82 protein-coding genes and 1 other annotated feature are annotated in these 91,887 nt (G+C 28.8%); of the genes, 61 read left to right on the forward strand and 21 right to left on the reverse strand.

Going from position 1 to position 91,887, the window contains the following annotated elements; genetic code table 11:
- The first annotated feature begins 146 nt into the window (after positions 1–146).
- The 8 genes from B2694_RS07020 (at position 147) to B2694_RS07055 (ending at position 9,657) form a co-directional block, all read left to right on the forward strand.
- Positions 147–539, forward strand: coding sequence for a NusG domain II-containing protein (locus B2694_RS07020; RefSeq protein WP_346885127.1), 393 nt, complete (start codon positions 147–149; stop codon positions 537–539).
- 10 nt (positions 540–549) lie between these two features.
- Positions 550–1,089 carry a Gx transporter family protein gene (locus B2694_RS07025; RefSeq protein ID WP_346885128.1) on the forward strand — a complete coding sequence of 180 codons (540 nt, stop codon included), beginning with the start codon at positions 550–552 and terminating at the stop codon, positions 1,087–1,089.
- A gap of 131 nt (positions 1,090–1,220) precedes the next feature.
- A complete protein-coding gene (locus tag B2694_RS07030) occupies positions 1,221–2,579 on the forward strand; it encodes a sigma-54 interaction domain-containing protein (RefSeq protein ID WP_346885129.1) in 1,359 nt (452 codons plus the stop codon).
- Positions 2,580–2,980: 401 nt separating this feature from the next.
- On the forward strand, positions 2,981–4,159 hold the full coding sequence (locus B2694_RS07035) for an acetyl-CoA C-acetyltransferase (RefSeq protein WP_346885130.1): 1,179 nt from the start codon (positions 2,981–2,983) through the stop codon (positions 4,157–4,159).
- A gap of 518 nt (positions 4,160–4,677) precedes the next feature.
- Positions 4,678–6,051, forward strand: a complete 1,374-nt coding sequence (locus B2694_RS07040) for a VanW family protein (RefSeq protein ID WP_346885131.1) — start codon at positions 4,678–4,680, stop codon at positions 6,049–6,051.
- 169 nt (positions 6,052–6,220) lie between these two features.
- The gene (locus B2694_RS07045; RefSeq protein WP_346885132.1) at positions 6,221–7,726 is read left to right on the forward strand and encodes a VanW family protein; all 1,506 of its coding nucleotides are present in this window, start codon (positions 6,221–6,223) and stop codon (positions 7,724–7,726) included.
- A 259-nt stretch (positions 7,727–7,985) separates the two neighbouring features.
- On the forward strand, positions 7,986–8,651 hold the full coding sequence (locus tag B2694_RS07050; protein ID WP_346885133.1) for an HDIG domain-containing metalloprotein: 666 nt from the start codon (positions 7,986–7,988) through the stop codon (positions 8,649–8,651).
- Between the two features lie 25 nt (positions 8,652–8,676).
- Positions 8,677–9,657, forward strand: coding sequence for a biotin--[acetyl-CoA-carboxylase] ligase (locus B2694_RS07055; protein ID WP_346885134.1), 981 nt, complete (start codon positions 8,677–8,679; stop codon positions 9,655–9,657).
- A 106-nt stretch (positions 9,658–9,763) separates the two neighbouring features.
- On the opposite strand, the gene B2694_RS07060 is transcribed toward B2694_RS07055, so the two are convergent.
- On the reverse strand, positions 9,764–10,258 hold the full coding sequence (locus tag B2694_RS07060) for a metallophosphoesterase family protein (protein ID WP_346869172.1): 495 nt from the start codon (positions 10,256–10,258) through the stop codon (positions 9,764–9,766).
- Between the two features lie 357 nt (positions 10,259–10,615).
- Between B2694_RS07060 and B2694_RS07065 the strand changes: the two genes are divergently transcribed.
- Both B2694_RS07065 and B2694_RS07070 read left to right on the forward strand, forming a co-directional pair.
- Positions 10,616–12,115, forward strand: coding sequence for a YjjI family glycine radical enzyme (locus B2694_RS07065; protein WP_346885135.1), 1,500 nt, complete (start codon positions 10,616–10,618; stop codon positions 12,113–12,115).
- Between the two features lie 148 nt (positions 12,116–12,263).
- Positions 12,264–13,115 carry a YjjW family glycine radical enzyme activase gene (locus B2694_RS07070; protein WP_346885136.1) on the forward strand — a complete coding sequence of 284 codons (852 nt, stop codon included), beginning with the start codon at positions 12,264–12,266 and terminating at the stop codon, positions 13,113–13,115.
- 111 nt (positions 13,116–13,226) lie between these two features.
- On the opposite strand, the gene B2694_RS07075 is transcribed toward B2694_RS07070, so the two are convergent.
- Positions 13,227–14,846, reverse strand: coding sequence for a Na/Pi cotransporter family protein (locus B2694_RS07075; protein WP_346885137.1), 1,620 nt, complete (start codon positions 14,844–14,846; stop codon positions 13,227–13,229).
- Positions 14,847–15,136: 290 nt separating this feature from the next.
- Between B2694_RS07075 and B2694_RS07080 the strand changes: the two genes are divergently transcribed.
- The 8 genes from B2694_RS07080 (at position 15,137) to B2694_RS07115 (ending at position 24,092) form a co-directional block, all read left to right on the forward strand.
- Positions 15,137–15,583: a hypothetical protein gene (locus B2694_RS07080; protein WP_346885138.1), complete on the forward strand. Its 447-nt coding sequence runs from the start codon at positions 15,137–15,139 to the stop codon at positions 15,581–15,583.
- A gap of 251 nt (positions 15,584–15,834) precedes the next feature.
- The gene (locus B2694_RS07085) at positions 15,835–17,817 is read left to right on the forward strand and encodes a cell wall-binding repeat-containing protein (protein WP_346885139.1); all 1,983 of its coding nucleotides are present in this window, start codon (positions 15,835–15,837) and stop codon (positions 17,815–17,817) included.
- 356 nt (positions 17,818–18,173) lie between these two features.
- A complete protein-coding gene (locus tag B2694_RS07090) occupies positions 18,174–18,875 on the forward strand; it encodes a hypothetical protein (RefSeq protein WP_346885140.1) in 702 nt (233 codons plus the stop codon).
- A 631-nt stretch (positions 18,876–19,506) separates the two neighbouring features.
- Complete coding sequence (locus B2694_RS07095) at positions 19,507–20,034, forward strand: QueT transporter family protein (protein WP_035135073.1); 528 nt, start codon at positions 19,507–19,509, stop codon at positions 20,032–20,034.
- A gap of 195 nt (positions 20,035–20,229) precedes the next feature.
- Complete coding sequence (locus B2694_RS07100; RefSeq protein WP_346885141.1) at positions 20,230–21,018, forward strand: GDSL-type esterase/lipase family protein; 789 nt, start codon at positions 20,230–20,232, stop codon at positions 21,016–21,018.
- Positions 21,019–21,027: 9 nt separating this feature from the next.
- Complete coding sequence (locus tag B2694_RS07105; protein WP_346885142.1) at positions 21,028–21,501, forward strand: DUF4358 domain-containing protein; 474 nt, start codon at positions 21,028–21,030, stop codon at positions 21,499–21,501.
- Positions 21,502–21,529: 28 nt separating this feature from the next.
- Positions 21,530–22,936 (forward strand): MBOAT family O-acyltransferase, encoded by a 1,407-nt coding sequence (locus tag B2694_RS07110; RefSeq protein ID WP_346885143.1) that lies wholly within the window; start codon positions 21,530–21,532, stop codon positions 22,934–22,936.
- A 19-nt stretch (positions 22,937–22,955) separates the two neighbouring features.
- Complete coding sequence (locus B2694_RS07115; RefSeq protein ID WP_346885144.1) at positions 22,956–24,092, forward strand: DHHW family protein; 1,137 nt, start codon at positions 22,956–22,958, stop codon at positions 24,090–24,092.
- Between the two features lie 76 nt (positions 24,093–24,168).
- On the opposite strand, the gene B2694_RS07120 is transcribed toward B2694_RS07115, so the two are convergent.
- Both B2694_RS07120 and B2694_RS07125 read right to left on the reverse strand, forming a co-directional pair.
- Positions 24,169–24,651: a DUF1648 domain-containing protein gene (locus tag B2694_RS07120; RefSeq protein WP_346885145.1), complete on the reverse strand. Its 483-nt coding sequence runs from the start codon at positions 24,649–24,651 to the stop codon at positions 24,169–24,171.
- 109 nt (positions 24,652–24,760) lie between these two features.
- The gene (locus B2694_RS07125) at positions 24,761–25,588 is read right to left on the reverse strand and encodes a hypothetical protein (RefSeq protein ID WP_346885146.1); all 828 of its coding nucleotides are present in this window, start codon (positions 25,586–25,588) and stop codon (positions 24,761–24,763) included.
- A 203-nt stretch (positions 25,589–25,791) separates the two neighbouring features.
- Positions 25,792–26,036 (forward strand) — a binding site (T-box leader).
- Positions 26,037–26,124: 88 nt separating this feature from the next.
- On the opposite strand from B2694_RS07125, the gene asnS reads away from it, so the two are divergent.
- The 6 genes from asnS to nhaC all read left to right on the forward strand — a co-directional run bounded on the left by asnS (position 26,125) and on the right by nhaC (position 32,796).
- A complete protein-coding gene (asnS, locus tag B2694_RS07130; protein ID WP_346885197.1) occupies positions 26,125–27,519 on the forward strand; it encodes an asparagine--tRNA ligase in 1,395 nt (464 codons plus the stop codon).
- Positions 27,520–27,980: 461 nt separating this feature from the next.
- Entirely contained in the window at positions 27,981–28,277 is a 297-nt protein-coding gene (locus B2694_RS07135) for a nucleotidyltransferase domain-containing protein (protein ID WP_346885147.1), read from the forward strand.
- A 130-nt stretch (positions 28,278–28,407) separates the two neighbouring features.
- Positions 28,408–28,545: a hypothetical protein gene (locus B2694_RS07140; protein WP_346885148.1), complete on the forward strand. Its 138-nt coding sequence runs from the start codon at positions 28,408–28,410 to the stop codon at positions 28,543–28,545.
- A gap of 338 nt (positions 28,546–28,883) precedes the next feature.
- Positions 28,884–29,423: a sigma-70 family RNA polymerase sigma factor gene (locus B2694_RS07145; protein WP_346885149.1), complete on the forward strand. Its 540-nt coding sequence runs from the start codon at positions 28,884–28,886 to the stop codon at positions 29,421–29,423.
- Entirely contained in the window at positions 29,416–30,840 is a 1,425-nt protein-coding gene (locus tag B2694_RS07150; RefSeq protein ID WP_346885150.1) for a hypothetical protein, read from the forward strand. The genes B2694_RS07145 and B2694_RS07150 overlap by 8 nt, the downstream gene beginning before the upstream one ends.
- A gap of 495 nt (positions 30,841–31,335) precedes the next feature.
- Complete coding sequence (gene nhaC / locus B2694_RS07155) at positions 31,336–32,796, forward strand: Na+/H+ antiporter NhaC (RefSeq protein ID WP_346885151.1); 1,461 nt, start codon at positions 31,336–31,338, stop codon at positions 32,794–32,796.
- 69 nt (positions 32,797–32,865) lie between these two features.
- On the opposite strand, the gene B2694_RS07160 is transcribed toward nhaC, so the two are convergent.
- Both B2694_RS07160 and B2694_RS07165 read right to left on the reverse strand, forming a co-directional pair.
- Positions 32,866–35,013: a PAS domain-containing sensor histidine kinase gene (locus B2694_RS07160; protein WP_346885152.1), complete on the reverse strand. Its 2,148-nt coding sequence runs from the start codon at positions 35,011–35,013 to the stop codon at positions 32,866–32,868.
- 202 nt (positions 35,014–35,215) lie between these two features.
- Positions 35,216–35,563, reverse strand: coding sequence for a helix-turn-helix domain-containing protein (locus B2694_RS07165; RefSeq protein WP_346885153.1), 348 nt, complete (start codon positions 35,561–35,563; stop codon positions 35,216–35,218).
- Positions 35,564–35,728: 165 nt separating this feature from the next.
- On the opposite strand from B2694_RS07165, the gene B2694_RS07170 reads away from it, so the two are divergent.
- The 9 genes from B2694_RS07170 (at position 35,729) to B2694_RS07210 (ending at position 41,608) form a co-directional block, all read left to right on the forward strand.
- Positions 35,729–35,920: a helix-turn-helix transcriptional regulator gene (locus tag B2694_RS07170; protein WP_346885154.1), complete on the forward strand. Its 192-nt coding sequence runs from the start codon at positions 35,729–35,731 to the stop codon at positions 35,918–35,920.
- Positions 35,921–36,337: 417 nt separating this feature from the next.
- Positions 36,338–37,000, forward strand: coding sequence for a GGDEF domain-containing protein (locus tag B2694_RS07175; protein ID WP_346885155.1), 663 nt, complete (start codon positions 36,338–36,340; stop codon positions 36,998–37,000).
- A gap of 200 nt (positions 37,001–37,200) precedes the next feature.
- Entirely contained in the window at positions 37,201–37,476 is a 276-nt protein-coding gene (locus B2694_RS07180; protein WP_346885156.1) for a metalloregulator ArsR/SmtB family transcription factor, read from the forward strand.
- A gap of 49 nt (positions 37,477–37,525) precedes the next feature.
- Positions 37,526–38,461, forward strand: coding sequence for a GTP-binding protein (locus B2694_RS07185; RefSeq protein WP_346885157.1), 936 nt, complete (start codon positions 37,526–37,528; stop codon positions 38,459–38,461).
- A gap of 26 nt (positions 38,462–38,487) precedes the next feature.
- Positions 38,488–38,727, forward strand: a complete 240-nt coding sequence (locus tag B2694_RS07190) for a thioredoxin family protein (RefSeq protein ID WP_035133158.1) — start codon at positions 38,488–38,490, stop codon at positions 38,725–38,727.
- Between the two features lie 200 nt (positions 38,728–38,927).
- Positions 38,928–39,245 carry a metalloregulator ArsR/SmtB family transcription factor gene (locus B2694_RS07195; RefSeq protein WP_346885158.1) on the forward strand — a complete coding sequence of 106 codons (318 nt, stop codon included), beginning with the start codon at positions 38,928–38,930 and terminating at the stop codon, positions 39,243–39,245.
- 80 nt (positions 39,246–39,325) lie between these two features.
- Positions 39,326–39,736: an arsenate reductase ArsC gene (locus B2694_RS07200; protein WP_346885159.1), complete on the forward strand. Its 411-nt coding sequence runs from the start codon at positions 39,326–39,328 to the stop codon at positions 39,734–39,736.
- A 12-nt stretch (positions 39,737–39,748) separates the two neighbouring features.
- Positions 39,749–40,813 (forward strand): ACR3 family arsenite efflux transporter, encoded by a 1,065-nt coding sequence (gene arsB / locus B2694_RS07205; RefSeq protein ID WP_346885160.1) that lies wholly within the window; start codon positions 39,749–39,751, stop codon positions 40,811–40,813.
- A 108-nt stretch (positions 40,814–40,921) separates the two neighbouring features.
- Entirely contained in the window at positions 40,922–41,608 is a 687-nt protein-coding gene (locus tag B2694_RS07210) for a M15 family metallopeptidase (protein ID WP_346885161.1), read from the forward strand.
- Between the two features lie 104 nt (positions 41,609–41,712).
- Here the strand turns inward: B2694_RS07210 and splB are convergent, their stop codons facing one another.
- Entirely contained in the window at positions 41,713–42,735 is a 1,023-nt protein-coding gene (gene splB / locus B2694_RS07215; protein ID WP_346885162.1) for a spore photoproduct lyase, read from the reverse strand.
- 223 nt (positions 42,736–42,958) lie between these two features.
- Here splB and B2694_RS07220 point away from each other — a divergent pair, with 223 nt between their 5' ends.
- The 4 genes from B2694_RS07220 (at position 42,959) to B2694_RS07235 (ending at position 47,745) form a co-directional block, all read left to right on the forward strand.
- Entirely contained in the window at positions 42,959–44,695 is a 1,737-nt protein-coding gene (locus tag B2694_RS07220; protein WP_346885163.1) for a DUF4153 domain-containing protein, read from the forward strand.
- Between the two features lie 81 nt (positions 44,696–44,776).
- Positions 44,777–45,088: a DUF1540 domain-containing protein gene (locus tag B2694_RS07225; RefSeq protein WP_346885164.1), complete on the forward strand. Its 312-nt coding sequence runs from the start codon at positions 44,777–44,779 to the stop codon at positions 45,086–45,088.
- 244 nt (positions 45,089–45,332) lie between these two features.
- Positions 45,333–46,190, forward strand: coding sequence for a YitT family protein (locus B2694_RS07230; RefSeq protein ID WP_346885165.1), 858 nt, complete (start codon positions 45,333–45,335; stop codon positions 46,188–46,190).
- A gap of 211 nt (positions 46,191–46,401) precedes the next feature.
- Positions 46,402–47,745, forward strand: a complete 1,344-nt coding sequence (locus B2694_RS07235) for an erythromycin esterase family protein (protein WP_346885166.1) — start codon at positions 46,402–46,404, stop codon at positions 47,743–47,745.
- Between the two features lie 59 nt (positions 47,746–47,804).
- Here the strand turns inward: B2694_RS07235 and B2694_RS07240 are convergent, their stop codons facing one another.
- A complete protein-coding gene (locus B2694_RS07240) occupies positions 47,805–47,975 on the reverse strand; it encodes a DUF362 domain-containing protein (protein ID WP_035133140.1) in 171 nt (56 codons plus the stop codon).
- Between the two features lie 264 nt (positions 47,976–48,239).
- On the opposite strand from B2694_RS07240, the gene ymfI reads away from it, so the two are divergent.
- From ymfI to B2694_RS07265, 5 genes are all read left to right on the forward strand, one after another.
- Positions 48,240–48,977 (forward strand): elongation factor P 5-aminopentanone reductase, encoded by a 738-nt coding sequence (ymfI, locus tag B2694_RS07245; RefSeq protein WP_346885167.1) that lies wholly within the window; start codon positions 48,240–48,242, stop codon positions 48,975–48,977.
- A gap of 100 nt (positions 48,978–49,077) precedes the next feature.
- Positions 49,078–49,401 carry a hypothetical protein gene (locus B2694_RS07250; protein WP_346885168.1) on the forward strand — a complete coding sequence of 108 codons (324 nt, stop codon included), beginning with the start codon at positions 49,078–49,080 and terminating at the stop codon, positions 49,399–49,401.
- Positions 49,402–49,488: 87 nt separating this feature from the next.
- Positions 49,489–50,175 (forward strand): response regulator transcription factor, encoded by a 687-nt coding sequence (locus tag B2694_RS07255; RefSeq protein ID WP_346885169.1) that lies wholly within the window; start codon positions 49,489–49,491, stop codon positions 50,173–50,175.
- Positions 50,176–51,573, forward strand: coding sequence for a HAMP domain-containing sensor histidine kinase (locus tag B2694_RS07260; RefSeq protein WP_346885170.1), 1,398 nt, complete (start codon positions 50,176–50,178; stop codon positions 51,571–51,573).
- Positions 51,570–52,961: a hypothetical protein gene (locus B2694_RS07265; protein ID WP_346885171.1), complete on the forward strand. Its 1,392-nt coding sequence runs from the start codon at positions 51,570–51,572 to the stop codon at positions 52,959–52,961. The genes B2694_RS07260 and B2694_RS07265 overlap by 4 nt, the downstream gene beginning before the upstream one ends.
- Before the next feature lie 67 nt (positions 52,962–53,028).
- Here B2694_RS07265 and B2694_RS07270 read toward each other — a convergent pair whose 3' ends face one another.
- Positions 53,029–56,028, reverse strand: a complete 3,000-nt coding sequence (locus B2694_RS07270) for a vitamin B12-dependent ribonucleotide reductase (RefSeq protein WP_346885172.1) — start codon at positions 56,026–56,028, stop codon at positions 53,029–53,031.
- Between the two features lie 484 nt (positions 56,029–56,512).
- Between B2694_RS07270 and B2694_RS07275 the strand changes: the two genes are divergently transcribed.
- The 6 genes from B2694_RS07275 (at position 56,513) to B2694_RS07300 (ending at position 59,804) form a co-directional block, all read left to right on the forward strand.
- Positions 56,513–57,025, forward strand: a complete 513-nt coding sequence (locus B2694_RS07275; RefSeq protein ID WP_346885198.1) for a gamma carbonic anhydrase family protein — start codon at positions 56,513–56,515, stop codon at positions 57,023–57,025.
- Between the two features lie 95 nt (positions 57,026–57,120).
- Positions 57,121–57,618 (forward strand): GAF domain-containing protein, encoded by a 498-nt coding sequence (locus tag B2694_RS07280; protein WP_346848548.1) that lies wholly within the window; start codon positions 57,121–57,123, stop codon positions 57,616–57,618.
- Between the two features lie 38 nt (positions 57,619–57,656).
- A complete protein-coding gene (locus B2694_RS07285) occupies positions 57,657–58,493 on the forward strand; it encodes a CvfB family protein (protein WP_346885173.1) in 837 nt (278 codons plus the stop codon).
- Between the two features lie 149 nt (positions 58,494–58,642).
- The gene (locus tag B2694_RS07290; protein ID WP_346885199.1) at positions 58,643–59,089 is read left to right on the forward strand and encodes a DUF2975 domain-containing protein; all 447 of its coding nucleotides are present in this window, start codon (positions 58,643–58,645) and stop codon (positions 59,087–59,089) included.
- A gap of 38 nt (positions 59,090–59,127) precedes the next feature.
- A complete protein-coding gene (locus tag B2694_RS07295; protein WP_346885200.1) occupies positions 59,128–59,301 on the forward strand; it encodes a helix-turn-helix transcriptional regulator in 174 nt (57 codons plus the stop codon).
- An 11-nt stretch (positions 59,302–59,312) separates the two neighbouring features.
- On the forward strand, positions 59,313–59,804 hold the full coding sequence (locus B2694_RS07300; protein ID WP_346885174.1) for a hypothetical protein: 492 nt from the start codon (positions 59,313–59,315) through the stop codon (positions 59,802–59,804).
- A 48-nt stretch (positions 59,805–59,852) separates the two neighbouring features.
- Here the strand turns inward: B2694_RS07300 and B2694_RS07305 are convergent, their stop codons facing one another.
- The 6 genes from B2694_RS07305 to B2694_RS07330 form a co-directional block, all read right to left on the reverse strand.
- Positions 59,853–60,902: a hypothetical protein gene (locus tag B2694_RS07305; RefSeq protein ID WP_346885175.1), complete on the reverse strand. Its 1,050-nt coding sequence runs from the start codon at positions 60,900–60,902 to the stop codon at positions 59,853–59,855.
- 362 nt (positions 60,903–61,264) lie between these two features.
- Complete coding sequence (locus tag B2694_RS07310; protein WP_346885176.1) at positions 61,265–62,551, reverse strand: helix-turn-helix domain-containing protein; 1,287 nt, start codon at positions 62,549–62,551, stop codon at positions 61,265–61,267.
- Positions 62,552–62,741: 190 nt separating this feature from the next.
- Positions 62,742–62,876 carry a hypothetical protein gene (locus tag B2694_RS07315; RefSeq protein ID WP_346885177.1) on the reverse strand — a complete coding sequence of 45 codons (135 nt, stop codon included), beginning with the start codon at positions 62,874–62,876 and terminating at the stop codon, positions 62,742–62,744.
- 395 nt (positions 62,877–63,271) lie between these two features.
- Positions 63,272–65,923, reverse strand: a complete 2,652-nt coding sequence (locus tag B2694_RS07320; RefSeq protein ID WP_346885178.1) for a cation-translocating P-type ATPase — start codon at positions 65,921–65,923, stop codon at positions 63,272–63,274.
- A 324-nt stretch (positions 65,924–66,247) separates the two neighbouring features.
- Positions 66,248–66,796, reverse strand: coding sequence for a chromate transporter (locus tag B2694_RS07325; RefSeq protein WP_346885179.1), 549 nt, complete (start codon positions 66,794–66,796; stop codon positions 66,248–66,250).
- Positions 66,797–67,363 (reverse strand): chromate transporter, encoded by a 567-nt coding sequence (locus B2694_RS07330; protein WP_346885180.1) that lies wholly within the window; start codon positions 67,361–67,363, stop codon positions 66,797–66,799. It abuts the gene before it with no gap.
- Between the two features lie 100 nt (positions 67,364–67,463).
- Between B2694_RS07330 and B2694_RS07335 the strand changes: the two genes are divergently transcribed.
- A complete protein-coding gene (locus B2694_RS07335) occupies positions 67,464–67,886 on the forward strand; it encodes a DUF327 family protein (protein WP_150846056.1) in 423 nt (140 codons plus the stop codon).
- 128 nt (positions 67,887–68,014) lie between these two features.
- On the opposite strand, the gene B2694_RS07340 is transcribed toward B2694_RS07335, so the two are convergent.
- Positions 68,015–69,919 carry an NAD(+) synthase gene (locus tag B2694_RS07340; RefSeq protein WP_346885181.1) on the reverse strand — a complete coding sequence of 635 codons (1,905 nt, stop codon included), beginning with the start codon at positions 69,917–69,919 and terminating at the stop codon, positions 68,015–68,017.
- 33 nt (positions 69,920–69,952) lie between these two features.
- Entirely contained in the window at positions 69,953–70,666 is a 714-nt protein-coding gene (locus tag B2694_RS07345; protein ID WP_346885182.1) for a flavin reductase family protein, read from the reverse strand.
- 393 nt (positions 70,667–71,059) lie between these two features.
- Here B2694_RS07345 and B2694_RS07350 point away from each other — a divergent pair, with 393 nt between their 5' ends.
- From B2694_RS07350 to B2694_RS07365, 4 genes are all read left to right on the forward strand, one after another.
- The gene (locus tag B2694_RS07350) at positions 71,060–71,629 is read left to right on the forward strand and encodes a TetR/AcrR family transcriptional regulator (protein WP_346885183.1); all 570 of its coding nucleotides are present in this window, start codon (positions 71,060–71,062) and stop codon (positions 71,627–71,629) included.
- Between the two features lie 87 nt (positions 71,630–71,716).
- Positions 71,717–72,376, forward strand: a complete 660-nt coding sequence (locus B2694_RS07355; RefSeq protein ID WP_346885184.1) for a hypothetical protein — start codon at positions 71,717–71,719, stop codon at positions 72,374–72,376.
- A 303-nt stretch (positions 72,377–72,679) separates the two neighbouring features.
- Complete coding sequence (locus tag B2694_RS07360; RefSeq protein WP_414632720.1) at positions 72,680–74,077, forward strand: aldehyde dehydrogenase; 1,398 nt, start codon at positions 72,680–72,682, stop codon at positions 74,075–74,077.
- Positions 74,078–74,184: 107 nt separating this feature from the next.
- Positions 74,185–74,322: a clostri-philic family protein gene (locus tag B2694_RS07365; RefSeq protein WP_167403140.1), complete on the forward strand. Its 138-nt coding sequence runs from the start codon at positions 74,185–74,187 to the stop codon at positions 74,320–74,322.
- Between the two features lie 51 nt (positions 74,323–74,373).
- Here B2694_RS07365 and B2694_RS07370 read toward each other — a convergent pair whose 3' ends face one another.
- Positions 74,374–75,231 carry a helix-turn-helix domain-containing protein gene (locus B2694_RS07370; protein WP_150846050.1) on the reverse strand — a complete coding sequence of 286 codons (858 nt, stop codon included), beginning with the start codon at positions 75,229–75,231 and terminating at the stop codon, positions 74,374–74,376.
- 176 nt (positions 75,232–75,407) lie between these two features.
- On the opposite strand from B2694_RS07370, the gene B2694_RS07375 reads away from it, so the two are divergent.
- From B2694_RS07375 to B2694_RS07390, 4 genes are all read left to right on the forward strand, one after another.
- Positions 75,408–76,634: a dicarboxylate/amino acid:cation symporter gene (locus B2694_RS07375; protein WP_346885186.1), complete on the forward strand. Its 1,227-nt coding sequence runs from the start codon at positions 75,408–75,410 to the stop codon at positions 76,632–76,634.
- A gap of 284 nt (positions 76,635–76,918) precedes the next feature.
- Positions 76,919–81,916, forward strand: a complete 4,998-nt coding sequence (locus tag B2694_RS07380) for a CehA/McbA family metallohydrolase (protein ID WP_346885187.1) — start codon at positions 76,919–76,921, stop codon at positions 81,914–81,916.
- An 83-nt stretch (positions 81,917–81,999) separates the two neighbouring features.
- On the forward strand, positions 82,000–83,145 hold the full coding sequence (locus B2694_RS07385; RefSeq protein WP_346885188.1) for a YibE/F family protein: 1,146 nt from the start codon (positions 82,000–82,002) through the stop codon (positions 83,143–83,145).
- 355 nt (positions 83,146–83,500) lie between these two features.
- Positions 83,501–84,691, forward strand: coding sequence for a pentapeptide repeat-containing protein (locus tag B2694_RS07390; protein WP_346885189.1), 1,191 nt, complete (start codon positions 83,501–83,503; stop codon positions 84,689–84,691).
- A gap of 472 nt (positions 84,692–85,163) precedes the next feature.
- On the opposite strand, the gene B2694_RS07395 is transcribed toward B2694_RS07390, so the two are convergent.
- From B2694_RS07395 to B2694_RS07405, 3 genes are all read right to left on the reverse strand, one after another.
- Entirely contained in the window at positions 85,164–85,313 is a 150-nt protein-coding gene (locus B2694_RS07395; RefSeq protein WP_346885190.1) for a hypothetical protein, read from the reverse strand.
- 156 nt (positions 85,314–85,469) lie between these two features.
- Positions 85,470–85,862 carry a DDE-type integrase/transposase/recombinase gene (locus tag B2694_RS07400; protein ID WP_346885191.1) on the reverse strand — a complete coding sequence of 131 codons (393 nt, stop codon included), beginning with the start codon at positions 85,860–85,862 and terminating at the stop codon, positions 85,470–85,472.
- A 467-nt stretch (positions 85,863–86,329) separates the two neighbouring features.
- Positions 86,330–86,485, reverse strand: a complete 156-nt coding sequence (locus tag B2694_RS07405) for a hypothetical protein (protein ID WP_346885192.1) — start codon at positions 86,483–86,485, stop codon at positions 86,330–86,332.
- Between the two features lie 577 nt (positions 86,486–87,062).
- Between B2694_RS07405 and B2694_RS07410 the strand changes: the two genes are divergently transcribed.
- The 4 genes from B2694_RS07410 to B2694_RS07425 all read left to right on the forward strand — a co-directional run bounded on the left by B2694_RS07410 (position 87,063) and on the right by B2694_RS07425 (position 91,046).
- A complete protein-coding gene (locus B2694_RS07410) occupies positions 87,063–87,329 on the forward strand; it encodes a hypothetical protein (RefSeq protein ID WP_346885193.1) in 267 nt (88 codons plus the stop codon).
- A 467-nt stretch (positions 87,330–87,796) separates the two neighbouring features.
- Positions 87,797–87,973 (forward strand): hypothetical protein, encoded by a 177-nt coding sequence (locus B2694_RS07415; protein ID WP_346885194.1) that lies wholly within the window; start codon positions 87,797–87,799, stop codon positions 87,971–87,973.
- Between the two features lie 198 nt (positions 87,974–88,171).
- Positions 88,172–89,491, forward strand: coding sequence for a radical SAM/SPASM domain-containing protein (locus tag B2694_RS07420; protein WP_346885195.1), 1,320 nt, complete (start codon positions 88,172–88,174; stop codon positions 89,489–89,491).
- Between the two features lie 22 nt (positions 89,492–89,513).
- Positions 89,514–91,046 (forward strand): ABC transporter ATP-binding protein, encoded by a 1,533-nt coding sequence (locus B2694_RS07425; protein WP_346885196.1) that lies wholly within the window; start codon positions 89,514–89,516, stop codon positions 91,044–91,046.
- The last annotated feature ends 841 nt before the right edge of the window (positions 91,047–91,887 follow it).

The following is a 91,887-nucleotide window of genomic DNA, read 5'->3' on the forward strand; positions in this document are numbered from 1 at the left end:
AAGTGTTTTTGCACTATTATAGGTTAAAGATTATTTTTCTGAAATTTTTTAATCACTAAGGAATTTAAGTGAACATATTGATATAATAACAATAAAAGATTAAAATTACTTTGTTTAAACTATTGTTGGATAGGAGAAGAATGAATATGAAATTAATGAAGAAAATGGATATTGTAATAATTGTAGTGTTACTAATAGTGTCATTTATACCTTACATTATGCTAAAAAATTATCAGAGTAATTATAAAGGAATAAATTATGCTGTTATTTCTATAGATGGCAAAGAGACAAAGAGAGTGGAATTAACGAGGGGGTTAGATGAAGAATTTACTATTAAATCTTCCTATGGATTTAATCTAGTTGTAATTCATGATATGAAAATAGGAATTGTAGATGCAGATTGTAAGGATGAAATATGTGTAAATGAAGGATTTATAGGAGCGGTTGGAGAAAGAATAGTATGTCTGCCTAATAGGTTAATCATTGAAATAGTAGGGGAACAAAAGAGTAGTGAAGGGGAAGATGTAATTTCTCGTTGAGGTGAAGAAAATGAATAGTAAAGAAGCTAGTAAAAATATTAGAAAAATGATATATATATCCCTATTAGTAGCAATGTCCTTGGTGCTACACATATTTGAAAATATGATACCAGTACCATTTATAACTCCGGGCACAAGACTAGGTCTTGCTAATATTATTACGGTAATAGCATTATACACCTTAAGTTATAAAGAGACTTTTTTAGTCATGTTTTTAAGAATTTTGATTTCCGTAATGTTTGGAGGAAGTATATCTAGATTAATGTATAGTCTATCTGGTGGGATCTTAAGTTATATATTTATGGTATTTGCAAAACACCTTGGAAAAGAAAAGATAAGTATTGTAGGAGTAAGTTGTGCGGGGGCAGTATTTCATAATGTAGGACAATTACTTGCAGCATCACTAATAGTAAAAACCATGAGTGTTATGCTCTATTTACCTGTTATGAGCGTGGCAGGGATAGGGACTGGCATATTTGTTGGAATTACAGGCAATTTTGCAATAGAACATTTAAAAAAAGTTTTTGGTGTAAATAGCAATTGGTTTTAAAATAAGTTTAATTTAAATAGCTCAAATGGATATAAGTATATTAAATGGATATAAATATATTAAATAAGGATATAGTTACACTTAATAGATAGAAACATAAAATAATGTATTTTATTTAGGAGGAAAAATATATGAGAGTTGATGAAGAAATACTCAATTTTGCATTTAATAGTTTAAATGAATACATTGTAGTAGTTAATGAAGATGGAATTATAACAATGATGACAGATGGATACAAGAAGTTTTTAGGTTGTAAAGAACCAGAGGGGAAACATGTAACTAAGGTTATTCCAAACACAAAATTACATCTTATAGCTAAAAATGGATTTAAAGAAGTTGGAGATATTCAAGAGGTTAATGAACATAAAATGATATCTATGAGAGTTCCTATAATAATTAATGGAAAAATTAGAGGGGCCATAGGTAGAGTTATGTTTAAAGATATAGATAATTTTAAAATATTAAGTAGTAAGATATCTCATTTAGAAAAAGAGGTTCAATTTTACAAAAATGAACTCACTGTAGAGAATAAAGCAACCTATACTTTTGATAAAATAATCGGAAATAGCTCAAGTTTCTTAACTGCTATAAAATTTGCTGAGAAGATTGCAAGAGGAGATTCATCTGTATTAATTACAGGGGAGAGTGGTACAGGAAAAGAATTAGTTGCACAGTCCATACACAATAGTAGTAAAAGAGCCAGAAAACCCTTTGTTAAAATAAACTGTGGAGCTATACCAACAGAACTATTTGAATCAGAAATGTTTGGCTATGAAGAAGGAGCATTTACAGGAGCGAAAAAAACAGGAATGAAGGGTAAATTTGAGCTTGCAGATGGAGGAACTATTCTTTTAGATGAAATAGGAGATATGCCTCTTTTTATGCAGGTGAAGTTATTAAGAGTTCTTCAAGATAGAGAAATTGTAAGAGTTGGTAGTAATGATATAAAAAAGATAGATGTTAGGATTATAGCATCTACAAATAAAAACTTATTACAGTTAACTCAAGAGGGGAAGTTTAGACAAGATTTATACTATAGATTAAATGTTATGCATGTTAAGCTTCCAGCACTAAGAGAAAGAATTGAAGATGTGGGGCCACTTGCAGAGGCATTAAGAGTTAAGCTATGTAATAAGTATGGAATATATAGTGAAGGTATATCAGAAGAAACCTTGGATTATCTAAAATGTTATAACTGGCCAGGTAATGTTAGGGAACTAGAAAATGTTATTGAAAGAGCAATAAATTTACTTAATACAGAGCTTAAAATATTACCAGAGCATTTACCAGCAAAGATATTAGATTGTAACAAAAGAAAGGTTGATTATGAAAATAAACAACTTAAAGATATAGTAGAAGAAATAGAAAAGCAGGTAATTACAGAAACTTTAGAGAAACTTAATGGTAATAAAAATGAAACTGCTAAGGTTTTGGGTATTAGTAGGCAAGGTCTTTATAAAAAAATGAAGAGGTTTAATATGGAACTTTAAAAAAGTGTAAACTAAAACACACATGTAAACNNGTTTACATGTGTGTTTTAGTTTGGAGAATTAATCCTTTAAATAGATTAAATGTATTAATAAATGATGAAAAAAATCTGCTAATTATTGATTTTGCTTTAGGTGATTTATTTAACATTGAAGTTATAATATTAACAAAGATTTGTTTAAGGAAAAACCGTAAACTGTAGTTTACAGTGTTATTTTTCCTAATTCACGAGAAAGTAGATATTTAGGGGATTGTAGAAGTTGGCATGGAAACTGCTATATAAATAAGAGTAATAAACATAGACTTTGTAACCCTATGTAGATATATAAGCAGGGGATAAAATAGTTTCTAACGTAACAAATTATTTAAAGAAAAAATTTTTAAGAAAAGGATGGAGTTAAAAATGAAAGAAGTTGTTATTGTAAGTGCTGCTAGAACAGCAGTAGGATCATTTGGAGGTTCATTATCAAAATTATCAGCAGCAGAAATTGGTGCTGTAGCTGCTAAAGAAGCAATAAAAAGAGCAGGAATAGATCCAGCTATTATAGATGAAGCTATTATAGGAAATGTTATAAGTGCAGGACTTGGACAAAATGTTGGAAGACAAGTAGCTTTAAAGGCTGGTTTAAAAGAAGAATCCACAGCAATTAGTATTAATAAAGTTTGTGGTTCAGGAATAAAAGCTGTAACATTAGCAGCTCAAGCAATAAAATCAGGAGATGCAGATGTAATCCTTTGTGGTGGAACAGAATCAATGAGTAATGCACCATATGTATTACCAACATCTAGATGGGGACAAAGAATGGGTGATTCAACAATGGTTGACACTATGATTAAAGATGGTCTTTGGGATGCGTTCTATGATTATCATATGGGAGTTACTGCAGAAAACATAGCTGAAAAATGGGGTCTTACAAGAGAAATGCAAGATGAATTTGCTTTAAGTAGCCAATTAAAAGCTGAAAAAGCTGTAAAAGAAGGAAGATTTAAAGATGAAATAGTACCAGTTGAAATACCTCAAAGAAAAGGAGATCCAATTGTATTTGATAAAGATGAGTTCCCTAAATTTGGTTCAACAATAGAGAAATTAGGAAAACTTAAGCCAGCTTTCAAAAAAGGTGGAACAGTTACTGCTGGTAACGCTTCAGGAATAAATGATGGAGCTGCTATGTTCATAGTTATGTCTAAAGAAAAAGCTGAACAATTAGGAGTTAACTATCTTGCAACTATAAAATCTTATGCATCAGCAGGTCTTGATCCACAAATAATGGGATATGGACCATTCGAAGCTACAAGCAAAGCTTTATCTAAAGCTGGATTAACAGTTGAAGATTTAGATTTAATAGAAGCTAATGAAGCTTTTGCAGCACAATCACTAGCAGTAGCTAAAGATTTAAAATTTGACATGAATAAAGTAAATGTTAATGGTGGAGCAATAGCTATTGGACACCCAGTTGGAGCATCAGGAGCTAGAATATTAACTACTCTTATCTATGAAATGATTAAGAGAGATAATAAAAAAGGTCTTGCTACACTATGTATAGGTGGCGGACAAGGAATCGCAATAGTAATAGAAAGATAAGTGAGAATCCAAATTTTATATTTGGGTATTCGAACTTACTAATTCGAACGCATGTGAGAAGGAGTGTCCTTACGAGCAAAGCGAGAAAAGAAAATCTTTGGTTTAACATTTCGAACGAATGTGAGAAGGAGTGTCCTTACGAGCAAAGCGAGAAAATAAAAATATTAATTAGCTATAACTTTTTAAGTATAAACAGAGTTCTTTAGGGAAAATCGTTATCCAGGGACGTACCAGCTCTTTTACTCCTACTTTGAAGAAGATGGGAGTATTAGAGCCGGTAGTCATCGGATTAACAGAGTTCTTAGCTTCTCTGAAGCTTTAGAAATCGTTATCCAGGGACGCACCAGCTCTTTTACTCCTACTTTGAAGAAGATGGGAGTATTAGAGCCGGTAGTCATCGGATAAACGAAAAAATCAGTTCATTGTAAATTTACAATGAGCTGATTTTTTATTTTAGCTAGAATATTTCATGAAATACTACACAAGCTAATTTAAATACCATGAGAGGAGAATTTTATATGGAAAAAAGAAAGAAGAAAAGAAAAGGAAATAAAAATATTTTTACTATTATTATTGTTTTAATAGTTGTTTTTATTGTAGTGTATTTTCTATTTTATTACGGATATATGAAGCGTACCGTAAGTAGTTATGTAAATAAAATTTATCCTCAAGTTTTTGTAGAAGGAATTGAAGTGGGAGGTAAAACTAAGGAGGAATCTATAAAGCTTTTAAATGAAAAAAACAAAGAACTTATCAATAATGATATTAAGGTAAAGGTAAAAGATAAAGAATATAAGATTGATTATGAAAGCTTAAATATAAAAAGCAACTTACAGGAAACTCTTATGGAAGCTTTGGATTATGGAAAGGATTTATCTGTAAGAGAAAGTTATAAATTGATAAAAAATCCTAAAAAAGTAGATTTTGATATTGAGTATCGTTATAATACAAATTTTGTAGATTCCTTGTTGGATGAAATTGAAAAAACTCTCAACAAGGAAGTTAAAAATGCAACTATCATCAAGGAAGATGGAAAACTAAAAGTAAGTGAAAGTTCTTCAAAAGAAGAAATAAATAGAAAAGATTTTATTTCTCAGGTTGAAGAAGTTGTAAAAAGTAATACTGAGAATAATAAAGGTGATGTTACTCTCAAATTACCTATTAGTATTGAAAATCCAGAAATAAACACTGAAGATTTGAAAAAGATTAATATAATAATATCTAGTTTTAGTACAAATTTTGCAGATGATGTTAGAGCTACTAACATTAAAGTAGCAACTGAAGCAGCAAGTGGTATAGTTTTAATGCCAGAGGAAGAATATAGTTTTAATAAACTAGTAGGTGAAAGCACTAAAGAAAAAGGATATGTAGAAGCACCTGTTATAAAAGATAATAAACTTCAACCTGAATTAGGTGGAGGTATTTGTCAGGTATCTACAACTCTTCATAATGCAATAATAAGAGCAGGAATTCTACCTACGGAGAGAACGCATCATTCTATGCCAATAGGGTATGTTCATAAAGGAATGGATGCAACCATTTATTATAATGTTGTAGATTATAAGTTTAAAAATACTTTACCATATCCCATTTATATAGATGGTATAGTAGAAAATAATAAATTAATATTTAATATATATTCTTATAAAGAATTAGAAAATATAAAGTATGAAGTCATTAGTAAAGTCTATAAAGAAATACCTCAAAAGATAGAATACAAAAAGGATATAACCTTGGATGAGGGGGAAGAAATAGTTGAGAATCCAGGTAGTAAAGGTTATAAGGTAAAGGTTTATAGAAAAACCTTAGAAAATAAGAAGGCAGTAAAAGAAGAGGTAATATATGATGAAATATATGAACCTGTAAATAAAATCATCAGAAGAAATGGATAGAGATATAGGGAAGGAATTGCATATACACAATGCTTGTGTTAAAATTTTACAATAAAAAATTATTATGTAATGAAATCGTAATAATAATATAAATGAAAATATGATTAACATATGATATAATTTATATGTTAAATCAATTTTTTAATTGTAAAATGAAAGGAATGTTACTATGGATATGAATCTAGAAAAGGGTGAGAATGGATCAAAGCTTTCACTAACCCCGGGGAATAAAAAAGCTAAGATCATAGCAATTTCTTCCGTAATAACTATAGTTCTTTTAGTATTTATAGGTACAACAACATACATCCATACTACTGTATCAAAATATGAGAATTTAATTATGCCAGGTGTGCAGGTTGAAGGAATAGATGTAAGTGGTAAAACCAAGGACCAAGTTGTGCAAGAACTAAATAGTAAATATAACGACGAAATTGGGAACAGAAGTATTAAAATTAAAGCTGGAGATAAGGAGTATGCTATTAACTATACTGACTTACATGTAGAGTTTAATATAGATGAAACTGTAAATGAAGCTTTTAACCATAATAGAGATCTTGGATATTTAGACAAGTTTAAAGCAATAAAGAGTTCTGAAAAAAAAGACTTTCCAATAACATTTACCTATAATAACGAAATTATAAATACTGTTGCTAAAAAAATGGAAAGTGAAATTAATGTTGCTAAAAAGGACGCTACTATATCGAAATCAGATTCAGGATTTAACATTACTGAAGAAGTCGTTGGTAAGACTTTAGATGTACAAGCATTGGTTAAGGATATAAATGCTAAGGTATCAGAAAGTAAAGCAGGAAACATAGAAGTAACTGCAACGATAAAAAAAGAGGTACCTACTAAGACAAAAGAAAAATTATCAACGATTGACACTAGAATTGGAACCAAAACTACTAACTTTGGAAGTTCAGATTGGAGCAGAAGCACCAATATATCACTAGGAGCTCAAACTGTAAATGGTATAGTACTAATGCCAGGAGAAAGTTTTAGTTTTAATACTACAGTTGGTGACACTACAGCAGATAAAGGGTATCAACCAGGAGGCGTTTATGTAGGAAATAAGGTGGAAATTGGATATGGAGGAGGTATTTGCCAAGTATCTTCAACACTTCATAATGCAGTATTAGACTCAGGAATTCTTCCAGATCAAAGATTAAATCATAACATGGCAGTAGGATATGTTCCGTTAGGACTTGATGCAACTATTGCTTATGGAGGAATAGATTATGTATTCACAAATCCATACAAATATCCAATATATATTGAAGGATATACTGGTGGTGGAAATGTAACCTTTAATATATATTCTAACTCTGCAGCTAAGGGTGGAAAAACTTATAGCTTTAACTCAGAAACCTATGAGACCATTCCTGTAACAGTAAAATATGAGGATGATCCAACTTTACCTATAGGAACAGAAAAGGTTACTCAGAATGGATCTCAGGGATATAAGGTTAAGGCATATAGAACTACTTATGAAAATGGTAATGTAGTTTCAACAGATCTTATGAATACTGATACGTATGTACCACTACCTAAAATAATAAAGAGAGGTACTAAAAAAGTAGAACAAGCTCCTGTTACAAAACCAGCAGAAAAACCGGCAGATAAGCCGGCAGAAAAACCTGCTGAAAAGCCAACAGATAAACCTGAAGGTAACTAAAATTATGATAAAGAAATGAAAGAAAAAATAAAGATATTTATTCTTGAATAATCAATACCCTATAGATAGACAAGATATCCGTCTATACTATAGGGTATTTTAGTTAGATTCTAAAAATTGGTTACAATATAATGTTAATAAAAATATATTGTGTATAACAGCATAAGAAAAAATTTCATGACCTATTATATTAATAGGAAATATTATATATGTAAATAATATTAATTATATAGGTATGATAAGAAGGGAGAAAAGTTAAATGAATTATTTTGAAGAATTTACAAAGCATCTTTTAGAAGATGAGAAGCCATCCATATATTTTAATAACTTAGTAGAAAATAATGGTTATCCAGATATATATCCCTATAACATGGTTTTAAAGTTAAAAGATGTGGAGCAAAATCCTAAACATCACCCGGAAGGCAATGTTTGGATTCACACTATGATGGTTATAGATGAAGCTGCTAAAAGAAGAGATAGAAGCAAAGAACCAAAGGGATTTATGTGGGCAGCATTTTTACATGATATAGGTAAGTTAACTACTACAAAGTTAAGAAGAGGATACCTCACTGCCTATGACCATGATAAAGTTGGAGCAAAAATGGCAGAAGAATTTTTAACCCATTTAAAACTTCATGAAGATAAAGGATTTTATGATTATGTAGTAAGTCTAGTTAGACTTCATATGCAAATTCTTTTCGTAGTAAAAAATAATGAGTTTGCAGATCTTAATAGAGTTGTTAAAAGTGGATACATTGAGGATATAGGACTTCTTGGAATATGTGATAGATTAGGAAGAGGACCAAAGACAGAAGAGGAAGTAAGAAAAGAAGAGAGAAATATTGAAATTTTCTTAGAAAGATGCCAAAATTATATTGATAAGAGAAAAAGAATGGCAGAGACATATAATTTGCCTGAGAAATAAGAAAGCTTAGGAAGGTAAGTATTGAATGAAGAAGAAGATATTAAATATACTTAGAAAAAGTAAGGATGAATATATTTCAGGTGAAAGACTTAGTGAAGAATTAGGAATTACTAGGGCTGGAATATGGAAGCATATAAAAAGCTTAAAGGAAGCAGGATACGTTATAGAATCAATTTCCAATAGAGGGTATAAACTGGTAAGTACTCCGGATATTATAGATGGTGAAGAGATTTTACCTCTTCTTACAACTAAGTATATAGGGAGAAACTTCATTCATTTTGATGAAGTAGACTCTACTAATGTTCAGTGCAGAAGAGAGTGTAGTACTAATCCTATAGAAGGAATGGTAGTTGCTGCAGAGGAACAAACTAGTGGGAAAGGAAGATTGGGTAGAAGTTGGATTTCGCCTAAAGGAACAGGAATATGGATGTCCATAGTATTAAAACCAAATATATCTCCTATGGTAGCACCTAGAGTTACTTTAATTGGTGCAGCAGCAGTTTATACTGCCCTAAAGGATATGGGTATTTCGGTAGGAATAAAGTGGCCTAACGATATAGTCATTAATGGCAAAAAGATATGTGGCATATTAACTGAGATGAATGCAGAAATAGAAAGAGTAAATTATGTCATCATGGGAATTGGTATAAATGTTAATATGGAATTATTTCCAGATGAGTTAAAGGAAAAAGCAACATCTCTTAAAAATGAATTAGGAAATGAAGTTGATAGAAAAAAACTTGTAGCTAATATATTGAATAATTTTGAAGTGTTTTACGAAGGCTTTAAAAATACAGGAGATATAAGTAGAGTTATAGAAATTTGTAAAGAAGGCTCATTACTTATAAATAAAGAGGTAAGAGTAATTAATGGAAATAATGAAGTCATATGTACGGTAATAGATATTGATGATGAAGGAGAATTAATAGTAAAACATAAAGATGGTACTATTAATAGAGTAATATCAGGAGAAGTATCAGTAAGAGGAATCTATGGATATGTTTAAATTAAAAAACATAATGTAAATTATTTATTTTAATATAAATTAAAAGGATTGAAGTCTATGTTTAATGGCTCAATCCTTTTACTCTATGGAATAATGAATTTTTTAGCTATTTAAAAAAGTTTACTGAAGCTGATATTGGACAATTTTTATTAAGTTCTAAAATTATATAAGAAAACCAAGGTTCTTTTCTTTTGCTAGTAGACGATCCAGGATTTAAATACATTGTTTTTCCTTTAGTAAAAATACAAGGTTTATGGCTATGACCATATATTATTATATCAAGCTTATCCTTCTTAAAAGTATCAACCACGTTATCTATAGTTTGCTTTTTGGTACCATCCCCGTGACAAATACCAATTTTATAACCTTCTAAAGTTAATATGTGTTTTTCAGGAACTAAACTTCTTAAATTCGATTTATCATTATTTCCATAAACACCTATAAATTTTGATTTTTCCTTAATCATAGATATTACTTCAGGGGAGGTATAATCTCCTGCATGAATTATTAAATCTACATCTTTTAACTTATCATCTAGTATATGTTTTAGCTTTGAATAATGTTTATTCATGTGAGTATCAGAAATAATTCCGATTTTCATTTTAAGCTTCACCTCCACTTAAAAAATATATATACATTATTAGTATAAGCATAAAATTATATTTGTGTAGTTTATATTTAAGCAGTTAATTGAAACTTTACTTAAAAAGTAACACAAGGTAAAAATACTTATAAAACTAAAATGTTACTTAAAAAGTTAATGTAATCAATAATTATTATTCATTAAATAGTAGAAAAAACTCTTAAATTCGGGTATACTATAATTAAGATAAATTTATTATAAACATTGCATTATTGTAATAAAGTATGGCTTAATTATATTTAGTTTATGTATATAGTTAAGCAGGAATAACATAATAATATTTACTTAATTTCAAAATGTCATAGGAGTGATAAAATGAAAGATAGTATAATGAATATTATTAAGGACAAGACTTTAACTTATGAAATGAAAGTTTTAAATTTAGCTAGGGAGTCAGAAAATAGTTTAGATGTATTAAATAAATCTGACAAAACAAAAATGTATGAAAATGCAGGTGTTATATGTGACCTTAATGAAGGTAACGCACCATATAGACCTAGATATATTGTACCTGACTATGAAAAGTTTATGAAAAATGGAAGTAAGTTTTTAAGCCTAACTCCTGCAGAGGATATATGGGATGCAGTAAACAATTTACTAATTCTATATAAGCATGTACCATCAGTTACATCTTTCCCAGTATATGTAGGTAATATTGATACTCTTTTAGATCCATATATAGAAGATGATAAAGAAGCATATAAAGCAATTAAATTTTTCTTAAAGCATATAGACAGAACAATAACTGATTCATTCTGTCATGCTAATATTGGACCTAAGGATACAAAAGCAGGAAGAATAATTTTAGAAGTAGAGAGAGAACTTCAAAATGCTACTCCTAATATAACCTTAAAATACTCAAAGGAAACTAGTGAAGAATTTGCAGTTGAAGCAATAAAAACAGCTCTTACTTGTGCTAAGCCAAGCTTTGCTAACCATGAAATGTTTAGCTCGGAACTAGGAGAAAAGTATGGAATAGTAAGTTGTTATAATGGACTTAATCTTGGCGGCGGCAGTTATACATTAGTGAGAATATTACTTTCAAAACTAGCTAAGATGGCATATAATGAAGAACACTTTTTAAACACTGTATTACCAGATGCTGTAGAAGCAATGCTTGATTATATGGATAAGAGAGTTAAATTCATAGTAGAAGAAAGTAATTTCTTTGAGTCAAGTTTCCTTGTAAGAGAAGGTTTATTATCAAGAGATAGATTTACTGCTATGTTTGGATTAGTTGGTCTTGCAGAATGTGTAAATACACTTCTAGGAGCAACAGATGAAAAGGATAGATTTGGATATGGTGAAAGAGCTAACAAGCTAGGTGAAACTATTATAAATAAAATGTATACTATGGTTAATGCCCATGAAAATAAATATTGTGAAGTCACAGATAATCATTATCTACTCCATTCTCAAGTTGGAATTGATTCTGATACTGAAACAAGTCCAGGATGTAGAATTCCAATAGGAGAAGAGCCATCATTACCAGAACACTTGATTCAAAGTGCAGTATTCCACAAATACTTCCCATCTGGAATTGGTGATATATTTAAATTTGATGAAATGGCTAAGAAGAATCCAAAGTCAATTTTAGATATAATCAAAGGTGCCTTTGCACTAAATATGAGATATTTCTCACTATACTGTGATGATTGTGATGTTATAAGAATTACAGGATATCTTGTTAAGCGTTCTGATATAGAAGCTTTAGATAGGGGAGAGCAAGTACTTCAAGATACAGTAGCCCTTGGATATGGAGCAGTTAAAAACTCCAAGATCCTTGAAAGAAAATTAAGAAGTTCTGATAAATAGAATTCTTAGCATTAGAGTTGGTAGTCATAGGATTAAAAGGATTTTTATAATAAAGGCCGCTTCGATACAATTGTAGCAAAAGCTTATAGTATTGGAGCGGTTCTATGTTATTAGGAAATGAAAATATATGAGTACTGGGGGAAGAAGTATGAATGATAAGCAAGAAACTATAGGTTATGTTAATAAAATAATACCTTTTAGTAATGTAGATGGAGAAGGCAATAGAATGGCCATATTTCTTCAAGGGTGTAACTATAATTGTATTTATTGTCATAATCCAGAAACTATAAATAGATGTGTTAATTGTGGTGAATGTGTACCTGCCTGTGAATATGGAGCTTTATCAATGGTAGAGGGTACGGTTGAGTATGATATTGATAAATGTGTTAACTGTGATGCTTGTATTGCTACTTGTAAGAAAAATAGTAGTCCTAAGATAACAAAAATAAATGCCTCAGAACTAATGAAGAAAATTGAAAAGGTAAAGTTTTTTATATCAGGAATAACTGTTTCAGGAGGAGAATGTACTCTTCAAAGGGATTTCCTAAAGGAGCTATTTATAAAAGTAAAAAGTCTTGGTTTAACAACTTTTATAGACACTAATGGGTCCACACCTATATGTATGGATAAAGAACTTTTAGAAGTAACAGATAAAACTATGATAGATTTAAAAGCTTTTCATCCAGAAGAAAATAAGATACTTACAGGTCTCACCAATGAAACAGTAATAAAAAACATAAGAGAGCTTGGAAAACTTGATAAGATATATGAAATTAGAACAGTAGTAGTACCAGAAGTTCTTAATAATAATTATACTGTAGACATGGGAAGTAAGCTATTAGCTGAAATTAATCCCAATATTCAATATAAGTTAATTAAATATAGACCTATGGGAGTAAGAAAGGAATTACTTGAGACTACAGTACCTACTAATAATTATATGAAGGAATTAGAATCTATAGCTAGAGCTAATGGGTGCATAAACACCATAATAGTTTAAAGAATGGAAATTTAAAAAGTAATCTATATAAAAGGGGAAAGCTGCAATTCAACAATTTTGAATTGTAGCTTTTAAAGTATTTAATAATTTACTTTAGGGACATATTTATATTTAAGAAAGTATTTCAGCAATGTTAACAGCGTGGTCACCCACTCTTTCAAGGTTACTAATAAGATCTAAGAATATAGTACCTACAAAGGCATCACAAGTACCATTATTTAGTCTTCTAATATGTGATCGCTTTAAATCTTTTTCTAAAGTATCTATTTTTTCTTCTAAAGCCCTCACATCTAAAGCTTTTTTATCACTATAGTCAGAGAAACATTCTATGCTGTGTTCTAAAGCTTCTATACAAATATTCACCATTACTTTAAGTTCATCTATGGCATCCTTGGAAAATCTTACTTTCTTAGAAAGCTTATTTTTAGCTAAGTCAGCAATATTCTCAGCATGATCTCCAATACGTTCTATATCATTAACAGCATGGAAATATGCTGCTATAGTAGTTCTTTGCTCTTCTCCAATATCAGAATTGGAAAGTTTAACTAAATATTTAGTTATATCTGTTTCTAATGTATTTATTAAAGTTTCAATCCTATACACTTTGTTTATTGAATCTTCATTATTATCGGTAAAACCCTTTAAGGCAGTTTCTATATTTTCCTTAGCTAAAGTACCCATTCTAATAATCTCATTAGTAACTTGACCAAAGGCTATAGTTGGAGTTTCTAAGAGTCTGTCATCTATATATTTAACTCCATCAACTTCTTCTTCATCTTTCCCTGGAAGCAAAAAGTTAACTAAAGATACTAAGTATCTTGTAAATGGTAATATCAATATAGTATTAATTACGTTAAATATAGTGTGGGCATTGGCAATTTGTTTTGCTACAACCCCTCCAGCTACGCCAGGGGTAAGAGTTGTAACAGTGGTTAATAGTAATTTAGAAACAGGTGGAATTAAGAATATTACACTACCTATTACATTAAAGAACAAGTGAATTAGTGCAGCCTTCTTAGCAGTCTTATTAGTGCCTAAACAAGAGATTAAAGCAGTAACACAAGTACCAATATTAGTTCCGTATAAAATTGGGATAGCTACATCAATTGGAATACTTCCAACAGAAGCTAAAGCAACTAAAATTCCAGTAACTGCAGAGGAACTTTGAATTATAGCAGTCATTCCTATTCCTAATAAAAGGCTTAACAATACATGTCCTTTTAGACTTAAAATAAGTTTTGTGAATACTGGTGATTCTCTAAGAGGAGACATAGCATCAGACATCAAAGTAAGACCTAAAAATAGAACACCAAATCCTAAAATTATATGACCTAATTCTTTGAAATTTTTCTTTTTAGTAAATAATACTAGAAAAGCTCCTATTGCAATAAATAAAGGAACAATAGCATCAAAATCAAAGGTAATTAATTGAGCTGTTATAGTTGTTCCAATATTAGCACCCATGATTACATAGGCCGCTTGAGATAAATTCATAATACCTGCATTAACAAATCCAACTACCATAACAGTTACAGCACTACTGCTTTGAATTATAGCAGTAACTATAGCGCCGGTTGCTACACCCTTAAGTGGATTAGAGGTAATTTTATCAAAGATACCCTTTAACTTTTCGCCAGCAAGGTTTTCAAGACCATCTCCCATGATCTTCATACCAAATAGGAATACTCCAAGTCCTCCTAAAAGGTTAATAATTAAAAAAAATGATTCCATAGTGTTAAACCTCCAATAAATAATATGTATTCAAATAATATTCATTCTAAAGATACAATTAAAGATACAATAAATTTAACTTAATAGTAACACAAAAACCTTTTATTTAACAAAGAGTAGAAAGTTTTAACAATAGATAAAGAAAAATTAACATGAATTTAACAAAGGATAAAGTTCCAAAAGTCTTCATTAACTTATTTTGTGTATTTTTGTGAAAAATAATGTATATAATATAGAAGGAATGTTTAAAGAAGCCTAGAATTATATAATATAAGAAAGGAAGTGGGCTTATGGAATTTAAAGAAATAATAAAAAGAGTTAAAAAGACTGAATATTTAGGATATTTTGATGTCATCGAACATAGAGAGTGCATTAAAAATCTAGTTATTTTTGAAAGCGAAGCTAATAACCTTGAAAAAGATATTCCTGAACCATGGTTTGTTAGGAAAAAGGAGTTTGATCGTGCAAAGGATGATTCACCAACCTTAATTAAAATAAATATATATAATAGAGTGGCAGATGCTATAAATGACATGGTTATGTATGATAATATAAATGAAAGTGATATAGAGCTGCTAAAGGAGTATTCAGATATTACAAAGCGAATTATGGAAAGAAAGTATGAAGATTTAGATAAAAGTATTAGTAAAATTAAAGAAGATAAAAAGGGTAAGTTAATTCCAATAATGAATAAAGCAAAAGCTTGCCTAGAAGAAATTGGAAGAAGACTTAATTAATCATATAAAAATTCTAAAGGATATTTTAGAAGAAAGAAAGCTGAGAATTTAATTCTTGGCTTTTTTGTGTTCACAATTATATACTAACTACGCATTTACCATAATAAAAGATTATATATTCCAAAATTGTAATGTTAATGTAATATTTAATATCTACCTAACATGTATAATGAAATGGTTGAAGTTACTTAATATATAATTTATAAAAAAATATATATTAAATATAAAAATTATGTAAATGGAGTATTAATATGAGAAAAAGTAAGAGACGTAGAAAATTTATTAAAAAGAGGATTATACGATTTATAATACCAATAGTGAGTATATGTATTGTAATTATAGGAGGTTATTTTTTTAAGTGGTTAAACAATTGTTTTAAAAATAATGAACAAGCTATTAGTACTATGGTTAATACTAATAGTATGAATTTAGCAAATCATAAAGACATGCAAGAAATAAGTCGATTTACTGAAGAAAATCCTGAAAAAACAGCTATAAGTATGTGTCAAAAAATATGGAAAAGTTCTGATATCACCATTATAATAAATAATAAAAATTTTATGGAAGGATGTTTATCCTTATCACTAAGTAAAAAGTATAATGCACCAATCCTTTTAACTGAAAGAGAAGTGTTGAGTGATTTAGTAAAGAATGAGATTAGTAGATTACAATCAACTAAAATAATTTTAATTGGAGAAGACAATTCAATTTCAAAGAATATAGAAAATGAACTTGTAGAAAAAGGATTAGAAGTAAATAGAGTTCAAGAAAAGGATAGTACTAATCTTAGCATCAGAATTGCAGAAGAATTTAAAGATAATAATACATATATTCTTTCCAAAGGTGATAATCTTAAAGAGGTAATGTTATTATCATACATTGGAATGATGAATGAGACACCTGTAATAATATCAGATAATTATTTGTCAATATATAAATTTTTAAGGAATAAAAATAATTCAACTATATATTTTGCAGGAAATGAGGATACTTTTTATAGGACATTTTCTAATCTTAAGATGAAAAAAATGGATATAGCTAATTATTTTAAAAATGTGAATTTAAAGTTAATGAATAAGAATATAAGTTTATATCTCAGTGGTGAAATTATGATGGCTTCAAGTAATGATACATCAGAATTTATATCAGCATGTGCATCAAGTGGTGTTCTTAATATGCCTTTAATTGATGTTGGTTCAAAAATGTTAAATAAATCTATAGAAGAATTTATGATTGAAAAAGGAAATTATGTAAATCATGTTATTGCTGTAGGGAATGAAAGAGCTGTTAATAAGGATTTATTAAATGTACCATCTTGGGGTAAATATTACACTAATGCTAAAAGTCCTTTAGTAACTCCAACTTATGATGGAAGTAATCAAGCAGTTCATCCAGATGTTTTGTATACCCCAAATGGTTGGAATGGATATAAGTATTTGATGGGATTAACACCTTATCCTAATGGGAATGATGACTATGAAAATCCACAAATATTAGTTAGTAATGATGGAAGTAATTTTAATTATTTAAAAGGCTCTAAGAATCCTTTAGATACGCCTAAAGATGTTGCAAATGGAGGTCATTACTCTGATATAAATATTTGTTTAGTAGATGATACATTAGAAGTGTATTTTAGATACAATCCATCTAGTAGAGATAATAAAAATACAGATAATCATACTAATATGGTTTATGTAATGAAAAGTAAGGATGGCATAAGGTGGAGTGATAAAGAATTAGTTCTAGCCCCTGATACCTTTAATAAAAAATATGACTATGTGTCACCAATTATAATTTATGATAAAGGTGTATATAAAATATGGTTTTCTAACTATAGTAGTGATTTATATTATACGGAAACTAATGATTTTAAAAACTTTAAGGATGTTCAGGTATGTAATTTTAAGAACAAGCCATTTAACTTTCACCTATGGCATCATGATTTAATAAAAACAGATTTAGGATATGAGATAGTTATTAACGGTTATAATAATAATGAAGCGGGAAATCAAGGCTTGTATTATGCTGTGTCAAAGGATGGAGTCAATTTTTTACCAATGAAAAATTTATTCAATCCTTCAGAAGGTGAAGAGTCTTTTGATAACGGTACTCTATATAAATCAAGTTTAGTAAGAGTGAAAAATAGATATTTGCTTTATTATTCTGCAAGGAGTAAATCGGGACAATGGAGAATTGGTTTAGCGGAAGAAAAAGATATTACAGAATTAAATTAAGGATAATATTTAAAATATAATTTATAATAAGATTCAGGGATAAAATTCCAGTATGCTCAATATACTGGAATTTTATTTCTATAATATGTGAATATAAGTTATAAATGTACAAGCTATAAGAAGTATAAAAAGTGAGCAAAAAGGGGATTAATGTAAAAATGAACAATATTCTTCTTGAGTGTGAATAACATATTTTACCGTAGTAAGTTCTAATATAAAGCTTTGTAAACAAAATTGGAATTGGAATAAAGTGATATGTATGATTAGCTTGCAGAAATATTAGATGGGGGAGCTAGTGTAGATGATTGTAGAGCTATAAATAGAATATTTTAATAAAGTGGATGGAGAAAACTAAAATGAAAAAAATAATAAAATATTCTAGTATAACAATAGTATTAGTAATTATGGTATTTTGTTTTAGTGCTTATAGTAAGATTAAGGATTCAGAACGGAATTTAGATGCAAATAATCTAGAAGTTTCAAATAATACAACAGGGGTAATTAATGACGATATTAAATATGACATTATAGACTCACATATAAGTTTAACTAAGAAATACCGTAGTATAAATGAATTAAAAAAAGATTCAACTATAATCGTAGAAGGGATTGTTAAAAAGACAACTTCACCCATGATAGAGGATATACCTTATACAGTTTCAAACTTAGAAATAGTAGAAATTTTTAAAAATGATGGCACATTAGAAAAAGGGAAAAATATATGCGTTATAGAAACAGGAGGAATTTTCTCACCAGAAGTCTTATTAAATGAACATAAGAAGAAGTTTCCAAATGAAGCCATTTCATTAAAAGATATGAAACCAACCAAGCTCATAACAGATGGGATTGCACCTATGGATATAAATGAGCATGTAATAATATTTGCTTTACAAACACCACCATTAGATGGTAAGCCATGTTATGCACCAGTAGGTGAATATCAAGGTAAATACAAGCTAGAAGATTCTAAGTGGAAGCAACAAATACCAAAAGAATTTGAAGGTGGATATAAAGATAATATAAAATCTAAAGATGAGATTGCTGATATGTTAAGATAAATTAGATGTGTATGTATAAGTTTGGTTTAAATGCGTATTTAGCGCACAAACCACGTCATTGAAGGATGTAAAAATCAATAGTAATATAATATTTTAATAAATTTCATTAGAAAAACTATTCTAACAAAGTTTCCAACGAAAAATATAGAAAATATGAATATTACATGAGAATAAATAATAAAATAAATCTTCTGAAAATCTATGAAACACTTGAAATTCAACACTTTACATTATATAATGAGATTGAACAAAATAAGAGTGACAGTTCGTAAGCCTCCTGTCTTTAAATAAAACTACGGCATTGAAATCTTTTAATTAGCTCATCATAAAAAGGTAGAGCTTTATTTATGTACAAGGATTACAAGGCTGTCATTTGGATGACGGCCTTTATTTTTTCTATAATATATATAAATATATATTATAGAAGTATATAATTTAATCACCAATAAATATGGGGGGTATTTTTTAGAGAAAGAAAATGCTGAGTTAAAGATAGGTGCGGAGCTAGTGAGGTGACATAGCTAGACTCATTATTTTATTAGTAGGTTTGTATGGGGTTAAATAGGGCAATATATGAATCTAGTAAGGCTAAGAGCTTACACTATTAAAAAATGAGGAGGGTATTATATTTATGAATACTAGCAACAATACTAAAAAATTATTAAAGATGGCTCTAATTATAGCTACTTATGTAGCGGTTACTGCTGTTATCGCACCCTTTGCTTTTGGAAATATTCAATTTAGATTATCAGAGGTAATGGTACTTTTGGCATTTATAGACCCGCTATATATTCCAGCCTTAACTATAGGATGTGCCATTTCAAATTTTCTACTAAGTCCTATGGCAATAGTAGATATGATATTTGGAAGCTTAGCTAGTTTAATAGCTCTAGTTTTAATTTGGCAAACTAAGAAGGTTTTAACTAAAAAAGAAGGCTATAATAAAACACTTGTACTATTTATAGCATCTTTATGGGCAACTATATCGAATGCTTTAATTATAGGAGCAGAACTTTACTACATGATAAATTTACCATTTTGGCTTTCTGTATTACAAGTTGCCATAGGAGAATTTGTAGTAGTTTCAATTATAGGAGTTTTAGTATTTAAATTTATTATTAAAAATGAGAATTTAAGTGATATATTAAAGCTTAACTAGGATAATCTAAAAAGTATTAAAATTTTGAGAATCATATATTATTATAATGATGAAGAAACCTAAGTATATCTATGCTTAGGTTTCTTTATGTGAAGGAAAGTTTTTTAGAAACGTAAGGATTTTGTAACCAAATATTAAGTTTGTTGTATTAGAATGATTAAGGAAGATAAATATTAGACAGAAGAGGAAGATAACATGAAGAAAAGAAGTTTTCGAATTATGACAATTATAGGAATAATATTAGTAGGAATAATAACAGCAATAGGTATACATACCTTTATAGAAAATAAAAAGGTTCAGATGAATGAAAAGCAAAGAGTACTATTAGGGAGAAAGCACTTGAAGGATTTAGAACAGGCTGATTTAAGTGTAATCCAGGATAAGATAGAGAAACATCATACCCCTGAAGTTGTGGTAGAGGATAAAGAAGTTGATTTTTATAAGTTCTATGAAAGTACAGTGTTTATGGGAGATTCTATAACAGAAGGTCTTATGGAGATGGAATTAGTAAATCAATATAATGTAATAAGTAATAAAGGAGATACTGTAGTTAAAGGAAAAGAAAACATAGATAAAGTTGTATCTTTACAGCCTAAGAATGTAGTACTTTTATATGGAATGAATGATGTAATAGCATTTGATGGAAGTGGACCTGGAGGCCCAGATAAGTTTAAGGCTCATTACATAGAATTTATAAATGATATTAAGACAAAATTACCTAATACTAATATATACATACAAGCACCTCTACCAGTTATGGATAGGGCTATAGAAACTAATGGAAGGCTTACTAATACTAATTTAGATGAGTTTAGAAAATTAGCTTATGAAGTAAGTGAAGAAACAGCAGTTAATTATTTAAATATTGATGTATTGGTAAGGGATAAGGCTGAGCTCTATGAGCAAGATGGTATACACTTAAAATATGATTTTTATTTAAAATGGTTATCTTATTTACACCAAGGAATTACATCAAATAATTAGGAGATAAATATGAAAAAGTATAAAAATTATTATTATATATTGATAGCAACTGTATTAATTACATTTATAGCTCTGTATCAAGTTCTTAAAGTTAAAGATGTAGATATGGATAGCTTAAGAAAGAACCTTTCACAGGTTATAGATGATGAACAGATGGATAAAGGTGATAGTTCAAAGCTAAGAAAGTTATATTACATAAGTAAAAATGAAATAGAAGATTTTATTTTATACGCACCTAAGAGTAATATGGATGCTAATGAAGTTCTCGTATTGAAAGGGAAAAGTGAAGAAGTTATACAGCAGTTAAAGGTCAAAGTTGAGGGAAGAATAAAAAAACAATCCGATAGTTTTAATAGCTATAGACCCGAGGAATATGACATAATAAGTAATCGTGTATTAGATATAAAAGGAAAGTACTTAATATTGATCATTTCAAAAGATTCGGCAACCATAGAAGCAGCAATAAATAAAGAATTTAAGTAGTAACTATATTTTAATTGGAGTGATTAAGTTGGTTTTTAGTAGTTTGATATTTTTATTTATGTTTTTACCAATTACCTTAATAATTTATTATATATGTCCTAGGAAATTTAAAAATCTAGTAATTCTTATAATGAGTTTGATTTTTTACGCTTGGGGAGAACCTATATATATCTTCTTAATGATAGGTTCTATAATAATTGATTATATAGGTGGCCTTATGATAGAGGCAAATAAGGAAGATAGTGAAAAAAGAACAGCAATATTTATTACTGTAATTGTACTAAATTTAAGTTTTTTATTCTTCTTTAAGTATTATGGGTTTTTAATTGATAATATCAATGGAATTTTTGGTGTTAATCTTCAAATAAGGAATTTACCCTTACCACTGGGAATATCTTTTTATACATTCCAGCTCATATCCTATGTAGCAGACGTATATATGGGAAAGGTGGTTGCACAAAGAAACATTATAAATTTTGGGGCATACATTACTATGTTTCCCCAACTAGTAGCTGGACCAATTGTCCAATATAGTGATATAGAAGATCAACTTAATAACAGAAGTGAGTCTATAGATAAATTTGGAGAAGGGGTAGAAAGATTTATTGGAGGTATGGGAAAAAAGGTTCTTATTGCTAACAATATAGGCATGATTTGGACTTCTATTAAGGGTATTCCTATTGAAGAATTATCTATATTAACAGCTTGGATAGGTATAATTGCCTTTACACTACAAATATATTTTGATTTTAGTGGTTACTCTGATATGGCAATAGGTCTTGGAAAGATGTTTGGATTTGAATTTTTAGAGAACTTTAATCATCCTTATATGTCTAAGAGTATCAGTGAGTTTTGGAGAAGATGGCACATATCCCTAGGTTCATGGTTTAGGGATTATATATATATTCCTTTAGGAGGAAATAGAAGAGGGAAGGCTGTACAATTTAGAAATTTACTTATAGTATGGTTTGCTACAGGACTATGGCATGGAGCTAGTTGGAATTTTGTAATTTGGGGACTATATTTTGGAGTATTTATATTCCTTGAAAAATTATTTTTAGGAAGAATTCTTAATAAAGTCCCTGATGCTATTGCTCATATGTATACTGTAGTTTTAGTAATTATAAGCTGGGTATTCTTTGATACATCAAAGGTTAAAGATGCACTAAATTATATAAAGCTTATGTTTGGAATGGGAAAAAATATTTTTATGGATAATATGGCTAAATATACGTTGAAAACAAATCTAATACTTATAGTAATAGCAATTATTTGCTCTACGCCGTTGATTAAAAATTTGATTGCATATATAAAAAAGAAGTATAAGTTAAAGGGTGTATATATAGTTATAGCTATGAATATGTTAGTTTTAATTTTATCCATAGTTTATTTAGTTAGTGAAAGTTATAATCCTTTCCTATATTTTAGATTTTAAAGAAAGCAGAGTGAGAGAAATGGATAAAAGTAACAAGGTAAATAGAAGGCTAATGGCAGTAGTATTTCTCTTATTTATAACTATAATGTCTGTAAGTAATATATTAAGAAGAGAAAAAGCATTTTCAGAAGAAGAAAATAGAAATCTAGCTAGTAGACCAGAGTTTTCTTTAGGAGAACTTCTTAGTGGTGACTATATTAAACATTATGAGAGTTATATATCAGACCAATTTCCAGGCAGAGGTTTATTTATAAATGCTAAGGCTAAGGTAGATAAACTAATGGGTAAAAGTGAAAGTAATGATGTATTTATAGGAAAGAATAATCAACTTATTGAAGACTTTGAAGAGAGAGCAAAGGAAGAAACTGACCATAAGGTTTTAGCTATTAATGAATTTGTAAAGAAACACGAAAATATAAATACAAGCTTTATGCTGATACCAACAGCTACAGAGATTCTAAAGGATAGGCTACCTAAATACGCACCAGTGGATAATCAGTTGGAATATATGAAATACATAGAAGGAAAGATAGGTTCTAATGTAAAATATATTAATCCCTATAATGCACTTATAAATAATAAGGATAAGTATCTATACTATAGGACAGACCATCACTGGACTAGCAAGGGGGCTTATCTTGCCTATGTGGAATTTTGTAAGAGTTTGGGTCTAGAGCCTAAAAAAGAGGGAGACTTTCAGGTTGAGTTAGTTGCTAATGATTTTTATGGAAGCTTAACTTCAAAAATAGGAGATAAGAGAGGAAAGCCAGATTATATAAATGTATATATACCTAAAAAAAATGGAGAAATAGTGGTTAATTATATAACTGAGCAAAAGAGAACCGGTACCTTATATAGCAGTGAGAATTTAGATAAGAAGGATAAGTATGAAGTTTTTACAGGAGGAAATCATCCGCATATTAATATTAAATCTTTAGGAGATCCAAAGAAGAAGCTATTAGTAGTTAAAGATTCCTATGCCAATAGTTTTTTACCTTTTTTAACTTCCCACTATGGAGAGATAGACGTGGTAGATCTTAGGTATTACATGGATAATATGGAAGAGTTAATTGAGTCGAAGGATATAACAGATATATTATTCTTATATAATGTAAACACCTTTAATTCTGACGATTCTATATTAAATCTTAATTAATAATAAATAGGAGCTTAGATATATTAATATCTAGGCTCCTTTATTTAATTAAGATTTTGTATATATTCTAAGTATATTATTCAAGTTTTTTGCTTCCTTTAATTATTCTAGTGATAAAAAAGGCAAGTGTACCAAATACAGCAATTAAAACTATAGGTGTAAATAAAACACTTAAAGAACTTTTAGTTGCTGAACATATTGTCATATAAGAAAAATCAGAAACTAAGACTAATTTTAAAACTATAAGCATAGTTTTTAGATTAGTATATACAAAATTTTGATTCTTTTCTGTGATTTCTACAGGTACATTCCATATATTGGGAAACAGTGTTATGGTTGTAAGTCCTGTATATAAAATTATTGAAATTATAGGCATTATAAGTAGCATACCTTTCCCACTCCAGTTGGTAACAACTCCTTTAGCATTATAGTGAGATGGGATAGTATCAGGAAGGGTGCTCCAAATGAATATTAGATAGATTATTGATCCTAGTAAGATTAATAGAGCTAGAGTTTCAAGGAATTTTTGAAATTTAGTAAAAGGAATTTTATATTTCATAAGATGACCTCCTATCAAATGTATAGTAAGCTTAATGTTAAACTGATTTATTATGTTTATTATATCAGTACAGTAATTATATTCATTGGAGTGTATTGAATTACAGGTATTATCTTATAATAAAAAGTCCCAGTATAAAACTAAGAATATTAGCTACTACAGCATAGTTAATACGTCTTATAATACTGTGCTCCTTTAATTTCTTTGAATAATATACTGCCTCAATGATTAGAATTAATAACTCTATAGGTATAATTGTTGTAAGGTAATATATTAAACTTGATCTTGCAGTTATTAATAATAAGCAGATATAAAGGAGGAGTTGAGTAACTACATTTATAGATAAAAATACTTTCCAATTTTTCTTTATACTAAATTTAAAAAATAGCATAATGAAGCCTTCAATAAGTAGTGTTAATATACAAGTACCTAAAAATTTCAACGCAAAAAAGCCTAAGCTTGAAGTTGTTTTTACTTTGTTAGTTTTGAAGTCATAATATACAACGGAATCAAAGGTATAGGTATTTACTTCTTTAGAGGAGATTATTTTATTATCATTGGTTAAGATAATAATTTTAAATTTATTAGGTACACCTATATATCCAAAGTTGTGTATCATGGTATTACCATTTACATTACCTATAAGTCCTGAACTACTCATAGGGACTATTGTACCAGTTACAAGGGCTGGTCGCCAATCCCCATCTCTGTATGAATTTAGAAGTTCAAGTTTTTCAGGATTAAATTTTTCTTTATCAAGCCAACTATAATTAGCATTTGGATAATCTATTAGTAAATCTAAATAGTATTCTTCCGAAGGTGGATTTTCAACAATTATTTTCAACGTTGGTTTTGGCCCTGAATCTGCATAAGCTTGAAGTGGAAAAGCTAAAAGAATAGACATAGAAATAAGTAGTATTGATAAAAATTTTTTCATATAAACCCTCCTCGTATAAAATAAATGTAACAAAAGGAAATACATCTAGTTAATTTCATAATAGATATAAAAAGTTATATTATAATTATATCATAAAATTAATTAGTTATAGTTGACATTCTAAAATCATGCACATATAATGATAGATAACAAGTGTTTTGAATAAATAATATAAATTTGAAAATACTAGTTAATAGATTAAAATAAAGACTGTGATGAGAAGAGTAGATATGAGAAGTAGTTAAAGCGAGTTGACAATGGTGGAAGGTCAATATGAAGCTCTTATTGAAGAACATCTCGGAGTTTCTAACCGAAATCTTAGGAGAGTAGACTTAGACGGAATCTCACCGTTAAAAGGGAAGAGTATCAAGAGAGATCTTTGTACTTGTTGAGTTGATCAATATGATAATTTGGGTGGTACCGCGGAATGTATCCTTTCGTCCCTGTTTTTTAGGGAAGGAAAGGTTTTTTTATTGTTTTAAAATAGAATCATATTACATCAACAGGCAATAATCAAATTATAAAAGGAGGATTTTATTATGGAAACAGTCTTAGTAAAAAGTCTTTACAGAGAAAGTGAAAAATACGCAGACCAAGATGTTTGTATTTCAGGATGGATTAGAACTTTAAGAAGTTCTAAAGCTTTTGGTTTTATAGAAGTTAATGATGGTAGCTTCTTTAAAAACCTTCAAGTTGTATTCGAGGATAGCCTTGATAACTTTAAAGATATAGAAAAGTTAAGTATTAGCTCATCTATAATAGTTGAAGGAAAGCTTGTATTAACTCCAGGAAGTAAGCAACCTTTTGAAATTAAAGCTACAAAAATAGTAGTAGAAGGTGAATCAAGTAATGATTATCCACTTCAAAAGAAGAGACACACCTTTGAATATTTAAGAACTATAGCTCACTTAAGACCTAGAAGTAATGCTTTTTCAGCAGTATTTAGAGTACGTTCTTTAGTTGCTTATGCAATTCATAGCTTCTTCAATGAAAGAGGATTTGTTTATACTCACACTCCAATAATTACAGGAAGTGACTGTGAAGGTGCAGGAGAAATGTTCAGAGTTACAACTATGGATCTTGAGAATATCCCAATGACTGAGGATAAGAAAATAGATTATAAGAATGACTTCTTTGGTAAGGAAACAAACCTTACAGTTAGTGGTCAGCTTGCAGCAGAAGCATATGCTCTTGCATTTAGAAATGTTTATACTTTTGGACCAACTTTCAGAGCTGAAAACTCTAACACTGCAAGACATGCGGCAGAGTTCTGGATGGTAGAGCCAGAGATAGCTTTTGCAGACCTTAAGGATGACATGACATTGGCAGAAGATATGATAAAGTATATCATAAACTATGTTCTTGAAAATGCTCCAGAAGAAATGGAATTCTTCAACAGCTTTGTAGATAAGGGATTACTTGAAAGATTAAACCACGTAGCAACTTCTGACTTTGGTAATGTAACTTATACAGAAGCTGTAGAATTATTAAAGAAAGCGGATAAAGAGTTCCAGTACCCAGTAGAATGGGGTTGTGACCTTCAAACAGAGCATGAGAGATATCTTACTGAGGAAGTATACAAAAGACCAGTATTCGTTACTGACTATCCAAAGGAAATCAAAGCTTTCTACATGAGAATGAACGATGATAACAGAACTGTAGCAGCTATGGACTTATTAGTTCCTGGTATAGGAGAAATCATCGGAGGAAGCCAAAGAGAAGAAAGATATGATCTTCTTGTAGACAGAATCAATGAATTAGGATTAAACCCAGAGGACTACTGGTGGTACCTAGAATTAAGAAAATTCGGTGGCACAAAACATGCTGGATTTGGTCTAGGCTTCGAAAGAATGATAATGTATGTAACTGGAATGAGCAACATCAGAGACGTAATACCATTCCCAAGAACTACAGGAACTGCAGAGTTCTAAGATGAAAATTTAATAGAATAAATATGAGGGTAAAACGAAAGTTTTGCCCTCTTTTGCATTTGAGCATATAGGAGCTTATTTAATATCTTAGTCCTATTTATAAAAAAATTTAAATTATAATCTTAACTATATGAAATTATAACTATACTAATATTTTTATAGGAAACTAGCTTTATATTTAACAATAAAACTATTTAACTATTTAACTAGTTGTAGGCGCCATGGGGGGTTCAAGGATTTTATACATATAAAAAGAAACTGAAAGCATGCTAAGTTAGAGTTAATTAAAGATTCAAAGGCTTCACTTAAGTTTTATGGAGAATAGATAAAAGTATTTAAATGAATATGTTTATGATAAAATGATAATGATTAATTTAGGACATGATATTATAAAATCTTTTAAAAATGATAAGATAAATCATATGACATTATAGATTTTATATAATATAAGGGGTGATTTTTTGAATTTAGATGGAGAAATAGTAGATTCAATTATAGCTATATCAAAAAAATATAAATGTATAAACAAGGTGGTACTTTTTGGCTCAAGAGCTAGGGGTGATAATGAACTAAAAAGTGATATAGATTTGGCTGTATATGCTGATTATGATATATTTGAGTTTATAGAAGAGATAGAAAATACCAGCCCAACTTTATTAGAGTTTGATTTTTCAAATATGAGAAGAATAGATGATGAGATATTTATAGAGCAGGTAGAAAAGGAAGGGGTAACCTTATATGAGAAGTATAGAGTTTAAATATATGAACTTAAAAAAGGCATATGGAAAATTAAAAGAGGTAAGTGATATTTATGATGGTAAAAATGAAATAATTAGAGATAGTCTTATTTAAAGGTTTGAATTTACCTATGAGCTTACTCATAAGACTATGAAGGAGTTCATGAAATATCTTGGGGTTACTCTTGAAAATTCATTTCCAAGAACTATATTTAAGAAAGCCTACGTAAATAATTTAATATCCGATGATAAAGTTTGGATTAATTTATTAGAAGATAGAAATTTATAATGAAAACTTAGCAAATGAAGTTGCAGATAGAATAATAAAGGATTATGTTAATGCAATAGGTGAATTGGTAGAGAATTTAGAGAAGTTACTATAATAGATTAATAATATAAAAGAGTATTTCTGGTATAAATGCTCTTTTTTTATGTGTAAATTCTATCTGTAAATTCTATCTTAAATTTCTACTTTAAAACTTAATTACAATAGTGGAATTTATTAAAAGTAACCTATATTATTATATAAGTAGTAATTATTTTAAATTTAAAATAAAAATGTCATAATTGTAAGTCCTCATTCGTTATGTTTGGTAAGAGGACTCTTAAACAGCAAGGAGTGATTAGGTGGAGATTTCATCGGATGAAAATTTCAAAAATAATATGCTAGCACAGCTTTATGATGCCTATGAAAATAAGATGTATGGTATTGCATACTCAATTTTAAATAATGTAGAACAAGCTGAGGATGCAGTTCAAGATGCATTCATAAAGCTAATTCCATATATATCGACTATTCATGAGGTAGAAAGTTTAAAAACTAAGAGATTGGTTGTATATACAATAAAAAACATATCCATTGATTTATATCGTAGAAATAGGAAAGAAACTCAGTTATTCACTAAAGAGGTAGAAGAAAAGGTGACAAGTGAAAACCAAAAGGGGGTTCCTTCTGTAAAAACAGTAGAAGATAGACATATGATTACACAATTACTTTCTAAATTACCATCAAAATATCGTGAGATAATTCAGTATCGCTGCTTTTATGAACTTAGCTATAGAGAAATATCATCATTACTACACATTAGTGAAAATGTTGCAACAAAAAGATATGAACGTGCCAAAAAGATGGTAAAAGAAATGATAGGAGATGAATTGTATGGATAATAAACCAGATCTTGATAAATTGATGTATCTTTTAGGGCAAGAAAATGCTGTAGAAGAGTTAAAACGCACTATGGAGCCTCATGAATTTTCTCAAAAATACAAAAATCAAAAAGTGAACATCATTGAAAATCAATATTTTAATCAAAGTTACAATAATACAGAATCTATTCAGAGTATTAATAAAAAGGGGAAAAAAATTATGAAGAAAAAGATAATAGTACTTATTGCAGCTATTACGGCTACATTAGCAATATCTGCAACAGCCTATGGCGCAGTTAAACATTATTTAGTTACAACAAGTAAGAATGAAGAAACCGGAACACTTACTTGTGATATTCAAACAGAATCTGCTCCTACTAAAGTACCTGCAATGAAGGTGGTTCCTGGGTATATTCCAGAAGGATATATAGAAACTGAAAATGCTCTTGGAAAATATCATCCCAATGGCGACCATAGTGTAGGGGGAATTACTATTTGTCCACCTGTCTATACAACGCATTTTGAAGAAATTTACGTAAGTGATGTAGAAGAAACTACCCTTGGCGGCATAAAGGCACAAATTCTTACAAGGGAAGGACTGGAGTACAACCATATTATCAATATGTTTTATGAAAAGGGGGGATATGTTGTTACAATTTATGGTGCTGACAATACTTCTTTAGAAGAACTTAAAAAAGTAGCAGAAAATATTAAATGTGAAGAGATTCCTGGAGAATTTATTGAGCTTGAGGATAATGATATAGTAGACAATGAAAACAATTATACTGAGCCAATTGAAATTAAAAATCCTAAAATTACAGATAACAACATATTCAACATTGGGGAAGAAAAAACTGATCTTATAGATTCAGCATCAGGTTTAAACTATACTGTAAATAGTATAGAAGTTATGGACAAATTACCTGCATTAGACAAAAATAAGTTCTCTGATTATAATGAATATCTTGAATTTATAAATGAAGATGGATCTTTAAAAGATTATGAAAGAATTAATGCTGAGTGGTGGGAAAATAATAAAATGAACAGGGAAACTGAAATGGTAGGAATGAAATTTATTTATGTAACTTTAACTATGACGAATCCTTCTCAAAAAGATATTAAAGAGATATATTTTGCACCACGTATAATATTTTTAAAGAAAAATGCCGATGATGTACTTGAAGAGGAGCTGGAATATGGTGGTAGCAAAAATGCTCTTCAAATTGAAAATTGCCCATTTTATTTTGACAAGTCTGGTTATGAAAAGAAGGGGTTCCGATTCTGTGATTTTGATGGAAAGGAAACTAAGGAAATTCATTTAGCCTATGCAGTAGATGAAGACCATATAGAGGATGCTTATATTTCATTTAATACACATCGTTATACTACTTTAGATTCTCGTAATCCTGGTGAAAGCTATATTAAAGTAACTAAATAAAAAATTAAAGGTCTATCTGAAAATATTTTTTGAGATAGGCCTTTTTTACATTAATAATATAATGGAGTCATTGATAGAATAAATAGATTCATCAACAGTTTCTTAAGCTTTCTATTGTTAAAAATAACCCACATAAATGTTATAAAGTTAACAATATAGCTGCATTTTTGAAGAGGTAACCATATGCAGTTTTAAGAAGTGATTATATACAGTTAATATAAAATAATACATAAATATACAAAATAAGTGAATAAAATAACAATTTGCATGTTAAATTATATTGAAATTTCGCAAAATTCATGATATATTCATAGTAATAAGTGGATATTTATTCATAATTATATTTAAATTAAATATAATTATATATTTTTATATTTATTACCATGTAGATAATTATAAAATAACTATAGATAAATTATTTAATTTACGCTTATATGTATTTTTTATAAGAAAATACTTAAAGATAAATGTTTAATTAACAAGGGGGACTAATTTATGAATAAGGGGAAAAAAATTAAAAAACCATCGCTGTTAATAGCAGTGATACCATTTGTGTGCTTAATTTGCTTTATGCTATTAGGTGTACTAGTATTTGATTCAGCACCTCAGATACCATTAGTTATATGTTGTGCTATTACCGCCATTATAGGGAAATTTTTAGGTCATAGCTGGGAAGATATGGAGGAGTCAATGATAAAGACAAACTCCATGGCTATGCAAGCTAACTTTATTATTATGATAGTTGGTTGTTTAGTAGGATCTTGGATTGCGGGTGGAGTAGTTCCAGGAATGATATTTTATGGACTTAAATTATTTACACCAACAATGTTTTTATTCTTGCTTCCAATAATATGTGCTATCGTTTCTGTTTCAACAGGAAGTGCATGGACTACAGCAGGAACTATGGGAACAGCAGCAATGGGTATAGGTGCTGGTCTTGGAATACCTTCTGCAATTGTTGCAGGGGCAGTTGTTACAGGGGCTTCTTTTGGAGATAAGCTGTCACCACTTTCAGATAGTACAAATTTATCAGCAGGTGTAGCGGGAGTAAATGTGTTTGATCATATAAGACACATGTTGTATACAACAGTACCAAGCTTTATAATTGCTGTAATTCTATTTGCTATAATAGGCTTAGGATTTAGAAATACAGCAGTTGCTGATACTAGTCAAATAAATGCTATTTTAGAAACATTACAAGGGAGCTTCAATATTAGTCCAATAATATTTATAGCACCACTTTCAGTAGTTTTAATGATTATATTTAAGATTCCAGCAATACCAGGAATGTTAGGTGGAACTATTATAGGAGTTTTATTTGCACTAGGACAAGGACAGACTATTTCAGGCATTGTACAGTCACTATTCTATGGCTTTGAGATAAGCTCAGGAAATGCAATGGTTGATTCACTCCTTAATAGAGGCGGTATGCTTGGAATGATGGAAACTATTTCTTTAGTTATGTGTGCATTATGTTTTGGTGGACTTGTAAAGCAAATAGGTTGTTTAGATACTATAATAGCTAAAATTCTTACTTTCTGTCACAGCAGAGGAAGTATTGTTCTATCAAATATTATAAGTTGTATCGCTATGAACTTTATGGCTGCTGATCAATACATGGCAATAGTTATACCAGGTCAAATGTATAAACCTGTATATGAAAAGTTGAATTTGCATCCTAAAAATCTTTCAAGAGTACTTGAAGATGCAGGAACTTTAACTTCAGGGTTAGTGCCTTGGTCAACTTGTGGGGCAGTATACTTTACTACTTTAGGAGTAAGTGCTTTTGCTTACGCACCATTCCACTTCTTGGGATTAATTAATCCTATTATATCTGCATTCTACGGATATACAGGATTTGCAATGAAGCCATTAGATGAAAGTAAACCAATAGCTAAAGGATTATCAGCTGAGGATTTTATAAAAGAAGAAAATGATAAAGAAATTGTAGCTTAATAATATAAATAAAAAATGGAATTCCTTACTATAAGGGATTCCATTTTGTTTTGTTCTTTGTAAATTATTTTAATTAGGATAAGAATATATGTCTGAAAATTCAATCTTAAGTCTCTCACCTCTAGAGTCTATAACTTTATTATAAAAATAATTAACTTTACTATCTTTTTCAGAGATTATAGGTAAGTAAAAGATAAACTCTGAACCTTTGTCTATAGCCCTATTTACCCATATTTCTCCACTATGAAGTTCAATAAAGGATTTTGCTAAGGGTAATCCGATTCCACTTCCTTCAGCTCTTCTTATGAATAAATTATCCACCTGTTTAAATCTTTCAAATATAATATCATAACTATTCTTTGGTATACCTACACCATCATCCTTTACAGAAATATATAGTCTATCCTCGTCCCAGTTAGTTGTTAGTGTAATCCATATGTTGCCATTAGCTTCTGTGTATTTTATGGAGTTAGAAATTAAATTTAAAATTACTTTTTGAATTTTTTCAGGATCACAATCCAGAAATACTTCTTCTTCATTAGTATCAAATATTATATTTTTACTCATTTTCTTTATATATTGAGAAACTGAGTCCACCACATCTTCAAAATAGGAAATAGCATTAACATTTTCTTTATATAGCTTTATATTGTTGCTATCAACTTGGGTCACATCAATTAGGTTATCAACTAATCTAAGAAGTCTATATGAGTTTTGTTTTATCATATTAAGACGATTATAGTAAATAGTATTATTATCAGTTACACTATTATAACTATTAAGCTCTAACTGAATGCTTGCTAATATTATATTTAAAGGAGTTTTAAATTCGTGGGATATATTTGCTAGAAAATCTGTTTTGAATTTCTCACATTCTACTTTTTCTTCTAAAGAGGCAACTTTTTCTTCAAGTTTTGAAAAGCTAGTTACATCTTTACCCGTAATAAATATTTCCTGTGTTTCTTGTTGGTGATAATAATACCATTCAATTAATTTGAAGGAATTGTTTTTACATTTTACTTCACATATTCCGCCATAAAATTTTTTGTTATAGGTATGCAAAATATCTTTGAAATTTATACTATTATTTGTTGATTTTATTAGTGTCTGAATAGGAATTTTTTTTAAATCATTAAAGTCCCAACCCAATATGAAAGGTATATTAGAACTTATTTTTTTAATATATCCCTTAGTATCAATAATCGCATATAAATCAACTGCTATATTAAGAAACCTACTCAATTCATTTTCAAGTTTAATCTTTTTTTGCAACTGATATGTCAATTGGGTAGATAAATATATGTTTTTTAGTAATAAGGCTAATCTCTTAGAAGTCCTTACAATATATTTAGCATTAGATTCTGTGTCAAATGACTCATTATAATATAAATTTAAAACACCTAGAAGTCTGGAGTTATTATAGACTATAGGTATAACAATTATATAATTATCTTTAAGAAAATACTTATAGCTTTGACAAAAACCATTATTACAATAAAAATTTTCACAGTTTTTTAAAGGTGTGGGTGAGTTTATTTTCGTAGAAATATTTATTAATTCGTCTTTATAGAAATCACTTATAGAAAAGGTATCATTGCCAGATATGTTTTCAGTAATGCCTAGTGACATTTGCTTTATTAACATCTTTTTAGAATCATCATAGATCCAAAGGCTTGTACCATTTATGTCTAGGGTTTCATATATATCCATAAGATATTCATGAACTTCTTCATAAGAAACTTGTTCACGTTTTTCTTCACTTTCAGTAATTAGATTGCATAGTGTTTTATATTTATTGTCTATAATAAAATTATTATAGTATAGTTCATCTGTATTAATAACTTGTCCAATAGCTAAAAATGAGTAACAGCTATTGTCAGAATTTATAATGGGAATTTTGTGAGTTTGTAAAATAACTTCTCTACCTTTTATATATAAATATTCATTCATAATACTTTTTTTCTTTTTATTAATAACATTTAAATCATCTTTAATGACAAATTTAAAACTAGAGTAGTCGAAGATATCAAGACCGTTACTATGCAATAAAGTATTTTTATCCTCCCCTAGAAGATTACATAATGCGTTATTAACTGCTAGATATTCTCCATTTATATTTTTTATCCATATACAATCATCAAATTCATTTAAAATAGGGATTAATACATCTATAGTTTCTTGATTTAGGTGTGTTTTATTGAAAAGAGTATTATACATAGCAATCACTCCTATTTAAGAATACATATTATGTTTCAATTATATAATGGAACAAAGAAAAATGAAACAAATATTACAAAAAAAGCCATAATACGGGATGGATGTTATAAATAATATAAAATAAATTAAGTAATCACATAAATTAGATTTAAAATTTAATTTGATTAAATAGTATTAAAGTTATTTATATAAATTTATATATTCACATCTTTTTTTGTGCTTCTCGAACATGTTTTTTAGCTTTTAGATAGCATATTAGTTCTATTTTGTCATCATAACTCCAAGATGAGAAGTCATTTAGTAACATTGATAATACTGCATCTAAATCAGTACATATTAAATTAGATGGAGTTTTATCATCTTCTAATAAATAGCTTATAGGTACATCTAAAGCATTACAAAGTATTTTTAAAGTAGATATAGAAGGATTACTTCTATTGTGCTCAATATCGCTTATAAACGATATTGATAAATTTGTTTTAGTAGATAATTCTTTTAAAGTTAATCCTTTAGATTTTCTAAGATCTCTAAGTTTTTTTCTTGAATTCATATATATACCTCCAATAAAGTACGTTATTTACGTACTTTTATAATAAAATTATAGTTTAAGTATTAGTATAAGTAAACGAACAAAAAATATGTATAGACAGTAAAAAAATCATAAAACTATTGATTTTTTACTCTATTAGCGTAAAATAGTGTTTGGGGTGATAGAGTGGAAATAGGAAAAAAAATCAAATTTATTAGAAAATCAATGGGCATAAATCAAAATAAATTGGCTCAATTATCAGGTATATCTAACACATACTTATCTGATATTGAAAATTTAAGAACAGTGCCATCTCTAAAAACTCTAAATAATTTGGCTATTGCACTTGAGGTTAGTTTGAAGGATCTCTTAGATTAAAAGTTATATAAACAAATGATAAAAATATACTATAGATTAAATGGGAAAATGGTAGAATAAATAATTTATTCAAATATTAGAATAAATACTAACTGTAAGATTTCAACTTAATAAATATTAAGGATAATATTTATACAAAATAAAATTACTTATATAACATAATTAACTAATGAAAATATTGCTACAATATATTTAGAAGGCAATCCAATATGAAGTTATGGTTGTCTATTTTATAGATGCATAGTAATAGGATATACCAAAGCTTAAATTTTTAGTCTGATGATTTAGTATTATTGTGCGAATGTTTAATCTGTAGGTTAAAGTTATGACGGAGCAAAATCATTATTTACAGAAATAGTTGAGAGGAAAATTATCATACTTTACCCAGAATGGGGAGGAGCGATAAGAGTAGTTTTTATGAAGTTAGAAAAATATATAAAAAAACTAATAGTACTATTTCCATTGCTACTATTAGTTAGTATAATATTTATCAAAGAAAAAAGTCTGTGTAAGTTTATAAATATATTTTTAATTATTACAGTATTTATATTAGGTATAAAAAACAATGCAATATCTATAATAAATAAGGAGTTAAAACTAATAAGTGAGAGAGATTTTTTAACGGACACATATAATAGAAGATTTATGCATTTGGAATTATTAAAAGCATGTCAGAATAAAGAAGTTATTACGTTTTTAATGGTAGATATAGATGATTTTAAACTATACAATGATAACTATGGGCATGTTCAAGGAGATAAGATTTTAAAAGTAGTATCAAAAGCTTTGAAAGATATATTTAATGAGGATGTAGTCTGCAGGTATGGGGGAGAAGAATTCTCAATAATATCTAGGCTGGATGAGAAAGAGACTATTGAAAATATAAAAAGATTTATGAAGCATCTTAGGGAACTTAATATTATTCATGAATGTTCACAAGTTAGTGATAGAATAACCGTTAGTATAGGTATAGAAATTACTAGAATAATTAATGAAGAGGATATATATAATTTAGTAAAAGAAGCTGATGAAAAGTTATATTTATCTAAATCATTAGGGAAAAATACATATACAATGTAAATTTAGGATTTGAGAAATTTAGCTATCTCAAAATAACTAAAAACTTATATAGAGATAGCTATTTGCATTTAATGGAATTACATATTGTTTTTTGGATTTGTAATAATTGAGATTAAAAAGTCATATAGACAAATATCTATATGAAGGATATAATAGGGATATAAAATACTTATAAATATAAGATTAGGAGATAGAATTTTATGAAATATGATTATGCAGAATATGTTCAAATGTTTAAAGCATTGGCAGATGAGACTAGACTAAAAATTATTAATATGCTTACAGAATCAGAGGAATTGTGTGCATGTAAAATTCTTGAGAATTTTAATATTACTCAACCTACCTTATCTTATCATATGAAGATTTTAACAGATAGTGGATTGGTTCTTGGTAATAAGGATGGCTCTTGGATGAAATATACATTAAATTCAGAGAGAATTACTCAATTGAAAAGTTTTTTAAATTCTAAGAACTAAAAAATCTAAGGATATTTCTTTATATTATTAATCTACAGGAGGGCAAACCATGAAGAAAAAAATTAATTTATATGTATTAACTGGATTTTTAGGTTCAGGTAAAACTACGGTACTTTTAAGGCTATTAGATGTGTTAAAAAGAAATAAGGTTGGAGTTATACAAAATGAATTTGGGAAGCTAGGCATAGATGGAACTATACTTAAAAGGGATAATATTGAGATGGTAGAGATTAATAGGGGATCTATCTTTTGCTCATGTTTAAAAATATCCTTTGCTCAAGCTTTAGCTGAAATGAGTAAACAGGATTTAGAGTATGTCTTTGTAGAGAGTTCAGGACTAGCAGATCCATCAAATATAGAAGAAATACTTGAGGGTGTAAAGGTTTTATCACCTGAAGTAACTTATGATTTAAAGGGAGTATTATGCTTAATCGATGGAATAAACTTTAGAGAGCAATTAGAAGATTTAGAAACAGTTAATCGTCAATTAAAGCATTGTCATATGGCTATTATAAATAAAGTAGATTTAATTGAAGAGGAAGAGCTAAAGAACGTAATTAAAGAAGTTAGACTGGTAAATCCAAAGTGTGATATAGAAACTTGTTCCTTTGGAGAGTTTAGTATGGACTTTTTAGATAAGGATCTATTAGTAAATCAGTGGGCTGAAGGAGAAGAGTCTACAAATACTGTGGAAAATAAGCCCAAAAGCTTAACTATGAATTTTAGTAGTATTGTGAGCAAAAATAAAATGGAAGAATTTTTAAATCCTATTAAGAAGTATAGCTATAGAATAAAAGGCTTCTTTAACTTAAATGATGGATGGCAACAAATAGATGTAGTAGGAAAAAATATAGATTATAAGCCATGTGAACCAAAGGAAGTTTCACAACTAGTGTTTATATCTAAAATAGGACCTAATATAATTAAGCCTATAATTGATAATTGGAATGAAATTGTAGGAGAAAAAATGGAACTTAAAAATTAAAGTTTTAAATTTTAGGAGGAGTTCATATGGAATTTAAGGTTTTAGGAGAAGGGTGCTCTAAATGCACTAAACTTTATGATAACACTTTGGAAGCTTTAAAGGAGCTAGGGATAGAAGCTGATGTGACTAAGGTTGAATCTTTAGTAGATATTATTTCATTAGGAGTTATGACTACTCCTACCCTCATGATAAATGGTAAGCCAAAGGCCATGGGACAGGTTTTATCTACAAAACAAATAGTAGAGTTAATAAAAAAAACTATATAGTAAAAGTTTTGGAATAAGTAACTAGATATTTAATTTAGTTACTTATTTTTAATTATACAAATATATTGCAAATATATTGCTCTACATAGGTAAAAATAAATGTAGCACAGGGAGAAAAATTAAATAAAGTGTATTGACACTATATAGATGATGATCTATATTATTTATATAGATAGTTATCTATATAAGGAGGCTTTGAAATGAATTATGAAGAAAATGCAAAAATTATAAAAGCATTATCTGATCCAAATAGGTTAAAAATAGTAGACATATTATCCTGTGGTGAAAGGTGTGCATGTGATATTCTAGAACATTTTGATTTTACACAACCAACTCTTTCCCATCATATGAAGGTATTGATGGATTGTGGTCTTGTTGAGAGTAGAAAGGATGGACTATGGAGTAATTATTCTTTAAATAGTACTAATTGTAATAAATTAATTTTATTTTTAACAAATGTTACAACAGATACAGCGGAGTGTGTTTGTAAGGAAAAAGAAAAGTGTAAATGTAAATAAATCCATGTTATATATAGATATTTATAAAATAAAAAGTGTACAAAACTTTACACTAACCAGTTAAGAATGGGGGAGTTAATATGAAACCAAAGGTGGCATTTATATGTGTTCACAATTCTTGTAGATCTCAAATGGCAGAGGCCTTAGGAAAGTTATATGAAGGAGAGATTTTTGAAAGTTATTCTGCAGGGACCCAGCTAAGACCTACAATAAATCAAGATGCAGTTAGAATAATAGATGAGCTATATAACATTAATATGAATGAGACTCAGAAATCAAAACTGCTAGGAGATATACCTGAAGTAGATGTAGTTATTAAAATGGGTTGTAATGTTGTATGTCCTATTTTGCCAGGAAAACATATAGAGGATTGGGGATTAGAGGATCCAACTGGAAAGTCCGATGAAGAATTTATTAAAACTGCTAAAATTATTGAAGAAAAAATTAAGAATTTAGCTAAGAGAATAAAAAATGAAGAAATTAAATTATAGGAGGTTTATCTTATGGGTAATAAAAAAGAAAATAGTCGAAAAGGGTTAGGTGTTTTTGAAAGATACTTAACTCTATGGGTTGCCCTTTGTATTGTAGTGGGAATATTGGTTGGTCAGTTTTTGCCTATGATACCTAATACTCTAAATAAGTTTGAGTATTATAATGTGTCAATACCGGTGGCTATACTTATATGGTTAATGATATACCCTATGATGTTAAAGATTGATTTTGGAAGTATAATTAATGCTACTAGAAAACCAAAGGGACTTATAGTTACTTGTACAACTAATTGGCTTATTAAACCTTTTACAATGTATGCTATATCAGCATTTTTCTTCTTTATAGTATTTAAGGGCATAATAGCACCAGAACTTGCTAAGGAGTATTTAGCTGGAGCAGTGCTTTTAGGAGCTGCACCATGTACAGCTATGGTATTTGTGTGGAGTCATTTAACTAACGGGGATCCTTCCTATACTCTAGTTCAAGTAGCAGTTAATGACTTGATCATTTTAATTGCCTTTGCTCCTATTGTAGCTTTTTTACTAGGGGTTGGAGATGTAGTTATACCTATGGAAACTCTTGTATTATCAACAATATTATTTGTAGTTATACCACTAGTACTTGGATTTATAACTAGAACACTAATAATTAAAAATAAAGATATAGATTATTTTAATAATGTATTTTTAAAGAAGTTTGATAATGTTACTATAATAGGATTATTACTGACTTTGATTATATTATTCTCCTTCCAAGGTGATACTATTTTAAATAATCCTGTTCATATAGTATTAATTGCAGTACCACTTATAATTCAAACCTTCCTTATATTTGGAATAGCTTATATTTGGGCAAAACTTTGGAAGTTGCCACATTCTATAGCAGCACCAGCAGGGATGATTGGAGCAAGTAACTTTTTTGAATTAGCAGTAGCAGTAGCAATTTCATTATTTGGATTACAATCGGGTGCTGCATTAGCTACAGTTGTAGGTGTATTAGTAGAAGTTCCTGTGATGCTTACCCTTGTTAGAATAGCTAATAATAGTAGAGGATGGTTTACTAAAGAGGTAGAATAGTTTAAATTTCATGTCTTAATAAATAAGTAATAAATTTGTAAGCTTTAAGTAATAAATAATAATCTCATAAGGTTTAAAATAAGTATATGAACTTAAGGAGTTGGTCTTATGGGAAAAAAGAAAAAGGTTAGAAAAGCAAGAAGAGTTATATTGAAATTACTAGTAATAGTTATATTAGGTATGTGTGCTACAAATTATTTAATCAATAAATTTCATTTGAAATCAGAGGGATATTTTATTATTAATGATTATGATAAAGTTGTGGTAAATAAAAATTATGCTTTGACAGCAGATTATAAGCCAAAGGATTTAGTTTCAGTAAATATAGAATTCTTACCAGAATCCACAGAAGAAGAAAGATATATGACAAAGGAGGCTGCTAAGGCTTTAGAGGAACTAGTAGATGCTGCTTCAAAGGATGGGGTTTACTTATATGGTTTATCAGGCTATAGATCTTATAAAACACAAAAAAACTTATATGAATATAATTTGGAAACCCAAGGAAAATCTTATTCAGATAAATATGTAGCAAAGCCTGGAGCAAGTGAGCATCAACTAGGAGAGGCTATGGATTTAGCATCTAGTTCTGGATGGATATCTGAAGGATGTCCAGAAGCTAATTGGATAGCTAATAATGCATATAAATATGGATTTATAGTAAGATATGAGTCGGGAAAGGAAGATATAACAGGATATAATTATGAACCTTGGCATGTGAGATATGTGGGTAGTGAAATGTCAGAAAAGATTTATAATGATGGAATAACATTAGAAGAATTTGCTGAAATTAATTAAATAATATATAAACATAGAATAAATCAAAAGATATAAAAACAATTTTATAACATTAAAGAAGCCAAGTTATATAAGGTAATATAGCTTGGCTTTTGCATTTAACACTATATTATATATTTTATAACTTTATTATTAAATATAGAGTCAATTTCTAAACTAAAAAATTCTTTCATCTCGTCTAGCTGTTCTTTTGTATATACATATTTACCATATCCAAATTGTCCATATTTATATTTTCTTTCTTCGTCCTCCATAGGAAGTGTTGTTTCAGGAAATACTTCTAGAATTATATTTTTTGCTCTAGGCGTATACCTATGTGATATTATTTCAAAGGTAACAGGAGTAGTTAAGTTATCAGGAAGCTTATCCTTAAGGTTTAACAAAAGTTGTTTATAATCGTTTTTCCAACCATCGTAAAGAAATACTGGCGCAATAATAAAACCTATAGGATACCCAGCATTAGCCACCTTTACACTAGCTTCTATTCTTTTATCTATAGAAGCGGCTCTATTTTCAAAGTCACTGATTACTTTATCTGTATTTAAAGTAAATCGAATTTCTGTATGTCCCTTGTGATCTATATCTAATAGACTATCAACATCATTAAACTTTGTAACAAAACGAAATAGTCCATGATCGCTATTAGCAAAGAATTCTATAGCTTTTTTTAAACTATTAGTATAAGGTTCTATAGGTATAGGATCAGAGGTGGCAGAACCTTCAAATAAAGTTTTGGAAGGTAATCTTTCTTTAATATATTCATTTGCTTGATTTAGAATATCATCTATATTTACATTAATCTTTATATAAGGTTTATCCCCTAGATTTGTATTTAAGTAGCAATACTGACAATGGGCAATACAACCGGACACTAGGGGTAACTGCCAATTAGCAGAAGGTTTACAGGATTGAAATTTACTTCTTTTTTTTATACCCACAACTAGGGTATTCTTACCTTCACGATAAAAGCTATGCAAATTTTCACCAGGAATTCGCTCTTTAATCTTATTAGAAGTTAATTTTATTATTTCAATATTTTTATTATCCTTAAAAGTGTTATAAATATTTTTGCCTATTTCATAATCCAAGGACCCTTTTTCAAATAATATTCTTTTAGGAATAAACATTAAGTTCTTTAGTAGAAGCAATGGGCTTCAAACTAAAGGTCACCTCCTTTATATTTAATAGGAATATTCTTTACATATATGATAATATTATGTGTAATAGATAAATGTTTTAATTTAGATGATATGGTATAATGGGTGTAATTTACAGTGGTACATAAATAGTTATCTAAAGGTAATTATAAAACATAGAAAAATAATTTTATAATAAAGGGGGGGCATATTATTGTATATTAAAACTTTGGCAAATGGATGGAAAAATTCTATAAAAGATTCGGTAAAAAGATTTCCTATACCCATATTTTTATCTATAGCTGCAGTTATAACTTTAATCTATATGGGAGAAAGTATTGGAAGTGATGAGGAATTAAGACGTGTTGTGATGACTTTAGTACTTAGTATTCCAGTATATATTTGCATTGAATTATATTTTGAAAGAAGAAATAAATCTAATGAGAAGTTTAAATATTTAATTTATATTATTGCAGCTATTTGTTTAGCAGTCTACGGATATTTTTGTCTTGAAGATTTAAATATGGTTCAGGTTACTAGATATGTTGGTCTTATTATAATATTTATTACAGGGTTCTTTTTTACTCCATATATTTATAAGGATGGAAGTTTTGAGATGTATGTAATAAAGGTTTTAGGAAGATTTTTTACAACAGTTTTATATTCTATAGTTTTATATTTAGGATTAATAGCAATATTGTTCACCGTAGATTATCTTTTAGGAATAGAAGTTAAATATGAGATATATTATTATACATGGCTTATAGTTGTAGGAGTTTTTGCACAATGCTTTTTTCTTGGAGGAATCCCAGAAAAGGAAGAAGTTATAGAGGTTGAAAAGTATCCAAAGGTGTTTAAGATATTAATGCTTTATATAATTATGCCATTAATTTCTATATACACAATAATCTTATATATATATTTTGCTAAGATAATTATTACTAGACAGTGGCCTGAAGGATTAGTTTCTCATTTAGTATTATGGTATGGAGTAATATCAGCAGGAACCTTGTTTTTAACTTCACCAGTAAAGGAAAATAATCCTTGGGTAAGCAAGTTTGTAAAGGTGTTTCCAAAGGCAATACTTCCTCTTATAGTACTTATGTTTATTTCTATGGGAATAAGAGTTAATGCCTATGGAATAACTGAAAATAGATATTTTGTTTTAGCCCTAGGGATTTGGGTCTTTGGAATAATGATATATTACTCAATAATTAAGAAAGTAAAAAATATTATACTCCCAATATCTCTTGCTATAATTACTTTTATATCAATTTGTGGACCTTTGAGTAGTTATAATTTATCTAAGTATAGTCAAAATAAAAGATTTGAAAAGTTCCTTATAAAAAATAATATGATTGAAAATGGTAAAATAGTTAAAGCTATAGATCCAGTTTCTAAAGATGATCAAATAGAGCTCAATAGTATTTTGGATTATTTTAATAGAAAACATGAATTAAAGGATATTAAATATTTGCCAGATAATTTTACTATAAGTGATACAGAGAGGGTACTAGGAATAACTTATTCTAATTTAAATTATGAAAGTAGATATGAACATTTTTATTTTACAAGTGAAGAAATATTAGAGCCTATAGAAATAAAGGACTATGATTACCTTTTTAACATTATAAGTTATCAAAGTGCTGCTAATAAGAATTCTTATGGAATTACAGTTGACTATAATAAAGCATCTAATGAACTTAAGATATTAGAGAAAGGTAAACAGATATATAATAAAAATTTAAATGAGTATTTTAATAAGATAATAGATAAATATGGTGTTAATAAAACAAACTCCATACCTGTAGAAGATATGCAATTCGAAGATGAAACAGATGAAGTTAAAATCAAAATAAAAGTTGATAACTTTTCTGGGCGTAAGGATTTAAATTATAACCATATAGAATCTACAGAAATTAAATTTTCTGTATTTGTAAAGATAAAGTAAAAGAACAATAAAATAATGTAAGAATAATTTGCCTACTAAATTGAAACAATATTATAGAAATAAATTTTAGGAGGCATTCTTATGACTAAATTAAAATGTGATGCATGTAGTTGTGCATATAATAATGATTATTATTGCTGCATTGATTCTATTCAAGTAGGTGGAAGAGAAGCTACTCATAAATCGTCTACTTGTTGTGATAGTTTTGCAGAAAAAAGTGGAGCTATGTCAAATAGTAATCAAACACCTAATCCAGAAATGGTACTAGGATGTGAAGCTACCAATTGTGTTTATAACGTAAACCATAAATGTGATGCTTCAGAAATTTGTATTTCTGGAGACCATGCATGTAAGCCAAGAGAAACAGAGTGTGCTACATTTCATTGCAAGTAAAAAAAATACTATAAGTAAATATAAAGAACAAGCTACTACTATTAAATTTTCTGATTAAGTTCGGTCAAATTTTATAGTAGTAGTTTTTTACGTATATAAGTGTTTAAACAGTGAAACATATATAAGTAAAAGAGGGATATTGTAATAACTTATCTATTGATATATGATTAAATAAAGAGACTTAACATAAAATTGAAAAACATAAGATGTTTTTACAAAAATCAATAGTGTGAATTGAGGAGGAATGAGTTTGAAAAAGGAAATAAAAGATTATATTATAATAACTTTTGGATTAATTTTAATAGCTATAGGTATTCATTTTTTTCTAGTTCCACACAATTTAGCAGCTGGAGGACTTACTGGGCTTGCTATGGTAATAAACCATTATATTCCTAACCTTAGTATTGGTATTATAATGCTTATAGGGAACATATTTTTCTTTGTAATAGGTTTTATTTTTATTGGAAAGGCATTTGGAACAAAAACTATATATTCTAGTCTTATGCTTTCAGTAATAATATCCATTTTAGAAAAAGTAGCACCTATTAGTAAACCTATTTCACAGGATATACTTATAAATTTAATTTTTGGTATATTAATTGGAGCTATAGGTATGGCTATAGTATTTAATAGGAATGCATCTACAGGTGGAACGGATATACCTGCTAAAATATTAAACAAATATGCGCATCTAGAAATAGGAAAAGGACTTTTAATTATAGATTTTAGTATAACATTACTTGCAGTTATAGCATTTGGAGCTACTACAGGGATGTATGCTTTACTTGGTGTTATAATAAATGGCTCCATGGTAGACTTTGTTATAGATGGACTTAATATAACTAAGAGAATCGAAATAATGAGTTCTAAAACTGAAGAGATAAGAAAATTTATTATTGAAGAGCTAGGTAGGAGTGCTACTATTTATCGTGCTATAGGAGCATACAATTTAGAAAAAAGTGATGTTTTGATAACTGTAATGGGTAAAAAAGAGTTTATTAAGCTTAGAAATTTTATAAGAGAAGTGGATCCATGTGCTTTTATCATAACCCATAATGTCCATGAGGTTTTAGGGGAAGGCTTTGGTAATATACTAGACTAATTATATAATCAGTAAATTTCAATTGGGAGATTTACTGATTTTTTATTGTATTTCTACTATATAGTTAAAAATAATAAGAATTTTGTCCATTGCTTTAAGAAAACTTAGATAAATATTGAAATGTTTCTATAATTTGTTACAATATATATATAACCATAAATTATATATGTTGAGTTAAGGGTGAAAATAGGTATTTAGGGGGTATATGAAGATGAAAAGAGGAAATAAGGCATTGTTAATAATTCCACTTATAATAATTCTCGGGCTAGTATGCTTAGGATTATTTGGGTGTAAACATAGTCCTAATGAGGAAGCTGAAATTATAAAAGAAAAATTAGTTCCTTTAAACACTGTGGAGGTTGGCAATGGCTTTGAAGATTTAAAGGGATTTAAGGATATATTTAAGGATAAACAAATTATAGCCTTAGGTGGGTCAACCTATGGAACAAAAGAGTTTTTTCAAATTAAGCATCGTATGCTGGAATTTTTAGTATTGGAAATGGGGTATAGAACCTTTGCTATGGATGTGGATTTTGGAAGAACTGAATTAATCAATAATTATATATTGAATGGGGAAGGAAATGCTGAAAACATAGTAAGACAAACAAAGATAAATGGAGGTTATTCTTGGTCAACGGTGGAGTCTTTGGAATTAATAGAATGGATAAGAAAGTATAATGAAGATTCTAATCATAAGGAAAAAATTAAGTTTTACGGTATTCAAGTTACTGATGCTGAAGATAGTTCAAATTTTGTAATAAATTACTTAAGAGATATTGATGAAGATCTATACAAGAAGTTTGATGGTGAATTGGATGAAGTAAGAGGAAGACCCGTTAGAAGTATACCTACAAGTGAGTTAAGAAGAGAACAAGAAAAGGTTGAAATTCTAATTAATATATTTAATGAAAATAAAGAGAAACTTGTAAAAAGTACCTCAGAAGAGAAGTATGAAGAGGCTTCGAAATATCTTCAGAATATCCTAAAAAGTATAGAATTAGCCATATACAGTGGACCAGAGCATAACATTAAAGAAGCTTTGAATATGGAAGGAAAATTATTAGCTGATAACATTAAATGGATTCTAGACCGTGAGAGTAAAAATGGAAATGATAAAATAGTTCTTTGGAGTGGAAATCAACATATAAGCAATATTTCTAAGGATTATAAAAGCATGGGGTATAATTTAAAGGAGATGTATAAATATAAATATTATTCATTAGCATTAGAATTTCATCAAGGTAGTTTTGGAGCGTATCCTATAGACAGTAGTGGTGTAGGTAGTGAGTATGAAATCTATAGTATAGAAGAAGGAAATCCTCAATTGTTTTCTAATATATTTAACCTTACAGAAATATCAAATAGTTTTATAGATTTTAAATCTTCATCACAGGATAAGGATATTAAAAAAATATTATCATCTTCAATACTAATGCATAACATTATTTTTTATAATGGGTATGAAGAAGATTATTATATGAAATTAAAGCCTATAGATACCTTTGATGGGTTAATATTTATTAGAGACACTAATGCTATAAGTAAATTAAAATAAAAAGTTAAGATAAAAAATTGAAATAAAAAATAGATGTNNACATCTATTTTTTATTTCAATTAGTCTTGAACTGGAGCACCAACTGGGCAAACGCTAGCACAAGCACCACATTCGATACAAGAATCAGCATCGATAACGTATAATCCATCTCCTGCACTTATGCAGCTAACTGGACATTCAGATTCGCAAGCACCACAAGAGATGCAAGTATCTACTATTTTATAAGCCATGAAAAAGACCCCCCTTTACTATTAAATCATGATTATCATACCATATTATGATATAATAATAAAGAGGATTTATATTTAAATATAATAAAAAATACAAGAAATAAATTAATTTTATAGTTAATAAATGAACTAATTAAAGTAAATGTAAAATATATTAACATTTATTTAAATTAATTTATTTTCAGTACATATAACTAGTGCTATAAAAAAACAAATGTTAAAATAACTACAATGGGAATTAAAGAAGTTTTAAGAGGTATGAAAATGAAATTAAAGGGAAACGTGGTAGTAATTACAGGAGGAACAAGAGGTATAGGTAAGGGAATAGCCTTAGAATTTGCTAAAGAAGGAGCAATATTAGTACTAAACTATTTTAACGATGATGAAAGTGCAAGGGAGACTTTAAATGAAATTAGTTCCATGGGAAATTATTGTACTTTATTTAAAGGAGATGTAAGTAATTATAACTTTTCTAAGGAATTAATAGAATATACTCTAGAGAAATTGGGCAGAGTGGATGTATTAGTAAACAATGCAGCTATTTCTAAAATAGGATTATTTATGGATGACACTGAAGAAGATTTTGATAAAATTATGTCTGTAAATTTTAAGTCAGTATTTAATACTACAAACTCTGTAGTTAATCATATGATTTCAAGAAAAGAAGGTAGCATTATTAATATATCATCAGTTTGGGGAGGTGAAGGAGCTGCCTGCGAAGTTTTATATTCTGCATCAAAGGGAGCTATAAATTCCTTTACAAAGGCCTTAGCTAAGGAACTAGCATTAAGTAATATAAGAGTAAATGCCATAGCACCGGGTGTTATCGAAACTAAGATGAACATGTGGATGAAAGAGGAAGAAAGAGTAGAATTAACAGAGGAAATACCCATGGGGAGATTTGGAAGTGTATCAGAAGTGGGAAGAGCTGCTGTATTTTTAGCTAGTAAGGATAGTAGCTACATCACAGGGGAAATACTAAATGTAAACGGGGGCTTTTAAATTTACCTTTAAAATAGATAATAATTTTAAAGTCAGATAGCATATTAATTATTTAATTGATACATATAGAAAGGAATTAGAATTTATGAATAGTGTTGAGATGAAAACATTAATAAAAGTTATATTTGTATGTATACTGTTATTTATATTTTCACCATTGATTTTTGGAGTTTTAGGAATTGTATTCAAAGGAATCTTATGGCTTATTCTAGGGATTGTAATTATAATAACCATTAGTATAATGTACTTAAAATATAAGGTGAAAAAGGAAAATAATGAATTTTATTCCTCTAATGAGAATGGAAGGCCGCAAGGTAGCCATAGTGCCAATGTAACTCCAGACTCAGAATCTTATATAGACTATAGTGATTCTACTATTGTAGATGTAGAAGAGTATGAAGAAAGTAATGATAAGGAAGAATAGTTAAAGAGAAAATAAGAATTACGAACAAGAAGCACCGATGTTAATTTATTTTACTATTGGTGCTTTTGTACATTAGAGGTGAATATAATGAAGAAAATATTATTAATTGAAGATGAAGAACATATAAGAAAGTTTGTAAAGATAAGCCTTAAGAGAGAAGGTTTCCAAGTAGTAGAAGCAGAAACTGGAGAACTTGGTATTGAAGAAGTTGCAAAAGAGAGCCCTGATATTGTAATACTTGATATAATGCTTCCTGGAATTGATGGATATAAAGTGTGTGAAATTCTAAAGAAAAGTTATCCACAGATGGGAATAATAATGCTTACTGCTAGGGCGCAAGATGGGGATAAAATTATGGGATTAGAGTTTGGTGCAGATCACTATATTATAAAGCCCTTCAACCCATTAGAGCTTATAGCTATTATTAAATCTTTACTTAGAAGAATGGAACTAGGCAATAGTCTTAAGAGTAGAGAAATTATATCTGGAGCTTTTAAAATAGATTTAGATAGTAAGGTACTATACAAAAGTGGAGTAGAAATAGAATTAACCCCTAAAGAATATATGCTTATAAAAATGTTTATGGAAAATCCCAATAAGGCTTTTAGTAGAGATGAACTTCTAGATATGGTGTGGGGCTATAATTACATAGGAGAAAACAAAATTATTGATGTAAATATAAGACGTATTAGAAGTAAGATCGAAGATAACTCATCTAAACCTAAATATATTGAAACTGTTTGGGGAACAGGATATAAGTGGAGGGAAGATTAATTGAAATCCTTAAAAACTAAGATTTCTAGCAGTAATATAATTGTAATAGCTATAACAATATTTATAGTTCAAATTATGGTTTACGTAGCTATCAAAGGATATTACTATAGCAATCTAGAGGATACTATATATGGCCAAATTAAGATATCATCAGATTTTTATAATACATACTTGTCCTCCAATACTGTAAAAGAGAATATATTTAATGATAATGATACATTTTGGAGTAATACGGATTGTAGAGTTCAAATAATAGACTTAGAAGGTAATGTTATGATGGATTCTTCAGGTTATATTTCAAAGGACAGAATACTAACTAGAGAAGTTAAAGCAGCAGCTAGTGGTAATACTGAAGGGGAAGCTAATATATATCAAAACGAAAATAATAATGAAAAGATTATTTGTGTAGCATATCCACTTTTTTTTGACACAGATGTAGATGGAATATTGAGATTTAGCGCCTCTACTAAAGATATAGATAAAAGCATAAGGGAGATATTGTTTATAATAATTTTATTAGGCATACTAGTAATTTCCATTTCTTCAACTATAAGTTTATTTATTTCTAATAGTATAATGAAGCCTTTAAAACTAGTCTCTGTGGGAGCAGAAAAGATGGCTAAGGGTAACTTTAAAGAGAGTATACCAAATTACTCTAAGGATGAGATAGGAAGTTTAGCTGATACTCTAAACTATATGTCTGAGGAGATACTAAAAAATGAAAGACTAAAGAATGAATTTATTTCATCTGTATCCCATGAACTTAGAACACCTCTAACTTCTATTAAGGGCTGGGCCATTGTGTTAGAGTCCTCAGATTTAGAAGATAAAGAAGAAGTAAGAGAAGGTCTTAAAATTATAGAGTCAGAGGTTGAGAGATTAACTTATCTAGTAGAAGAATTATTGGACTTTTCAAAGTTAATTTCAGGTAAAATCACTTTAAGAAAAGAAATGATAAGTATAGGTGAGTTTACTCAAGATATATTAAGACAATTAGAACCTAAACTACTGTCTCGAGGGATAGAGGTCATATTTGAAGAACTACAGGTTAAACCTATAGAAGTTGATAAAAATAGAATGAAACAGGTTTTAATAAATATTTTAGATAATGCTATAAAGTTTTCACCTAATGATTCTAAAATAATAGTTAAACTAGTAGAAGATGAAAAATATTTAACTATATCAATTAAAGATTATGGCTATGGAATTTCTAAAGATGAACTACCTCATGTTAAAGAAAAATTTTATAAGGGAAGAAATATAAATGCAAGCAATGGGATAGGGCTCTCTATATGTGAAGAAATTATAACTCAGCATGGCGGACTTTTAAAGATAGATAGTGAATTACAAAAGGGTACAGAGGTTATTATAATGTTACCTAGAGGAGATATGAGATGAAAAGATTAATAAGAATACTGATAACTTTTATGTTAGCACTTATTCTTACTGGTTGTAATAAATTTAACATAGAAGTAAAGAAACCGAATAATGATTCTATTTTAAAGGGACAATGGCAAGTTAAAAATTATGTAGGAATTACAGAAGAGGAAATATTTAATTGTAATTTATTAGACAGCAAAGTGAGTTTTAGTAATGAAGAGGTATTTATGTTTGATAAGGCATACAAGAACATAACTTATAAATCTAAAGTAGTAAGTGGTGAACAATACATTTATAATACTATAGGCTTTATACCTGATTATTTAAAAGATACTAAGGAAGTAGAAGTTGTAACCATATCGTCTAAAAATACATATTTAAAGGAAGTTATTGTTATAGATAAAGGTGTATTAGTAATACAGGACGATGTTTTACTTTATCTTGAAAAAATAGATGATAACCCTATGGAGAATGTCAATGAAAAAACTGGTGTAGATGAAACAGCAGATAATGAGAAAATTAGTAATGGAGTATTAGTAGGCATTAAAGGTAAAACTGATGAAGGTTTCACATATAAAACTCTTTGGATAGCCTATGATGGTAAAAAAATATATAGTAAAGAGGTTCCATTCCTGCTTTTACCACGTAAAAATGGATTCTTTAAGGTTTCAATTCATAGAGAATATATTGAAAACAATTATAAGGATGATATAGAATTTGTATTTTTAAGTGGCAATCCATCTGAAAAGCAAGCTGATCTAAAGGTAAATAAAGAACCAAATATAAATGTATCAAAAGAGATAAATTTTATAGGAAATGATTATATAAGTATTAAAGTTCATGAAGAAGGAGAAGATCATAGGGCAGAAAAGTTAGGGACATATTTAATTGATACTATAAATATGGAAGGTAAAGGAGCAGTTTCCTTAGGAAATATTAGTGAACAGAAAAATATAACTAAGTTTAATAATGAAGCACAAGGACTTCATATAGAAGATATAAATAAGTTTACAGATGTTTCTATCAAAAGAAATCAAGGAAGATGGCAGATTTATACTGTTCATAGTAAAAAGGATGAAAGCATTGAAAATAATATAAATATTCATTTAAAAGTATCTAAGAATGTAGCCAGGTATGATAGGCTATTTACATCATGGCAAGGAATCAAAAATCAGGTTCCATCAGCGGAGGATGCATTATCGTCCCCTAATAAAAATATGACTATAATAAAGACAAAATCAAGTTTATATGGATATAAAATAGAAGATGGAAAAATCAGTGAATCACCAGAGTTAACTATTTCTTTAAATGGTGATGAGGAGATAGTTATGGCAGAATGGGCCATGGAAGAATTTGTAGGATATTGGACAGAACAAGTGAATTCATTACTTAAGTCAAGTGAATAGTGTAGTATATAAACCAAGGAAAAGCCAGGCAATAATTTGCCTGGCCTTTTAGTTATCAGATATAATTTTAGCTACATCCAGTGGTTGTTCCACAATCTTGACAAACCTTACATGTACCATTTCTCACTAAGTTTGTACTTGAACAGTTTGAACAAACCTCGGAGTAAATACGCTCACCTTTTATTTCTGATTTCCCATGGTCAATAGAAGTAGTAGATACTTCATTATGATGAAGTGTTGGTTTTACCATATCCTTAGGGTTAGGTTTGATTTGGCAACGAGAATAGTCACCAAGCTCAATATCTATAACCTTACTGATTAAGTCAGAGATGGAGCTAACATGCTTAATGTAAGGATGTTTTTGCACAAAGCCATAAGGTTCATATTTTTGGCCTCTAAGCATTTTAGCAATATCTGCTGCAGGAACATGATATTGTAGCATTACAGAAATAGATTTAGAAAGAGAATTTAAGAGTCCAGTTATTATAGTTCCTTCTCTATCTGTAGTTATATAAATTTCAGAAATTTCTCCACTTGTTCTTCTATTAACTGTAGTGTATATTTTAACATCATCTATTTGAGCAGGATGAGTAGTTCCAAATCTAATACCAATTGGTTTTTCACGAGTAAATACAGTAGCTGAAGTAGTTTGATTTTGTAGTTCTTTAGCTTTAGATAAAAGCTCTTCATAAGTTAGCTTTTCTAAATCTGCATCATTTTCTTCTTCTAAAACTGTATTTAAAGGTTGACTAGCTTTGCATCCATCTCTATAAAGAGATATTCCTTTTACCCCAAGGTTCCAAGAATCAAGGACAACCTTTTTAAAGTCATCTACAGTAGCTGTTTTAGGTAGGTTTACAGTCTTAGAAACTGAACCAGATATAAGAGGTGTGATGGCAGCCATCATTAGAACGTGTCCCATAGGCTTAATATATCTCTCACCACTTCCACATTTGTTTGCTGTATCAAAAATGTGAAGATGTTCTTCTTTAAGATGAGGAGCCCCTTCAATCTTACCATCTATAATTTTTTCATACTCATATCCATTTTCATTAACCATTTCTTTTCTAAGAATATAATCTACTATGTCTTTAATTTCATCTTGTGAATATCCAAGGTTATCAAGGGCATCTTCTATAATTGGATTTACTATAGTCATAAATCCACCACCAGATAATTTTTTATAAACAAAGTGGGAGAAGTATGGCTCAATAGAAGTAGCACCACAATCCATAGCAAAGGAAATTGTTCCAGTTGGAGCTATTACAGATACTTGAGCATTTCTATATCCAAATTTTTCACCATACTCTACAGCTTCTTGCCAAAGAGTTTTTAAAAGTTCAGATAGCTCAGTATTACCTTCTGCCTTAAGAATTTCATGATTAACTTCCACAGGGCTATAGTGAAGGTCTTCATATTCACTATCTAGCGCTCCTGCAACCCTTCCATGATTTCTTATTACTCTAAGCATTGCATCTTTATTAATGTCATATTTTTCGAATGGTCCTACTTTTTCAGCCATAAGGGCAGAAGTAACGTAAGAAGCCCCAGTAAGCACTCCAATTAGGGAAGCAGTTAATTGTCTAGCTTCTTCTGAATCGTAAGCATAACCCATTACCATAAGAAGAGAAGCAAGGTTTGCAATTCCAAGACCTGTTGTTCTAAACATATATGTTTTTCTTGCAATATCTTCTGTTGGGAATTGACCCCAGTGAACAGAAGATTCAAGCATAAGTTGTAGTAAAGATACCATATGAACATATCCATCTAAATCAAATACTTTACTATCTTTGTTATAGAACTTATATATATTAATTGAAGCTAAGTTACAAGATGTATCATCTAAAAAAGCATATTCACCACATGGGTTAGTAGAATTTAATCTATTATGCTTTGCACCGAAGTTTCCATCTTCACCACAAGGACATGTATGCCAAGCGTTGAAGGTATCATCAAATTGAGGTGCTGGGTCAGCACATTGCCATGAAGCTAAGTTGAATTCATCCCATAGATCACTCACTTTAATATCCTTATTAATTTTTTCATCTATTCTTCCCTTTAAAGTTATTACTTCATCTGGGTTTTCAGATAAATTCTCAACTTTTTTCATAAATTCATCGCTGAATCTTATAGAGTTATTACCGTTTTGACCAGATACAGTTTCATAAGCTTCACCTTCGAAGGAAGCGTCGTAGCCCATTTTCCCTAAAGCACGAACTTTATCTTCTTCTCTAGCCTTCCAATTTATAAATTCTCTAATTTCTGGGTGATCTATGTCAAGACAAACCATTTTAGCTGCACGTCTTGTAGTACCACCAGATTTTATTGTTCCAGCATTTCTATCAAAGCCCTTTAAAAAGCTCATAACACCTGAAGAAATTCCACCAGCAGAAAGCTTTTCGTCTTTAGCTCTGAGAGTTGAATAGTTAGTTCCACATCCAGAACCACCCTTAAATAGTTTAGTTTCTGTTACATATTGCTCAGAAATTGAGTGAGGTCCTAAAAGTTTATCTTGTATAGATAAAATAAAGCAAGCAGAAGCTTGAGTTCTAGTATAGTTATCTACGCTTTTAACAACTTTTTTTATGTTTTCATCATAATAAAAATGACCTTGATGTTCACCAGCTATGTCATAAGAAAGCTTTAATCCAGTATTAAACCATTGGGGAGAGTTTGGTGCATACATTTGATTTAAGAAGCAATAAACTAATTCATCATAAAGTATAGTAAACTCATCATCATTAGTTATTAAACCTTCATCCTTTAGAGATTCACACCAAAAATTAACTAGTCTATGTGCCACCATTCTAAGACTATTTTCATAGCCTGCTTCATTAGGTACTAAGGCTCTTTTAAAATATTTAGAAGCAATTATATCACAAGCATTTTGTGAATAGTGAATTGGAAATTCTAAGTCCTTCATATCTACGAGAACGGTACCTTTTTTATAGTCTTTTAAAATTACGTCAACTTTTTTCCACTGGAATAAATCGTATACTGTCAAATCTTTATTAGTTTCTAATTCTTTTGTGTAGTATCTTTTTATTATATTGTTAATACTCTTCATTATAAAAGCTAATCACACTGTTATGATTAGCAAGTCACCCCCTAAATACTTCATATACTATATATTGTGTCCGAAATGTGCTTTTGCACTATATGTTGTATTATATTATATAAATTTTTTTCTTACAACTATTGAAATTTCCATTAAACTGTGCTTGTTCACACATGAAAATAGCCTTAAATTAAGTAGATTTCAGTACCCTAACCACTTCAACTGATTAACTAATAAAATTTTATGACAAAGTTATAAAAATTATTACAAACTAATATAATTTCATAATACATATGGAAAAATAAATACATAATTTAGTAATTAGGTGATGAATAATAGGAAAAAATAAATTATTACACAATAGACTTTTAAATTATGGTATCATTACCTTATATAAAAAGATAATAATTATTGTTGTGTTCATATAGTTTTAGGAAATTAAAAAGGTTGAATAAAAATTATGGAAATTTCAAGTATAAAGGATGGATGGAAAATGATAAAAGCAATTAAAGGGAATACACCAATTATAGATGATACATGTTTTATAGCAGAAAATGCAACGGTAATAGGGGATGTAACTATAGGAGAAAATACTAATGTATGGTATAGCGTGGTAATTAGAAGTGATATGGATACCACCATTATAGGAAAAAATACTAACATTCAAGAAAATTCTACAGTACATAATGATTTTGGAATATCTACTAGGATAGGAGATAATGTTACCATAGGTCATAACTGCATAATTCATGGGTGTAATGTCGGAAATAATGTGTTAGTAGGAATGGGATCAATAATACTAAATGGCGCTGAAATAGGAGATAATACAATTATAGGAGCAGGAAGCCTTGTAACTCAAAATAAAATAATCCCGAGTGGAGTATTATGTATAGGAAGCCCTGCTAAGGTGGTAAGGGAGTTAACAGAAGAAGAAATTAAATCTATAAAGTCTTCAGCTGAGAATTACGTTAATATGGGAAGAGAGCATAAAGAAATTCAAGAGTAAAATAATGCTATTGAAACAATATAAGTTAGCCTTATAATAATCAATTTGAATTTTATATAGTTTTAGATAATAAAATTATGGTAGGAGAGATAATTTTGATAAAGTTAGATGTAATAAAAAAAATGACTACAGAGGAAAAATATAAATACATGTTAATCCTCTTAGAAGGCCAGTTAAGTTCGGAAAAAGATATATATGCAAATATTTCTAATGCATCTGCCATTATATATGCTATTTTTGATAAACTAAATTGGAGTGGATTTTACTTTGTAAAAAATGAAGAGCTAGTTTTAGGGCCATTTCAAGGTTTACCAGCTTGTAATAGAATAGCCATAGGAAAAGGCGTATGTGGAACAGCAGTAGCAACTAAGAAAATTCAAAGAATAGATAATGTTCATGATTTTCCAGGACACATTGCCTGTGATTCGGCATCAAATTCTGAAATAGTAATTCCAATAATAAAAGATGATGTGGTTTATGGAGTACTAGATATAGATAGTTATGAATTTAACACATTTACAGAATTAGAAGAGAAATATTTAATAAAATTTGTAGATAAGCTTAATAAATATATTGATTGGAGTCAATTATAAATATAAGCAAAGTTTTAAAAGTGGATAGGAGAAAATAAATGATAGAATTAGGAAAAATTAATACTCTTAAAGTATCAAGAAGTTGTGAATTTGGATATTATTTAGATGCAGAGGGAAAGACAACTTCTGAAGACATACTAATACCAAAGGGAAATATAGTGGGTGAAATAGACGTAGAGGATGAAGTAGATGTATTTGTATACCGAGACTCTAAGGACAGACCTATAGCTACTATGAAGCCAGTAGAAGCTCAAGTAGGAGAGTTAGCTTACTTAAAAGTAGTAGATAAGACTGGAATAGGATACTTTATTAGCATAGGTATAGAAAGGGATGTATTAGTTCCATTTAGGGAAGCACCCTTTGAATTAGAAGTAGACAAAAAATATTTATTTTATCTATATGTAGATAAAACCAACAGAATAGCTGCAACAACTAGAGTAGATAGATACTTACATGATACTACTCATTATAATGTTGGAGAAGAGGTAGAAGGCGTAGTTTATGGAAAACATTCTAATGGAAATTTAGTTGTAGCTATAGATAATACATTCAGAGGAATTATATTAAAAAGTGAATGTTATGATGACATTTCCATTGGTGATAAAATAAAGGCTAGAGTAAAGAAATACTTTGATGATGGTAAAATTCAAATAACCACAAGAAAACCTCGTCTTGAGGAAATGGGAGAATTAGAGGAGGTTATTCTTAGCTACTTAAAGAAGAACCAAGGTTCAATGAGATTTAATGATAAGGCTAGTCCAGATGATATAAAAAAATATTTTAAGGCTAGCAAGAATGCATTTAAGAGATCTTTAGGGGCACTGATGAAAAAAGGACTTATAGAGCAAGATGAAAATGGTACTAGGTTAAAATAAAAAATGTAATTAAAGTTAAAAGCTATCTCAGAATTATTTTGAGATAGCTTTTTAAGTAATATAAATATTTATTGAATAACAATAAATATTTATTGACGTAAAAAGCCTCTTGTGATAAGCTTTGTTTAGAGGTGATAAATTTGAAAAATATGTTATTCAGAAAGATACTATATATTGTATCAGTTTTATCCGTAGTTATAACTATAATAGCTGGAGCAACATTACCTAATATAGTAAATTGGTATCTTAGTAATATATCTACTGCTGGGTTAGATATGGGCGGAGGAATAAAAACATTCTTATATATAACTTATATACCATTTTTATTAATACTTATTTCAGTAATGAAATTAAGTGGAAAGCTATTAAAAGGAAGTCCTTTTTGTAAAGAGAGTATAAAGTCGCTAAAGGTGATAAGTATATGCTCATTCATAGCTTTTGTTATTTATTTAGCAGGAACAATATTCATATATAAGAATTTAATTTGTATAGTTATAACTTTTGCTACCATGATGGTATTTATCATTTCTTCAGTAGTAAGAGAGCTTATAAATAATGGAATTGAACTACAAGAAGAAAATGATCTTACTATATAAGGAAGGTGGATTAATTGATAATTGTTAACGTAGATGTAATGATGGCTAAGAGAAAGATGAGTGCTACTGAACTTTCAGAAAAAGTTGGCATAACCATGGCTAACTTATCTATTTTAAAAAATAATAAGGCTAAGGCAATAAGATTTACTACATTAGAAGCTATATGTAAGGCCTTGGATTGTCAACCTGGTGATATATTGGAATATAAGTAGGAGTAATGAAGATGAAGGTTTTAGCTACAATATTAGGGATTGTAGTTATGATAATTTTAATATTAACTTATATTAAAGTAAGACCTATAATATTTCCAACCTACACAGAATGCCTAGAAGCCAATTGGAACATAAAATTACCTAAGCCAGATAAAGTAACTCTCATAGGGAATACTAGAGGGGGTTTTGACGGTGCTGGAGATGAAATTAATGAAGTAATTTACCATGATGAAGAAGACTTAGAGAAAATAAATAATTCTTTTCAGTGGTTTAACTATGAGGAGATACCTTTTAAAATATCCTATGATGGTGTTATGCTATTAGAAGATAGAGATAAAATAAATCATAAGGAAATTAGTATATCAGATGGTAATCCTGAAAAAGTAATAGAAAAACTAAGCAAAGAAGCTAAATATTTTTATATGGATAAAAATAATAAAAGTGATTTTATTGTATTTATTTTAGAAGGTAATACTTTACAAATATATGAATCTCATAGATGAGTTAAGACGGAATAAAAGGATTGNNCAATCCTTTTATTCCGTCTTAATTTATATATTATTTACTCGGAAAATAGTGTCTAACTTATTATATCCAATAGAATCAGGCAAAAGGTTAGAAAGTTTTGAATATATCTCCATAGTTATATTAGGATCAACATCTTTAAAGGTTTCTATCATTTCAGAATAGAGAGTTCTAAGTTCTTCAATATCATTTAGTTCTCTATATATTTGTTCTAAAAGACTATAGCCTAGTAGAGAATTTTCACTATCAGAATATTTTTTAGCCAACTTTAATCCATATTCTATTTGAGAAATAGCCCCCTTATATGCACCTTCTTTAATATAGAATTTAGCTATGTCCATTAATGTACTAGCAAGATTAGATTTGTCATGGGAAGTTTTAAAATCTATGGCCTTATTAAAATACATTAGAGCATCATTATTATTATTTTCATTTAAATAAGCTAATGCCAAATTATTATATAAATAACCTTTATAAATTCCTAATTCAGACCCAAAGTTATAAAGCAGTTCTTTGTATAGAGTTATAGCTTGGAAAGTAGAATTTTTTCTAAGATAACAGTTAGCTTTTAAAATTGTTCCTTGAATATACATGGTTAGCTCAGTATTAATATCAAGAGTATCTAATAATTTATCTATATAAAGAATGGAATTATCAAAATCATCTAACTTTTTATAGGTTAAAGCTATATTATAGGTACAATTATAATAATTATTTTTATCCTTATTTTCTAAGGTAAAAGAGTGGCATGTACATAGATATGCTAAGGCCTCTTCATAACAAAGAGTTTTGATTTTACACTTAGCCAATTTATTATATATAAATATCATATCATCATCTTTTGTAGGAATAGCACTATATAATTCTAAGGTTTTAGCATAGGATTCAAAAGCTTCATTAAATAGATTTTTATCATATAAGAGATTTCCCTTTTTAATATATAGAGAAGGAAGTATATCTATTAACTTATTAAGTTCTCCAATATGAATTACCTCATCAAGTTCATCATCAGTTAAGTTTAACCTAAGTTTATCCGTGCAATAAGTTCTAGCTTTAGTTTCTTCACTTAATATCAAATCATTCATCCCCTTATTCAAGTAAAATAAAAATCCTTTTACTTATATTTAAGCAAATTAAATTATATTCATATATATTAGTCTATAGTAACTTAACAATTAGTGCAACATTTGGATAATATAAATGAAATGAAATTATTAATAATGAAATGCTATGTATATCATAAAAATATAAGGGAAATTTTATATATAAATAAAGAAAGATGATAAAATTAATTATATAGAAAATTGTTGTAACTACAAATCCTATGTTGTCATCATTATGTCATTTTTTGAACATGAAAGTTCTAGAAATTCATAATATTTTATAAGTTTGCATAAGTATAAGTATTTTAAATAAAAAAGTGATTCAAAATTTTGAATCACTTTTTAAAAGATTTTTTTAAATTTTTAGCTTCGTATAGAATTTTTTTAGATTTATCATATTTTTCCATTTCTATATAAAGTAGAGATAATTTAATATAGATATTTAAAATTTTAACTAAATCTGCATCTTTAAAAATTTCTATTAATATAAGATATATTTCTTCAAGTTTATTATTATCATTTAATTTTATATAAATTTCTTCCAATATAGAGTAGCCTCTTATTAAAAACTCTGCATCAGAATATTTCTCAGATAAAGCTATACCTTCATACAATAGTTCTATAGCCTTATCATATGAATTTTCTTTTACATATGCAGAAGACATATCTATAATACTACGATTTAGTTGTTCAATATCATGTACTTTTCTAAAGCTAATTGATCTATTAAAATAGTCAATAGATTTATCTATTTCATTTAATTCACAATAAATCAATCCTATGTTATTGTAAATCATTCCTAAATAAATTCCAATATTTTCACTAAAGTTATTTAGAATATCAAAATATATAGTTAATGCAAGAGAGTAATCTTTTTTGTTAAGATAACAATTACACTTTAAGATAATGCTAATTATATACAAGCGTATATTAGTATCACAATCACATATATTTAGCAACTCATCTATATATATAAGAGCATTATCATATTCACTTGACTTTTTATATGCAAGAGCTATATTATATAAACAATTTTTAAGATTATCATCATCATTAAACTCTTTACAATAGGAATAGGCTTTAAATAAATATGTGAGAGCTTCTTCATAGGACAGAGTCATAATCTTACATTTAGAAAGCTTAATATATGCAAAAGATTTATTACTGTTATCTTTATTATCATTATGAATTTCTAGTATTTTATAGTAATATACAAAGGCAGTATTATATGATTTTTCTTCATATAGTAAATTCCCCTTTAATAAGTAAGATTTTAAAAGTATATCTTCTAATTTATATTTTTCACCTATTTTTATAACTTCATCTAAATTTTTGTGACTTAAGACAGAATCTAATTTCACATTACAATAGTTTCGCGCTTCTTCTTTTTCAGGAAGAAGTAGATAATTTACATCTAAATTTATATTAGTTTCAAGCTCATCAGCTTTGTTTTGCATAAACTTAAGATAATTTGCTAAGGTTACTCCAGTAAGATTTCTTTTATCGCTTTCAACCATACTAATATAATTTCTAGAAACACCGATTTCTTCTAGTTCTACTTGTTTAATATTTAATTGTTGTCTGAGAGCTTTTAATCTTTTTCCAGGACTTAAGAAATACAAATCCTTCACCTCCTTAGTTAAATAAATGCAATCAATTATATTTTATAGGTAATTATATGTAAAGGCAATGCATAATTAGTTCCATTATATGTATTATATTTCCTATTTGCTTATTATACAATTAGTTTTTTTAGTTATATCTATAATAAAGTTTTATTATAGATATAACTAAAATTTAATCAGTCAATAATTATAAGTTTTTAATAATTACGAAATTTTTACCAAGTGGCCCGGGATCATTTTCATTTAAAATTGAAATTCCAATAAAAGCAGTTAAAGTTAGTGCACATAAAAATACTATACCTTTAGTAAGTTTAGTTTTCATAAAATTCACTCCTTTTAAAATTTATATTAAGCTTTACAATTATGAACAAGATAAAATTGAGAATTATTTTAATGCACAATGTATCTTAAAAAAGTATATAATTAACAGTTGCTTTTTATAAAATATTGTTTATATGTAAATACAAGTTGAATATTGGTATATATTTAAAATACATTCACAGTAATTAATTATATTTTATAACATAATATGTATGAATACAATAATAAAATATAAAAAGTAACAACAAATTTACGTCATAAATCTCTTCTTATTGTATAAATTTGTATATAAGTGAAGAAGTAATTAAAATGTATTATAATTTAAAAGTAACTCATAAAAGGCGTTAATACAGTCCTTTATGAGTTACTTGTTATTTTATTGAAATTTGTCTTTTTTTATTTATCTTTGATAAATAGTTTAATTATTTCATTTATAACTAAAGGTATTAAACTTAGAACAATAACAAGTCCCCAATCTGCTAAAGTAAGAGGTATTACATTAAACATTCTAGCAATTGGTGGTATATAAATAACTGCCATTTGTAATGATATACCAACAACCATTGCATAGATTAAATACATATTTGAGAACAAACCAATTTTAAATATGGATTTATCTGAACTTCTCATATTTAAAGCATGAATTAGTTGAGTTCCACTAAGAACTACAAAGGCTATTGTTTGAGCATGCATTAAAGCTTCAGGATTGTTAGCTATATTAGCAAGAGTAACTCCATCAGCTCCGTATTTGTTAACTCCGTAAACGAAACCTATGAGGGTTAATATACCAATCAAAACACCATTAAATAAAAGAGTAAATAAAGAACCTTTAAATAAACTATCCTTAGGACTTCTTGGTTTATGTTTCATAACATCCTTATCACCAGGGTCTACACCAAGGGCAAGAGCTGGGAAGGAGTCTGTTATAAGATTAACCCATAATATATGAGTTGCATTAAGTGGTGCAGCCCATCCAAAGAGAATACCAAAGAATAGAGTAACAATCTCACCAGCATTACAAGAAATTAAGAATATTACAGATTTTTTTATGTTATTAAATATATTCCTACCTTCTTCAATAGCTGCTACTATGGTAGAGAAGTTATCATCTGTTAATACCATGTCAGAGGCACCTTTAGCAACGTCAGTACCTGTGATACCCATAGCTACACCAATATCAGCAGCCTTTAAGGATGGAGCATCATTAACTCCGTCGCCAGTCATAGATACAATATTTCCTCTAGATTTAAAGGCTTTAACTATTTTAACCTTATGCTCAGGAGATACTCTAGCAAAAACTCTTAGATTTTCACATCTACTTGCAAGTTCTTCATCAGTTAAGTTATCTATGTCAGCACCACTAGCTACTTGGTTTATATCTTCTGCTATAGATAGTTCCTTAGCAATGGCAAAGGCTGTATTTTTGTGGTCACCAGTAATCATTATAGTTTTTATACCAGAAGTTTTACAAATTTCTATAGAGTCTTTAACCTCTAGTCTAGGAGGGTCTATCATACCAACAAGACCAATAAAGGTTAAATCCTTTTCCAACTCATCAACTTCTACATGGGTAGAGTTAACAGTTTTAAAAGCAGCACCTAGAACTCTTAAAGCATCGTCTGACATAGCTGTAGCAACTTTTAAGAAACCATTTTTAATGTCTTCGGTCATAGGTACAACTTCACCATTAATATAAGCAGAAGTACATATATTAATAAGATTGTCAGTAGCACCCTTAGTCATTACATTAAATTTATCTTCATAAGAGTTTACCGTAGTCATTAGTTTTCTGTCAGAATCAAAAGGTATTTCATCAACTCTTTTATGAGTTTTATCTAACTCTTCTTTAAATACATTAAACATATTTCCCATATCTAAAAGTGCTATTTCTGTTGGATCTCCAGTTTTTGATGTAGCCGTAGAAGTAGCATCATTACAAAGGACTATGCTTTCAAGTAAAAGTTTTTCACCATCATTATTTATGTTAAACTCCTTAACTTCTTTTAGTTTATTATCTGTAAAGTATTTAACTACTGTCATCTTATTTTGAGTTAATGTACCAGTTTTATCAGAGCATATAATATTTACAGAACCTAGAGTTTCTACAGAAGGTAATTTTCTAATAATAGCATTTTGCTTTATCATTCTTTGAACACCTAAAGCAAGAACGATAGTTACAATAGCAGCAAGACCTTCAGGAATAGCCGCAACAGCAAGGCTGATAGAAATCATGAACATATCAGTAACAGCTCTATCTTGTAATAAACCTACTGCAAACATAATAGCACAGATACCAATAGCAGCAATACCTAAAACTTTTCCCAGTTGTTCAAGTTTCTTTTGAAGAGGTGTAAGCTCATTTTCACCTTCATCAAGCATTTTAGCTATTTTACCAATTTCAGTATTCATACCTGTAGCTACAGCTATACCTGTAGCTCTACCATAGGTAGCTAAGGTAGACATAAATACCATGTTCTTTTTATCACCAAGAGATACTTTTTCATCTTCAAGGATAAGATTTGCATCCTTGTCTACAGGAACAGACTCACCAGTAAGGGCAGATTCTTCTACCTTAAGGTTAGCACTTTCTATAAGACGGATATCACAAGGAATAAATCTACCTGCATCGATGATAATTACATCACCAGGTACTACTTCCTCTGAAGGAATTTCTACTAATTCTCCATTACGCTTTACTATAGCCTTTGGTGTTGATAATTCCTTTAATGCATCAAGGGCCTTCTCGGCTTTAGACTCTTGAATCATTCCAACTGTTGCATTAACTAAAATAACAATACCGATAATAATTGCATCACTTATTTCCTTTCCTACAACTACAGATAGTATGGCTGCAACTATAAGGATATAAATTAGAATATCATTTAGTTGTGCAAAGAATAGTTGGACTTTAGTTTTTTTCTTTTTTGATGCCAGTTTATTAGACCCATACTTGGACCTAATTTCCTCAACTTGAGATGAAGTAAGACCAGTATCTGGGTTGGTGTTAAACTTACCTATAACATCGTCAATAGAGTCATTAAAATACATAAAATCACCTCATAATTAATAGTGTTAAGCCATACTCTAAATCTAAGATTTAGTTAGTAAAACTTACTGAAATTTAATAAAAGATATTCTTTTATTAATATTTGCAAAAACATAATCACATATGTAGGTAATGTATGTAAAAAGAAAAGACTCATATATAGCGTAAGCACTATACATGAGTCTCATTATTTAATGCAAAGCCAGACTTAAAGCCAAGATGTTGACATTGCCATAGGATAATCCTACTAATTACTCCCTCATATGTAATTATATTTTATATATAAATTATAAGGGATGTACTAATAAATTACAAGATATTTTTTATTAAAATTTAGCAAACAAATTAGGTATCATTCCATAGAATAATATACCTAATAATGCTGCAATAACAATAATTAATATAGGATGAATTTTAGTTTTATAAAGTAGAAAACCAATAATTGCTGCTATTATTAAACTGTTTAAATCTCTGTAGGATTCATAACTAAGAGTTATAAATACAGAGATTATAAGTCCAATAAGAGCAGGTCTCATTCCTTTTAAAGCATGAGCTAGTATCTTTGAATTTTTAAATTTATTAAAGAAGTAATTAGCAAAGGATATGAGTATGAAGGAGGTAGTGACAACCCCTAGTGTAGATAGAACACTTCCTAGAATTCCGCCAGTTTTATAGCCTACAAAGGTTGCAGCATTTATAGCTATAGGACCAGGAGTCATTTGAGATATACCTATGATATCCATGAAATCTGTTTGAGATAGCCAAGCATTGTTGTCCACAATTTCCTTTTGAATTAAAGGAAGCATAGCGTATCCACCACCAAAGCCGAAGGTTCCAATTTTAAGAAAGGCTAAATATAGCTTTAGTAATAGCATCTAATTTTCCTCCTTTGTATTTTTATAATTATCAATGTGGTGATTTCTATTAATATATATTCCATATACAGCAGCAATAAGAATTAAATATACAGGATTAATATTCATAAATACACTAAGAATTACAGTGACTATTACAATAATTATATTAACAGCTGTTTTATCTAAAACCTTTGCCAAGCTATTTACACCTACTAAAATTAGAAGGGGAACGGCAGCATTGATGCCTTTAAAGATAAGTTCAATGACATAAAGGTTTCTGAATTTACTGAAGGCCATAGCTATAATTACTATAATGATAAAAGAGGGAAGGGCTACACCTAAAAGTCCTAAGATAGCTCCTAGAATTCCATTAATTTTGTATCCAATGAAGGTACAGCTATTTATTGCTAAGGCTCCAGGAAAGCTTTGAGATATAGCTATTATATCTATAAATTCATCTTTGTCTATCCAATGGTTTTTATCTACAACTTCTCTTTCAATAAGTGGAATCATGGCATAACCACCACCAAAGGTAAAGGCACCTATCTTAAAGAAGGTTATAAACATATTAATTAAAGTTTTCATAATTGCCTCCTAAATTAATTTAATCTGTAAATAGTAAGAAAATATAGCTAAAATCCTTAACCTTATTTATAATATAATTAAAGGACAAGGGGGTGTTCACATGGAGATATCAAAAGTAGGAAGAAATACTCCAATACAAAGAGAAAGTAAAGTTGTAAATAACAAACAGGACTTCTCTAAAAATTTTAGCTTTGCTAGAGAGCAAAAGTCAGAAGAAGATCTTAAGAAAATGCTTAAAAATATAAAATCTAAAGGTAGCAGACTTGTAATTTCAAAGTGCTATGCTGATGTTAGAGCTTATAAAAAAGAAATAAAAGAATATCTAGAATCAGTACTTTCATTTATGTATTCCATAAAAAAGGATATAAGCTTTTGGCAAACTCAATACTTTGTTACAGTAGAGACTATTGACAATAAATTAGAAGAACTAACACAGATGCTACTTAATGAAGAACGAGAAAACTTAGATATAGCTAGCACTATAGATGAAATATCAGGTCTCATTGTAGATATTTATAGATAAGCATAAATTAATATCTCTAATTATCTTCATTATTAAGTTATACTATAATTTAATATTTTACATATTAAGTTAAGGACCACTGGTAATAAATAGACAATTACCAGTGGTATTTAATTATATTTTTAAAGTTAAAGAAATCCGTTATAGCTAGCATCTGATGGCATTCTTAAATCTCCTCTTGGAGAAAGGCTTATAGAGCCAACCTTAGGACCATCAGGTAGAGCTGAACGCTTAAATTGTTGAGTGAAGAATCGAGTCATAAATTTATTAAGCCATTTACTAATTACTTCGTCATCATATATCCCCTTAAATGCAGCCTTAGCTAAGAATTCTATACGTTCCTTAGAAGCACCATGCTTCATGAAATGGTATAGGAAGAAATCGTGAAGTTCATAAGGCCCTACAATATCTTCAGTCTTTTGAGTAATGTTTCCATCTTTGTCCTTAGGAAGTAGCTCTGGACTTACAGGGGTATCCAAAATATCAATAAGGATTTTACTTATCTCAGGAGTGCTTTCATGGTCAGCCACATAATCTACTAGGTATCTCACAAGGGTTTTTGGAATAGAACAGTTTACAGAATACATGGACATATGATCTCCATTATAAGTACACCATCCAAGAGCTAACTCAGATAAATCCCCTGTCCCAATTAACAGTCCACCTTCTTTATTAGCAAGGTCCATAAGAATTTGTGTTCTTTCTCTTGCTTGAACATTTTCGTAGGTTACATCATGTTGCTCTACAGGATGACCAATATCTTTAAAATGTTGGAGGCAAGCAGGTACAATATTTATTTCTCTTAAGTCTGTACCTAGATACTTGCAAAGATCTAAGGCATTATTATATGTTCTATCTGTAGTACCAAAACCAGGCATAGTAATGGTTACAATATTTTCTCTAGGCATTTTCAACATATCAAAGGTTTTTACTACCACTAGAAGAGCTAGAGTAGAATCAAGACCGCCAGAAATTCCTATAACTGCCTTCTTTAAGCCAGTATGCTCAAATCTTTTAGCAAGAGCTGAAGTTTGAATATTAAATATCTCTTTAGATCGTTTATCTCTTTCAAGAGGATTACTAGGTACAAAAGGAAGTTTATCTATATATTTATCAAAATTATTAATAGCTATATTATTAAAATCAAAGTATATAGTTTCCATATTAAAAGGAATTAACACTTTATTATCTCTAAAGCTTATATTTTTTAATCTTTCAGCCTTTAATTTATCTACATCAATAATTGCTGTAATAATTTCATTTTCGCGATTAAATCTTTCATTTTCAGATAAGATTCCACCATTTTCACTGATTAAAAGATGGCCACTAAATAATACATCAGTAGTAGATTCAAAGACTCCACTAGAAGAATAGATATAGGAACTCATACATCTAGCACTTTGATTTTTAATTAAGGCTCTTCTATAGTCAGCCTTGCTAACTAACTCATTAGATGAAGATAAATTACATAGTACATTACAACCAGCTAAAGATAAGAAGCTACTTGGTGGAATAGTAACCCAAAGGTCTTCACAAATTTCAACTCCAATACTAATATCACCACTTCTAAATATTAGGTTAGTTCCAAAATATATATTGTCTTGGAAAGGAAGTTTAACTATTCTAGAAGTTATATTAAGACCACTGCTAAACCAACGTTTTTCATAGAATTCAGAAGCATTTGGTAAGTAACTTTTTGGAACAATACCTAAAACTTTACCATTAAAGATAAGATAAGCTGCATTATAAAGCACATCATCATATTCAAATGGAGCACCTACAGCAAATAAGATATCTCTTCCTTCAGAAAATACACAAAGATTTTCAATAGCTACTTCTGCTTTTTTTAGTAGTTTTTGTTGAAAGAATAAATCAGCACAACTATAGGAGGTTATAGATAATTCAGGAAAAACTAAAATTTTAACTTGTTCTTCTATGGCTTTTTCAACACATTTTTTTATTTCATTTAAGTTAAAGTCAACATCTGCTACCTTAGTAATAGGACAAGCAGAACCAACCTTTATAAAGTTCATTAAACATCGCACCTTTCATATTAAAGATATTTCTTATATACGAGTTCTTTTTTTAGTTTTAGTTTTTTTAGGTTTATTACTCTTAATATTTTTTTTATTATGTAATTGTTCTTTCTCCACTATTGTAGTTTTTGTGGTTTCATTATGTTTTTTTATGCCTTTATTTTTAAGTTTAATAGTAGTTTTTTTAGCCACAGAATATCCGAATTTTCCAATAGGCTTAGGAGCTAAACTAAAGTATTCACCATGAGAGTATGAAAGTAGGTCTCCTTTATCAAAGTGAATTTTCCCTTTTTCATCGATAAGTGTATTTTCCACATGACAGTTAACTATTTCAGCTAAAAATAAATCATGGGTACCTAGGGGAGTTATAGATTTTACTACACACTCAAAGGCAACGGGACATTGATTAATAATACCACAGGAAATATCCTTAGCTTCACTGAGAGACAAGTTCATATCCTTAAACTTGTCATTGGTTCTTCCACTTTTAACTCCACAGTAATCCACAGCTTTAACTAGATTACTAGAAGCTAGATTTACTACAAAGGAACCACTTTCTTTTATATATTCATAGGATAATCTTTCAGGACGAATAGCAACTGTAATCATAGGTGGCTTAGTACAAGCTGTACCTATCCAACCTACAGTAAAAACATTATCCTTTCCTTCAGAATTTCTACTAGTTATCATTACTGCTGGAACAGGATTTAGCATAATACTACCCTTAAAAGTAGTTTTAGCCATAATATCACATCACTTTCTAATTTTAACATAAACCTAATATAAATAAACTTAATTATTTTTCTCTTATATGTATTATATAGCAAGTTGAGTATATTTATCAAAAATAATAGCCATCTAAGCTATAGATATTTATTATAGTACAATAATTTAAATTAATCTTTAATTTTGATTACCCGTTTTAGTAGGTGTAAGAAATTTTGGGGAAATTTTAAGTAGAAACAGTATGTTTTTATTCATAACTCTAGATTATAATATAGTTATAGGGAAATTCTTAACTTATATTAAGGAGCATTTTGCTTCAATCAGTTAGGTTAAAATAGCAACACATATTGACCTATAAAAAAACTTGATATATAATCAACTTGAACATAGTTCAAATGAGGAGTAGATATAATGAATAAGTTCTCAGAAAACCCAAGAGAGGTTATACTTGAAGGAGCAAAAGAAATTGCTTTAGAGCAAGGAATTTCAGCAATAAATATAAGGGCTGTAGCCAGTAGATGTAAAATTTCAGTAGGTACAGTTTATAATTCATTTTCCACAAAAAGTGAATTAGTGGTGGCAGTGGTTGAAGATTTTTGGAGAGAAGCATTTAATGATTTTCATAAGTGTTTAAAAGGAGAAAAAAATATTTTTGAAAAGATAGAGCTATTATATAATAATCTTTTTGTTTACTTAGGTAAATTTCAAGAAAATTGGATTGAGCAGTTATCTTTATTAAGTAGTAGCGAAAAATCTCTAGGAAGAAAAAGAGAACATGAGTTTTTCGAAAAGGTTTGTAAAAGTATAGTTATTATTTTAGATTCACAGGACATTATTAGTGATGAAACTTGGACTGATAATTTAACTAAGGAGAAGATGGCTAAATTTATTTTTAGTAACATGTTAGCTATGCTTAAAGCTAGAGAAGAGGATATAACTTTTTTTATGGATGCTCTAAAGAGAATTATTTATTTAAAATAAAGTTAAACAATAATGCTGTACTAACGTATGGCATTTTATATACCTTTGAAATGAACAATGTTCAAATAAAATGTGAGGTGATATATTATGCAAGGAATTATGGAAACACTTTTTGATATTTTTTATCTTTCTACAGTTATAATAATGGGAATTATTATGATTAAAAAAAGTGGACAAAATAAACAATATAGATTATTTGGAATTATGGCAGTGATTTTAGGATGTGGAGATGCATTTCATCTAGTTCCAAGGGCTTATGGATTACTTACCACTGGTTTAGAAGCTAATGCTGCGGCTTTAGGAGTAGGAAAACTAATTACATCTATTACAATGACTATATTTTATGTAGTTCTATATCATATATGGAGAATTCGTTATGATATCAAAGATAAAAAAGGCTTAACTAATATTATTTATGGATTAGCTATTGTTAGGATTATATTATGTGCATTCCAACAAAACCAATGGTTATCATATAATGCTCCAGTTTCCTGGGGAATATATCGTAACATTCCTTTTGCGCTAATAGGACTTATAATCATATGGATTTTCCATAATAAAATTAAAGAAAACAATGATAAAGGCTTTAAATGTATGCCTATTGCAATAATTTTATCCTTTGGATTCTATATTCCTGTTGTACTATGGTCAAATACTTTACCGAGCATAGGAATTCTTATGATACCTAAGACTTTAGCCTATGTATGGATTGTATTTATGGGATATAAAGATATGAAAAACTCTTAAACCCGCATGGCGTAAGCAACTAGTTAACTATTTTAATATTTATATAGTTCTCTAGGTAAATATTTAAATAGTATCCTAGGTAAAATTTTAAATAGTTATATAAGATAAATTTTAAAAATTTTAATATTTATTATATTAAATATTTTTAAATTATAAATCCTTAAGCTGTTTGAAATAAATTATCCCTTTGAAGGACCTACTTAAAAATAAAAATTTTAAGTAGGTCTTTGCTATGGAACTATGTAGTATAATATGTAAAAATAGTATAAAATATAGTTATTGAAATAGGTATAATAAGGAGTGATTAGGTTTATGGAATTAAGTTCAATTGATGTAGATAAAATTATAGAAGATCACTATAAGTTTTTTGAATCAAAGAAAAGTCGTGATATAGATTTTCGTATTAATCAATTAAGAAGTTTAAAGTCTGCTATAAAAAAGTATGAATATAAAATATATGAGGCATTATATAAAGATTTAGGAAAGTGTGAGTTTGAATCTTATACTACAGAGGTAGGCTTTGTATTAAGTAGTATTAGTCACACTATAAAGAATTTAAAGAAGTGGGCAAAGAAAGAAAAGGTAAAAACGCCTTTGTACTTATTTCCTGCAAAAAGTTTTATAATTTCAGAGCCCTATGGAATGGTTCTAATTATAGGACCTTATAATTATCCATTTCAACTTTTGATAGAACCTTTGGTGGGAGCAATTGCTGCTGGAAATTGTGTAGTATTAAAACCATCTGAAAATGTGCCCAATTTATCAAGAGTAATTACAGAAATGATTACTGAAACCTTCCCTAAGGAATATATACGCTCAGTGGAAGGTGGAATAGAAACTAACACTTCATTGATTAATGGTACCTTTGATTATATCTTCTTTACAGGGAGTGCTCAAGTTGGGAAAATAATAATGGAAGCTGCTGCAAGAAACCTAGTTCCTGTTACTTTAGAATTAGGGGGGAAAAGTCCTGTAATTGTAGATGAAAGTGCAGATATTAGAGTGGCAGCTAAGCGTATAATTTGGGGCAAGACTATAAATGTAGGTCAAACCTGTGTAGCACCGGATTATGTAGTAGTAAATAACAAGGTGAAAGATGAATTAATTAAGGAATTAAAATTGCAAATTCAAAGCTTCTATGGTAAGGATGCTATGGAAAGTAAAGACTACGGAAGAATTGTTAATGATAGACACTTCATAAGGCTTAAAAACATATTAGATAAAGAGGCAGATAAAATAATATATGGTGGAAAAGTAAATAGAGAAAAAAGATATATTGAACCTACACTTATAGATGCTTCATGGGAAGGTGCAGCTATGTTAGAAGAGATTTTTGGACCTATTCTTCCAATTATAAGCTTTAGTAATTTAGATGAGGTAATAGGGAAAATTAAGAAACTATCAAAGCCATTAGCTCTGTATTTATTTACTGAAAACTATGAAGTAGAGAAAAAGGTTTTGGAAGAAATTTCTTCAGGTGGAGCTTGTATAAATGACACAATAACTCATTTAGCTAATCCGGAGTTGCCTTTTGGAGGAGTTGGAAATTCGGGTATAGGAGCTTATCATGGCAAAGAAAGCTTTAAGACATTTTCTCATAGAAGAAGCGTTGTAAGAAAAACTACTAAAATAAATATTCCAATAGTTTTTCCACCTTTTAATAATAAAAATCTAAGTAATGTAAAAAAACTTATGAAATAAGAAGTGGTCTAATTACCTTGGCTGGGGCTTGGATGCGATAACACTTAATTTAAACACATAAAACCTTAAAAAAAGTAGAAACTATTTAAGGAAAGGATGTGTTTATTATGAAGAGGAAATCAGGTTCTAACAATCCAGCTCAGAAGGGAAAAAGAAGACAAAAGCTTCATGAGAATCAAAACAATGTTGGAGATCCTCAAAATAAGCCTGAATTTAAAGATTTCAACGGAAATGAAATAAAATAGTTAAATTGTGTTTTAAGAAGCTGTCTCAGAAGTAGTTTATTTTGAGACAGCTTATTTTATTGCATTTATATATTCTCGGGGTGATTTGTGAAAGAGCTTTTTAAAGCTACGTAGAAAACTAGAGTAATCCTTAAATCCACAGAGGGAACTAACCTTAGTTACTGGCTCACCAGATTTTATAAGTTCTTGAGCCATAAATAATCTCTTCTGAATTATATAGTTATGAAGAGTATACCCAGTTTCATTTTTGAATTTATGCATTAAATAATATTTACTTATAAAGAATTCCTTACATATAAGTTCAATGGATAGATCTTGTGATAGGTTATTGTTTATATATTTTAAAATTTCTTCAATTTGTTTATCGTATTTTAAAGAATCCTTAGTAGTAATATAAGTTTTATCAAGATAAAGTCTGTTAAGATATATAATTAGTTGAATAAAGAGAGAGTTGCCTAAAAGTTTACTTCCAAAATCTTGAGAGTTAAATGATCCTTCTAAGGAAGATATGATATTTTTAAGGTTATTTTGAAATTTATCTTCAAGTCTTATTAAATTAAAACTCTTCTCTTTTGCTAGTTTAAAGCAAGTTGATAAATCGCAACCTTCATAATTATGATTTTCAATAAAACCTGAATTAGCCCAAATAATTATACGTTCATAGGTCTCATTAGAATCGATAATAGGCTTGTGCACATCATGATTGTTTACAAGTAGAATATCCCAAGGCTTTAAATAATAAGCCTTCCCTTCAATTAAATAAGTAACTTTTCCAGATAAAAAGATTATTATTTTATTAAAGTCATGATAATGAAACTCGAATTCTTGATTTTTTTTGTCCTTTATATGAAAAAGCTGAAAGTCTTTATTAAGATATCCAGATTTGTTACTTGAATATGTGTTATCCATAAAGATACCTCCAAAACTAAATATACTTCATTTATCATATTATTAAAAAGCAGTTTTTGCAATGTTTTAAACAGTATATTCAATATTTATTGTATATAGTATTGAATATAATAAGATTATAACATATATGAAAATTAAATTACTAATTATATTATTTTATTTAAGGAGGAGGAAAAATGAAGATTTTAAAGAATTATAAGTCCTCGATGTTTTTAATAATTTCAGTTATTATAGGTGGAGTTATAGGGTTGATCATGGGAGAAAGGGCAAGTATTTTTGCACCACTGGGAACAATATTTCTAAATTTAATATTTACAATACTGATACCATTAGTATTCTTTAGTATTTCATCGGCTATAGCCAATATGGATAGCTCAAAAAAATTAGGAAAGATACTTGCAATTACCATAGTAGTATTTGCATGTACGGCTATTATATCAGGAGTAATAGGGGTAACTAGTTTCAAAATTTTTAATCCTGCACAGGGACTAAATTCATCTATGTTTACAGAGTTAATGAATAGTGCTCAAGTTGTACCTAGGGAGCAAGTAGGATTTTTAGAAAAAATAGTTTCTAGTATTACTGTAGGTGATTTTTCACAGTTGTTATCTAGAAGTAACCTATTGGCACTTATTATATTTTCTATGCTTATAGGTTTTGGAGCTATGTTAGCAAAAGAAGAAGGAAAGGAGTTTTCTAATTTTTTAAGTAGTGGGGCTATAGTAGTAAATAAGGTGATAAATATAATAATGTATTATGCTCCAATAGGATTAGCAGCATATTTTGCCAACGTAGTTGGTCAATTAGGAAGTCAAATATTAAGTGGATATGCAAAGGTGTTTGTACTATATTTGATAGTATCTATAGTATATTTTATTATATTCTTTACTTTCTATGCCTATATAGCAGGGGGGAAAGAAGGCATAAAAGCTTTCTGGAGAAATTCCACAGGACCATCAGTGACAGCATTAGCTACATGTTCTAGTGCAGCCTGTATTCCAGTAAATATCCAGGCAGCTAAAAATATGGGAGTATCTAGTTCCTTAGCTAATATAGTTATGCCTTTAGGTGTAAATATCCATAAGGATGGTTCAGTGATAGGTGGAATATATAAGATAATGTTTTTATTTGCGATATTCGGAAGAGACATTAATAGCTTGGGAACTTTAACTATTATTTTCATGGTGGGATTACTAGTAGGAGCTGTTGTTGGTGCTATACCAGTAGGTGGTTCCATTGGCGAGATGCTAATATTAAGTATATTTGGATTTCCTCCAGAGGCTTTAGCAATAATGTTAGTTATTGCAACTATAATTGATGCACCAGCAACCTTATTAAATTCTGCAGGTAACACGGTTTGTACCATGGTAATATCTAAATTTACAGAAAAGAAAAGGGTGTAAAATAAAATTTATAATAAAAGTACAGATATAAATTTTGCATATAGAAATAAGGCTATCTCAACTGACTGAAATAGCCTTATTTTTATTCAATCTTATTGATAATATTTTATTAATTAGATTATTTAATTACATATTTTACTGATTAGTTGATAAAAAATATTTATAAATTCGAAAAAATAGTTAATTTATAGAATAATATAAGATTAAATGTTTTATTACAATAATTTAAATAATATACATATAATGTTATAATTATTATAAAATATTGTAAGGGGGGCAGTTAATTGGGAAAGAAAAAAAATAAACTTTTAAGCCTAATTAGTGCATTATTATTCTTAGTAACTTATATTGTGATGCCAAGTATAAATGTTTATGCAGTAGAAAGAACTATTAATAATAATGAAGATACAACAATACTCCTTTCAGAAGGTTTTACAGGAGCTAGAAAGAATGTAAAACCAGAAGGAGAAGGATGGACAATTACAAGAAATGGGGAAAAAGCTACTGTATTAGACGGATATGACACAAATGGGAATTATGGTAAAACAAAACCTTCACTAGGATTTGGACGATTGAGTGGAAGTAGTACTGAAACTTTAGAAACACCAGTATTCAATTTATCTTCAACAGGAACTTTGAGTTTTTGGTATAAGGGACAAGTTGGGAATGGTCCTATAACTTCAACTTTAAAATTAGAAGTTAAAGTTAATGATGTGTGGCAAGAGATAAAAGGACCAGATATTACAGTTACGAGTGAAAGTACCTTTTCAGTTTCTTTAGAAAAGGGAGTTACAGCTATAAGATTTACTTTCAATAAAGGATCAGGTAACTTAGCTATAGATGATATAGAAATTTCTTGTATTGGAGGAGGAACTACAGATCCAGGGGAACCACCAATAGATCCACCAACTTCAGAGGTCATAACTATATCATCAGCTAGAGATTTAACTAATGGGGTTGAAGCTGTAGTTAGGGGAATAGTTTCCTTTAATGATAGAAATAAAACCCTTCACATTCAAGATGCTACAGGTGCAATTGCAATATCAAATAACTCTACTAAGATAGATTTAAGTGCTGCAGTTAATGGAGCCTTAGTTGAAGTTAAAGGTACCAGAGATACATTTAAAGGATTAGCTCAACTTCAAGCTAGTGATATTAAGGTTATATCTAATAGTGGTATGCCAACTGCAGGAATTTATACTATAAAAGAGTTATTAACAGGAAAACATGACTCAAAATATGTGGAAATAACTAATGCAGTTATAGATGTTACAGCTAAGACCTTAACTCAAGGAGAAGATAAGTTAGACATATACTATGTACCTTCTGATATAAATGTAGTTACTGGTGACTTAGTTAACGTTAAAGGAACTATGGGGAAATACAACACAACTGTACAAATATATGGTTCATCTTGTACCTTTACAAAGGTAGAAGCTCCTGATACTGAAGGGCCTATAATAAAACATGAACCAATTCTTAAAGCATCAATAGAGGAAGATCTCAAAATAACAGCTTCTATTGAAGATAATAAAGAAGTTAAAAGTGCAATGTTAAACTATAGAATTAAGGGAGAAGAAGTCTTTAAGGCTATAAATATGATTAAAGATGAACAAGGAAATTACATGGCATTAATATCTAAAGAAGAACTGAATTTGAAGGGTATAGAATATTATCTTATGGCTGAGGATGGAATTAATACTACAAGAATTCCGCAAGAGGGGATATTTAATGTAGAAGTAACTAATGAAGATATAGTTGGACCCCAAATATATGATTTAGTGCCAGACAGTGGTGTAGGTATTGGAGATGTAGCAAGACCTGAAATAAAGGCTTCAATAAAAGATAGGACAGGAGTAGATAAAAATTCTATTAAAATGTTCTTTGATGGTGAAGATGTAACTTCAAAAGCTACAATAACTTCAACATCTATTCTATACAAACCTACTACTGATTTAGACGATGGAAGTCACAGAGTAAAGATTGAAGCTAAAGATATCTTGGGAAATTATTCAAGTAAAGAATGGACTTTCAAAAAAGGTAAGTTAAGTCACTACTTCGGACAACTTCATTCACATACTAATATTTCAGATGGAACAGGTTCTTTAGATGAAGCTTATTCTTGGGCTAAGAATCATGGAGCTGACTATTATGCAGTAACAGATCACTCAAACTGGTTTGATAATGATACAGCAGCTTCTTTAGCAGACGGTTCAGCTAGCAAAGCTTGGACAAATGCTCAGGTTACAGCGGATAAATATAATAAAGAAGATGATTTTACAGCTATATATGGATATGAAATGACTTGGTCAGGTTCTACTGGAGGGTGGGGTCATATAAACACCTTTAATACACCAGGATTTGAAACCAGATCAAATAAGGCCATGGATTTACAAAACTATTACAATACATTGCAAACACAACCACAGTCAATTTCTCAATTAAATCATCCAGGTAAGACTTTTGGGGATTTTGCAGACTTTGGTTATTATAGTGAGGCTACAGACAAGGTTGTAAACTTAGTGGAAGTTGGTAATGGCGAGGGGCCAATAAGAGGTTCAGGTTATTTTCCAAGTTATGAATATTATACAAGAGCGCTTGATAAAGGATGGCATGTTGCACCAACTAATAACCAAGATAATCATAAGGGCAAGTGGTTTACAGCTAATAATGCAAGAACAGTAATTATAGCCACAGATAACTCTAGAGGAGATATATATGATTCTATAAGAAATTTAAATGTATATGCTTCAGAAGATGAGAATATGATTGTTGATTACACAATAAATGATAGTCTAATGGGAAGTTCCTTAGGTGAAGTAGATAAACTAAATTTTAAAGTTAATATAACTGATGATGATACTATAAAAAAAGTATCAGTTATTTCTAATGGTGGAGTTGAGGTTGTATCTAAAGAATTTAATTCTAAAAATGTAGATTGGCAGTTTGAATTGTCTCCAGAATATACCTACTACTATTTAAAGATAGTGCAGGGTGATAAGGATATAGCTGTTACAGCACCAGTATGGGTTGGTGATAGTAGTAACTTTGGTTTAACTGCAGTAACTGTAGACAATGAAATAACTTTACCTAATGAAAAGGTTCAAGTTTCTGTAGGAGTTTACAATAATGAAGCTAAGGCTTTAAAAGATGCTAAAGTGGAGTTCTTTGTAAATGAAATTAAAACAGAAAATAAAGTAGATGAAAAAGTTATTCCTTTAGTGGAAGGAACTAAAACCGAGAATGTTCAAATAGATTGGATACCTACTAAACAAGGTGAATATATAATTTATGCTAAAGCCACAATAAATCATGAAGGCAGTGAAAAAGTATTTACTAATAGTGTAAAAGTCAAAGTTAGAAATCCAGAAAACACTTATAGAGTTGTAATAGATGGTGCTCACGTAAATCAATATGTAAGTGGAAATTATGCAGGAAAATATACTTCTCTTAAAAATTTATTACAACAGAAAAATACAATACTTTCTTTAAATAAAGAGACAATAACTGCAGATACTCTCAAGGGAGTAGATTTATTTATTCTTACAAATCCACAGAGTATTGATAAGTCAGAATATAACTTAACTAAGAGTAAGTTAGAGACAAGTGAGATAAAGGCTATTGCTGATTATGTAAAGGCTGGAGGAAATATAATAGTAACTACTATTGCTGACTATAAGGATGGTGAAGGTGAATATAGCAATGATAGGCAGCTTAATCCATTACTTGAAGCTATAGGAACAGAACTTAGAATAAATGATGACCAAGTTATTGATAATACTACTAATGGTGGTCAACCTTATAGGTTATACTTTAATAAATACAGTTCACCATTATATAATTTAGTATCCGGTATCGAAGATGGAAAAGAGCAATATAGCTTCTATAGTGGAGCTTCAGTTGTCCTTGCAGATGGAGCAAAGGGCGAGAAGGTAGATTTCTTAGTAAAGGGTTATGAAACTACAACTACTAGCGATGCGGATAATGCTAAAGATAACGTACCAGTAGAACAAGGAAAGGTATCAGTTATTGGAGCAGAAGAGCTAAGTAATGGTGGTAAGGTAGTAGTAGCTGGTAATACATTTTTCTCAGACTTTGAAACAGATGGGCAAAATGCAATATCTTACTCAAATATTAAAATAGTAAAAAATATTATGGGTTGGATGATGCCAGAGAAGGTAGCTGAAAAAGTAAATATCAAAGATGTTAGAATAGATGCAAATAAGGATAATGTACCTGATTTATTAGGAGAAGAGTTTGCTATAGAAGGTATAGTAACTTCTCAGTCAGAGGCAGTAACTCCTAAAAATTCCTTCTTTGAAGTAGTGTATATAGAAGATGAAACAGGAGGTATCTGTATATTTGGTGTATCTAAAACTCCATTAAGGGTTGGACAAAAAATTAGAGTTACAGGTACAGTAGATGCATATCAGGGTGAATTTGAAATTCAAGTTAAGGATGAAGATGCTCAAATTCAAATTATTGATGAAAACCCGGTTGATATATCTCCAGTAAAGCTTTCTACAGGAAATAGTATGATAGCTGAGAATGGTGGTAAGCTTATTCAGGTGCAAGGTAAGGTAGTTAGAATGGATAAATCTAATTTATATATTAACGATGGCACTGGAGAGTCAAGGATATATGTAGAAGGATATATATGGGATGGAAAAGATGAGAGTACAAAGGGAATATGGGATAAAAATATTAAAGTTGGAGATACAGTATCAGCTATTGGACTTGGTTCAATGGATCCTGAAGGAGCAAGACTTAGAGTTAGAAATACTGGAGAAATAATATTAATTCCAAGTGAAGAAACCAATGAAAAACCAGTGATTAATGGAGCTGAAAATATAACAATAAAGGTTGGAGATAGCTTTGATCCTAAATCAGGGGTAATTGCTACTGATAAAGAGGATGGAGATATAACTTCAAAAATAGTAATTACAGGTTCAGTAGATACAAGTAAGGCTGGAGAGTATGTTTTAACCTATAGCATAACTGATAGCTCTGGAAATAATACTACTATGACAAGAAAGGTAACTGTAATAGATAAAGAAACACCAGGTAAAGATGATAACGAAAAACCAGAAAATCCAAGTAAGCCTAATAAACCAAACAAACCAAGTAATTCAGGAAACAATAATTCAAACTTACCTCAAACGGGAGGAGATAGTTCTTCAATAGTACTAATAGTTATAGCTGTTTTAGTAATTGGAGGAGGAGTAACTCTATTATTTAAGAGAAAAAACAAAGGAGAGAGTACAGAGCAGAGTAAAAAATAAAAATAGACATTGAATTTAGGGGCTGACTCAAAGTAAGTTTGAAACAGCCCCTTACAATAAAATAGGTGAGAGGAGGGTTATTAATGAATATAAATAAATACAAGAAGGATATTATAACAATAACAGTAACCGTTATATTAGGAATATTAATTGTTTTTTCATCTAAACTAATATTTACTAATGGATTTTTGTTGGACAAGCTAAGTGCTGGCGTAGAATATTATGAAGCAGAAATAGTAAATGTTATTAAAGAAAATTTGCAAGATGATAAGTATATAGAGGAAATAGAACTAGGATATCAACAAGTATCAGTAAAAATATTAAATGGCCCTTATGTGGAAAATCAATATGAAATAACTAATAATGTAAGTAGACTATATAATACTGTAGTAAAAAAAGGTGACAAGGTAATAGTTGCCATGTACTTTATAGACAATAAGCTTAATGATGTGGCTATATCTAGCTTTAAGAGAAGCACTTCTTTATCTATTATGGTTATTTTATTTTTACTAGTAATAGTATTGGTTGGAGGATTTAAAGGCTTAAAATCTATAGTAGCATTACTATTTACAATGATTTGCGTAATATTTTTGATGGTACCATTAATGCTAAGAGGTGTAAGTCCTATAATATCAGCTATAATAATAGCTATAATAAGTACATCAATTACCTTAGTGCTAGTATCAGGAACAAATAAGAAAACATTGTCAGCTATCTTAGGAACTTTAATAGGAGTTTTAATAGCAGGAATACTTGCCTACATATTTGGTGAAACCACAAACCTCTCAGGAATAAACATGTCAGATGTAGAAAGTATAATGTATATAGCAGAAACGACTAATCTAAAAATAAAGGGTATATTTTTTGCAGGGATTCTTGTGTCTGCATTGGGAGCAGTTATGGATGTAGCTATGTCAATATCCTCATCTATATTTGAAATAAGTTCCATAGATAAAACTATGAGTATAAAAGCACTATTTAAAAGTGGTATGAATATTGGTAAAGATATAATAGGAACTATGGCTAATACTTTAATTTTAGCATTTGCAGGAGGAGCTATAAACATACTTATTTTATTATACTCTTCCAGTATGACAGCTAATAGGTTACTGAATTTAGATATCCTTGGCACCGAACTGATTCAAGGGTTATCGGGAACTATAGGAATAATTCTAACTGTACCAGCAACAGCAATTATGGCAGCATATCTATGTAAGGCATCTTCATAAAATAAGTAAGTCAGAATACTCGTCTATTTTGTGTTATACTGCGTCAACAGAACCCTTAGATAGTGCTACTATCTGCGGAACCTGTTTCCTTGTCTAACTCAAAATATACTTCCCATCTTTGACTTATTATTTATTTTCAGGTGCCTAAGAAAAAAATTAAAATTATAAAGAAATAGAATTTGAATCAAACTGTTTCAGCCTTGTAATTAAAGAGTAATAAAATTAACTCAGATAGTTAAGGATGATGATGAAAAATAAAATAGCTATATAGGCACAGGAGTAATTCCTATATAAAGGTATCATACTAAGTAGTATTAGTATAAAAAATAGTAGATGTTTAAAGGAGAGAACTTTTATGCCTTATATAAACTTTAAAGAAGAAGTGTTTAAGGGAAAGGAAGAGCTATATAAAAGAATAGAAAATAATAAGAAACTATTTAGTGAAATAAAAAATAATAAGAACAAAATTAGTATCCAACCAGATGAAGAGTATAGTTTCAGAAGCATTAAAGAAAGAACTATAAATAATTCTTCAACTGAAAATGAGGGGTATTTTTTAGAGATTACTGATAAAAATATTGTATGTACTGAGTTTATAGAGTGTAAATTTTATAATATAAAGTTTAAAAATTGCACATTTATTGCATGCGGGTTCATAGAGTGTGATTTTGGGGGTGGAGGAGTAGTTTTCGAAAATTGCACTATGGTTTTAAAAGAAATTAATAATGTACCGTCTTTAAATAAGGAGGATAACTTATCTTGCACCTTTGAAAGGTGTAAGTTATATTGTAAGTTTTTAAGTTCTAATATAACATATTTAATTTTTGATGAATGTGAACTTAAACATACATCTTTTGAACTTACAGATATGTCTAATGCTATAATTATAAATTCTTATATGAAAAGAATTAATTTAGTTGATGTGGATTTATCAGGAGGAAAAATAATATCAACTTACATTGAGGATTTAGAATTTAATGATAAGTTAAAAAGCAAACTGGATCCAAAAACTTTTTTTGACAAAATTCAGCCAAAGAAAAAAACTAAGGATGAATATGAAGGTATATATGAAGTATATGAAACCATTGCTGATAAATATAATGAAAATAATTTGAAGAATAATTTTGGAGAGTACTACTACCTTTGTAAGAATATGCAAAGAAAGAGTTTGAAAAAGCTATTACCCAAAATAATATCTTATATTTATTGGTTTACCTGTGGGTATGGAGAGCGAATATTATATCCATTAATAACCTCTTTAGTTTTAATATTAATTTTTGCAACTATGTATTTGACTTTTGGATATTCATCACAAAACCAAATAATTAGTTACTGGTGGGGTATAGGATTACCAAAAAGCTTCAATGAATTTCTAAGTCAATTGAATCAATGTATAAACATAAGTGTTGAGGTATTTACAGGACTAGGATCTGATAATGAAACGCCAATACCGGCTTCTTTTATAGTGGCAAATACTGAGATGATAGTTGGAGTAATTATGATTGGGGTAGGAATAGGTACCTTAACAAGAAAATTAGTAAGATAAATTTAAATGGCTGTTTTAAAGCAAGCTCAATATTTTATAAGTATTTATGAGTTGTTTTGAAAGTGTTATTTTTATTTAAGGTTGTTTAATAATCAGTTTTGTTAGGTTTGGATTCTGTTAAGCTGATACTATAAAACAGCTTAATATTTCATAGATTAATTCGGTCTTTGAAAATTATTTAAGTTTGTTTAATTTATTGTATGGAAAATAAACCTACGGCAAATACGATTTATGTAGACTAATCAAAGATATTAATAAAAGTGCTAGGCAGCTACAAACTAAGCGTTCTTGTTTAAATCATCAATTTTCATGCCGGTTACTTCAGCAGGAGTGAACCCATTTAGTGAACCGTGGAAGTTATCAATAATATTGTCGCATAAGTTTTTATTTCCCTAATTTCATACGAAACTTTTATTCAAAATTTTTACAGTTTCATTTCAGAAAGGCACCCTAATTTAAAATACTAAGTATTTTAAATTAGCTGTATTTTAAGCTTGTCCTTTATATCTCCCGTAGGATTAAGTGCTACAGCACTAGGATATGCCCAATTTTTGATTCCTCTATTAAATCTTTGAGGATGCCTCTCTCTTGCGGTATTATAAACTTTTCTTCTGTAAGCCATTATTTCTTCATCTTTTCCGCTATGCTTACTACTAGAGATAAAAAATTTAGATCACTATGGTAATGCTTATTATTGTACCAATCAACAAAAGTATCTACCACTCTCTAGCATCCTCAATGTTCTTAAAGACATCTTGAGGATAACCTAGTGTATACTTCAACGCGATTCTGAAAAAGGATTGGCATTGCTGACACGTGGTCTTGAATAAGATGATAAAACTCTAAGAAACTCCAACTTTGATTTAAGAGTGAATGATTTCATTGGATCACCGTGTAGTACTAAAGCTTTTTCTACAGCTTTTTCAGATATTAAAGCTCTTTCCACAAGCTTAGCGGCTAGATCGCCATTTTCTTTATTCAATACTTCCCATCCTACAATTTTCCTGCTATAAATATCTATGAACATATATAGTTTTAAAAAAATTTCTCTAGTATATGTGTTAAGCAGTGTTATATCCCATGTCCAAACTTGGTTTGGGTCGTAGGCTATATGAGTGGTTGGTAGATTTACTCTTTCAGGTGCTTTCGCACTTCCTCTATGGTTCTGCATATTTTCTTTTCTAAGAATTCTATAAAATGTAGATTCTGATGCTATATAAATTCCTCTGTCTGCTAGGACTGGAACTATCTGTTATGGTGACAAATCTACAAACTCCGATTTAGTAACTATATTTAAGACACTTTGGTACTCTCCCTTACTAAGTTTATTTTTAGGTTCAGGACGTATTGCATCCTTCATTTTATCATCAGATATTTCATTGCCTTTGCAACATTTTTCATAGATTCTCTTACTGATATCAATAGCTTCACATGAGTGGATTAATCTAGCACTATTTTGAATCGCTTCACTAATTAAACTTAATATTAATCTGCAGTCTTTAAGATTTATTAATCTTCCTCTTCTTCTCAGAAAATCACATTTGACTTTTTTCTCATTACCAATAATGCAGTTGTTTTAGCTAATGCCATGTCTTTTATTCTAATCTCTTTAGAGAGTTCTTTTGACCTCTTTTTTTCTTATCTTAGCTCTTCAACGATACTAGTTGTGGATTGATGAGTTGCTTTATTTGCATTTAAACAGCTTGAACGCCACCTTTTAACAGCCTCTACGTAGCATCCATGTTCTCTACAATACCTAGCAAGTTCCATTTCTGATAAAGTGTATGTTTCCATAACTATAAGAAATTTTTCATTGGATGACATACCACTTCCAGGCCTTCCAGGCTTATTTTAAATTTGACCACTTATAGCTTTTTTCTATGTAGATAAAGTAGATTTACTTATTCTAGTTTCTGATGATAGAACAATGATACTGCATTTCTCTGGTGGTAATATTCGCTTAATTAAATTTTCTTTTTAAGGCTCTATATATTTTCTATTAGTTGTATTTTTTCTTGTCATAGTTTAATTCTCCTTAATATGTTTCTTGTACGAGAATGCCATTATTTATTATCTACGACAACTATTTTACCATCTAGGGTTATAATGAAAAACTCGAAGAGTATCTTGGTAAGTTAAAATAATATACACAGAAAATCCATACTTTCGGTAAACGTAATAGCTATTCCAAGACAGATAAAGATGCAACTTTTATGAGGATGAAAGAATATGCTATGAAAAATGGTTAATTAAAACCAGGTTACAATGGTCAGCATGGAGTAGATTCTGAATATATAGTATGGCTTACTGTTGGCGATCAGTCTACGGATAGAAAACGTTAATTTCATTTATAAAGAATATGGAGAATTTTTTGTACTTTAAATATTTTAAAATTATTGCTGATGCAGGTTATGAGAGTGAAGAAAATTATGTTTATGTTAAAGATAATGGACAGTTATCATATATTAAACAAGCAAACTATGAAATATTAAAAATAAGGAAATATAAAAATTATATAAGTAGAATAGAAGACATGGATTATACTGAATTAGATGATTATTATACTTGCAAAAATAATAGGAAATTAAAAGTAAATAAAAATAGTAAAAAGAGAAATCAAGACAGGTTATATAAGTGAAAAAACAATTTATACTTCTGGAAACTGCATAACTGTGCTTACAAGAGCAAATGCATAAAAGGACAAAACTGTAAAACACCTTTAGAGGAAAGAGTTAAGAACCTTGAAACTTTAAAGCTGTTCAACATGTTTCGCAAAGTGAATCTTGAAAGAATTGTAAGTGAAGAAAGTTGCCAGTTGAGAATGAATCGAAGTATTCCTTCACTCTTATAGAAATATAAGTAATTAAATATAAATTATATTATATTAGTATAATTTATCTATATATGAAATTTCATGTATTAATTTCAACTTTTCATGCATATTATATATACTTTTGGTAATGAGTGGTTTACAATGAAAGTAAGTTGAGTTAATAAAAATGTATATATCTTTTATTTTAAATATGATGTGTAAATATTAATTATTTCATAAAAAGTTAGTACTTGTCTAATTAGTATATACTAAAAAAGGAGGAAATTAGTAGTATGAAAATAATAAAATCTAGCAATATAAAAATAAATAGTGAGGCAAATATGAATGATTCTGGAATATCACCACTTGAAATTGGAAAGCCATGGGAGGGTGGTGGTGGTGGATATTTTTGTCCATTAATATCATGTCCTGGTAAATGGGGCTTTATAAGATCATGTTATTGTTTTTAAGCATTTCATTAAAAATGAAATTAGGATAGCATAATACAACATATAAGTCGCAGTAATTATAGAGTATATTAATTCAATATTTTATGTTCAGAATAACTAGAATAGATACTATCTTAATTTTAAAATTTAATTGTAATTTATATATTTAATAGTCAAGTACTAATTTTACATAAAAATAAGCAGAAATGAGGAGAAAAAATGGTATATAAAAAATCAAAGTTTAATATATATGTAAATATGGAAAATACTAATGAAAAATTAGTTTTCAATTCTTTTACAGGATCACTTGCTCTAATGGAAGAAGATACATTAAATATAATTGATAATATAGACACACTAGAAAGTATAGAGCATTTACCTATAGAATTAAAAGAAAATATAGATAGTGCAATGAAGAATGGGTTTATTTTACAAGAAGACCTAGATGAGATTAAGCTTTTAGAATATTTAAGAGAGAAAAGTAGGTTTAATAAAGAAACATTAAGTTTAACTATAGCAGTTACAATGAATTGTAATATGAATTGCAGCTATTGTTTTGAAGAGAAAGATAGCAGGAGAATGGAGGGAAGAGTAAAAGAACAGTTAGTAGAGTTTGTTAAAAAAACACTAGTGAAAAATAAAACTAAAATGTTTGTAGTAACATGGTTTGGTGGAGAACCATTGTTAGAAGTTGACACTATAGAAGAACTTTCAGATGAATTTATTAGTATTTGTAATGAAAATGATATAAAATACAATTCCATGATAATTACAAATGGATCATTGCTAAATAGAAATGTAGCAAGTAAACTAGTTGAAAAATGCAAAGTAACTAATGCTCAAGTAACTTTAGATGGACTTAAAAATACTAATGATATAAGAAGGCATTTAAAAAATAACAAAAGTAGTTTTGATATTATATGTAATAATATTAAAGAAATAGATGGAATTATGAATATTCAAATAAGAGTTAATGTAGATAGAAATAATATAAATGAAGCAAAAGAATTATCAGAATATTTCTACAAAAATGGTTTGAAAGTAAAGAATTTTACATTTGCTCCAGTTACATTTATTAATGAAGATTGTAGTTTCTCTAAAAGTTGTTACACTCAAGAAGAATTTTACAACTATTTACCAGGACTGGAGGAAAATCCGCTATCAAATACTGGGAGTCCATATTTACCAAGTTTTATACCATATTCATGTGCAGCATTATCAACTAATGGATTTGGAGTAGACCCAGAAGGAAACTTATATAAATGTTGGACAGACATAGGAATAGTAAATAAAAGTTCAGGTGACATTTATAATGGAGTAAAACTTAATAATTATACGTTAAAATGGCTAACAAGTGAACTAGAGGACAAATGTAAATCGTGCAATATATTACCATTATGTCAAGGTGGATGCCTTTATCATAAATTTAACAATGATGTTGATACTTTAAGGTGTATTACAAATGAGAATCTAGTAAAGCAGGCTATAAAAGAATATTATATGGATTATATAAAACAATCTGAGGTAAATGCAATTTAGTAAATCAAGATGAGGTTATACTATGAATAAAATTATTATTAATAAATTAATAAAGTCAAAACAAAAAGTGATAATTTTATTAATTATGTCATTTATAACTACTATTATTACATTTTTAAAACCGTATTTAAGTTCTAAATTTTTTGATTTAATTATAAAACCTGGTAATATAAATCTTATTATAAAATTAATATTGTTAATACTAATAGTTACAATATTTCAAATGATAATAGGATATATTTATAATATAGTTAAGATAAAATTTACCTCAATAGTAACTTTTAGTGGATTAAATTATATAATGAAACATTTAAAAAAAATTCCATTAGAAGAGTATAATAAAATTGAATCAAATTATTTAGCAGATCGATTAATTAATGATACTTCAGAAGTCGTAGAATTTATAATTGACAATATTTTTGATGTAATAAAAAATACTACCTTAATAGTAATATCTTTTTATATTATATTTAAAATAAAATATAATATAATAATAATGTTAATTCCTATAATTTTAATTTATTATCAATTATATAAATCATTTAAAACAAAAATATATAGGAGCAATTTTGAATATACTGATAAACAAAGCAAATTTCTTTCTAATGTTATATATCAAATAAAAAACATTAAAATAATTAAAGTGAATAATTGGTATGATGAGAGTGAGTATGAATTAAAAAACATTTTTAATGAATTGCTGACTACTTCAGTTAATGTATGTAAAATATCATATTTTTATAATAATATACAAAGTATATTTTCTGTTTTAGGAAATTTAATAATTATGACATATTGTGGCGTTCTAGTTAATAAAAATATATTAACTTTAGGAGAATTTTTAATGGTTAATTCCTACTTTAATATTATTTTGACAACAGTAAATTACTTTCTCTCATTTAGTGAAAGTTATCAAAAGTATCTAGTCGCTAAAAATAGAATAAATAAGTATATTAGTATAAAGGAAGAAACTAATGGCACAATTGATATTAATAATATAGAGTATATAGAAATAAGAAATATATCATTTTCTTATAATGATGAAAGAAGAATAATAAAAAACTTTAATTGTGAATTTAAAAGAGGGAAAATATACTGTATTAATGGAGAAAATGGATCTGGAAAAAGCACTTTATGTGATTTATTATTAGGATTGTATGAAAATTATTTAGGTGATATTATATTTAATTCTACAAATTTAAGAGATATTAATATTTATAGTTTTAGAAATAACATTATTTCAATTTGTAATCAAGAATTAAATATGTTTTATTATGATAAAAATAATATAAAAAATGATTATTTTAATGTAACTGGTTTAAATAGTAAAATTAATCTATCTGGAGGAGAAAAACAAAAATTACTTATCAATAGAATTTTAAATAAAGATTCTGATGTGATGATTTTGGACGAGCCATCATCTGCGTTAGATAGAAATAGTGTTGAGAAACTAAAAGAAGTTATATTGCAACTAAAAAAAGAAAAAATTATTATTTTAATAACACACGATAGCAGATTATTAAGTATTGCTGATATCATATTTGATATAAATTAAAAAACTCAAAAATATTTAAAAAATCAGGCAGAATATTTTCTTTTACGTGATGCATAGTGATAGTTCTATAATTGGGTAAGCGATGGAACAAGCACCGTCATGTAAAACAATCTCCCACTTGATATACTTTGGATAAAGTAAGCAAATGGGAGGTTTTATTTTGATTACAAAATTTCTTTCTGATGAAATGAAATTCCAATGGTCCAAGGCACAAGGAGAAGTAAGAGTAATAATAAAGCGACAGCTTGAATGACTTTTAATTGGCTTACAAATTGATCAAACGAAAGCACTTAAGGAACTGTAGATTGTCAACTACTTTTTGCTCGTTAAAGGTGAGTCAGTTTTAATTATAAATCAACAAGGAACTCTATAAATCAAAAAAGCCTTAATATCAAAGGCTTATTAAAGTACACCATTTTTTAGTTGTCAAGATTATTCGGACTTAAAATATCATTAAATTTTCTATGAAACTTATAAAAACGCTGTGGCGTTAGCATATTTATTTTATGCTAATGCCACAGCTCCTTTTCATGTTGGAATAATTACGCATTTCAATTAAATAATTTACAAGGGGTTTATCATAAGTATTTTTATATTTTACTTACTTGTAAAATTATTTAATCATTTTTCACTCTTATAGAAATATAAGTAATTAAATATAAATTATATAATATTAGTATAATTTATCTATATATGAAATTTGATGTATGAATTTTAACTTTTAATGCATATTATAGGTATATTATATATACTTTTGGTAATGAGTAATTTACAATGAAAGTAAGTTGAGTTAATAAAAATGTATATATTTTTTATTTAAAATATGATGTGTAAATATTAA

It is taken from the genome of Clostridium sp. UBA4395 (assembly GCF_002390995.1).
Taxonomy (GTDB): Bacteria; Bacillota; Clostridia; order Clostridiales; family Clostridiaceae; genus Clostridium_J; species Clostridium_J sulfidigenes.

Excerpts from the sequence above, each read along its gene's own strand:
- B2694_RS07020 (WP_346885127.1), top strand. The coding sequence starts at position 147 with ATGAAATTAATGAAGAAAATGGATATTGTAATAATTGTAGTGTTACTA.
- B2694_RS07025 (WP_346885128.1), top strand. The coding sequence starts at position 550 with ATGAATAGTAAAGAAGCTAGTAAAAATATTAGAAAAATGATATATATA.
- B2694_RS07030 (WP_346885129.1), top strand. The coding sequence starts at position 1,221 with ATGAGAGTTGATGAAGAAATACTCAATTTTGCATTTAATAGTTTAAAT.
- B2694_RS07035 (WP_346885130.1), top strand. The coding sequence starts at position 2,981 with ATGAAAGAAGTTGTTATTGTAAGTGCTGCTAGAACAGCAGTAGGATCA.
- B2694_RS07040 (WP_346885131.1), top strand. The coding sequence starts at position 4,678 with ATGGAAAAAAGAAAGAAGAAAAGAAAAGGAAATAAAAATATTTTTACT.
- B2694_RS07045 (WP_346885132.1), top strand. The coding sequence starts at position 6,221 with ATGGATATGAATCTAGAAAAGGGTGAGAATGGATCAAAGCTTTCACTA.
- B2694_RS07050 (WP_346885133.1), top strand. The coding sequence starts at position 7,986 with ATGAATTATTTTGAAGAATTTACAAAGCATCTTTTAGAAGATGAGAAG.
- B2694_RS07055 (WP_346885134.1), top strand. The coding sequence starts at position 8,677 with ATGAAGAAGAAGATATTAAATATACTTAGAAAAAGTAAGGATGAATAT.
- B2694_RS07060 (WP_346869172.1), bottom strand. The coding sequence starts at position 10,258 with ATGAAAATCGGAATTATTTCTGATACTCACATGAATAAACATTATTCA.
- B2694_RS07065 (WP_346885135.1), top strand. The coding sequence starts at position 10,616 with ATGAAAGATAGTATAATGAATATTATTAAGGACAAGACTTTAACTTAT.
- B2694_RS07070 (WP_346885136.1), top strand. The coding sequence starts at position 12,264 with ATGAATGATAAGCAAGAAACTATAGGTTATGTTAATAAAATAATACCT.
- B2694_RS07075 (WP_346885137.1), bottom strand. The coding sequence starts at position 14,846 with ATGGAATCATTTTTTTTAATTATTAACCTTTTAGGAGGACTTGGAGTA.
- B2694_RS07080 (WP_346885138.1), top strand. The coding sequence starts at position 15,137 with ATGGAATTTAAAGAAATAATAAAAAGAGTTAAAAAGACTGAATATTTA.
- B2694_RS07085 (WP_346885139.1), top strand. The coding sequence starts at position 15,835 with ATGAGAAAAAGTAAGAGACGTAGAAAATTTATTAAAAAGAGGATTATA.
- B2694_RS07090 (WP_346885140.1), top strand. The coding sequence starts at position 18,174 with ATGAAAAAAATAATAAAATATTCTAGTATAACAATAGTATTAGTAATT.
- B2694_RS07095 (WP_035135073.1), top strand. The coding sequence starts at position 19,507 with ATGAATACTAGCAACAATACTAAAAAATTATTAAAGATGGCTCTAATT.
- B2694_RS07100 (WP_346885141.1), top strand. The coding sequence starts at position 20,230 with ATGAAGAAAAGAAGTTTTCGAATTATGACAATTATAGGAATAATATTA.
- B2694_RS07105 (WP_346885142.1), top strand. The coding sequence starts at position 21,028 with ATGAAAAAGTATAAAAATTATTATTATATATTGATAGCAACTGTATTA.
- B2694_RS07115 (WP_346885144.1), top strand. The coding sequence starts at position 22,956 with ATGGATAAAAGTAACAAGGTAAATAGAAGGCTAATGGCAGTAGTATTT.
- B2694_RS07120 (WP_346885145.1), bottom strand. The coding sequence starts at position 24,651 with ATGAAATATAAAATTCCTTTTACTAAATTTCAAAAATTCCTTGAAACT.
- B2694_RS07125 (WP_346885146.1), bottom strand. The coding sequence starts at position 25,588 with ATGAAAAAATTTTTATCAATACTACTTATTTCTATGTCTATTCTTTTA.
- B2694_RS07140 (WP_346885148.1), top strand. The coding sequence starts at position 28,408 with ATGAAGGAGTTCATGAAATATCTTGGGGTTACTCTTGAAAATTCATTT.
- B2694_RS07150 (WP_346885150.1), top strand. The coding sequence starts at position 29,416 with ATGGATAATAAACCAGATCTTGATAAATTGATGTATCTTTTAGGGCAA.
- nhaC (WP_346885151.1), top strand. The coding sequence starts at position 31,336 with ATGAATAAGGGGAAAAAAATTAAAAAACCATCGCTGTTAATAGCAGTG.
- B2694_RS07160 (WP_346885152.1), bottom strand. The coding sequence starts at position 35,013 with ATGTATAATACTCTTTTCAATAAAACACACCTAAATCAAGAAACTATA.
- B2694_RS07165 (WP_346885153.1), bottom strand. The coding sequence starts at position 35,563 with ATGAATTCAAGAAAAAAACTTAGAGATCTTAGAAAATCTAAAGGATTA.
- B2694_RS07175 (WP_346885155.1), top strand. The coding sequence starts at position 36,338 with ATGAAGTTAGAAAAATATATAAAAAAACTAATAGTACTATTTCCATTG.
- B2694_RS07180 (WP_346885156.1), top strand. The coding sequence starts at position 37,201 with ATGAAATATGATTATGCAGAATATGTTCAAATGTTTAAAGCATTGGCA.
- B2694_RS07185 (WP_346885157.1), top strand. The coding sequence starts at position 37,526 with ATGAAGAAAAAAATTAATTTATATGTATTAACTGGATTTTTAGGTTCA.
- B2694_RS07190 (WP_035133158.1), top strand. The coding sequence starts at position 38,488 with ATGGAATTTAAGGTTTTAGGAGAAGGGTGCTCTAAATGCACTAAACTT.
- B2694_RS07195 (WP_346885158.1), top strand. The coding sequence starts at position 38,928 with ATGAATTATGAAGAAAATGCAAAAATTATAAAAGCATTATCTGATCCA.
- B2694_RS07200 (WP_346885159.1), top strand. The coding sequence starts at position 39,326 with ATGAAACCAAAGGTGGCATTTATATGTGTTCACAATTCTTGTAGATCT.
- arsB (WP_346885160.1), top strand. The coding sequence starts at position 39,749 with ATGGGTAATAAAAAAGAAAATAGTCGAAAAGGGTTAGGTGTTTTTGAA.
- B2694_RS07210 (WP_346885161.1), top strand. The coding sequence starts at position 40,922 with ATGGGAAAAAAGAAAAAGGTTAGAAAAGCAAGAAGAGTTATATTGAAA.
- splB (WP_346885162.1), bottom strand. The coding sequence starts at position 42,735 with ATGTTTATTCCTAAAAGAATATTATTTGAAAAAGGGTCCTTGGATTAT.
- B2694_RS07225 (WP_346885164.1), top strand. The coding sequence starts at position 44,777 with ATGACTAAATTAAAATGTGATGCATGTAGTTGTGCATATAATAATGAT.
- B2694_RS07230 (WP_346885165.1), top strand. The coding sequence starts at position 45,333 with ATGAGTTTGAAAAAGGAAATAAAAGATTATATTATAATAACTTTTGGA.
- B2694_RS07235 (WP_346885166.1), top strand. The coding sequence starts at position 46,402 with ATGAAAAGAGGAAATAAGGCATTGTTAATAATTCCACTTATAATAATT.
- B2694_RS07240 (WP_035133140.1), bottom strand. The coding sequence starts at position 47,975 with ATGGCTTATAAAATAGTAGATACTTGCATCTCTTGTGGTGCTTGCGAA.
- ymfI (WP_346885167.1), top strand. The coding sequence starts at position 48,240 with ATGAAATTAAAGGGAAACGTGGTAGTAATTACAGGAGGAACAAGAGGT.
- B2694_RS07250 (WP_346885168.1), top strand. The coding sequence starts at position 49,078 with ATGAAAACATTAATAAAAGTTATATTTGTATGTATACTGTTATTTATA.
- B2694_RS07255 (WP_346885169.1), top strand. The coding sequence starts at position 49,489 with ATGAAGAAAATATTATTAATTGAAGATGAAGAACATATAAGAAAGTTT.
- B2694_RS07265 (WP_346885171.1), top strand. The coding sequence starts at position 51,570 with ATGAAAAGATTAATAAGAATACTGATAACTTTTATGTTAGCACTTATT.
- B2694_RS07270 (WP_346885172.1), bottom strand. The coding sequence starts at position 56,028 with ATGAAGAGTATTAACAATATAATAAAAAGATACTACACAAAAGAATTA.
- B2694_RS07275 (WP_346885198.1), top strand. The coding sequence starts at position 56,513 with ATGATAAAAGCAATTAAAGGGAATACACCAATTATAGATGATACATGT.
- B2694_RS07285 (WP_346885173.1), top strand. The coding sequence starts at position 57,657 with ATGATAGAATTAGGAAAAATTAATACTCTTAAAGTATCAAGAAGTTGT.
- B2694_RS07290 (WP_346885199.1), top strand. The coding sequence starts at position 58,643 with ATGTTATTCAGAAAGATACTATATATTGTATCAGTTTTATCCGTAGTT.
- B2694_RS07295 (WP_346885200.1), top strand. The coding sequence starts at position 59,128 with ATGATGGCTAAGAGAAAGATGAGTGCTACTGAACTTTCAGAAAAAGTT.
- B2694_RS07300 (WP_346885174.1), top strand. The coding sequence starts at position 59,313 with ATGAAGGTTTTAGCTACAATATTAGGGATTGTAGTTATGATAATTTTA.
- B2694_RS07315 (WP_346885177.1), bottom strand. The coding sequence starts at position 62,876 with ATGAAAACTAAACTTACTAAAGGTATAGTATTTTTATGTGCACTAACT.
- B2694_RS07320 (WP_346885178.1), bottom strand. The coding sequence starts at position 65,923 with ATGTATTTTAATGACTCTATTGACGATGTTATAGGTAAGTTTAACACC.
- B2694_RS07325 (WP_346885179.1), bottom strand. The coding sequence starts at position 66,796 with ATGCTATTACTAAAGCTATATTTAGCCTTTCTTAAAATTGGAACCTTC.
- B2694_RS07330 (WP_346885180.1), bottom strand. The coding sequence starts at position 67,363 with ATGAAAACTTTAATTAATATGTTTATAACCTTCTTTAAGATAGGTGCC.
- B2694_RS07335 (WP_150846056.1), top strand. The coding sequence starts at position 67,464 with ATGGAGATATCAAAAGTAGGAAGAAATACTCCAATACAAAGAGAAAGT.
- B2694_RS07340 (WP_346885181.1), bottom strand. The coding sequence starts at position 69,919 with ATGAACTTTATAAAGGTTGGTTCTGCTTGTCCTATTACTAAGGTAGCA.
- B2694_RS07345 (WP_346885182.1), bottom strand. The coding sequence starts at position 70,666 with ATGGCTAAAACTACTTTTAAGGGTAGTATTATGCTAAATCCTGTTCCA.
- B2694_RS07350 (WP_346885183.1), top strand. The coding sequence starts at position 71,060 with ATGAATAAGTTCTCAGAAAACCCAAGAGAGGTTATACTTGAAGGAGCA.
- B2694_RS07355 (WP_346885184.1), top strand. The coding sequence starts at position 71,717 with ATGCAAGGAATTATGGAAACACTTTTTGATATTTTTTATCTTTCTACA.
- B2694_RS07365 (WP_167403140.1), top strand. The coding sequence starts at position 74,185 with ATGAAGAGGAAATCAGGTTCTAACAATCCAGCTCAGAAGGGAAAAAGA.
- B2694_RS07370 (WP_150846050.1), bottom strand. The coding sequence starts at position 75,231 with ATGGATAACACATATTCAAGTAACAAATCTGGATATCTTAATAAAGAC.
- B2694_RS07375 (WP_346885186.1), top strand. The coding sequence starts at position 75,408 with ATGAAGATTTTAAAGAATTATAAGTCCTCGATGTTTTTAATAATTTCA.
- B2694_RS07385 (WP_346885188.1), top strand. The coding sequence starts at position 82,000 with ATGAATATAAATAAATACAAGAAGGATATTATAACAATAACAGTAACC.
- B2694_RS07390 (WP_346885189.1), top strand. The coding sequence starts at position 83,501 with ATGCCTTATATAAACTTTAAAGAAGAAGTGTTTAAGGGAAAGGAAGAG.
- B2694_RS07395 (WP_346885190.1), bottom strand. The coding sequence starts at position 85,313 with ATGGCTTACAGAAGAAAAGTTTATAATACCGCAAGAGAGAGGCATCCT.
- B2694_RS07400 (WP_346885191.1), bottom strand. The coding sequence starts at position 85,862 with ATGCAGAACCATAGAGGAAGTGCGAAAGCACCTGAAAGAGTAAATCTA.
- B2694_RS07405 (WP_346885192.1), bottom strand. The coding sequence starts at position 86,485 with ATGGAAACATACACTTTATCAGAAATGGAACTTGCTAGGTATTGTAGA.
- B2694_RS07415 (WP_346885194.1), top strand. The coding sequence starts at position 87,797 with ATGAAAATAATAAAATCTAGCAATATAAAAATAAATAGTGAGGCAAAT.
- B2694_RS07420 (WP_346885195.1), top strand. The coding sequence starts at position 88,172 with ATGGTATATAAAAAATCAAAGTTTAATATATATGTAAATATGGAAAAT.
- B2694_RS07425 (WP_346885196.1), top strand. The coding sequence starts at position 89,514 with ATGAATAAAATTATTATTAATAAATTAATAAAGTCAAAACAAAAAGTG.